Annotated in this window: 102 protein-coding genes, 3 tRNA genes, 3 pseudogenes and 1 riboswitch (1 of these 109 cut by a window edge); of the genes and pseudogenes, 39 read left to right on the top strand and 69 right to left on the bottom strand. The window is 67.2% G+C overall.

The genetic code is table 11. From position 1 onward, the window contains the following. The 3 genes in view from AL755_RS07240 to AL755_RS07230 are tightly spaced (at most 16 nt apart) and all read left to right on the top strand, a layout consistent with a single transcriptional unit that may run on beyond the window. Positions 1-127 carry the 3' portion of an ABC transporter permease gene (locus tag AL755_RS07240; protein WP_192841656.1) on the top strand. 629 nt of this gene lie to the left of the window's left edge, so the window shows 127 of its 756 coding nt (coding positions 630-756); its start codon lies off the left edge, out of view; the stop codon is at positions 125-127. A 4-nt stretch (positions 128-131) separates the two neighbouring features. Further along, a complete protein-coding gene (locus AL755_RS07235) occupies positions 132-806 on the top strand; it encodes a TetR/AcrR family transcriptional regulator (protein WP_082368994.1) in 675 nt (224 codons plus the stop codon). A 16-nt stretch (positions 807-822) separates the two neighbouring features. After that, positions 823-1095, top strand: coding sequence for a hypothetical protein (locus AL755_RS07230; protein WP_054010423.1), 273 nt, complete (start codon positions 823-825; stop codon positions 1093-1095). On the opposite strand, the gene AL755_RS07225 is transcribed toward AL755_RS07230, so the two are convergent. The 11 genes from AL755_RS07225 to AL755_RS07175 form a co-directional block, all read right to left on the bottom strand. Further along, on the bottom strand, positions 1092-1673 hold the full coding sequence (locus AL755_RS07225; protein WP_082368993.1) for a PadR family transcriptional regulator: 582 nt from the start codon (positions 1671-1673) through the stop codon (positions 1092-1094). The genes AL755_RS07230 and AL755_RS07225 overlap by 4 nt on opposite strands. A 4-nt stretch (positions 1674-1677) precedes the next feature. Beyond that, positions 1678-3705 (bottom strand): NADPH-dependent 2,4-dienoyl-CoA reductase, encoded by a 2028-nt coding sequence (locus AL755_RS07220; protein ID WP_054010422.1) that lies wholly within the window; start codon positions 3703-3705, stop codon positions 1678-1680. A gap of 124 nt (positions 3706-3829) precedes the next feature. After that, positions 3830-4660 (bottom strand): GNAT family N-acetyltransferase, encoded by an 831-nt coding sequence (locus AL755_RS07215; RefSeq protein WP_337589574.1) that lies wholly within the window; start codon positions 4658-4660, stop codon positions 3830-3832. Positions 4661-4679: 19 nt separating this feature from the next. Then, complete coding sequence (gene ispG / locus AL755_RS07210; RefSeq protein ID WP_054010421.1) at positions 4680-5843, bottom strand: flavodoxin-dependent (E)-4-hydroxy-3-methylbut-2-enyl-diphosphate synthase; 1164 nt, start codon at positions 5841-5843, stop codon at positions 4680-4682. 130 nt (positions 5844-5973) lie between these two features. Then, positions 5974-6267 carry a YciI family protein gene (locus AL755_RS07205; RefSeq protein ID WP_054010420.1) on the bottom strand — a complete coding sequence of 98 codons (294 nt, stop codon included), beginning with the start codon at positions 6265-6267 and terminating at the stop codon, positions 5974-5976. A 9-nt stretch (positions 6268-6276) separates the two neighbouring features. Then, positions 6277-6753, bottom strand: a complete 477-nt coding sequence (locus AL755_RS07200; protein WP_054010419.1) for a hypothetical protein — start codon at positions 6751-6753, stop codon at positions 6277-6279. Beyond that, positions 6750-7346: a MarR family transcriptional regulator gene (locus AL755_RS07195; RefSeq protein WP_054010418.1), complete on the bottom strand. Its 597-nt coding sequence runs from the start codon at positions 7344-7346 to the stop codon at positions 6750-6752. Before AL755_RS07195 ends, AL755_RS07200 begins: the two co-directional genes overlap by 4 nt. A gap of 217 nt (positions 7347-7563) precedes the next feature. Continuing rightward, entirely contained in the window at positions 7564-8529 is a 966-nt protein-coding gene (locus AL755_RS07190; protein WP_054010417.1) for a hypothetical protein, read from the bottom strand. A gap of 253 nt (positions 8530-8782) precedes the next feature. Beyond that, positions 8783-10111: a M50 family metallopeptidase gene (locus AL755_RS07185; RefSeq protein ID WP_054010416.1), complete on the bottom strand. Its 1329-nt coding sequence runs from the start codon at positions 10109-10111 to the stop codon at positions 8783-8785. A gap of 52 nt (positions 10112-10163) precedes the next feature. After that, entirely contained in the window at positions 10164-11378 is a 1215-nt protein-coding gene (gene dxr, locus AL755_RS07180) for a 1-deoxy-D-xylulose-5-phosphate reductoisomerase (protein WP_054010415.1), read from the bottom strand. A 116-nt stretch (positions 11379-11494) separates the two neighbouring features. Continuing rightward, positions 11495-11974 carry a MarR family winged helix-turn-helix transcriptional regulator gene (locus tag AL755_RS07175; protein ID WP_237762622.1) on the bottom strand — a complete coding sequence of 160 codons (480 nt, stop codon included), beginning with the start codon at positions 11972-11974 and terminating at the stop codon, positions 11495-11497. Between the two features lie 116 nt (positions 11975-12090). Here AL755_RS07175 and AL755_RS07170 point away from each other — a divergent pair, with 116 nt between their 5' ends. Beyond that, positions 12091-12666, top strand: a complete 576-nt coding sequence (locus AL755_RS07170) for an NADPH-dependent FMN reductase (protein ID WP_054010414.1) — start codon at positions 12091-12093, stop codon at positions 12664-12666. Between the two features lie 179 nt (positions 12667-12845). Here the strand turns inward: AL755_RS07170 and AL755_RS07165 are convergent, their stop codons facing one another. The 7 genes from AL755_RS07165 to AL755_RS07135 all read right to left on the bottom strand — a co-directional run bounded on the left by AL755_RS07165 (position 12846) and on the right by AL755_RS07135 (position 20863). After that, positions 12846-13688: an HpcH/HpaI aldolase/citrate lyase family protein gene (locus AL755_RS07165; protein ID WP_054010413.1), complete on the bottom strand. Its 843-nt coding sequence runs from the start codon at positions 13686-13688 to the stop codon at positions 12846-12848. A 55-nt stretch (positions 13689-13743) separates the two neighbouring features. Further along, complete coding sequence (locus AL755_RS07160) at positions 13744-14298, bottom strand: MaoC family dehydratase (RefSeq protein ID WP_082368992.1); 555 nt, start codon at positions 14296-14298, stop codon at positions 13744-13746. After that, a complete protein-coding gene (locus tag AL755_RS07155; protein ID WP_054010411.1) occupies positions 14295-14948 on the bottom strand; it encodes a CoA transferase subunit B in 654 nt (217 codons plus the stop codon). The genes AL755_RS07160 and AL755_RS07155 overlap by 4 nt, the downstream gene beginning before the upstream one ends. A 2-nt stretch (positions 14949-14950) precedes the next feature. After that, entirely contained in the window at positions 14951-15757 is an 807-nt protein-coding gene (locus AL755_RS07150; RefSeq protein WP_054010410.1) for a CoA transferase subunit A, read from the bottom strand. 187 nt (positions 15758-15944) lie between these two features. Next, the gene (locus AL755_RS07145; RefSeq protein ID WP_054010409.1) at positions 15945-17108 is read right to left on the bottom strand and encodes an acyl-CoA dehydrogenase family protein; all 1164 of its coding nucleotides are present in this window, start codon (positions 17106-17108) and stop codon (positions 15945-15947) included. Between the two features lies 1 nt (position 17109). Beyond that, a complete protein-coding gene (locus AL755_RS07140; RefSeq protein WP_054010408.1) occupies positions 17110-19248 on the bottom strand; it encodes an acetyl/propionyl/methylcrotonyl-CoA carboxylase subunit alpha in 2139 nt (712 codons plus the stop codon). Between the two features lie 7 nt (positions 19249-19255). Beyond that, on the bottom strand, positions 19256-20863 hold the full coding sequence (locus tag AL755_RS07135; RefSeq protein ID WP_054010407.1) for a carboxyl transferase domain-containing protein: 1608 nt from the start codon (positions 20861-20863) through the stop codon (positions 19256-19258). A 140-nt stretch (positions 20864-21003) separates the two neighbouring features. On the opposite strand from AL755_RS07135, the gene AL755_RS07130 reads away from it, so the two are divergent. Then, positions 21004-21606, top strand: a complete 603-nt coding sequence (locus AL755_RS07130; RefSeq protein WP_054010406.1) for an SACE_7040 family transcriptional regulator — start codon at positions 21004-21006, stop codon at positions 21604-21606. Positions 21607-21760: 154 nt separating this feature from the next. Here AL755_RS07130 and AL755_RS07125 read toward each other — a convergent pair whose 3' ends face one another. The 4 genes and pseudogenes from AL755_RS07125 to pdhA form a co-directional block, all read right to left on the bottom strand. Then, positions 21761-22129 carry an SPW repeat protein gene (locus AL755_RS07125; protein ID WP_054010405.1) on the bottom strand — a complete coding sequence of 123 codons (369 nt, stop codon included), beginning with the start codon at positions 22127-22129 and terminating at the stop codon, positions 21761-21763. Between the two features lie 118 nt (positions 22130-22247). After that, positions 22248-23727, bottom strand: a pseudogene (locus AL755_RS23980) (dihydrolipoamide acetyltransferase family protein). A 5-nt stretch (positions 23728-23732) separates the two neighbouring features. Further along, positions 23733-24743, bottom strand: coding sequence for an alpha-ketoacid dehydrogenase subunit beta (locus AL755_RS07115; protein ID WP_054010404.1), 1011 nt, complete (start codon positions 24741-24743; stop codon positions 23733-23735). After that, entirely contained in the window at positions 24740-25900 is a 1161-nt protein-coding gene (pdhA, locus tag AL755_RS07110) for a pyruvate dehydrogenase (acetyl-transferring) E1 component subunit alpha (protein ID WP_082368991.1), read from the bottom strand. Before pdhA ends, AL755_RS07115 begins: the two co-directional genes overlap by 4 nt. A gap of 218 nt (positions 25901-26118) precedes the next feature. Between pdhA and AL755_RS07105 the strand changes: the two genes are divergently transcribed. The 7 genes from AL755_RS07105 (at position 26119) to AL755_RS07075 (ending at position 31871) form a co-directional block, all read left to right on the top strand. Then, positions 26119-26589 (top strand): Lrp/AsnC family transcriptional regulator, encoded by a 471-nt coding sequence (locus tag AL755_RS07105; RefSeq protein ID WP_054012920.1) that lies wholly within the window; start codon positions 26119-26121, stop codon positions 26587-26589. A gap of 118 nt (positions 26590-26707) precedes the next feature. Beyond that, entirely contained in the window at positions 26708-27115 is a 408-nt protein-coding gene (locus AL755_RS07100; RefSeq protein ID WP_054012919.1) for a DUF4383 domain-containing protein, read from the top strand. Positions 27116-27231: 116 nt separating this feature from the next. Further along, positions 27232-27876, top strand: a complete 645-nt coding sequence (locus AL755_RS07095; RefSeq protein ID WP_054010403.1) for a hypothetical protein — start codon at positions 27232-27234, stop codon at positions 27874-27876. A gap of 91 nt (positions 27877-27967) precedes the next feature. Next, positions 27968-29197, top strand: coding sequence for a sensor histidine kinase (locus tag AL755_RS07090; RefSeq protein ID WP_054010402.1), 1230 nt, complete (start codon positions 27968-27970; stop codon positions 29195-29197). A gap of 63 nt (positions 29198-29260) precedes the next feature. Then, positions 29261-29986, top strand: a complete 726-nt coding sequence (locus tag AL755_RS07085; RefSeq protein WP_054010401.1) for a LytR/AlgR family response regulator transcription factor — start codon at positions 29261-29263, stop codon at positions 29984-29986. Next, positions 29983-30378, top strand: a complete 396-nt coding sequence (locus tag AL755_RS07080; RefSeq protein ID WP_054010400.1) for a hypothetical protein — start codon at positions 29983-29985, stop codon at positions 30376-30378. The genes AL755_RS07085 and AL755_RS07080 overlap by 4 nt, the downstream gene beginning before the upstream one ends. Then, entirely contained in the window at positions 30375-31871 is a 1497-nt protein-coding gene (locus tag AL755_RS07075) for a sodium/solute symporter (RefSeq protein ID WP_054010399.1), read from the top strand. Before AL755_RS07080 ends, AL755_RS07075 begins: the two co-directional genes overlap by 4 nt. A 27-nt stretch (positions 31872-31898) precedes the next feature. Here AL755_RS07075 and AL755_RS07070 read toward each other — a convergent pair whose 3' ends face one another. The 6 genes from AL755_RS07070 to rpsB form a co-directional block, all read right to left on the bottom strand. Beyond that, a complete protein-coding gene (locus AL755_RS07070; RefSeq protein ID WP_054010398.1) occupies positions 31899-32498 on the bottom strand; it encodes a DivIVA domain-containing protein in 600 nt (199 codons plus the stop codon). 67 nt (positions 32499-32565) lie between these two features. Continuing rightward, positions 32566-33522 (bottom strand): phosphatidate cytidylyltransferase, encoded by a 957-nt coding sequence (locus AL755_RS24525; protein WP_082369532.1) that lies wholly within the window; start codon positions 33520-33522, stop codon positions 32566-32568. 524 nt (positions 33523-34046) lie between these two features. Further along, positions 34047-34604, bottom strand: coding sequence for a ribosome recycling factor (gene frr, locus AL755_RS07060; RefSeq protein ID WP_054010397.1), 558 nt, complete (start codon positions 34602-34604; stop codon positions 34047-34049). A 117-nt stretch (positions 34605-34721) separates the two neighbouring features. Then, on the bottom strand, positions 34722-35483 hold the full coding sequence (pyrH, locus tag AL755_RS07055; RefSeq protein WP_237762620.1) for a UMP kinase: 762 nt from the start codon (positions 35481-35483) through the stop codon (positions 34722-34724). 250 nt (positions 35484-35733) lie between these two features. After that, a complete protein-coding gene (tsf, locus tag AL755_RS07050) occupies positions 35734-36570 on the bottom strand; it encodes a translation elongation factor Ts (RefSeq protein ID WP_054010396.1) in 837 nt (278 codons plus the stop codon). A gap of 150 nt (positions 36571-36720) precedes the next feature. After that, the gene (gene rpsB, locus AL755_RS07045; RefSeq protein ID WP_054010395.1) at positions 36721-37575 is read right to left on the bottom strand and encodes a 30S ribosomal protein S2; all 855 of its coding nucleotides are present in this window, start codon (positions 37573-37575) and stop codon (positions 36721-36723) included. A gap of 344 nt (positions 37576-37919) precedes the next feature. Here rpsB and AL755_RS07040 point away from each other — a divergent pair, with 344 nt between their 5' ends. After that, positions 37920-38492, top strand: coding sequence for a M23 family metallopeptidase (locus tag AL755_RS07040; protein ID WP_054010394.1), 573 nt, complete (start codon positions 37920-37922; stop codon positions 38490-38492). Between the two features lie 96 nt (positions 38493-38588). Here the strand turns inward: AL755_RS07040 and AL755_RS07035 are convergent, their stop codons facing one another. Further along, entirely contained in the window at positions 38589-39779 is a 1191-nt protein-coding gene (locus tag AL755_RS07035) for an acyl-CoA dehydrogenase family protein (protein WP_054010393.1), read from the bottom strand. Between the two features lie 154 nt (positions 39780-39933). Here AL755_RS07035 and AL755_RS07030 point away from each other — a divergent pair, with 154 nt between their 5' ends. Then, positions 39934-40674, top strand: coding sequence for a potassium channel family protein (locus tag AL755_RS07030; RefSeq protein WP_054010392.1), 741 nt, complete (start codon positions 39934-39936; stop codon positions 40672-40674). Positions 40675-40744: 70 nt separating this feature from the next. Here AL755_RS07030 and AL755_RS07025 read toward each other — a convergent pair. From AL755_RS07025 to AL755_RS07005, 5 genes are all read right to left on the bottom strand, one after another. After that, positions 40745-40818: transfer RNA gene (locus tag AL755_RS07025), tRNA-Ile, on the bottom strand. Positions 40819-40892: 74 nt separating this feature from the next. Then, entirely contained in the window at positions 40893-42098 is a 1206-nt protein-coding gene (locus tag AL755_RS07020; protein WP_054010391.1) for a glycosyltransferase, read from the bottom strand. 140 nt (positions 42099-42238) lie between these two features. Continuing rightward, positions 42239-43138 carry a DMT family transporter gene (locus AL755_RS07015; protein ID WP_054010390.1) on the bottom strand — a complete coding sequence of 300 codons (900 nt, stop codon included), beginning with the start codon at positions 43136-43138 and terminating at the stop codon, positions 42239-42241. Next, complete coding sequence (gene pgsA / locus AL755_RS07010) at positions 43135-43743, bottom strand: CDP-diacylglycerol--glycerol-3-phosphate 3-phosphatidyltransferase (RefSeq protein WP_054010389.1); 609 nt, start codon at positions 43741-43743, stop codon at positions 43135-43137. Before pgsA ends, AL755_RS07015 begins: the two co-directional genes overlap by 4 nt. Before the next feature lie 64 nt (positions 43744-43807). After that, positions 43808-44647: a phage holin family protein gene (locus tag AL755_RS07005; RefSeq protein WP_237762619.1), complete on the bottom strand. Its 840-nt coding sequence runs from the start codon at positions 44645-44647 to the stop codon at positions 43808-43810. 306 nt (positions 44648-44953) lie between these two features. Here AL755_RS07005 and AL755_RS07000 point away from each other — a divergent pair, with 306 nt between their 5' ends. Further along, complete coding sequence (locus AL755_RS07000; RefSeq protein WP_054010387.1) at positions 44954-46174, top strand: multidrug effflux MFS transporter; 1221 nt, start codon at positions 44954-44956, stop codon at positions 46172-46174. Positions 46175-46246: 72 nt separating this feature from the next. Here the strand turns inward: AL755_RS07000 and AL755_RS06995 are convergent. Beyond that, positions 46247-46319 (bottom strand) — tRNA-Asn (locus tag AL755_RS06995). Positions 46320-46423: 104 nt separating this feature from the next. Then, positions 46424-47332 carry a LysR family transcriptional regulator gene (locus tag AL755_RS06990; protein WP_054010386.1) on the bottom strand — a complete coding sequence of 303 codons (909 nt, stop codon included), beginning with the start codon at positions 47330-47332 and terminating at the stop codon, positions 46424-46426. 159 nt (positions 47333-47491) lie between these two features. On the opposite strand from AL755_RS06990, the gene AL755_RS06985 reads away from it, so the two are divergent. The 4 genes from AL755_RS06985 to AL755_RS06970 are packed head-to-tail and all read left to right on the top strand — an operon-like array spanning position 47492 to position 51905. Beyond that, positions 47492-49111: an amidohydrolase gene (locus AL755_RS06985; RefSeq protein ID WP_054010385.1), complete on the top strand. Its 1620-nt coding sequence runs from the start codon at positions 47492-47494 to the stop codon at positions 49109-49111. Between the two features lie 48 nt (positions 49112-49159). Then, positions 49160-50140, top strand: coding sequence for an ABC transporter substrate-binding protein (locus AL755_RS06980; RefSeq protein ID WP_202813544.1), 981 nt, complete (start codon positions 49160-49162; stop codon positions 50138-50140). A gap of 8 nt (positions 50141-50148) precedes the next feature. After that, the gene (locus AL755_RS06975) at positions 50149-51141 is read left to right on the top strand and encodes an amino acid ABC transporter permease (RefSeq protein ID WP_082368989.1); all 993 of its coding nucleotides are present in this window, start codon (positions 50149-50151) and stop codon (positions 51139-51141) included. Continuing rightward, on the top strand, positions 51138-51905 hold the full coding sequence (locus AL755_RS06970; RefSeq protein WP_054010384.1) for an amino acid ABC transporter ATP-binding protein: 768 nt from the start codon (positions 51138-51140) through the stop codon (positions 51903-51905). The genes AL755_RS06975 and AL755_RS06970 overlap by 4 nt, the downstream gene beginning before the upstream one ends. A 122-nt stretch (positions 51906-52027) precedes the next feature. On the opposite strand, the gene AL755_RS06965 is transcribed toward AL755_RS06970, so the two are convergent. From AL755_RS06965 to dnaG, 3 genes are all read right to left on the bottom strand, one after another. Further along, entirely contained in the window at positions 52028-53611 is a 1584-nt protein-coding gene (locus tag AL755_RS06965; RefSeq protein WP_150117064.1) for a hypothetical protein, read from the bottom strand. A 127-nt stretch (positions 53612-53738) separates the two neighbouring features. Next, positions 53739-53814 (bottom strand) — tRNA-Asn (locus AL755_RS06955). Positions 53815-53880: 66 nt separating this feature from the next. Continuing rightward, complete coding sequence (dnaG, locus tag AL755_RS06950; protein WP_054010382.1) at positions 53881-55884, bottom strand: DNA primase; 2004 nt, start codon at positions 55882-55884, stop codon at positions 53881-53883. A gap of 195 nt (positions 55885-56079) precedes the next feature. Here dnaG and AL755_RS06945 point away from each other — a divergent pair, with 195 nt between their 5' ends. Both AL755_RS06945 and AL755_RS06940 read left to right on the top strand, forming a co-directional pair. Then, positions 56080-56427 (top strand): hypothetical protein, encoded by a 348-nt coding sequence (locus AL755_RS06945; RefSeq protein ID WP_054010381.1) that lies wholly within the window; start codon positions 56080-56082, stop codon positions 56425-56427. Positions 56428-56492: 65 nt separating this feature from the next. Then, positions 56493-56888 carry a VOC family protein gene (locus AL755_RS06940; protein ID WP_054010380.1) on the top strand — a complete coding sequence of 132 codons (396 nt, stop codon included), beginning with the start codon at positions 56493-56495 and terminating at the stop codon, positions 56886-56888. Here the strand turns inward: AL755_RS06940 and AL755_RS06935 are convergent. Together AL755_RS06935 and dusB are read right to left on the bottom strand one after the other, a co-directional pair. Beyond that, positions 56885-58159: a deoxyguanosinetriphosphate triphosphohydrolase gene (locus AL755_RS06935; RefSeq protein ID WP_054010379.1), complete on the bottom strand. Its 1275-nt coding sequence runs from the start codon at positions 58157-58159 to the stop codon at positions 56885-56887. The genes AL755_RS06940 and AL755_RS06935 overlap by 4 nt on opposite strands. A 186-nt stretch (positions 58160-58345) precedes the next feature. Then, positions 58346-59526 (bottom strand): annotated as a pseudogene (gene dusB, locus AL755_RS06930) (tRNA dihydrouridine synthase DusB). Between the two features lie 232 nt (positions 59527-59758). Here dusB and AL755_RS06925 point away from each other — a divergent pair. Beyond that, positions 59759-60337, top strand: a complete 579-nt coding sequence (locus tag AL755_RS06925; protein WP_054010378.1) for a TetR/AcrR family transcriptional regulator — start codon at positions 59759-59761, stop codon at positions 60335-60337. A 391-nt stretch (positions 60338-60728) separates the two neighbouring features. Continuing rightward, positions 60729-61742, top strand: coding sequence for a magnesium and cobalt transport protein CorA (locus tag AL755_RS06920; RefSeq protein WP_202813569.1), 1014 nt, complete (start codon positions 60729-60731; stop codon positions 61740-61742). A 62-nt stretch (positions 61743-61804) separates the two neighbouring features. On the opposite strand, the gene AL755_RS06915 is transcribed toward AL755_RS06920, so the two are convergent. The 5 genes from AL755_RS06915 to AL755_RS06895 are packed head-to-tail and all read right to left on the bottom strand — an operon-like array spanning position 61805 to position 65945. Then, the gene (locus AL755_RS06915) at positions 61805-62413 is read right to left on the bottom strand and encodes a response regulator transcription factor (RefSeq protein ID WP_054010376.1); all 609 of its coding nucleotides are present in this window, start codon (positions 62411-62413) and stop codon (positions 61805-61807) included. Continuing rightward, positions 62410-63564 (bottom strand): sensor histidine kinase, encoded by a 1155-nt coding sequence (locus AL755_RS06910; protein WP_054010375.1) that lies wholly within the window; start codon positions 63562-63564, stop codon positions 62410-62412. Before AL755_RS06910 ends, AL755_RS06915 begins: the two co-directional genes overlap by 4 nt. Positions 63565-63603: 39 nt before the next feature. Further along, the gene (locus AL755_RS06905) at positions 63604-64410 is read right to left on the bottom strand and encodes an ABC transporter permease (RefSeq protein ID WP_054010374.1); all 807 of its coding nucleotides are present in this window, start codon (positions 64408-64410) and stop codon (positions 63604-63606) included. Position 64411: 1 nt separating this feature from the next. Further along, complete coding sequence (locus AL755_RS06900) at positions 64412-65377, bottom strand: ABC transporter ATP-binding protein (RefSeq protein ID WP_054010373.1); 966 nt, start codon at positions 65375-65377, stop codon at positions 64412-64414. 58 nt (positions 65378-65435) lie between these two features. Further along, complete coding sequence (locus AL755_RS06895; RefSeq protein WP_054010372.1) at positions 65436-65945, bottom strand: hypothetical protein; 510 nt, start codon at positions 65943-65945, stop codon at positions 65436-65438. A 161-nt stretch (positions 65946-66106) separates the two neighbouring features. Between AL755_RS06895 and AL755_RS06890 the strand changes: the two genes are divergently transcribed. Genes AL755_RS06890 through AL755_RS06880 form a run of 3 tightly spaced genes read left to right on the top strand, consistent with a single transcriptional unit; the run spans position 66107 to position 69153 of the window. Next, positions 66107-67318 carry a type III polyketide synthase gene (locus AL755_RS06890; protein WP_054010371.1) on the top strand — a complete coding sequence of 404 codons (1212 nt, stop codon included), beginning with the start codon at positions 66107-66109 and terminating at the stop codon, positions 67316-67318. After that, positions 67290-68033 (top strand): class I SAM-dependent methyltransferase, encoded by a 744-nt coding sequence (locus tag AL755_RS06885; protein ID WP_272946698.1) that lies wholly within the window; start codon positions 67290-67292, stop codon positions 68031-68033. Before AL755_RS06890 ends, AL755_RS06885 begins: the two co-directional genes overlap by 29 nt. Continuing rightward, positions 68026-69153 carry an FAD-dependent oxidoreductase gene (locus AL755_RS06880; RefSeq protein ID WP_054010370.1) on the top strand — a complete coding sequence of 376 codons (1128 nt, stop codon included), beginning with the start codon at positions 68026-68028 and terminating at the stop codon, positions 69151-69153. Before AL755_RS06885 ends, AL755_RS06880 begins: the two co-directional genes overlap by 8 nt. 129 nt (positions 69154-69282) lie before the next feature. Here the strand turns inward: AL755_RS06880 and AL755_RS06875 are convergent, their stop codons facing one another. The 6 genes and pseudogenes from AL755_RS06875 to AL755_RS06850 form a co-directional block, all read right to left on the bottom strand. Then, positions 69283-69987, bottom strand: coding sequence for a hypothetical protein (locus AL755_RS06875; RefSeq protein ID WP_054010369.1), 705 nt, complete (start codon positions 69985-69987; stop codon positions 69283-69285). 10 nt (positions 69988-69997) lie between these two features. Continuing rightward, positions 69998-71326 carry a YibE/F family protein gene (locus AL755_RS06870; RefSeq protein ID WP_082368985.1) on the bottom strand — a complete coding sequence of 443 codons (1329 nt, stop codon included), beginning with the start codon at positions 71324-71326 and terminating at the stop codon, positions 69998-70000. Between the two features lie 252 nt (positions 71327-71578). After that, positions 71579-72570, bottom strand: a pseudogene (locus tag AL755_RS06865) (GNAT family N-acetyltransferase). Between the two features lie 5 nt (positions 72571-72575). Then, on the bottom strand, positions 72576-73961 hold the full coding sequence (locus tag AL755_RS06860; protein WP_054010368.1) for a glycine--tRNA ligase: 1386 nt from the start codon (positions 73959-73961) through the stop codon (positions 72576-72578). A 237-nt stretch (positions 73962-74198) separates the two neighbouring features. Continuing rightward, complete coding sequence (locus AL755_RS06855; protein WP_054010367.1) at positions 74199-75218, bottom strand: lactonase family protein; 1020 nt, start codon at positions 75216-75218, stop codon at positions 74199-74201. A gap of 4 nt (positions 75219-75222) precedes the next feature. Beyond that, positions 75223-76215, bottom strand: a complete 993-nt coding sequence (locus AL755_RS06850; protein ID WP_237762618.1) for a DMT family transporter — start codon at positions 76213-76215, stop codon at positions 75223-75225. Positions 76216-76496: 281 nt separating this feature from the next. Between AL755_RS06850 and AL755_RS06845 the strand changes: the two genes are divergently transcribed. Beyond that, positions 76497-76727 (top strand): RNA-binding S4 domain-containing protein, encoded by a 231-nt coding sequence (locus AL755_RS06845; RefSeq protein WP_054010365.1) that lies wholly within the window; start codon positions 76497-76499, stop codon positions 76725-76727. Between the two features lie 80 nt (positions 76728-76807). Here AL755_RS06845 and AL755_RS06840 read toward each other — a convergent pair whose 3' ends face one another. After that, entirely contained in the window at positions 76808-77443 is a 636-nt protein-coding gene (locus tag AL755_RS06840) for an alpha/beta hydrolase (RefSeq protein WP_054010364.1), read from the bottom strand. Between the two features lie 164 nt (positions 77444-77607). On the opposite strand from AL755_RS06840, the gene AL755_RS06835 reads away from it, so the two are divergent. Further along, positions 77608-78375 (top strand): SGNH/GDSL hydrolase family protein, encoded by a 768-nt coding sequence (locus AL755_RS06835; protein WP_082368984.1) that lies wholly within the window; start codon positions 77608-77610, stop codon positions 78373-78375. Positions 78376-78388: 13 nt separating this feature from the next. Here AL755_RS06835 and AL755_RS06830 read toward each other — a convergent pair whose 3' ends face one another. Continuing rightward, on the bottom strand, positions 78389-78967 hold the full coding sequence (locus tag AL755_RS06830) for a M15 family metallopeptidase (protein ID WP_082368983.1): 579 nt from the start codon (positions 78965-78967) through the stop codon (positions 78389-78391). An 86-nt stretch (positions 78968-79053) separates the two neighbouring features. On the opposite strand from AL755_RS06830, the gene AL755_RS06825 reads away from it, so the two are divergent. Then, a complete protein-coding gene (locus AL755_RS06825) occupies positions 79054-79749 on the top strand; it encodes a response regulator transcription factor (RefSeq protein ID WP_054010362.1) in 696 nt (231 codons plus the stop codon). After that, positions 79742-80857, top strand: coding sequence for a sensor histidine kinase (locus tag AL755_RS06820; RefSeq protein WP_054010361.1), 1116 nt, complete (start codon positions 79742-79744; stop codon positions 80855-80857). The genes AL755_RS06825 and AL755_RS06820 overlap by 8 nt, the downstream gene beginning before the upstream one ends. Here AL755_RS06820 and AL755_RS06815 read toward each other — a convergent pair. Both AL755_RS06815 and AL755_RS06810 read right to left on the bottom strand, forming a co-directional pair. Continuing rightward, a complete protein-coding gene (locus tag AL755_RS06815; RefSeq protein ID WP_082368982.1) occupies positions 80793-81488 on the bottom strand; it encodes a VanZ family protein in 696 nt (231 codons plus the stop codon). The genes AL755_RS06820 and AL755_RS06815 overlap by 65 nt on opposite strands. Before the next feature lie 121 nt (positions 81489-81609). Beyond that, the gene (locus tag AL755_RS06810) at positions 81610-83250 is read right to left on the bottom strand and encodes an MFS transporter (RefSeq protein WP_192841654.1); all 1641 of its coding nucleotides are present in this window, start codon (positions 83248-83250) and stop codon (positions 81610-81612) included. Positions 83251-83355: 105 nt separating this feature from the next. On the opposite strand from AL755_RS06810, the gene AL755_RS06805 reads away from it, so the two are divergent. Next, positions 83356-84036 carry a TetR/AcrR family transcriptional regulator gene (locus AL755_RS06805; protein ID WP_054010360.1) on the top strand — a complete coding sequence of 227 codons (681 nt, stop codon included), beginning with the start codon at positions 83356-83358 and terminating at the stop codon, positions 84034-84036. A gap of 51 nt (positions 84037-84087) precedes the next feature. Continuing rightward, complete coding sequence (locus AL755_RS06800) at positions 84088-84558, top strand: DUF6479 family protein (protein WP_150117063.1); 471 nt, start codon at positions 84088-84090, stop codon at positions 84556-84558. A 145-nt stretch (positions 84559-84703) separates the two neighbouring features. Here AL755_RS06800 and metX read toward each other — a convergent pair whose 3' ends face one another. The 3 genes from metX to AL755_RS06785 all read right to left on the bottom strand — a co-directional run bounded on the left by metX (position 84704) and on the right by AL755_RS06785 (position 90062). After that, positions 84704-85819 (bottom strand): homoserine O-acetyltransferase MetX, encoded by a 1116-nt coding sequence (gene metX, locus AL755_RS06795; protein WP_054012912.1) that lies wholly within the window; start codon positions 85817-85819, stop codon positions 84704-84706. Positions 85820-85914: 95 nt separating this feature from the next. Next, positions 85915-87231, bottom strand: a complete 1317-nt coding sequence (locus AL755_RS06790) for a bifunctional o-acetylhomoserine/o-acetylserine sulfhydrylase (RefSeq protein WP_054010358.1) — start codon at positions 87229-87231, stop codon at positions 85915-85917. 83 nt (positions 87232-87314) lie between these two features. Further along, positions 87315-87430, bottom strand: a riboswitch (SAM riboswitch). Between the two features lie 148 nt (positions 87431-87578). Further along, positions 87579-90062 (bottom strand): Tex family protein, encoded by a 2484-nt coding sequence (locus AL755_RS06785; protein ID WP_054010357.1) that lies wholly within the window; start codon positions 90060-90062, stop codon positions 87579-87581. A gap of 114 nt (positions 90063-90176) precedes the next feature. On the opposite strand from AL755_RS06785, the gene AL755_RS06780 reads away from it, so the two are divergent. Next, the gene (locus tag AL755_RS06780; protein WP_054010356.1) at positions 90177-90815 is read left to right on the top strand and encodes a VOC family protein; all 639 of its coding nucleotides are present in this window, start codon (positions 90177-90179) and stop codon (positions 90813-90815) included. A gap of 223 nt (positions 90816-91038) precedes the next feature. Here the strand turns inward: AL755_RS06780 and AL755_RS06775 are convergent, their stop codons facing one another. Next, complete coding sequence (locus tag AL755_RS06775) at positions 91039-91860, bottom strand: CPBP family intramembrane glutamic endopeptidase (RefSeq protein ID WP_082368980.1); 822 nt, start codon at positions 91858-91860, stop codon at positions 91039-91041. Between the two features lie 102 nt (positions 91861-91962). Between AL755_RS06775 and AL755_RS06770 the strand changes: the two genes are divergently transcribed. The 4 genes from AL755_RS06770 (at position 91963) to efeB (ending at position 96933) form a co-directional block, all read left to right on the top strand. Then, positions 91963-92640 (top strand): histidine phosphatase family protein, encoded by a 678-nt coding sequence (locus AL755_RS06770; RefSeq protein WP_054010355.1) that lies wholly within the window; start codon positions 91963-91965, stop codon positions 92638-92640. 157 nt (positions 92641-92797) lie between these two features. After that, a complete protein-coding gene (gene efeU, locus AL755_RS23675; protein WP_237762617.1) occupies positions 92798-94327 on the top strand; it encodes an iron uptake transporter permease EfeU in 1530 nt (509 codons plus the stop codon). Positions 94328-94381: 54 nt separating this feature from the next. Next, positions 94382-95623: an iron uptake system protein EfeO gene (gene efeO / locus AL755_RS06760; RefSeq protein ID WP_054010354.1), complete on the top strand. Its 1242-nt coding sequence runs from the start codon at positions 94382-94384 to the stop codon at positions 95621-95623. Then, positions 95623-96933 (top strand): iron uptake transporter deferrochelatase/peroxidase subunit, encoded by a 1311-nt coding sequence (efeB, locus tag AL755_RS06755; protein ID WP_054010353.1) that lies wholly within the window; start codon positions 95623-95625, stop codon positions 96931-96933. Before efeO ends, efeB begins: the two co-directional genes overlap by 1 nt. 78 nt (positions 96934-97011) lie before the next feature. On the opposite strand, the gene AL755_RS06750 is transcribed toward efeB, so the two are convergent. The 5 genes from AL755_RS06750 to AL755_RS06730 form a co-directional block, all read right to left on the bottom strand. Continuing rightward, positions 97012-97803 (bottom strand): DeoR/GlpR family DNA-binding transcription regulator, encoded by a 792-nt coding sequence (locus AL755_RS06750; RefSeq protein WP_054010352.1) that lies wholly within the window; start codon positions 97801-97803, stop codon positions 97012-97014. 101 nt (positions 97804-97904) lie between these two features. After that, the gene (locus tag AL755_RS06745; protein WP_054010351.1) at positions 97905-98756 is read right to left on the bottom strand and encodes a class II fructose-bisphosphate aldolase; all 852 of its coding nucleotides are present in this window, start codon (positions 98754-98756) and stop codon (positions 97905-97907) included. A gap of 27 nt (positions 98757-98783) precedes the next feature. After that, positions 98784-99716 (bottom strand): 1-phosphofructokinase family hexose kinase, encoded by a 933-nt coding sequence (locus tag AL755_RS06740; RefSeq protein WP_445290495.1) that lies wholly within the window; start codon positions 99714-99716, stop codon positions 98784-98786. Continuing rightward, entirely contained in the window at positions 99713-100711 is a 999-nt protein-coding gene (locus tag AL755_RS06735) for an ROK family protein (protein WP_082368978.1), read from the bottom strand. Before AL755_RS06735 ends, AL755_RS06740 begins: the two co-directional genes overlap by 4 nt. A gap of 121 nt (positions 100712-100832) precedes the next feature. Continuing rightward, positions 100833-101744, bottom strand: a complete 912-nt coding sequence (locus AL755_RS06730) for an SIS domain-containing protein (RefSeq protein ID WP_054010349.1) — start codon at positions 101742-101744, stop codon at positions 100833-100835. Between the two features lie 331 nt (positions 101745-102075). Here AL755_RS06730 and AL755_RS06725 point away from each other — a divergent pair, with 331 nt between their 5' ends. Beyond that, a complete protein-coding gene (locus AL755_RS06725; RefSeq protein ID WP_082368977.1) occupies positions 102076-108030 on the top strand; it encodes an endo-alpha-N-acetylgalactosaminidase family protein in 5955 nt (1984 codons plus the stop codon). A 99-nt stretch (positions 108031-108129) separates the two neighbouring features. On the opposite strand, the gene AL755_RS06720 is transcribed toward AL755_RS06725, so the two are convergent. Further along, a complete protein-coding gene (locus AL755_RS06720) occupies positions 108130-109341 on the bottom strand; it encodes an amidohydrolase family protein (protein WP_054010347.1) in 1212 nt (403 codons plus the stop codon). 124 nt (positions 109342-109465) lie between these two features. On the opposite strand from AL755_RS06720, the gene AL755_RS06715 reads away from it, so the two are divergent. Next, positions 109466-110110 carry a LysE family translocator gene (locus AL755_RS06715; RefSeq protein ID WP_054010346.1) on the top strand — a complete coding sequence of 215 codons (645 nt, stop codon included), beginning with the start codon at positions 109466-109468 and terminating at the stop codon, positions 110108-110110. A gap of 94 nt (positions 110111-110204) precedes the next feature. Here the strand turns inward: AL755_RS06715 and AL755_RS06710 are convergent, their stop codons facing one another. The 3 genes from AL755_RS06710 to tdh all read right to left on the bottom strand — a co-directional run bounded on the left by AL755_RS06710 (position 110205) and on the right by tdh (position 113762). After that, on the bottom strand, positions 110205-111290 hold the full coding sequence (locus AL755_RS06710) for an NAD(P)/FAD-dependent oxidoreductase (protein ID WP_054010345.1): 1086 nt from the start codon (positions 111288-111290) through the stop codon (positions 110205-110207). Positions 111291-111417: 127 nt separating this feature from the next. Further along, positions 111418-112629 (bottom strand): glycine C-acetyltransferase, encoded by a 1212-nt coding sequence (locus tag AL755_RS06705; RefSeq protein WP_054010344.1) that lies wholly within the window; start codon positions 112627-112629, stop codon positions 111418-111420. A gap of 83 nt (positions 112630-112712) precedes the next feature. Next, positions 112713-113762: an L-threonine 3-dehydrogenase gene (gene tdh, locus AL755_RS06700; RefSeq protein ID WP_054010343.1), complete on the bottom strand. Its 1050-nt coding sequence runs from the start codon at positions 113760-113762 to the stop codon at positions 112713-112715. Between the last annotated feature and the right edge of the window lie 9 nt (positions 113763-113771).

The raw sequence follows: 113771 nt of genomic DNA, 5'->3' as shown, positions 1-113771 counted from the left end.
CCTGCAGGAGGTGGCCAAGCATGCCAACCCCACCTCGGCGCTGGTCACGGACCTGGTGGTGGTGGCCGCGTTCGTGGTGGCCGGCCTGCTTCTTGCGTCCCTGACTTTACGACGCCGGACGGCCTAGCACCATGGCCGGCCAGGCGCCGCGCGGCCGCCGCCAGGGCCGCACGAATTCCCGCGAACTGATTGTGGCCAGTGCGCGGCGGTTGTTTGCCGAGCACGGCTACTCCGCCACGAGCCTGCGTGAAATTGCCCGGGACGCGGGGGTGGACCCGGGCATGGTGCACCACTACTTTGCCGGCAAGGAGGACCTTTTCAACGCGTGCGTGGAGTTGCCGATGGACCCCGCCCAGGTTCTTCGCGCCGTGGGGGCGACTCCCCCGCAGGAGCGCGGCGAGGCACTGCTGCGGGTCCTGCTGCCGCTGTGGGACTCCCCCGCCCAGCCGGCCCTGCTGGCATTGCTGCGCGGCGCCACCGGGTCCAAGACGCAGGGTGCCCTGCTGCGCCAGGTGTTGCTGAAACGGGTTCTCTCCCACGCCCTGGCGGGGCTGCCGGGCGAACCGGCGGAACTGGCCATGCGCGGCGCCCTGGTGGCCAGCCAGGTGATGGGCTTGTTACTGGCCCGCTACCTGTTGCGCATGGAGCCGCTGGCCGGAGCCGGCCACGACGAGTTGGTGGCCTGGTACGCACCGACGCTGCAAAACTATCTGACCGGCCCGCTGGCCCCCGTGGACGGCATGGGGAGCGCTGCCCATCGCGCGGAGCCTCCCGCGGAGCCTACTGTGGAGCTTTCGGAGCAGTAACGGGTTGGAGGCAAGAATGGCGGACGGCCTGCTGGGTGCGGACGCTGACGCCTTGCGCGCCCTGGCCCGGGACCTCGAGCATGCCCAATCGGAGTTGCTGGCGGTCAGGGGCGGGCTCAGCGCCCACATTGCGCTCAAGCTGCACTGGGAGGGCCCCGACGCCTTTGTCTTCAGGCACGCGTGGCAGTCCTCCTACGCGCCCGTGATCGGCAGGGCCGCGACCCTGTTGGGTGATACCGCCCGGGCCTTGGCCGCGGAGGCCGCCGCCCAGGAAACGGCCAGCCGCTAACCTCGCTCGGCGGGATCCTCTTCGTTTTGCAGCACCTCACCGCATTGCAGGGATTCCCCACGCTGCAAAGTCTCGCCGCACCAGGCCAGCCAGGCCTCCTCGAACGCGATCCCGGCCGCCAACACCGCGTATTGAAGATTCCCGGCCCGGTTTAGCTCCCTTCCCGGGGGAAAGTCGCGTGCCTCGATGACCCTATATCCGGCGAGGGCAGCTTCGTGAAGACCGCGGTGCCGCAGAATTTCGCCCCTGACGTCCACGGTGCCCAGCACGGCCGCCGCCCGCAACCGCACCAGCAGCTCATCCCGGATGGGCCGCGGATCCTCCGCCACGCTGGTCCAGCGTTCCAGTTCGGCCCGGCCGCCGGGCAGCACGTCAAAGTGCCGCTGGCTGCCCCGGGCCGTGGCAAGTCCGCGGGCCGCAATCCAGCCCGCCCCTTCCAGCTTGGCCAGGTCACGGTAGATCTGCTGGTGGGTGGCCTGCCAAAAGTGGCCGATCGACTTGTCGAAGCGGCGCGCAAGTTCGGCCCCCGTGCAGGGCTTTTCCAGCAGGGAGGTCAAGATGGCGTGCGGTAGCGACATCGCGCTAGATCCGTGCCGCGAGCCGCGTGCCTTGGTCGATGGCCCGCTTGGCGTCCAATTCCGCCGCCACGTCGGCCCCGCCAATGAGATGGACCACGGCGCCGCCGGCTTCGAGCCCCGCGAGCAGTTCGCGCCGGGGTTCCTGGCCCGTGCACAGGATGACGGTGTCGACGGCGACCACGGCGTCGATGCCGTCGCGCCTGAGGTGGAGGCCGGCGTCGTCGATCCTTTGGTAGTCGACGCCCGGGACCATGGCCACGCCCTTGGCCGCCAATTCGGTGCGGTGGATCCAGCCGGTGGTCTTGCCCAGCCCCGCGCCCACTTTTGTCTCTTTGCGCTGGAAGAGGCTGACGGTGCGGTCGGGGCGCGGCGGGACGGCGGTGGTGATGCCCCCGGCGCCGGTGTAGGCGGGGTCGATGCCCCACTCGGCGTAGAACTTTTCCGGCACCAGTGTGGCGCTGGGCTTCTGCGCGGTGATGTATTCGGCCACGTCGAAGCCGATGCCGCCGGCGCCCAGGATGGCAACGGTGGCGCCCACGGGCTTTTTGTCGCGCAGCACGTCCAGGTAGGTGCGGACGCTGGGGTGGTCGACGCCGTCGAGCTCCGGGATGCGCGCGGTGACGCCCGTGGACAGCACTATCTCGTCGAATCCGCCCACCAGCAGGCCCTCGACCGTGGCCGGGGTGTTCAGCCGCAGCTCGATGCCGCGCAGCTGGATCTGGCGGGCAAAGTAGCGGATGGTCTCGTGGAATTCCTCTTTCCCGGGGATTTGCTTGGCCAGGTTGAACTGGCCGCCAATCTCTCCGGCGGCCTCAAAAAGGGTCACCTCGTGGCCGCGTTCGGCGGCGGTGACGGCGAATGCGAGCCCGGCGGGCCCGGCACCCACCACGGCCAGCCGCTTGGGCGCGGCCGTTGCCTCGATGACGATCTCGGTCTCGTGGCAGGCCCGCGGGTTGACCAGGCAGGAGGAGGTCTTGCCGGCGAAGGTGTGGTCGAGGCAGGCCTGGTTGCAGCCGATGCAGCTGTTGATCTCGTCGCCGCGGTCCTCGATGGCCTTGCGCAGGAAGAACGGGTCCGCCAGGAAGGGCCGTGCCATTGAGACCATGTCGGCGCTGCCGGCCGCCAGCACGCTTTCGGCGACTTCTGGGGTGTTGATGCGGTTCGTGGCGATCAGCGGGATGCCCACCGAACCCATGAGCTTTTGGGTGACCCAGGCATAGCCGGCGCGCGGCACCGAGGTGGCGATGGTGGGGATGCGGGCCTCGTGCCAGCCGATTCCGGTGTTGATGATGGTGGCGCCGGCCTTTTCCACCGCCTGCGCCAGTTGGGTGACCTCCGCCAGGGTGGAACCGCCCTCGACGAGGTCCAGCATGGAGAGCCGGTAGATGATGATGAAGTTTTCGCCAACGCGTTCACGCGTCCGGCGCACCACCTCCACGGGCAGGCGCATCCGGTTTTCGTAGCTGCCGCCCCATTTGTCGGTGCGGCGGTTGGTGCGCAGGGCCACAAATTCGTTCAGCAGGTAGCCTTCGGAGCCCATGATTTCGACGCCGTCGTAGCCGGCGCTTTGGGCCAGCCGGGCCGCCACGGCGAAGTCCTCGATGGTCGACTCCACCTCGTCGGCCGTGAGCGGGTGCGGTGTGAACGGGCTGATGGGGGCCTGGACGGCGCTGGGAGCCACGAGATCCGGGTGCGAGGCGTATCGGCCAAAGTGGAGCAGTTGCAGGGCAATCTTGGCCCCTTCGGCATGCACCGCCGCGGTGATGACCTTGTGTTGATCGGCTTCCGCGGCCGTGGTGAGCTTGGCACCGCCGGGCATGGGCCGGCCGGCGTCGTTGGGAGAAATGCCGCCGGTGACCATCAGGCCCACCCCGCCGCGGGCCCGCTCGGCGTAGAAGGCCGCCATCCGCTCGAAGCCGCCCGGGCGTTCCTCCAGGCCAACGTGCATTGAGCCCATCAGGACCCGGTTGGGAAGCGTGGTGAAGCCGAGGTCCAGCGGGGTGAACAGGTGGGGGTACCGGTCGGTCGTCATAGTGCACTCCTTTGCGCAACAAGTTGCATAAGCGTAGCGCACGACGCTGCGGACGGGAGCCCCCGCGGGCCCACGGCGGCGAGGGTCCCTCTGCGAGCTTACGAGCAGTGGGAGCCGCCGGGGATCAGAAAAGCACTGTGGCGAAGGTGCCGACTTGTTCAAAACCGACCTTGGCGTAGACGGCGCGCGCCCGGGTGTTGAAGTCATTGACGTACAGGCTCGTCACCGGCGCCACGGCCTGGGACTGGTTGACCACGGCGGCCATGTAGCCGGCGCTGAGTCCGCGTCCGCGGTAGCGGGGGTTCATCCAGACGCCCTGGATCTGGGTGGCGTGGGCGGTGACGGCGCCAAGGTCGGCCTTGAAGATGACCTCGCCGTCGGGTTCGCAGTGACTGAAGGAGTAGCCGTTGTTGATGAGCCAGGCCACCCGGCGGCGGTAATTTTCCTCGCCGCCCAAAAACGGTGAATAGCCCACTTCCTCCTCGAACATGGCCGCCGCGGCAATGAGCACCTCGGAAAACTGACGGCTGTTGCTCGGCGCCAGGGACGGGTTCGGGGACAGGGAGGATGCGGTGTCCATGACCAATAACGGTTGATTGGCGCGCACTTCCTGGGCCGCGATGCCGGCGGCGGAAAGCTCGTCCATGATGCCAAGGACGGCGTCGGCGGGGCCGAAGATGGAGGCGTGCGGCTGCCAGTTCGCGGCAATCCACTGGCCGAAGAAGGCGGCCTGGGCGACTGTGGCCTCGATGGGCACCACGTTGGAGCCAACCCAGCAGGCGGCGGTGAGTTCGGCGCCGTCGTTCTCAAAGAACCCCAGGATGACCGCACCGGGGTGGCCGGGCACGGCACTGCCTCCCTGTGACAGCAACGAATCAACAAAGACGTTGGCCACGGGGTCGCGGGCTATCAGGGTCCGGAGCGCGCTCGTGTCCTCCTGGACAAGAACGCGCACCGGCCCCCGCTCGGCGCCTTTAAGAGACGCTAACCACGGGGCCACCCTTGAGCGAATCGTCGCCATCTGACTCCATCTCTTCGGCGATCTTCATGGCTTCTTCAATAAGGGTCTCAACAATTTGGTCTTCGGGGACAGTTTTGATGACCTTTCCCTTAACAAAGATCTGGCCCTTGCCGTTACCGGACGCGACACCAAGATCGGCCTCACGGGCTTCACCGGGGCCGTTGACGACGCAACCCATGACGGCAACGCGCAACGGCACTTCCATGCCTTCCAGGCCTGCGGTGACCTCTTCGGCCAGCGTGTACACGTCCACCTGGGCGCGGCCGCAGGACGGGCAGGAGACAATCTCCAGCTTGCGCGGGCGCAGGTTCAGGGACTGCAGGATCTGGTTGCCCACCTTGATTTCCTCCACCGGCGGTGCCGACAGGGAGACGCGGATGGTGTCGCCAATGCCCTTGGAGAGCAGGGCGCCGAAGGCGACGGCGGACTTGATGGTGCCCTGGAACGCCGGACCGGCCTCGGTGACGCCCAGGTGCAGGGGCCAGTCACCCTTTTCGGCGAGCATCTCGTAGGCCGCCACCATGACCACGGGGTCGTTGTGCTTGACGGAGATCTTGAAGTCGTGGAAGCCGTGCTCCTCGAACAGGGACGCCTCCCAGACCGCGGACTCCACGAGGGCTTCCGGGGTGGCCTTGCCGTACTTCTTCATGATGGACGGTTCCAGCGAGCCGGCGTTGACGCCGATCCGGATCGAGGTGCCGTGGTCCTTGGCCGCCTGTGCGATTTCCTTGACCTGGTCATCGAACTTGCGGATGTTGCCCGGGTTCACGCGGACGGCGGCACAGCCGGCCTCGATGGCCGCAAACACATACTTGGGCTGGAAGTGGATGTCGGCGATCACCGGGATCTGCGACTTCTTGGCAATGATCGGCAGGGCGTCGGCGTCGTCCTGCGACGGGCAGGCCACCCTGACAATGTCACAGCCGGAGGCGGTGAGCTCGGCGATCTGCTGGAGCGTGGCGTTGATGTCCGTGGTGGGCGTGGTGGTCATGGACTGCACGCTGACGGGCGAATCCGAGCCGACCCCCACCGAACCGACCTTGATCTGCCGGGTTTTGCGCCGGGGCGCGAGGACTGGCGGTGGCAATGGCGGCATCCCGAGACTGACCGAGGTCAAAATGTGCTCCTTGAAGATCTGTGGCGATGATGCGTCGGCGGCGCCGTTGTGTGGCGCCGCGACACGTGGGAACGCATCATCTTTATCTAAATTGTAGGCGTGTTCGACGCCGTGTGCTGTGTGGCCTGCGCTACGGCAGGTATTTGCTGAACTGGCCGATCACGGGCTTCCACTCGGAAATTTTCAGGCCCGTAACGCCCCCGCCAACGCTCATCGGATCCTGCTTGAGGATCCCGTGCAGAGTGGCTTCATCGGCCGCCTGGAAGATCAAAAGGGCCCCGGCGCCGTCACCGTAGGGTCCGGAGGCGAGCACCACCTCGGCCTCGGCTTGCGCCGCCAGCCATTCACGGTGCATGGGGCGGTGCTCGGTGCGGGCGTCCTCTGCTTCGGGACCATAGACATATTCAACGGCGAAAATACTCATGGCTTCACCCTATAGCAGGAGCACTTTCGCCAGTGCGGCGATGACGGCTGCCCACAGCAGGGAGGCCAGCGTGCCTATGATGAATCGCTCGCTCGCGGCGGGCGTGTCCTTCAGTTCCGGATACCGGCCCAGTCCCTTGATGGCCACCACGTAGGCGATGGCCACGGGTTCGTTGGTGAGCACGGCAACCACGACGGCGGCACGCTCCAGCAGCCCGATCACGAGTCCGCCGCGAAGAACTCCGGTGGCAGCGTGGTTGGCCGGCGTCGTGCTGGTTGCCGCTACAGGTCCGACGGTGGCCGGGTCCGCCGTATCCACCAGGTCTGACGTGGAATCGGCGGCGGGGTCGGTTGCGGAGTCGGCGCGGTCCAACCGTTCGGCCGCCTGTACTGTGCGCGACGCCGCGAACCGCAGGATGCCTGCCGTCACGGGCCAGCCGCCCACGGTCGCCACAAGGACCGTGAGGATGATCCACAGGACGCTCATCGGTCACCCGCCATCTGCAGCAGCAGCGCCGCCGCCGCCCGTCCGTTGCGTTCTTCCTGCCAGCCGGAGCGCAGGATGGCCTTGCTGACGGCCTGCGGACTGATGCCCAGGGCCCGGGCCACGTCTATTTGGCGCCGCCCGGTCGAGTTCAACGCATCCAAGACACGCCATTCGGAGGCCGATCTCCTTCGGACCAGGTCCCCCACCAGCACCAAAACGGCCTCGGCGGCGGCAGCCTCGGCGTCGTCCTTCGGCGATTTCACCGACAGGGGAACCCGCTCCCCCGTCTTTTTGGCCCGCTCCACGGCCTCGCGTGCGGCAACGAAAGCGCCGCCGGATGCCTCACGGCTGCTGTGCGGCAACGGAAGCCCCACCTCGCCCACGCCAATTCCCACGTACCAATGCCCTGCCCGAAGTGCGCGCATGGACACCTCGACCACCGCCTCGGCGGAATCGAGAAGGCCTTGGACTTCGTCTCCCACGGAGCGCTCGAAGGGAAGTACGGTGGGGATCTCGGCAAGATCGGCCAGGAACGCCGGCACCCTGTCCGAGCTGGTGCGGCTCCCCCGTTGGTCCATCGTCAAAACAAACATGGCTAAACCATAAACGTTTGATATGTAGAAATCAATCCTTTTTAGATGATTTTTCTTCGTCGGGATTCGTTCAATCCGGCCGCGACAACGCCCCTCGCCCGCGAAACAGACCCCGGGCCGCGAAACAGCGGTTGCCAAACACCTGTTTCGCGCCTCCGGGTCTGTTTCGGTGGAACGGTGTGGCAGCGTTTCCGGACGGTCGACGCCGGGTCCCGACTCACGCTGCGGCACGCCGTGCGTCAGATATTGCCCGGTAGATGCGCTGACGGAGCGCTTCGGGCCTCGCAAGGTCGTCCCACACAACCCGGATGAACCGCCAGCCCTGTTCCATGAGCAGGGTCTCGCGGCGCCGTTCGGCCAGGAGGGCTTCGGCCGTGGGGCGGAAATCGAAGTACTTGCCCTGGCCATCAAATTCCAGGATCAACTTCAATTCCGGCCAGGCAAAGTCCGCACGGTACTCGGTGCCGTTGGCCACGATCCGCAGCTGCAGCACCGGCTCGGGGATGTCCATGACCACCAGGACCAGTCTGGTGCGGGATTCACCCACCGACTCGGATGCGTCGTTCAGCGCCGCCAGGACGCGACGGGCCCGCTTTACTCCTCGCTGGCCGGTCAGCCGGGAGACCATGTCCGTCATCACCTCCAGGTTGGCGCCGCGACGCAATGCGTGGTCGCCAATAGCTACAGCCTGGGCGAACCCGCCATACCTGGCGCAGTCCACCACGGTGCGCTCGAGGGACGTGACCCGAACCCGGGGCCCGGCCGCCGATGTGATCCGGCCGCAGCTGCCTTGCGGGAGCGGGAGGTGGTGGTGAACGACGTCGGCGGCCACCCCCATCCCCGACGGGGTTGCCGCGGAGGTCACATGGACCTCATCGCCGCAGTTCCACACGTCCAAACCATGCAGCCTGGCAGCGCTGAAATGGGAGTACACGGGATTGCCGGAAGCGGTAAGGATATGAGCCATCAGCAGGAACGACGACTGTTCCCACGGTTTGAGCGCGTCCCACACCTCGGTCCGGACGTAGGCACCGCGGCGGATGCGGACAAGGACGCGCATATCCACCGCCGCTTTCAGGAGCCGATCGCCGCATCCGGCGTCGTCAAGTTGGGCAGTTGTCGCAATTACGACGCCGGAGGGCCACAATTGTGCAACCCGCACGCCAATCTTTTGAAGGTCCATGGTCGATTCTCGCCACTGCGCAGGACCGGGTTCAACGGGCCCAACCTGAGCTGTGGAAACCCTGGGCCGGCGACGGCGTTGTGGAGGACCGAACGCCGCGACGCCACAAAGACCCTCGCCCGCAAGACAGACCCTCGCCCGCGAAACAGCGGCTGCCCAACGCCTGTTTCGCGGGCCAGGGTCTGTCTCGCGACGAAGGGTCTGTTTCGGGACGCCGACGTCGAGCAGTCGCCGTCGCGCCTTGCGGGCGAGGCTAGCCGAAGATGTTGACGGGCTTGACGATGTCCGCGTAAATCAGCAGGGCCCCCATGACCAGCAGCAGCGTGGCCGCCACGTAGGTCACCGGGAGCATCTTGGCGATGTCGAACGGGCCCGGATCCTTGCGCTTGAACACCTTCGCGAAGAACCGGCGTACGCCCTCATACAGCGCGCCCAGGACGTGGCCGCCGTCGAGCGGCAGCAGCGGGATCAGGTTGAATACGAACAACGCCAGGTTCACCCCAGCCAACAGGCCGATCAGGGTGGCCACGCGCGAGCTGAGCGGAACCTGCTCCATGGAGGCCACCTCACCGGCAACGCGCCCCACACCCACCACGGAGATGGGCCCGTTGGGATCGCGCGGCGCTGAGCTGAAGGCGGCCTGCGCCACGCCGACTAGCTTTTGCGGGAGCTGGAAGACGACGCCGCCGATCTGGACGATGTTGTTGCCCACCGCCGGCAGCACGGCGCCCGGGGAGGACGGGGTCATGGCGGAGGTGGGGCCCATGCCGATGAAGCCCACCTTGGAGGTCAGCACGGTGCCGGCGGCGTCGACCTTGGGGTTGCCGTTGGCATCGACCACAGGGCGGGCCGTCAGGACCGGGGTGATGGAAGTCGTGACGGTGTTTGCGCCACGCTGATACGTGAGAGTTACCGTCTTGCCGGCCGATTCGCGAATCCATTCGGTGAGCGTGGTCCAGTCCGGGACCGCTTTGCCGTCGAAGGACTTGATGGTGTCGCCCGGCTGCAGCCCGGCCGCGGCGGCCGGCGTCTTGGTGCAGTTATTCAGGTCCTTGGGCGCCGGCGCCCCGTACGCGACCTGGCAGGCGTTGACCTCGGACACCGTGGTGGTGGCCTGCGGGGTGCCGAATCCCATGAGGAGCACGGCCATGAGCACGGTGCCGATCAGCAGGTTCATGGTGGGCCCGCCCAGCATGATGATGATCTTTTTCCAGACCGGGAGCTTGTAGAACACCCGGTTGGCGTCGTCGGGCCCCACTTCCTCATGGGCCGCGCTGCGGGCCTCGGTGGCGAGGGTCTGGAACATGCCGGTGCTGGAGGGCCGGACGCTGCCGTCGGCGGGGTTGGGCGGGTACATGCCGACCATGGCCACGTAGCCGCCGGCCGGGATCGCCTTGATGCCGTACTCGGTTTCGCCCTTTTTCCGGGACCACACGGTTGGGCCAAAGCCGATCATGTACCGGGTCACGCGGACGTTGAACAGCTTGGCGGGCAGCAGGTGGCCCACCTCGTGCAGGGCGATGGACAACGCCACGCCAATTGCGACGAAAAGGACGCCGCCAATGAAAAGCAATACAGTCACAGTGAACTTTCTAGCTATTTGTTTCCCGGCACTTCAAATTTACTCCCGCTGTTCAGCCCTTGGTGGCCAACAGTTGGTTGGTCCGTGCCCGTGCCCATTTTTCAGCATCCAACACCGACTCTAGCGTCAGCTCCGAAACGGGTGTGTGTTCGCTGAGAACTTCCGCAATGGTGTCCACAATGTCCAGGAAGGCGATCCGGCCGGCATGGAAGGCGTGGACGGCCTCCTCATTGGCGGCGTTGTAGACGGCCGGGCAGGTGCTGCCGCGCCGGGCGGCCTCCTTGGCCAGTTCGACGGCCGGGAAGGCCACGTTGTCCAGCGGCTCAAACGTCCAGGTGGCGGCCTTGGTCCAGTCGCACGGTACAGCGGCGCCGGGGACGCGCTCGGGCCAGCCCAGGCCAAGGGCAATCGGCAGGCGCATGTCCGGCGGCGAGCACTGGGCCAGCGTGGAGCCGTCGGTGAATTCCACCATGGAGTGAACCACCGATTGCGGGTGAACCACGGCCTCGATGCGCTCCAGCGGCACGTCGAAGAGCAGGTGGGCCTCGATGACCTCCAGGCCCTTGTTGACGAGGGTGGCGGAGTTGGTGGTGACCATGGGGCCCATGTCCCAGGTGGGGTGCTTGAGCGCCTGGGCGGGCGTGACGTCGGCGAGTTCGGCGCGGCTGCGGCCGCGGAAGGGCCCGCCGGAGGCTGTGACGATCAGCTTGTTGACCTCGTCTGCCGCGCCGGAGCGCAGGGCCTGGGCCAGGGCGGAGTGTTCAGAATCCACGGGCACCAGCTGTCCCGGGGAGGCTGCCTCCTTTACGAGCGCTCCGCCCACGATCAGCGATTCCTTGTTGGCCAGCGCCAAGATGGCCTCGGTGCCCAACGCCGCCAGCGTGGGCGCGAGCCCGATGGAACCGGTGATCGCATTCAGGACGACGTCGGCCGCATCGTCCGTGCCGGCGCCCCAGGCGGCAATCTTTGTCGAGGCATCGGGGCCGGACACGATCTCCGGCTCATAGTTCCCCATCCCGGCCGCGGCGGCGCGGGAGGCGATGAGCGCACGGAGGGATCCGGCGTCGCCCGCGGCAATGCCGACGGCCAGTGCACGGGTGCCAACGGCCTGCTCGGCGAGCAGTTCCAGGTTCCCGCCGCCGGCGCTCAGCGCCGTCACGGTAAAGCGCGGGGAACCGTCCGCCAGCGTGGCCCGTTCGACGACGTCAATGGCCTGGGTGCCCACGGAACCGGTGGAACCGAGAATGATCACTTTTCGATGCTGCATGCCCTCAAGTATTCCCCACCTGCTCCCCGGTGATCGAGCCTGTCGAGATCCTAGCACTTGTGGCCCGCGCCGTCGTGGGCCCGCGCCGGCGAACGAGACTGCGGAGCCGGCAGGGTCTACCAGAGGCCGCGGTCGATCGCGGCGGCCCGGATTTTGCGCAGGGTGTCGCGCATTTGCAGTTGCTCTTCCGGGGTGAGCGGGTCGAAGACGGTTTCCCGGACCATGGTGACGTGGCCGGGGGCGGTGGCACGGACGACGTCCCACCCCGCGGGGGTCAGCGAGATTTCCTGGCCGCGGCCGTCGCAGCTTGCGGCGCAACGTTCCAGCAGACCTTTGGCCTCCATGCGCCGCAGCAGGTGGGATACCCGCGATTTTTCCCAGTCGAGCATGCGGGCCAGGTCGCCGGACCGGACACCCTCGGGCGGGGCCTCGGACACGGCCGCCAGGACGCCGTACTCCCCCCCGGACATGCCGGCGTCCTGGTTGAGCTGGCGGTCGACGGCGCGCGGCAACCCGCTGACAAAGTCTCGCAACTCAAGCCAGATGGTCTGCTCGTCGGCGTCGAGCCAGCGGGGATCGTTCATGGCGTTCTTCACACTTCTTCATTCAGTAGTTGACATGTCAATCATCTCGCGTCAAGATGGAAACAACAAGTTTAGTTGACACGTCATCAACTTCGATGGCGGGTCGTGTACCCCAAGGAGACACAGCAATGACCAAGATCGCCATCGTCACCGGTTCCACCCGCCCCGGCCGCAACAACCACGGCGTGGCCGAGTGGGTTCTGGCCCAGGCCCAGCTCCGCGGCGACGCGGACTACGAACTCGTTGACATTGCCGACTTCAACCTGCCGGTTCTGGACGAAGCCTACCCGGCCGGTTACCAGAACTACCAGAACGACCACACGAAGGTCTGGGCCGCAAAGATGGCCGAGTTCGACGGCTACGTCTTCATCACCGGCGAGTACAACCACTCCGTCCAGCCGGCCCTGGCCAACGCGATCTCCTACTTGAACGTGGAGTTCAACAACAAGGCCGCCGGCATGGTGGGCTACGGTTCCGCATTCGGCGCCCGCGCCGTCGAGCACCTGCGCGGCATCCTCTCCGAGCTGCAGGTTGCCCACGTGCAGAAGACGGGCATGTTCTCCCTGTTCACCGACTTCGAGAACTTCTCCACCTTCAAGCCGACCGAACTGCAGGCCGCCTCCGTGACCCCCATGCTCGACCAGCTGGTCTCCTGGACCCGCGCCCTGAAGAGCGTGCGCGAAGAAGCCCTCGCCGCCGTCTAAGCGCCACCCCTCAACGCTGTATCACTTTTGGTGAGCTTTTCCCGGACGCGGTATCACTTTTGGTGCAGTTCAACGGAACGCGGTATCACCCGTGTCACCCGTGTCACCAATGACGGAACGCCCTCTCACTCAGTGAGAGGGCGTTCCGCTTTAACGTGCCAAAAGTGATACGGCGTCGGTCAGGGGGCGGCGCGGCGGAGGGTTTCCCTTGCGTGTTGCAGGATGGGGCCATCCACCATCTGGCCCTTGAACGCGAACACCCCGGTGCCGGCGTCGTCGGCCGCCGCCAGGAGCTCCGTGGCGTCGGCGATCTCGGTCTCGCTGGGCCGGTAGGCGCGCCGGACCACGGCCACCTGGTTCGGATGGATGCACGCCTTGACGGCAAAGCCGCTCGCCACGGCGTCCGCCGTCTCCGCTGCAAGGCCTTCGAGATCCGGGATGTCGGCATAGATGGAATCGATGGCGGTCTTGCCACAGGCCCCGGCGGCGAGCAGCACGGAGGAGCGAGCATGCATGGCCACGGCCCGGTAGCTGCCGTCGTCGTGCCGGCTGGACGTTCCGCCAAGGGACGCGACCAGGTCCTCGGCACCCCACATCAGCGCCACGACGTTGTCGAGCCGGGCCAGCGAAGGCGCCGCCAAAATGCCCGCAGCCGATTCGCACAGGGCCACGACATTGAAGTCTGCGAGCGCGGCAACGGCGGCGGGATCTTCGGCCTTGGCCACCATGATGGTCCGGTAGCTGGTGCGGGCCAATGCCGCGAGGTCGAGGCGGCTGTCCTCGGTGGACAGGGCGTTGATCCGCACGATGGTGCTTGCCGGGTCCAGCGGGTTGTTGGCCAGGTGCTCGCGGGCCGCGGCCTTTGCGTCCGGGGCCACGGCATCCTCGAGGTCGAGGATGACGGCGTCGGACCGTTCGGCCGCCTTGCCGTAGCGTTCGGGCCTGTCGGCCGGGGCGAAGAGCAGGGCCGGGCCCATGGCGAAACGGCGGTCAACGGGGCGGCCGGTTTCGGCTCCGGTCATGGAAAGCTCCTTGGGAAACCGGGCGCCCGCAGATGGCGCGCCCGTGGCAGTTGGGTTAGTCGTTGGCGGGGTCAAGCCACATCAGCACGGTCCGGCTCGCGGTTCCGACAATGACGCCGTCCTGGTTCCGGCCCGTGTGAACCATGGTCACAATACCCTGCCCCGGCCGCGACGAGGAGAGCCGCTTGCCGGTCACCACGGTTTCCGTATACAGCGTGTCCCCGTGGTACATGGGGTGCGGGAAGGAAATGTCCGTCATCCCAAGCTGGGCCACGATGGTCCCCTGCGTCAGCTGCGTGACCGACTGCCCCACCATGGTGGAGAGCGTGAGCATCGAATTCACGAGCCGTTGCCCAAACGGTTGTTCGGCACTCCACGCGGCATCGAGGTGCAGTGCCTGGGTGTTCATGGTCAAGGTGGTGAACAGGACGTTGTCCGCCTCCGTCAGGGTGCGCCCGGGCCGGTGTTGATAGACGACGCCGGCCTCCAGTTCCCCGAAATACAAGCCTCTCTGCGTGACCACCCTGGTTTCGAAAGGCGGGGTCTCGACAGACTCGGTCTCGGCAGGCTCGACCACCGGGGGGCGGGACCCCTGTTCCTTCTCACTCATACGTTGTCCACATCGTGCATCTCCAGGTTCAGGGGGGCGCCCGTGGCGGCCACGATTTCTTCGACGCTGACGCCGGGCGCCAGCTCCTTCAGGACCAGCCCGTCGGGGCTGACCTCGATGACGGCCAGATCGGTGACGATCAAGTCAACACATCCCTTGCCGGTCAGGGGCAGGGTGCAGTCCTTGAGAATCTTGGGGTTGCCGTCCCTGTCCGTGTGTTCCATCATGACGATGAGCTTCTTGGCACCGAACACCAGGTCCATGGCCCCGCCCATGCCCTTGACCATTTTGCCGGGGATCATCCAATTCGCGAGGTCGCCGTTCTCGGCCACCTGCATGGCGCCGAGCACGGCCACATCCACGTGGCCGCCGCGCACCATGCCAAAGGACAATGCCGAATCAAAGAACGCCGCCCCCTTGTTGACGGTCACCGTTTCCTTTCCGGCGTTGATCAGGTCGGGATCGACGTCGGCCTCCAGCGGGTAGGGGCCCGTGCCCAGGATCCCATTCTCCGAATGGAGCACCACCTCCACCCCGGCAGGGATGAAGTTCGGGATCAGCGTGGGCATGCCGATTCCCAGGTTCACGTACTGGCCGTTGTGCAGCTCCTGTGCCACCCGGGCAGCGAGTTCGTTGCGTGTCAGTGCCATGGTCAGGCCTCCTTCGTCTGGGCCGGGACAGGGGTCTCGACAGGCTCGACCACCGTGACGGTCCGCTTTTCGATGCGCTTCTCGCTGCCGGGGGAACCGGCCGGGACATGGACCACGCGCTGGACGAAGATCCCGGGGACGTGGACGTGTTCGGGGTCCAGCTCGCCCGGTTCGACGAGCTCCTCGATCTCGGCAATCGTGATCTTTCCGGCCATGGCGCACAGCGGGTTGAAGTTCATGGCGGTGGCATGGAAGACCAGGTTGCCGTGGCGGTCTCCCTTCCAGGCATGGACCAGGGCGAAGTCGGGGGTCAGGGACTCCTCGAGCACGTAGTCGGCACCGTTGAACGTGCGCACCTCTTTGGGCGGGGAGGCAATCGCGACGCCGCCGTCGCCGTCGTACTTGCGGGGCAGGCCGCCCTCGCTGACCTGGGTACCCACGCCGGCCGCGGTGTAGAAGGCCGGGATGCCGGCGCCTCCGGCACGCAGCTTCTCGGCCAGGGTGCCCTGCGGGGTCAGCTCGACCTCGAGCTCGCCGGCCAGGAATTGGCGGGCAAACTCCTTGTTCTCGCCCACGTAGGAGGAGACGGTGCGCCGGATGCGGCCGTCCCGCAGGAGGATGCCCAGCCCCCAGTCGTCCACGCCGCAGTTATTGGAGATGGTTTCCAACTCCGCGGTGCCGGCGTCGTGCAGGGCCTGGATCAGGGCGACGGGGATCCCGCACAGCCCGAACCCGCCCACGGCCAGGGACGCGCCCCGGTGAATGTCGTGGACTGCCTCCGCGGCCGAGCCCACTACCTTGTTGATCATCCTTGATCCTTTCCTGCGTAGTTGCGGCGGCTCAAAGTCCGACGGCGGGCTTCCGGCCTAGGTCTCGACAGGCTCGACCACCGGTGGCGTACTGGTATTTCCGTAGGCCGCGTAAAGGAGACTGTAAGGCCGCCCGCGGCCGTCGGTCGGATAGCGGCCGAGGGAATGCCGGTCCGCCACCGGTTCCTCACAAGCCGAGTTCGCGGGCGATGAGCATGAGCTGGACTTCCGTGGTGCCCTCCCCGATCTCCAGGATCTTCGAATCCCGGTAGTGCCGGGCCACCGGGAATTCGTTGATGAACCCGTAGCCGCCGAAGATCTGGGTGGCGTCCCGGGCGTTGTCCATGGCGGCCTCGCTTGCGACCATCTTAGCGATGGCGGCCTCGGTCTTGAATGGTTTGCCGGCCAGCATCCGGGCGGCGGCGTCGTAGTAGGCCAGCCGGGCCGTGTGGGCGCGCGTTTGCATGCGGGCGATCTTGAAGGAGATGCCCTGGTAATGGCCAATCGCGTGGCCAAAGGCGTGGCGCTCCTTGGCGTAGCGGACGGATTCGTCGACGCAACCCTGCGCCGTGCCCGTGGCGAGCGCTGCAATTGCGATGCGACCCTCGTCCAGGATGGAGAGGAAGTTCGCGTACCCGCGCCCGCGGACGCCGATCAGGTTTTCCTCAGGCACGTGCACGTCGATCAGGGTCAGCGGGTGGGTGTCGGAGGCGTTCCAGCCGACCTTGTTGTACGGTTTTTCCACCGTGAATCCGGGCGTGCCGTTGGGCACCAGGATCGTGGAGATTTCCTTTTTGATGGAGCCGTTGGCCCGTTCCGAGGTTCCGGTGACGGCCGTGACGGTCACGAACTTGGTGATGGACGTGCCGGAGTTGGTGATGAACTGCTTGTGCCCGTCCAGGATCCATTCCCCGCCTTCAAGCCGGGCCTTGGTGGTGGTGCCGCCGGCGTCGGATCCGGCGTCGGGCTCGGTCAGGCCAAAGCCTGCGAGCGCCTCACCCGCGGCGAGGGAGGGCAGCCATTGCTGCTTCTGCGCCTCCGTGCCGAAGCGGTAGACGGGCATGGCCCCCAGTGACACGCCCGCCTCGAGCGTGATCGCGACGGATTGGTCCACCCGGCCCAGCTGTTCCAGTGCGAGGGCCAGGGCGAAGTAGTCCCCGCCCATGCCGCCGTATTCCTCGGGGAAGGGCAGCCCAAACAGGCCCATCTCCCCCATCTGGGCCACTATTTCGTAGGGAAAGCTGTGGTCTTCGTCGTGCTTGGCCGACGCCGGCGCCACCACGTGGTCGGCAAAGTCGCGGACGGTGTCGCTGAGGTCCTGGTACTCGTCGCTGAGTTCAAAATTTGGCACGTTATTCCCCTTCAGGAGTTGCTGCTTCGATGGTCGCGACGATCTGGTCCGCCTTGACCACGCTGCCGACTGTGACGTTGATATGGACGGTGCCGGCCAGGGCGGCGGTGAGTTGGTGCTCCATCTTCATGGCTTCCACGGCCATCAGCACGGTGCCCGCCTCCACGTGGTCGCCGGTGGCCGCGTTGACGGCGGTGACGGTTCCCGGCATGGGGCTGCGCAACTGGGGGTCCGCGGCGTGCTCCTCCTGGTCGAGGCCGGCCAGCAAGCGCGCCGTGACGTCGTCACGGGACAGCAGTGGCACGCGGCCACTCCAACCGCCGCTGCCCAGCACCACGGCGCCATCCACCCGGGCCACCGCGTACTGCCGGGGTTCCCCGTCCCACACCAGCTCCACCCGGTTGCCCGCCCCGGTGAGCCATGCCTGGTGTTCGGCTCCGTTGACGCGCACGACGCCGGCGCCTTCAGTCCCGCCGACCGTCACCACCCCGGTGCGGTCAGTCCCGGCGCAGACCACCCGCCAGGGCGCGGAATCCCCGAGCCGCCACCCGTCGGTGCGGGCCCACGGGGTCTCGACAAGCTCGACCACCGGCTCCGGGCTGGTGTTTCCGTAGGTCGCGTCAAGGAGACCGTAAGGCCGCCCGCGGCCGTCGGTGCGGGCCCACGGGGTCTCGACAAGCTCGACCACCGACCGAGACCACAGCGCCGCGGCCGCATATTCGGCCGCGCCGAGTTGGCGGAAGGACAGCTCGGGAAGTTTGCGTTCGATCAGGTTGGTGTCGAGGCGCCCGGCCCGCACATCGGCATCCGCCAAGAGCAGGCGCAGGTATTCGACGTTGGTGGGCACGCCCAGCACCACGTAGTCGCGCAGTGCCGCGTCGAGCCGGTCCAGGGCCTGCGCCCGGTCCGGGCCCCAGGCGATGACCTTGGCCAGCATGGGGTCGTAGTTGGCGGAGATTTCCAGGCCCGGCAGCAGCGAGCTGTCCACCCGGACGCCGGGGCGGTTGGCCACGGATTCATCGAGCACCGCGACGGTGCCCGCCGACGGCAGGAACCCCTGGGCTGGGTTTTCCGCATACACGCGGGCCTCGACGGCGTGGCCGGTCAGTTCCACGTCGTCCTGCTCCACCGTCAGCGGCTCCCCCGCGGCAATGCGGAGCTGCCATTCCACGAGGTCCAGCACCTCCCCGCCGGCCCGAACCACCAGCTCGGTGACGGGGTGCTCCACCTGGAGGCGGGTGTTCATCTCCATGAAGAAGAACTCCTCCGGGTTGTCATTGGAGACGATGAACTCCACGGTGCCGGCCCCGGTGTAGTTGACGCTCGAGGCGGCCGCGCACGCGGCCGCTCCAATGCGGGCCCGGGTGGCGCCGTCGTCGGCCAGGGAGTCCAGCAGCGGCGACGGGGCCTCCTCGATGACTTTTTGGTGGCGGCGCTGGAGGGAGCATTCGCGTTCACCCAAATGGATCACGTGGCCAAAGTTGTCGCCCAGGATCTGCACCTCAATGTGGCGGGGCGTGGAGACCAGCCGTTCCAGGAACAGGGTGTCGTCGCCAAATGCGCCGGCGGCCACGCGGCGTGCCGTGGCCAGCGTGGCCGGGAGCTCGTCGGCGCCCCACACCACGTGCATGCCCTTGCCGCCGCCGCCGGCTGAGGGCTTGATCAGGACGGGGTAGCCGATGTTCCCGGCGGCAGCGATCAGGGCGGCGTCGCTGAGCCCGGGTTCGGAGATGCCGGGAACCACGGGGACGCCGGCGGCGGCCACATGGTTCTTGGAGCGGATCTTGTCCCCCATGACGTTCAGGGCCTCGACGTTGGGGCCGATGAACGTGATGCCTGCGTCCGCGAGCGCCCGGGCGAACGCCAGGTTTTCGGACAGGAAGCCGTACCCGGGATGCACGGCCTGTGCCCCGGTTTCCCGGCACGCGGCAAGGATGGCCGGGATGGAGAGATAGCTTTCGGCCGCGGCGGCGGGTCCGATGCACACGGCGGTGTCGGCCTCACGCACGTGGCGGGCCCCGGCGTCGGCCTCGGAATGCACGGCCACCGAGCGGATGCCCAGTGCGCGGAGGGTGCGGATCACGCGGCAGGCGATTTCGCCCCGGTTGGCCACCAGCACGGTGTCAAAAAGCGTAGTCATGGGTGGCTCACATTCTGAAGAGGCCGAAGGAGGTGTCCGGGAGGGGCGTCCGGGCGCAGATGTCCAGGGCCAGGCCCAGCACGGTCCGGGTGTCGGCGGGGTCGATCACGCCGTCGTCCCACAGCCGGGCGGTGGAGTAGTAGGGGCTGCCCTGGCCCTCATACTGGGCCTTGATGGGCGCCTTGAACGCGTCCTCGTCGGCGCCGGACCATTCCTCCCCGCGGCCCTCGAGCTGTTCGCGCTTGACCGTGGCCAGCACGGAGGACGCCTGGTTGCCGCCCATGACGGAGATGCGGGCGGCCGGCCACATCCACAGGAAGCGCGGGCCGTAGGCCCGCCCGCACATGGAGTAGTTGCCCGCCCCGAAGGAGCCGCCAATGACCACCGTCAGCTTTGGCACCCGGGCGGTGGCGACGGCCGTGACCATCTTGGCGCCATTTTTCGCGATGCCGCCGTGTTCGTAGTCCTTGCCCACCATGAAGCCGTTGAGGTTTTGCAGGAAAATCAGCGGGATGCCGCGTTGATCGCACAGTTCGATGAAGTGGGCGCCCTTGAGCGCGGATTCGCTGAACAGCACGCCGTTGTTGGCCACGATGCCCACGGGGTGTCCGTGCAGGGTGGCAAAGCCGGTGACGAGGGTGGTGCCGTAGTTCCTCTTGAACTCATGGAACCTGCTGCCGTCCACGAGCCGGGCGATCACCTCCCGCACGTCATACGGGGTGTTCAGGTCCGTGGGCACGGCACCATAGAGTTCCGCCGGGTCGGCAGCGGGTTCGACGCCGTTGCTTACGTCCCACGCCGGCGCCGGGTTGGGCGGCAGCGTGGCCACGATGTCGCGGACGATCTGCAGGGCGTGTTCGTCGTTTTCGGCCAGGTGGTCCGCCACCCCGGAGATGCGGGCGTGGACGTCGCCGCCGCCAAGTTCCTCGGCCGTCACGATCTCGCCAATGGCCGCCTTCACCAGCGGCGGCCCCCCCAGGAAGATGGTGCCCTGGTTGCGCACGATCACCGTCTCATCGCTCATGGCCGGCACATACGCGCCGCCCGCCGTGCAGGAGCCCATGACGGAGGCGATCTGCGGGATCTTCGCCGCGGACATCCTGGCCTGGTTGTAGAAGATCCGGCCAAAGTGCTCCTTGTCCGGGAACACCTCATCCTGCAGGGGCAGGAATGCGCCGCCGGAATCCACCAGGTAGATGCACGGCAGCCGGTTCTCCAGCGCGATCTCCTGGGCCCGCAGGTGCTTCTTGACGGTCATCGGGTAATAGGTGCCGCCCTTGACCGTGGCGTCGTTGGAGATCACCACCACGTGCCGGCCGTTCACCAGGCCAATGCCCGCGATGACCCCGGCCCCCGGGGACGCCCCGTCGTACATGCCGTTGGCGGCCAGCGGGGCAATCTCCAGGAACGGGCTGCCGACGTCGAGCAGGCGGTCCACCCGCTCACGCGGCAGCAGCTTCCCGCGCGCCACATGGCGTTCACGAGATTTTTCCGGCCCGCCCAGGGCTGCGGTACGCAACCGTCCGCGCAGTTCCGCCACCAGTTCCCGCTGCGCCGCGTCATTGCGGACAAACGCCTCGGATGATGGCTCCACGCGGCTTTGTAAGACCTCCATAGGCCGATCCGTCCATTCCCGGCCGCAAGGCCCCGCACCGGGGGCCTTATCTGCACCGAATTCGCATGCTAAGTTAATAGTCACTAACTGAGTTTCAGGTTAGACCGTGAACACTGTGATGTCTAGCACTAAGGGATGCCATGAGCGATCCGACCGCCACAACGCGAACCCGGGCCAAGGCCAACCGCCGCACGGTGCTGCTCGATGCCGCCGCGACCCTCTTTGCCCAACGCGGCTTCAACGGGGTCTCGATCGAGGAATTGGGCGCGGCCGCAGGAGTCAGCGGCCCGGCCGTCTACCGGCATTTCAGCGGCAAGCAGGCATTGCTGGGGGCCCTGCTGGTGGGTGTCAGCGAGGACCTGCTCACCGGTGGCCGCGCGGTTCTGGCCGCCGGGCACGACGACGCCGCCACCTTGCGGGAGCTGATCGCCTTCCACGTTGACTTTGCCCTGGCCGCACCGGACGTCATCCGGGTCCAGGACCGTGACCTGGATTCGCTCAACACTGAGGACCGCGGCAAGGTCCGTTCCCTGCAGCGCGGCTACGTGGAGCTGTGGGTTGAGGTTTTGGGCCGGCTGAACCCCGGCAAGGATGCGGCACTGCGCCGCTTCCAGGCCCACGCCGTCTTTGGCCTGATCAACTCCACCCCGCACAGCATGCACCTGCAGGGGCGCAGGCTGGGTACCGCCGTGGCCCGGCCGGCCCTGGAGTCCATGGCGTGGGCCGCAGTAGCGGGCGCCTGACCCCGGCCCGGGGCCCACGGGGCATTCCAGGGGCAGACAAGAAGCCGGAAAACAGTTGAGGCGGCTCCCACCGGGGAGCCGCCTCAACTGTGCAATCTTAACGGTGCAATCTCAACTGTGCACTGGATTCCGCGAGCGCACGGTGCCGGACTTTTTAGTGTGCGGGCACACCCTTGTCATGGCCAACCGTGTGCTGGTGCATGCTTGGCTGCACGGCCAGGACGGCCGCGATCACCGCCACGGCGCCTGCGATCCAGGACGTCCAGGCCGCGCCCATGTGTCCGGTGTATCCGGCCACCCAGGGCGAGATGAACAGCAGGGCCCCGAGGACCATCTGAACCCATTCCCCAACCGGTGTCCCGGGGCTCATGAGGTTCCACACGCCCGCCACAACCAGCAGCGCGCCGGCCCCAATCATCATGACCAAGGAACCCGTGGTGTGGGTCGTCCACATCGTTGATAGCGCGGCATAAAGACCGGCGATCACGGCGACATAATCCTGCCAGCGATTCCACTTCTTCATTGATACCAACCTCCTAAAAGGTTTCCCTTCAGTTGGCTCCCAAAGTGGGGGTCACTTCAAATATACGTCCGCTCCAACAGCGTTACCAGAGCACCCTACGTTGCAGTACGGACGCACTTTAGGACAGCGCCAGGGCCATGGCAGGATCGGCCATCACGGCGCCCACATCGGCCAAAAAGCGGGACCCTTGTTCGCCGTCGACCAGGCGGTGGTCAAAGGAAAGGCTCAGCGTCATGACCTGGCGCAGGGCAATCGTGCCCCGGTATTCCCAGGGGTGTTGCGCACCGCCCGAGGGCCAGGATGCCGGCCTCGCCCGGGTTCAGGATCGGCGTTCCGGCGTCAATTCCGAAGACGCCGATGTTGGTGATGGAGAACGTGCCCCCGGCCAGGTCGGCGGGCTGCGTCTTTCCGGACCGGGCCGTCGCGGACAGCTCCCCGAGCGCGGTGGCCAGCCCCTGCAGGCCAAGCCCCTGGGCGTCCTTGATATTGGGCACGATGAGCCCGCGCGGCGTGGCGGCGGCAATGCCAAGGTTGACGTAGTTCATCGTGACGATCTCGTTGTTGTCCCCGTCCCAGCGTGAATTCAGCGAAGGCTGGCGGCCAATCCCGATGCACACCGCCTTCGCCGCGAGGGTCAGCGGGGTCAGTTTCACGTCCGCGTATTCGCGCGACTGGCGCAGCCTGGCCAGGAATTCCATCCCCTCGGTGACATCCACGGTCAGGAATTCGGTGACGTGCGGGGCCGTGAAGGCGCTTTGCACCATGGCGGCGGCCGTGAACTTCCGGACCCCCTTGATGGGCGTGCGCACTTCCCGGGCACTGTCCGCCGGGACTGCCGCGGACGACGCCGCACCCGCCACCGCGCCAACGCCGGCCTGTGCACCGTTCCCGGCGGCACCCCCGGCAAAAGCAAGGACATCCTCGCGCACGATGAGCCCCCGCTCCCCCGACCCGCCAGATCCGTGAGGTCAACCCCAAATCCCGGGCGAGCTTCCGCACGGGAGGCGTGGACCGCGGCCGGTCCGCCTGCACCGTCGGAGCCTGCACCGGCACCGTGGTTGTGGTCGTGGAAGCGAACACCCGCTTCCGCCGCACCGGCCGTTTCCCAGTTTCAGGTTCCGCCCCATACCCGACAAGCGTGGGCACCCGCTTCGGCGCGGCGGAGCCAGCGGCCGTTGCCGGCTGATCGCCGGCGTAGGCCGCGATGGGGGGCTGGGAGTGGCTTCGGGCACCCGCGATGGGGCCCCGGCCACCGGGGTCCCCTGCCGAGCTTGCGAGGTTGGGGTGTGGCTGGGACGGGCGGGACCCCCATCGCGGCCGGAGCCGGCCTCAGCCGGCACCCCGCCTGAGGATGGCTCCTCCGCCAGGTCGAAGGCGATGATGACTTCGCCCACTTCGACGATGGTGCCGGGCTCGTGTGCGATTGCAGTGACGATGCCGGCGTAGGGCGAGGGGAGTTCGACGACGGCCTTGGCGGTCTCGACTTCGCCGAGAACCTGGTTGAGGGTGACGGTGTCGCCGACGGCCACATGCCAGCTGACGATCTCGGATTCGGTGAGGCCTTCGCCCAGGTCCGGCAGCTTGAATTCGGCGATCATGGTGGTCATCCTTCCAGCCCGGTGAGGGAGTTGGGGCGGCCGAGGGCGCGGTCCACGCCGTCGAGTATGCGGTCGAGGTCGGGCAGGTGGTGCTTTTCAAGCTTGGACGGCGGGTAGGGGATGTCGAATCCGGTGACCCGGACGGGGGCGGCTTCGAGGTAATTGAAGCAGCGTTCGGTCATGGCGGCGGCGATTTCCGCACCGAGCCCGAGGGTTTCGGAGGCTTCGTGGGTGATGATCAGCCGGCCGGTGCGGCGCACGGATTCTTCGAGGGTGCCGTAGTCGATGGGCGAGAGCGAACGAAGGTCGATCACTTCAAGGCTGATGCCGTCGTCGGCCGCGGCCCGTGCAGCGTCCAGGGCCGTGGCGACGAGGGGCCCGTAGCTGACCAGGGTGGCGTCGGTGCCGGCGGCGACCACGCGGGCGGCGCCCATGGCCGGCGCCAGGGACAGCTCGGCGTCGAGGTCCACCTCGCCCTTGCTGTGGTAGCGGCGCTTGGGTTCAAAGAACAGCACGGGGTCATCGCTCGCGATGGCCTGGCGCAGCATGGTGAAGGCGTCCTGCGGGTTGGAGGCACTGATGACGCGCAGGCCGGAGGTGTGCACAAAGTAGGCTTCGGGCGATTCGGAGTGGTGTTCGGGCGAGCCGATGCCGCCGCCGAAGGGCACGCGGATGGTCAGCGGCATGCGCACCTGGCCGTGCGTGCGCATGTGGAGTTTGGCGACCTGGGAGACGATTTGGTCGAAGCCCGGGTAGATGAAGCCGTCGAACTGGATCTCGCACACGGGCCGGTAGCCGCGGTAGGCAAGCCCGACGGCGGTGCCGATGATGGCGGATTCGGCCAGCGGGGTGTCGATGACCCGGTGCGCGCCGAAGTCCTTTTTCAGCCCGTCGGTGACCCGGAAGACGCCGCCGAGGGTGCCGATGTCCTCGCCCAGGAGCACCACCTTGGGGTCTGCCTCCATGGCCTTGCGGAGTCCGGCGTTGATGGCCTGTGTCAGTGTCAGCGTGCTCATGACCGGTTTCCTTCCAGGGTGGCGGTGTCGGAGGCTCCTGCGAAGCCGGCAAGGTAGCGGGCGTAGTGCTCGCGTTGCCGGTCGAGGATGGAGTGTTCGGAGGTGTAGACGTTGTCGAAGACCGTCATGGGGTCGGGATCGGGCATGTTGATGGTGCCCTCGCGCAGCTCGGCGGCCACGGCGTCGGCGCGGGCCGCAACGGCCGCTTCGCCGGCGTCGTCGAGCGCGCCGCGGCCAAGCAGGAATGCGCGCACCCGGGCGATGGGGTCTTTGGCTGCCCATTCCTCCAACTCGGTGACGCCGCGGTAGCGCGTGGGGTCATCGGCCGTGGTGTGCGGGCCCATGCGGTAGGTGACGGCCTCGATGAAGCTGGGGCCGGCGCCGCTGCGTGCACGGGCTGCGGCCCACCGGGTGGCGGCCAGCACGGCCAGGACGTCGTTGCCGTCGACGCGCAGGCCGGGGATGCCGTAGCCGGCGGCCCGGCCGGCGAGCGGCACGTGGGATTGCAGCCTCACGGGTTCGGAGATGGCCCAGTGGTTGTTTTGGCAAAAGAAGATCACGGGGGCCTGGAAACTGGCGGCGAAGACCATGGATTCGTGGACGTCGCCCTGGCTCGTGGCGCCGTCGCCGAGGTAGGCGATGGCCAGGGATTCCTTGCCGTCCATGGTCAGGCCCATGGCGTAGCCGGCGGCGTGCAGGGTTTGGGCGCCGATAATGATTTGCGGGGTGGCCATGTTGAATTCGTACGGGTCCCAGCCGGTGTTGGCGCTGCCGCGCCAGGTGCTCATGATCCCGGCCAGTTTGGCGCCGCGGCAGTACGCAACCCCGTTTTCGCGGTAGGTGGGGAAGATGAAGTCGTCCTTTTCGAGCGCCCGGACGGAGCCGATCTGCGCCGCCTCCTGGCCGAGCATGGGCGGCCAGAGGGCCAGCTGGCCCTGGCGTTGGAGGGCGGTGGCCTCGAAATCGATGCGCCGGATCACCACCATGTCCGAATAAAGGTCCAGGAGTTGTGCGTCGTCGACGTCGGCCACCAGGGGGGCCAGCAGTGCGTCGGTGACGGCCGTGCCGTCGGCGGCAATGAGTTGGTGGATGCCGGGTTGCGGTGAGTCCCCGGAGTTCGTTGCTGGATCCAGCACGATCTTTTCGCCTCCTTGCATAGTGCCGCGGGCGCCAGTCCCGCAGTTCCTTGGGCGGTGGCATGGTGTGGCCGCCGGCCCGCAAGCCGAGTGCGAAGATTGTTCGCGCGCGGCAGGGTGGCGTCGTTGCAACCCCTAACTGTGACCCTACTCACGGCATGCAGACGGTGCAATAACCCCGCCAAGAATTGAGCACCATGCCCTATTTTGCTCCCCGCCACCGTGCTATTCTGCGCATTATGCCTACTTTTGACGCCACCGACGCCCGCATCCTTCTAGCCATGGTGGAGGACCCCCGGCAAACTGTCGTGGCCATGGCCGCGGAGCTGGGTTTGTCCCGCAACACGGTGCAGGCCAGGATGGCATCGCTGGAAAAGCGGGCGGCGTTCTTGAACTTTGACCACAGGGTGAGCCCGGCGGCCCTGGGCTACCCCCTGACGGCCTTCATTTCCGTCCACGTGCAGCAACAAAAACTTGGCGCCCTGGCGTCGTCGCTGGCGGCGATCCCCGAGGTGGTGGAGGCCCACGGGCTCAGCGGCCGGGCGGACCTGCTGGTGCGGGTGGTCTCCACGGGTGCGGAGGATTTGTTCCGCATCAACGGCACCATCCTGGCGTGCGACGGCGTCGAGCGCACCGAGACGTCGCTGGCCATGAACGAACTGGTCCCGTTCCGGCTCACGCCCCTCCTGGAACGGGCCGTGAAGAAATAGTTCCGCGCTGTCCAATCCGCTTTCCTTTCGCCTCCGAATGCCTGGTATGGGTTCCTCTTGGACCCTTTTAGGACTGGGCGGAGGGGAATTTCCGCCCCAGGGAAAAGGAATGTTCATCATGCGCACATCACCGAATAAAATGCTCGCCACCATCTTCGGCGCCGTCTACCTGCTGGTCGGCCTCGTCGGCTTCTTCGTTACGAGCGGGGTGGGCTTCTTCGCCACCGAAGGCCGGAACCTGATCGTCTTCGAAGTGAACCCGCTCCACAACGTCATCCACCTGCTCATCGGTGCGGCACTGTTGGCCGCGGGCCTTCGCTCGGTTCCCGCCGCCAAGGCCACCAACTCCACCGTGGGTTCGGTCTACCTGCTGGTCGGCATCGTGGGACTGTTCCTGCCCGGAACGTCCCTGAACATCATCGCCCTCAACGGCGCCGACAACGTCCTGCACCTTGGCAGCGCGCTGGTGCTGCTGGCAGTGGGCATGTCCCAGGACCGCACGGCCGCCGCACGGGTAGTGGCTTAACCGTGACGGTCGCCCATCACCCAGGCGCCCCGCCCCTGACCGGGCGGGGCACTGCCCGTAAGGTTTCGACGGGAACACGAGCGAACGGCTCCCCCGTCGCACCGGGAAACGGTTACGTGCTTTCGTCGCTTTACGTCAGCCTGGCGTTGGTGGGCATTGCCGCCCTTGGCAGCGCCGCGGCGTCCAGCCTGATCCCGGGACTGGCGCAGGGGCCGCATCTGCATACGCCCCAACGTTGGAACTGGGAGGGCTGGCCCTGGGCGGGCGGCATTGCCGTGGCCCTTTTTGCAGTTGCCGCCCTGGCGTATGCCGTGGTTTCCTTCCGTGCCGGCCGCGTGCCGCGTCCCCGGATGGTGGTGCGGACCTTCGCGGTCGCCGTGGCGGTGCAGTTGGCGGCGCTGCTTGAGGGCGTATGGCGGTTCCCGGCGGATACCCGGACCTTTGATCTCACGCTTGCCTCATTGATTGTTCTTGAATTGTCAGTCATTGCGGTTCTTGGCTGGCAACGCACCAGTGCACAACGTTTACGTACACAGCGCGGCAGTTCACCCGCGGCTCCGCGGCGCGAACCGTCTGCGGCGGCCCTGATCGGCGTGCTTTTCGCCGCGTCGATCTTTGTTGCCGCGGTGGCGTCCGCGGGCATGGCCGCCTCCAGTGCCGGCGAGCTCGCGGTGCCCCACTCGGGTCATGGCGGCGGCGGTGGGGCTCCCGGGCTGCCGGGAAACCTGGTCCAACTGGAAAACTCGGGCCACCACCACTGACCGTTCGGCCCCGGCCCGCCTGCCCGCAAGCAACTCCGGGCAGGCGGGACGTTGTGTTCCAGCTCCCGGCCTGCCCGCTAGGGTTGATCCCATGTCCGCTCACGAAGCCGGTGATACCGCGCTGATTCTCCTGCTGGCCGCCGCCGTTGTTGTTGCCGTGGTGTTCGCGGTCATTGGGCTGCGGGTGGCCCGCCCGCACCGGGAATTGGGCACGGACGCCGAGCGCGCCACCTTCCGGGCCCTGCATTCGGCAACCGCGGCCGGGACGCATCTGCGCAGCGGCCTCAATGCCGCCGGGGCGGTAAAGGCCAGCAAGCAGTTCCGGTCACTGCTGAACTGTGCAGTTTTCGCCATGACCGATGAGGTGCAGCTGCTGGCTTGGGACGGCGCCGGGGCGGCCGCCAAGTCGCCGGATTCGGCCGCCGTCATGAGCCTGGCCGCACAAGCAATGGGCAACGGACGCACCCAGGTGGCCACCCTGGACGGTTCGCTGCGCCGGGCGTTGGGCCTCACGGAGGCTGACGCGGGCCTGAAGACGGCCGTCATTTGCCCCATCAAGGTTGACTCCCGCGCCGTCGGATCCGTCATCATCCTCAGCCGGCAGGCCAGCGCCGGGCTGGTGCGGGCCACCAATGAGGTTGCCGACTGGGTGTCCGCGCAACTGGAATTGACCGAGCTGGCGGCCTCGCGGACCATGCTGGCGGAGGCCGAGGTGCGTGCCCTGCGAGCCCAGATCAGCCCCCATTTCATTTACAACTCACTGAACGCGATAGCGTCCTTTATCAACACCGATCCACAACGTGCCAGGGACCTGGTAGTGGAATTTGCCGATTTCACCCGGTACTCCTTCCGCCGCCACGGGGATTTCACCACGGTGGCCGAGGAATTGCGCTGCATCGACAGATACCTCCTGCTGGAGAGCGCCCGCTTCGGCGACCGCCTGCGCATCAACCTCCAGATTGCCCCCGAGGTGCTGAACACCGTCATACCGTTCCTGAGCCTCCAACCACTCGTGGAGAACGCCGTGCGCCACGGCCTGGAAGCCAAGGAAGGGGTCGGCCGGCTCCAGATTGGCGCCCGTGACAGGGGCGCCTTCACGGAACTCACGATCGAGGACGACGGCGTGGGCATGGACCCGGAGCAGCTGCGACTGGTGCTGGCCGGGCAGCGGGACGGCCACCACGTGGGCCTGAGGAACGTCGATTCCCGGCTCCGGCAGGTTTACGGCGAGAACCACGGGCTCCTGATTGACACCGCCGTGGGCCACGGAATGCTCATCACCATGACGGTGCCGAAGAACCAGCCCGGCAACGACACCTGACCCCGCCGGGATCCGCTCCCCGTTTCTCCCAGCCGGCTCCCTCCGGGCGATAAGCTTACTCCCATGATTAACGTCCTGGTGGTCGACGACGAGGTGCCCGCCGTCGAAGAGATGGCATACCTGCTGGGCCGGGACCCGCGGATCGGGAGCATTCACCGTGCCACGTGCGGGGCGCAGGCGATCGAGATCCTTGCCGCCGAGGACGTCAGCGCCGTGTTCCTGGACATCCACATGCCCGGCATCTCCGGACTGGAGCTGGCAGGGGTCATCAACAAGCGGGCGAACCCGCCGCTGGTGGTGTTCGTGACGGCCGACGACGACCGCGCCCTCGAGGCGTTTGACGTCGCCGCGGTGGACTACCTCCTCAAGCCCGTGCGGGCCGAACGCCTGGCCACGACCGTTGGCCGGCTGACCGACCTTGTCACCCGGCCGGCCGGGGACGGCCAGGTGGAAATGATCACCGTTGGCCAGGGCGGGACCAGTCGCGTCATCAGCCTCGACGAGGTCCGGTTCGTCCAGGCCCAGGGCGACTACGCCCGGCTGCACACCGCCGAGTCCAGCTACCTGGTCCGCGTGCCGCTGGCCGATCTGGAGCAGCGGTGGGCGGCGTCCGGGTTCGTGCGCATCCACCGGTCCTTCCTGGTGTGCATGCCGTTCGTGACGGCCCTGAAACTGGGGGCCGCCAAGCCCACCATCCTCGTATCCAACGCCGAGCTGCCGGTCAGCCGCAGGCACCTGCCGCTGCTGCGTGAACGGTTGCAGGCCACCCGGGTTCGGCCGTCGGCATGACCCCGGATCCCGAGTCCCGGCCGCCCGCACCCGGCCGCGTCCGGGTCACGGCACCGCGCCGACAGGGCCGCCACATGCCATTCAGCACCAGCGTTTCCGAGGAGGTTGCCGAACAGTCGGCCGTCGGAGAGGTGATGGTCCGCTCACTGATCCGCTCCCAGCTGCGGCTGGCCCTGGCGTTTGCCGGCGGCTTCCTCCTGGTCATGGCCGCCATCTGGGTCGCGGTGGACACCGTGAGCGAACTGACGGAGTGGGAGATTCTGGGGGTGCCCGTCCCGTGGCTCCTGCTGGGCGTGGGCGTTTACCCGATCATCGGCCTTTGCGCGTGGCTGTATGTGCGTGCCGCCTCGAAGAACGAAAACCGTTACCGTGACCTGGTGGAGGGGAAGTGAATCCGGCGATCGGGTTTCTCGCCGTCCTTGCGGTTTCCGCAGCCACGGCGTTGATCAGCTTCTATGGCCTGCGCATCTCCCGGACCACCGACGACTTCTATGTGGCGTCACGGTCGGTGCCACCGTGGCTGAACGCGTCGGCCATGGGTGGGGAGTATCTTTCCGCCGCGAGTTTCCTGGGCATAGCCGGGCTCATCATGCTGACGGGGATCAACGGGTTGTGGTTCCCCATCGGTTACACAGCCGGGTACCTGATGTTGTTATTCTTCGTGGCCGCCCCCTTGCGGCGTTCGGGCGCCTACACGGTCCCCGACTTTGCACACGCCCGCCTTGCCTCTCCCCTGGCCAGGCATGTCACCAGTATCTTGATCGTGGTGATCGGCTGGTTCTACATCGTTCCTCAACTGCACGGGGCGTCCCTGACCATCCTCACCGCCACCGGACTGCCGTCCTGGGTGGGTGCCGTCGCGGTAATGCTGGTAGTCATTCTCACAGTGGTTGCCGGGGGCATGCGCTCCATCACCCTGGTCCAGTCGTTCCAATATTGGCTGAAGCTGACGGCCATGGCCGTGCCGGTGATGTTCATCCTGCTGATGGTCACCGGTGCCACGGGCACCCCAGCCGGTGGCGCACCGGCTGGAGCCGAGTTTTTTCCCGACACGGATCCGGCGTCCCGCCGGGACCTCTACGGCACCTTGTCCCTGTTGGTGGCCCTGATGTTTGGCACCCTGGGGCTGCCGCACGTCCTGGCCCGCTTCTACACGAACCCCGACGGCGCCTCCGCACGGCGCACCACGTTGCTCGTATTGGGCCTGTTGTCGGTCTTCTACTTGTTTCCCACCGTGTTTGGCGTAGTGGGCAGGGTCTTCCTTCCCGAGCTCGTTGCCGGCGGATCCACGGACACCGCCGTGCTGCTGTTGCCTGGCACCTTGATCGGCGGCCTGGGCGGCAGCCTGCTTTCGGCCCTGGTGGTGGCCGGCGCATTCGCGGCGTTCCTGTCCACCACCTCGGGATTGGTGGTCTCCCTGGCCGGCGTGGCGAGCCAGGAGCTGTTTGGCGGCGGGATTCGCGGTTTCCGGATCGCCGCGGTCGCTGCCGCCGTCGTGCCCTTGGGGCTGGCACTTGTGACGGGTTCGCCGGCACTGGCACAGTCCGTGGGGCTGGTCTTCGCCCTGACGGCCTCCACGGTGGGCCCGCTGCTGTTGTTGGGCATCTGGTGGCGCGGGCTCACGGACGCCGGAGCCGTGGCCGGAATGCTGGCCGGCGGCCTGCTCTGCCTCACGGCCATGGTGGCCGGGCCGCTGCTCGGCGGGGATTCACCCTTGCACCGGCTGCTGGCTGAGCCGGCGGCCTGGACCGTGCCCACGGCGTTCGCCACCATGGTGCTGGTGTCGTTGGCAACCCGGGGCCGCCGGAACCCCGGCACGGCCCGCTTCATGACAAAGCTGCATGTGCCGGAGCGCCCCCACGCCGTTGCCGGCCAGGGGCGCTAACCGCGCCGTGGACTGCGGCGCTGCGGGTTACGTTTCGGCGGGGGTGTCGATCGAGGCCATGAGCTCCACCACGCGGTCCAGGAACGCATCCACCTGGCTTTCCTCATAGCCGTCCACGCCCTTGGCGGGGGCAAATACGGCACGTCGGACGACGTCGACGCTTAGTTCGCCGTTGTCCTCGATGTAGGTGAGCAGTTCATGGCACAGCAGGTCGACGTCGGCAACGCTGTAGCTTTGCACGCTCTTGCGGGCAGGGCGGCGGAACCGTTCACCGTCGGGCCGGTGCAGCCTGGCGCGGAGCACCGAGGCGGTCTTGCCGATCTTGATCATCCAGGCCTTTTCGCCGTCGGCGCGAATCAGCAGCTCCTTTTCGCGGAGCACGAATTCGTCCTCGATCCGGTCCATGGCGGCGTCGACGGCCTGGGCGTTGTAGCCTCCGCGGGCCGGTTCGAACGACGCCGTGCGCACGTCGAGGCTCGTGATGGCGGCACCGGAGGTGTCCGTGTTCAGGAAGTAGGCGCGGGCGCGGTCAAGGAATACGTCGACCTGCTTGACGTTGTAGCCGATTTCCTTGGCACCAACCAGCTTGAACTTCGAGTTGGTGCGGGTCTTGTTTTCCACTGTCACAGTCATTCCTAGAGGGAGTTGCATTCTTGGACGAAAACCGGCACGGCGCTTGACGGGGACAACCCCATTAGAACCGGCCCAAAACGGTAAAGGTGGCGTAGGCGACGGGGGCCGCGAACAGGATTGAATCCAGCCTGTCCATGACGCCGCCGTGGCCGGGCAGCAGGTTGGACATGTCCTTGATACCCAGTTCACGCTTGATCATGGACTCGGCAAAGTCGCCGCCGGTGCCTGCAAAGACCATACCAATGGCCAGCGCGAATCCCACCCACCAGTGCTCGTTCAACACGAACACCGTGGCCGGGATGGCCACCAGGATGGCCCCTCCCATGGACCCGGCAAAACCCTCCCAGGACTTCTTGGGGCTGATTTTGGGCGCCATGGGGTGCTTGCCGAACAAGACACCCACCAGGTAGCCGAAGGTGTCGTTGGCAACCACCAGAAGCAGCATGATGATGACCTGCAGGACGCCGCGATTGATGTTCGCAAGGTCGAGGGTCAGCCCGAGCGTGGGCGACTCGTGGCCGCGCAGCATCAGGAACACGAAGCTGAGCAGGAACGGGACCCACATGAGGGAGAAGATGCCGGCGAGAATGCTCTTGACCGCACCCGGCTCCGAATCGAGGGAGCGCCACAGCAAGGTGGCGCCGGCGCTGGCGACCAAGGCAAAGAGCAGCCCCTCGGAGCCGGCAAAATAGGCCGACGCCGGCATGGCCAGTGCGCCGACCATGACCGGGGTCAGGGGTGCCTTGATGCCTTTGTCGCCAATGGCCCGGGTCACCTCCCAGACGCCAACGCACACGAATGCCGTGGCGACCACGACGAACGCGAGCGGGAAGAACAGCAGGCTGCCGATCACCAGGACCAGCAAGGCAACGCCGACGCCGACGGCGGCGGGCAGGTCGCGCCCGGCCTTGGGTGTGCGCGGGGGCTTGGCCGCACGTGCGGGTTTGGCGACGTCGTCCGGGATGGCGGCGATGGGGCCCGGCGGCACCGGGACGGCGGGAAGGCCCGTCACGGCCATGGCGGAAACGGGCGCGCGCACAGCGGCATTCGCCGGCGCGGTGTCGTCCTCGCCGGCGGTCGCATCCGCGTCTGCTGCCGCGCCGTTGCCGGCTATTTCTTCCCTGGGATTCGTGGAGGCATCGCTGTCATCAGCCGTATTGGCCGTGGCATCGTCAGCCTTGGCTTCCGTAGCGGCAGCACCGTTATTGGCTTTGTCAGCCGCGGCGCCGCCCGCCTTGCCGTCGTCAGACTTGGCGGCCTCGACGTCGGCTGCGGCCTCCTGAACGGCGTCGCCCGAGGTGGTAGCGTCGCCGGAGCCGGCGGGATCAGCCGATCCCTTGGCCTGCTTTTCCGGCACCACGCTTTCCGGCACCACGTTTTCCGGCACCACAATGGGGATCATGCCCGTCATTTCGGCAATGCGGCGGGCTTTCCGGGTGGGAAACTGGAATTCCGCTGTTTCAGGGGACGGGGTCGCCTCTGCGTTGGACGCGCCCGCCTCCTCCCCCAGGGAGCCGGAACGGGCAGGCTTGGGGTCCGTCATTAGACCTCGAGAAGCTCGACTTCCTTGCGCTTGAGCAGCTCATCGACGTTGTCCGTGTGGGCCTTGGTGAGCGCGTCGAGTTCCTTCTCGGCACGGGCGCCTTCGTCCTCGCCGGCTTCGCCGTCCTTGACCAGCTTGTCCAGGGCTTCCTTGGCCTTGCGGCGGATGTTGCGGACGGAAACCTTCGCGTCCTCACCCTTGGTACGGACCAGCTTGACGTACTCCTTGCGGCGTTCCTGCGTCAGCTCCGGCATGACCACGCGGATCACGTTGCCGTCGTTGGACGGGTTGGCGCCGACGTCGGAGGAGCTCAGGGCCCGCTCGATGTCGTGCAGGGCGGTGCGGTCGAAGGGGGTGATCAGCAGGGTGCGCGCTTCCGGCACGGCAAAGGATGCCAGCTGCTGGAGCGGGGTCGGTGCACCGTAGTAGTCGACCAGGACCTTGGAGAAGAGCGACGGGTTCGCGCGGCCCGTGCGGACGGCGGCGAAATCCTCTTTGGCTACCTCAATGGCCTTATCCATCTTTTCCTCGGCCTCGAGCAAAGTCTCTTCGATCACGTTTCTCTCCCTCAACTGTATTCACTACATGACTCATCCGCGGCATGCGCCAGCGGCAATCCTGACACCATCCTACCGTGGGCGGGCGCACCCGGGTGCGCCCGCCCACGCCCCGGATCACGGGGTGACGAGCGTGCCCAGTTCCTCACCCAAAATTGCGCGGGCAACGTTGCCTTCGCCCTCCATGCCGAAGACCAGCATGGTGACGTTGTTGTCCTTGCACAGGCTGAACGCGGTCTGGTCCATGACGCGGATATCACGGGCCATGGCTTCGTCGTAGCTGAGGTGGTCAAGCTTGACGGCGTCGGGGTCCTTCTTGGGGTCCGCCGTGTAGACGCCGTCGACGCCGTTCTTGGCCATCAGGACCACATCGGCATGGACTTCCAGCGCGCGCTGGGCTGCGACGGTGTCGGTGGAGAAGTACGGCAGGCCGGCACCGGCGCCGAAGATGACCACGCGGCTCTTTTCCAGGTGGCGGATGGCGCGCCGCGGAATGTAGGCCTCGGCGACCTGGCCCATGGTGATGGCGCTCTGGACGCGGGTGTCGACGCCGGCCTGCTCCAGGAAGTCCTGCAGGGCCAGGCAGTTCATGACGGTGCCGAGCATGCCCATGTAGTCCGCGCGGGAGCGGTCCATGCCGGAGGCGGAGAGTTCGGCGCCGCGGAAGAAGTTGCCGCCGCCCACCACAATGGCGACCTCGACCTGGCCCACGGTGCTGGCGATCTGCTTGGCGATGCCGCGGATCGTGTCCGGGTCGACGCCGAGCTTGCCGGCGCCAAACACTTCGCCGGAGAGCTTGAGCAGCACGCGGCGGCGCTTGGGGGTTCCGGATGAGTTGATGGAAAGTTCCTGCGCGGTTTCGGGAGTGTTCGTAGTCATTTCGCCTTCCATGGGTACCGGCAACGGTGCGTGGGCCGTTGGATCCCTCAGTGCTGTTTTGTCGATTCAGAGCTGTTTTGTCGATGCGGTGTAAACAAAAGCTTGTGGTGCCGCCCGTGCACGGAACGTCCCGCCCGCCGTCGGACGGAAACGAAGGGGCCGTCTCAAATCTTAGCCGAACCCGGGCGCAAAGAAGGGGCAGTCGCCGTCGGCGGCTGCCCCTTCTTCGTCACATCAGCGTGGTGGTGCTTTATGCCCCAACGCGGAAGCGGGCAAAGCCAACAGCCTTGACGCCGGCTTCGTCCAGGACGGTGCCAACGCTCTTCTTGGCGTCCTTGGCGAAGGACTGGTCCACGAGGACGATCTCCTTGAAGAAGCCGGTCAGGCGGCCTTCAACGATCTTCGTCATGGCAGCTTCGGGCTTGCCTTCGGCCTGTGCGGTTTCCGTGGCGATGCGGCGTTCGTTCTCGACCGTCTCGGCGGAAACTTCTTCGCGGGAGAGGTAGGTCGGGGACATGGCGGCAATGTGCACGGCAACGTCGTGGGCAACGGTCGCAGCGGCTTCGCTGTCACCGTCAACGGCGAACAGCACGCCAACCTGGGCCGGAAGGTCCTTGGAGGTCTTGTGCAGGTAAGCGTCAACCGAGGCACCCTCAACGCGGGCCAGGCGGCGGATTGCAACCTTTTCGCCCAGCAGTGCGCCGGCTTCGATGACGACCTCGGACATGGGCTTGCCGTCAACGTCAACAGCCAGCAGGGTCTCGACGTCGGCTGCACCGGAAGCGATGGCAGTCGCGAGGACCTTGTTGGAGAATTCGATGAACGGGGCAGCCTTGGCTACGAAGTCGGTCTCGCAGTTGACTTCAACCATGACGCCAACGCCGTTCTCGACAGCTGCGGCAACCAGGCCCTCAGCGGTGGAGCGGCCTTCGCGCTTGGTGGCGCCCTTGAGGCCCTTGATGCGGATGAGCTCCATGGCCTTCTCGGCGTCGCCGTTTGCCTCGTCGAGAGCCTTCTTGACATCCATCATGCCAGCGCCGGTGCGCTCGCGCAGAGCCTTAATATCAGCGGCGGTGTAGTTCGCCATATGAACCCCTAGGTATAGATTTTGCTTTTTTGGGACTTGCTTCACTGAACTCTGGCAGGACCGCGGCGCCTTGTGGGCGCTGCGATCCTGCCAGCGTCGATTACTTCAGTGCCGGCATCCGGTGATCACCGTGTGCCGTGGAGGCGAAAATTACGCTTCGGTTGCAGCTTCTTCAGCGGCAGCTTCGGCCGGAGCCTCGGCAACAACTTCAGCTTCAACGGCGGGGGCCTCGGCGGCCTTGTCGCCTTCGAGGAGCTCGCGCTCCCACTCAGCCAACGGCTCGGCCGGTGCTTCTTCGTTGCCGGTTGCCTTGTTGTTGCGGGCGATCAGGCCTTCGGCGATGGCGTCGGCGATCACGCGGGTCAACAGGGCGACGGAGCGGATGGCGTCGTCGTTGCCCGGGATCGGGAAGTCGACGTCGTCCGGGTTGCAGTTGGAGTCCAGGATGGCAACAACCGGGATCTTCAGCTTGTGGGCCTCGTCGATGGCGAGGTGTTCCTTCGGGGTGTCAACAACCCAGAGCACGGAAGGCGCCTTGGTCAGGTTGCGGATACCACCGAGGTTGGTCTGCAGCTTGGTCAGTTCACGCTTGAGGAGCAGGAGCTCCTTCTTGGTGTGGCCCGAGGAAGCAACGTCCTCGAAGTTGATCTCTTCGAGTTCCTTCATGCGCTGGATGCGCTTGGAAACCGTCTGGAAGTTGGTGAGCATGCCACCCAACCAGCGCTGGTTCACGTAGGGCATGCCGACGCGTGCGGCCTGCTCTGCGATGGCTTCCTGAGCCTGCTTCTTGGTACCGACGAACAGTACGGTTCCGCCGTGGGCAACGGTGGCCTTGACGAACTCGTAGGCGCGGTCAATGAAAGACAGTGACTGCTGCAGGTCGATGATGTAGATGCCGTTGCGCTCCGTGAGGATGAATCGCTTCATCTTCGGGTTCCAACGACGGGTCTGGTGTCCAAAGTGGACGCCGCTGTCAAGCAGCTGGCGCATAGTTACGACGGGCATGCCGGCGCTCCTTCTTAGTTATTACGGTTCTTTAGCTTGATAACCTGTACGAAAAACGCCGTACGGGCCCTGCTCCTGGCACTCATTGCGCGTCCATAAACCGCTTTTCAGCGGACCGAATGGGCGCAATCCATCTGCAGTTTTCGGATTGCTCCGGCTACTCGTCAGGGGTAAGCGCGCGTAGTCAGTGCGCAAAACAGCACACTGCTCTACCCATGTTACTACAGTGCCGATGCGGCGCCAGACCATGGTTGGGCCCTCCACAGCCGCCCCGGGCCCTTGATTCACGCACATTGCGGACTTTGTGGGCGACGCCGCTTCCTTAGCGGGCGCACGCTGGTTCCATGAGGCGTTTTCTTCACCCCGGACTGGGGCAGCTAACGGGAGCGTGCATTCTTGCGGCCGCACTGTTGGTGGTGCCCGGCGCCGCCGGCGCCGCGCTTGAAAGCCCGACGGCGGCCCTTCCGTTGCCGGCGTCCGTCGCGTGGGGCTGGCCGGTGGGTGGTGCCACAGGTGGCCGGCCGCATGTGTTGCACTTTTTCGACCCGCCGGACAAGCCCTGGTTGAGCGGACACCGCGGAGTGGATCTCGCCGCACCCCAGGGGACTCCCGTCCACTCCCCCACCGACGGCGTCGTCACATTTTCCGGCGTGGTCGTGGACCGTGGAGTACTGACGATTGCCACGGCCGACGGGTTGCGGCTTAGCTTCGAGCCGGTGGCCTCAAAGCTGAAGGCCGACGACGCCGTAGTACGTGGCGCCGTCCTCGGAACCGTGAAGGGTCCCACGCATTGCGACACCGGACCGCCGGGCGCGGACAGCTGCCTGCACTGGGGCGTGCGACGCGGGGACGTCTACCTCAATCCCCTCGCGTTCATCCTTGACCTGCGCCCGTCGGTGCTGCTCCCGCCCGAATGACTGCGGTGGTCGAGCTTGTCGAGACCCCGGCATGGCGAGACCCCGGTATGGCGAGACCGGAATGATTTCGACAGGCTCAATCACCGAAGTCAGCGTTTAGACGATGGCGGAGATGCCGGTGATGGCGCGCCCCGTGACGAGCGTGTTGATCTCGTAGGTGCCTTCGTAGGAGTAGATGGCCTCGGCGTCGGCGAAGATCTTGGCCATCTCGTAGTCGGTGACGATCCCGTTACCACCCATGATGGAGCGGCCCATGGCGACAGTTTCGCGCATGCGGGCGGTGGTGAAGGCCTTGGCCAGGGCCGACTGCTCGTCCTTGGCCAGTCCCTGGTCTTCGAGCTGGGCCAGCCGGACCATCATGCCCATGCAGGCCACCACGTTGCCGAGCATCTTCACGAGCTGGTCCTGGACGAGTTGGAAGGAGGCGATGGGGCGGCCGAACTGGTGGCGCTCCACGGCGTAGCGGCGGGCCACGTCGAAGGCGGCCAGCTGCTGCCCCACGGCCTGCCAGGCCACGGCGAGGCGGGTGACCTTCAGGACCTTGTTGGTATCGCGGAAGCTGTTGCCGCCGGCCAGTTTGAATGCGTGCGGCACCACGACGTTTTCCAGCAGGATGTCCGCGTTTTGCACGGTGCGCAGAGCGGTCTTGTTTTCAATCTTCGTGGCCGTGTAGCCGGGAAGCGTGGTGTCCACAAGGAACGCCTTGACCTGGTTGTCGGCAACATCGCGGGCGTAGATGACCACCCAGTCGGAGAACGTGGCGTTGCCGATCCAGCGCTTGGCGCCGTTGAGGATCCAGTTGTCGCCGTCGCGCACCGCCGTGGTGCGGGTGCCGCCGGCAACGTCGGAGCCACCCAGGGGTTCGGTCAGGCCGAAGGCGCCGATCTTCTTCATGGCGTAGATGTCCGGCAGCCATGCGGCCTTCTGCTCCTCGGAGGCCAGGACCTCGATGGATCCGGTGAACAGCCCGTCGTGGACGCCCATGAAGGTGGCAAGGGACGCGTCGGCACGGGTGAATTCGGCGTGCACGATCCCGGCAAAGAGGTTGGAGTAACCCTGGTGGCGGACGGGGCTCATGAGGTTTGCCTCGGCCAGTTTGGGAATCAGCTCCATGGGGAATTCGCCGCGGTTCCAGCAGTCGACGGCAATGGGCTTGATTTCCTTGGCCAGGAAGTCGCGGATCTCCTGCAGGCGTTCGCGTTCGGCGTCGGAGAGCATTTGCTCGAATCCGTAAAAGTCGCCGTCGGCGTAGGGCAGGTTGTTGAGGTCGGGGGCAGCCTTGGACATGGGCATTCCTTTGCTTGAGATCATCAGTGAGAGACAACCGTTTGGCCCAGCACCAAACTTGTTACTGATGAGTAACTTAGCTTAAAATCGTGATGCAGGCAACATTGCCACGGCCGGGAGCAGCCACCGCCGCCGGCAACCCTAGAATTGCGCCATGACACTAGAGCGCTGGCAAAAGCTGTCCGAGTGGCCGCTGATCTTCATTTCCGTGTTGTTCCTGGTCGCGTACTCCATCCAGGTGCTCACCCCGTCGGAGGCGATCGGCGCGGCAACGAACCGCTTCATTACGCTCAGCTGGGGCTTGTTCGTCATCGACTATGCCGTCTGCCTCTACCTTGCCCCGCGCCGGCTGCAATGGTTCCTGCGGCATCTGCACGAGCTGGCCATCGTGATGCTGCCCATGCTGCGTCCGTTGCGGCTGCTTCGCCTCGTCACCTTGCTCAGCGTCCTGCAGCGCGTGGCGGGCAATGCCTTGCGCGGGCGGGTTGTGACCTACATCCTTGGGTCTTCGACGTTGCTCGTCTACATTGGCGCGCTGGCCATGTTCGACGCCGAACACAACGCACCCGGTGCCTCGATCAGGACGTTCGGCGACGCGCTGTGGTGGGCGGTGGTCACCATCACCACCGTCGGCTACGGCGACTTCGCGCCGGTGACGGGCCTTGGCCGCGGAATTGCCGTGGGCCTGATGATCGGCGGCATTGCGCTGTTGGGTATCGTCACCGCTACCCTGGCCAGCTGGCTCCTGGACCGGGTTTCCGCCACCGAGTCCAAGGCGGAGGCGGCCACCGCGGATCATGTGGATCTGCTGCTGGCCGAGATCAGGGACCTCCGCCGCACCCTGGACCAGGTCCAGGCCGCCCAGTTGGCTGCGCAGCCGCGCCCGGCGCCCTAGGTACGAACAATCGGGAGCGGAAAACAAAAGGACCGGAACGCGTATTGCGTTCCGGTCCTTGCATTTTCTGTAGGGCCACTCGGACTTGAACCGAGGACCTTAGGATTATGAGTCCCGCGCTCTAACCAGCTGAGCTATGGCCCCGCACAGGCGCCCTCCCCCGCCGGCGCGGAGCCGGATGCGGGAAAAGCACTCCTGCAATAGTAAAGGGTTGAGCCCTAAACTGCGTGATCGTCGTAGCTGCCGCCACGGTAGATGTCTTCAAAGGTGTCCAGCGTCTTCTTCAGGCCGTGGCGGGCCACCATGCCGTGGCTGGCGGCACCCATGGCCGCACGGTCCTCCGGTGGGAGGCTCATGATCGTGGTGATCTTTTCGGCCAGGTCGTCGCTGTCGTTAGGGGTGAACAGGTACCCGTTCACACCGTCCTCCACCAGGTGCGGCAGGGCCATGGCGTTGGCCAGGACCACGGGGGTGGAAGCGCTCATGGCCTCAAGGGTCACCAGGGACTGCAGTTCGGCCGTGCCGGGCATGACGAACAGATCGGCCTTCAGGTACACGTCGCGAAGCTCTTCGTCGCTGATCAGCCCGGTGAACCGGACGCGCGAGGACAACCCGATCTTCTCGGCCTGCGCCTTCAACGCAGCCTTCACCTCGCCACCGCCCACCACCACCAGGTGCAGGTCAAGCTCGGCCGGCGTCTTGGCGATCGCGTCGATGAGCACGTCAATATGCTTTTCCTCCGCCAGGCGGCCAACGAACGCCACCGTCGGGTACGGGTTCTTCTGAATGACCTCGCCCTCGGCCAGCTCATAGTTGCCCACCTCGATGCCGTTGGAGAGCGGCAGCACCTTGCGCAGGAACGCGTGCTGGTGCATGGCCTTGGCCGCCAGCGGGGTGGGGGTGGTGACGACGTCGGCCCGGCTCATGACCTTGCCCATGTCGCGCCAGGAAACCCGGCCCACAATGTTTTTGAACCACTGCGGGAACGGCAGGAACGGGTTGAGGTTTTCGGGCATGAAGTGGTTGGTGGCCACGATGCGGATGCCGCGCTTCTGGGCCTCGTACACCACGTGCTCACCGATCATGTAGTGACTTTGCACGTGCACCACGTCGGGCTTGATGACGTCGAAGAGCGCCGTGATGTCCTTCTTGATTTCCCACGGCAGGCAGACCCGGAAGTATTCGTGCGTGGGAACCGGGCGGGAGCGCAGGCGGTGCACGGTGGCCTCCGGGCGCTTCTCCGTGTACATGGGCCCGCCGTCCGGGCGGAACGACATGACGTGGACATCGTGGCCGCGTGCCGTCATGCCGGTGGCCAGCCTGAAGCAGAATTGCGCCGCGCCGTTGATGTGCGGCGGGTAGGTGTCGGCCGCAATCAAGATGGTCAGCGGCTTGGACGAGCTCTCGCTCGGTGTGGATGTCACGGATCAAACTCCTGGTGGATTGGATGGCAGCCGGTCCGAAACCGGCTCCCAACGCAAGGCAACCGCAGGGGTTCCCAACGTCGTCGTACTTGGTGTTACGTGCAACCCCGCACCGGCAGGGCGAAACCTGGGTGAGGAGGCTACTTGCGTTGCTCCCTCTTGGCATCCGCCCGCCGTTTCACCACATCCGGGTGATGCCTCGACAGCGCAACCACCCCAACGATAGCAAGCAAAGCGGCCCCGGCCATGGATATCGCAACCACCGGCGGCACATCGGGACGAAGCTCACCCAGGATGGTGATGCCGATGCCGATGCCGATCATCGGATCGATCACCGTCAGCCCGGCAATGACAAGATCCGGCGGGCCGCTGGCGTAGGCGCTTTGCACGAACCAGCTGCCCAGCCCGCCCGCCGCCGCGATGGCAATAATCGAATACCACTGCACGTTGAGCAGGAACAAGCCGTTGGGGTCGAAGATCTGCCGGGAGATGATACGGGTCAACACGGCCACGAAACCAAAGAGCACCCCGGCGCCGAGGATGTAGAAGAACGCCTTGATCCGGTGCTTGAACATCACCAGCGAGCCGCCAAAAATGACGATGACGACGGCGAGCAACAGCACCACCGTCAGCTCTTCCGTGCTGGTGACGTGGGTTTTCTCGCGCACCACGTTCACGGCCAGCAGGACGAAGAGCGCGCTTCCGGTGACGCAGGCGGAAATGGCGACCACCGTGGCGCGGTTGAGCCGGATGCCCTGGTCGCGGGAGTTGACGATGGTGGTGATCACCAGGGCGATGGCGCCGATGGGCTGGATCACTGTCAGGGTGCCCAGGGTCAGTGCCACCACGTTCAACGCCATGCCGGCGCCAAGGAGCAGCAGGCCAAACACCCAGCGCGGGTTCCGCAGCAGCCGAAGGAAACCCGAGCTGCCCAGGGCCAGGCCACCGGTGTTGTTTTGCACGGCGCTGCCTTGGCGCTGTGCCCCAAAGGCCAGGAAGAACGCGCCGGCCACGGCACAGGCCACGGCAAGCCACATCATGGGCGGCCCCCACGGGATGCCGGGAGATGGATTTCGCGGTGCTTGGCGAAGACGGCGCGGAGGTATTGGAGGAACGCGATCACGTGCAGCACCATGCCCACGCCCAGGAACACCCAGGCCAGGACTTCGGTGAAGTTGGAGTCGAGCGCCTTCGCCAGCAGCAGCATGGGCGTGCCGATCATCAACAAAGCCGTGCGGGTCTTGCCCACCATGGACACTTTCAAATCGGCGTCGCCGCGGAAGAAGTACAGGGTCACGGCCAGCAGCACCACGTCCGGGACCAGCATCAGCACCAGCAGCCACAGCGGGAGGATGCCCGCCAGGACCATGGTGATGATGACGGCAACGAGCGCCACGCGATCCGCCAACGGGTCCATGATGCGGCCCAGTTGGGAGGTCTGGTTCAGTTTGCGGGCCACGAACCCGTCGATCCAGTCGGTGCAGCCCATCATCGCCAGCACAAAAACACCCCAGCCGTACTCATGGCGGGCCAGGACCAGCCAGACGAACAGTGGGGTACCGAGGAACCTGACGACGGTGATGATGTTGGGAATGGTGAGGACGGCGTTCGGATTGCCCAGGGGTGTGCTTGATCCGGCAGCCATGCGTGTCACCCCTCCCAGGGCACTAATTGGATCGGCGCCGTTGTCCGGGCCAGGGTCCAAGAATTTACTTCTTGAACAACTTTCGCAGCAACACCACGCAAGCCGTGGCCGACACGGCGAAGACGGCAAGTGGTTTCCATCGCTCTTTGACGGTTTTCACGCCGACTTCGGCGGTCCTGGACGTCACGGCACCCACGGTGTCCTTCGCCTTGGTCACGGCCTGGTCCAGGAAATAGCCGGCCTGCTTCTTGACGTCGGCCTGCTCCACCAATTCCTCGCGCAGGGAGAGCAGGTGTTCGCGGCGGGTGGCCGTGCGCTCGATCAGTTCGGTCTGGCTGGCCTGCGGGCCGTGTTCGGCGGCCTTGGCCTCGCGTTCGGCCTTGGCCTTGGCGGCGGCCTCCTCGGCTTCCTCCTTCTTGGCCTTCTTCTCCGCCTTGCTCAGCTTCTTCGGAGTCAGCGTGGACGGGTCAAAGTCGCGGCCCTCCTTGGCAATGCCGAGGTCGTGGCGGATCCCGCGCCAGGCGTGCTCGGGGAGCAGGGGCAGCAGCGACTTGAACTTCACGTAGGCGACAAGCGCGCAGATGCCGATGATGACAAGGAGTGCGGCACTGACCAGGAGCGCCGACAACCACAGCGGCATGATCACGGCCAGGCCTGCGATCGCCGCCACTACCAAGGCGATGACCAGCAGGGCCAGGAGGACAAGGGCCAGCACCCCGTAGACGGCCACACCCGTGACACGGTCCTTCTTATGGGCCAATTCCAGTTTGGCAAGCTCAAGTTCATCGGTGATCTGGCGCGGAACCAGCCGGGAGGCGGTCTTGACCGCGGCGACCAGCGTCGACTCCCCCGGCCCCGCCGGTTCGCTTGCCTCGACCTGCACGTCTTGTTGCGCAACTGCCACTGGGAACGCCTCCATCAATTGCTTTCATGGTTCCTTGCGTGAACCTGAAATCTTTGTGCACCCATTTGTTGCGGCGCTGCCATAGAAACAAAATTACCATCCGGTGCACCGAATGGAATCGCGGTTGCCCGGAATAGTAATGCGGGGCGGCGCGTTGTTGACCGTTGCGTGGAATGAAACAGATTCCTGCACACATTTTCATCGTGACCATAACCACATAACATATTCAGGCAGGCGGTCTCCAGCGGCACAAGCGCAGGCTCCCTCCCACTCCACCGACTCTTCCAGGTACCTAGGACTCCCTTCTTGACCCCCACCACCCACCCCGGCGACAGCCTGTCCCGCCGGCAAAAGCTCATCTACGTCCTGGTGCTGGGTCTGTTGACCGCACTGGGCCCCTTCACCATCGACCTGTACCTGCCCGCGTTCCCCATCATTGGCAAGGAACTGAACGTCACGGCTACTGCCGTCCAGCTGACCCTGACGGCCACAACCATCGGCTTTGCCGCCGGCCAGCTCGTGGTGGGCCCGTTCAGCGACAAGTTCGGCCGCCGCCTGCCGTTGATCCTGGCCACGGCGCTGCATGTGCTCGCCTCACTGGGCGCCGCCATGTCGACCGACATCACCATGCTCGGCGTGTTCCGCGTGCTCCAGGGCATTGGTGCGGCCGGCGGCGGCGTCGTCGCCATGGCCATGATCCGCGACCTCTTTGGCGGTTACCGCCTGGTCCGGATGCTCTCCTACATGTCGCTGATCAACGGCATGGCCCCCATCCTGGCCCCTGTCATCGGCTCACAGCTGCTCGGCATCATGGACTGGCCCGGCATCTTCTGGTTCCTGGCCGGCTACGGCGCGCTGGTGGTCGTGGCGACGTCGGTCTTCATCGTGGAGACCCTGCCAAAGGAAAAGCGCCATTCCGGCGGCATGAGCGTCGCCGACCGATACAAGGCCGTATTCAGCGACAGGATCTTTGTCGGCACCTTGTTCGTGGGCGGGTTGAACTTTGCCGCCTTGTTCACGTATTTGTCCGCCTCGACGTTCCTGTTCCAGGACACCTACGGCTTCACCCCGCAGCAGTACGGTTTCCTGTTCGCCGCCAACTCGCTGGGCGTGGTGGCCGGCGTGCAGGTGGCCGCGTACATCATGCGCCACATCGGCCCGCAGTGGGTGATTGCCTGGGCAACCGTGGCCCAGGTGGTGGCGGCCGGCTTCATGGTGCTCTTTGACCAGCTGGGCCTTGGTCTGTGGGGCGTGATCGTGCCGCTGTGGTTCTTCATTGCGGCCACCGGTTTCATGTTCCCGTCCGTCCAGGTCATGGGCCTGGCCCGCAACGGCAAGCAGGCGGGCACGGCGGCGTCGCTGCTGGGCGCGGCTACGTTCGGCTTTGCCGGCATCATCACCCCCGTGGTGGGCCTGGTGGGCGTGGCTACGGCGACGCCCATGGCGTTGATCATGGGTGCCTGCATCCTGCTGGCCATGGCGGCGCTGTGGTTCATTGTGCGGCCCCGCATGGTGCCAAAAATCTAAGTCCGAAAAACGCCCGGACAAAGAAAAATTCCCCGCACTCACAAGTGAGTGCGGGGAATTTTTGTTTGCAAGCTCCTCTGACTGGACTTGAACCAGTAACCCTTCGATTAACAGTCGAATGCTCTGCCAATTGAGCTACAGAGGAATGAAGCAGTCAATAGATTAGCAGGGCTTTTTTAGAAAAACAAAACGACCCTGCCGCCACCCATTTTTGCGGCCCGTGACGCGCCGCGGACCGCCCACAAACGCCTACATGTTCCGGAACTCGTCGACGTTGCGCAGCGCCTCGACAAAGTTCTCCGACAGGTCCGCAGGTGCGTCATCGGCGCACAGGGCCATGAGCCTGCGGGTCAGCGCGATCTCCGGAACTTCCACCTCCACCACTCCCTCGGGGCGCTCCACCATGGCCAGCTGGGGAACCATGGCCACCCCGTGCCCGGCCGCGATCAGGCGCAGCGTTGCGTTGAAGTCGTCACTGGAGGCGACCACGCGCGGGTGCAGCCCCGCATTGGCCAGCACGAAGTCAATGACGTTGGCGTCACTTGATCCGCGCAGGTGCAGGATCCACGGAACCTCATTGAGCGCCTCCAGGCTCATCCGGGAACCCTCCGTGAAGCCCCATGCGGCCGGCACCACCAGCTTGTAGGGGTCCTCCCCCAGCCAGTGCCGGCTCACCCCCTGGGGCAGCGCCAGGCCGGACTCCCCCACCTGGTAGACGATTCCGACGTCGAGCTCGCCTCCCACGCGCAGCCCGGGCACCACGGAGCTTGGCTCGCCGATGGAGATCTTGACCTGGACCGAGGGGGCCTGCCACCGGGGCATCTCCACGATCTGGGACAGCACGAACGTCGCGACCGAAGGGAACGCACCAACCCGCAGTTCCCGCACGGCGTTTCCGCCGGCGGCCGTGCCGGCCGCCAGCAGGTTCTCGGCATCGCGGAGCAGCTTCAGCGCCTGCTGCCCCATCGCGTGCGCCGCCTGGGTCGGGTGGACGCTGCGGGCGCTGCGGACAAAGAGGCGCACGTTGGTGTCCTTCTCCAGTGCCGCCATTTGCTGGGACACCGCCGACGCCGTATAGCCAAGCCGGTTTCCGGCCGCCGTGAAGGAGCCAAGCCTGACCACCTCAACGAGGGTGCGCAGGTGATTTAAGTTGAGCATAAGCATTCCTTGAAGTGAGCGTCGTGAACTATCAGCGTGCTTCACATCATATAAGGCTGATTTTCTCTTATGGTTGTCAATGTCGTGGGAAAATTTTCCACAGGAGCGCCCCCTGGGCGACACATTTTCACCACACCATTGCATCACAAAGGATTAGGAATGCTTGAGCAACGTCTTTTCGTCAACGCCCGCTTTCACACGCTGTGGGCTCCGCAGCCGCAGGTGACGGCCGTGCTGACACGCGGCGAGCGCATCGTGGCGATGGGCACCCGGGAAGAACTTGCCGCGCATTCCAGCGGTGTCACGGAAACCGTTGACCTGGACGGGGCCACCGTGATCCCCGGCCTGACGGATGCCCACATCCACACGGCAAACTTTGCCCGCGAGATCGCCGCCCTTGACCTGCGCGGCACCCGCGACCTCGCGGAAACCCTCGAGCGTGTGCGGGTCTACAGCGACTCCCGCCCCGCCACCGGCTGGGTGTTTGGCGGGCGCTGGGACTTCAACATCTGGACGGTGCCGGTCCAGCCAAACCGCTACGATCTCGACGCCGTCACCGGGGGCCGGCCGGCAGCCCTGCCCAGCATCGACGGCCACACCGTCTGGGCCAACTCGGCCGCCCTGGCCGCCGTCGGATTTGACGCCTCCACCCCCGATCCGGTGGGCGGGGAAATTGTCCGGGACGAGCACAGCGAGCCCACGGGCATCCTGCGCGAGGCCGCCTGCGACAGGCTTGAGGAGATTATGCACAGCGCCGAGGCCGGCGACCTTGGCACCCAGCTGCTCGAGGCGCAGCGCCGGTTGCTGGCCGTGGGGCTCACGGGCGTCCACGACTTCGACGGCGAGGACGCCCTGGCGGCCTACCGCGGCCTGCGGGACGCGGGCCGGCTGGGCATCCGGGTCCACAAGGCCATCCCCATGACGGCCCTTGAGCTGGCCATCGACGAGGGCCGGGCCACGGGCGACGGCGACGCCTGGCTGCGCACCGGTCCCGTGAAACTGTTCTCCGACGGTGCCCTGGGGTCCCACAGCTGCCACATGTCCGAGGCGTTCCCCGGCGAGGACGGCAACACCGGAATCGAGGTCATCCCGTACGGGGACCTGCGTGAACTGGTGCGCCGCGCCGCCGGTTCCGGCATCGGCGTGGCCACGCATGCGATCGGCGACCGGGCCAACGAGCTGGTGCTCGATGCCTATGCCGACCTTGCCATGAACCCGCTGGACGCCCCGACCGGGATCGCCCGCCCCGCCTCGAGGCTTCGCCACCGGATCGAACACGCCCAGCACCTGCGCCCCAGCGACATTGCGCGCATGGCCCAGCTCGGCGTCATCCCCTCCATGCAGCCCACCCACTGCACCACCGACATCCCGCTGGCGTCGACCCTGCTGGCCGGACGCGACCTGGCCTCCTATGCCTGGCGTTCGCTGCTGGACGCCGGCGCGATCCCGGCCTTCGGCTCCGACGCTCCCGTGGAACACCCGAACCCGATGTACGGCATCCATGCGGCCGTCACCCGGCAGAACGGCAGCCACGAGCCCGACGGCGGCTGGCAGCCCGGCGAATGCGTCACGGTGGGCGAGGCGATCGAGGGCTTCACCGCCGGCGCCGCCTACGCCTCCGGCGAGGAGTCCCACAAGGGGCGCCTGCGTCCGGGCATGCTGGCGGACTTCACGGCGCTTGCCGACGATCCGTTCACGGCCGCCACCTCGGAACTGCGGGACATGCCCGTGCAGTCCACCACGGTCGGCGGTGTGGTGCGCTTCCGCCGCAACCACTAGGCAAGGCCGGCCCCTCAACTTCCCCGACCCCTCCCAAGGAGAACCACTGTGAAGAACTTCCTGTCCCGATTGTCCCCGCCCCGCCTGCGCACCGGCGCGCTGGCCTCCACGGCCGTGCTGGCAGCGTTTACGTTATCCGCCTGCGGCGGCCACCTCCTCTCGGAAACCGACCCCGCATCGCGCGACGCCGCCTTCACCGCTGTACCGGCCCCGGCCGAGGACCTGGCCAAGAACGTGATCGACGCGATCAAGCCCAACCCCGCGCTGACCGCCAGCCTGCCGGCGGGAATCCAGCTTTCCGGGATCAAGATGACCACCTCCGAGGGCTACCCGCCCATGGAAATGTTCGCCACGGACGGCAAGACCCTCATCGGCGTGGATCCCTCGATCGGCCGGGCCGTCGCCAACAAGCTCGGCGTGCCGCTGACCATCAACAACGAGGACTTCAACTCCCAGATCCCCGGCGTCATCACGGGCCGCTACGACTGGATCATGTCGTCCATGACGGATAACGCCGAACGCCGCAAGACGGTCACGTTTGTCGACTACGTCCGTTCCGGCAACGGCTGGGTGGTCAAGGCCGGCAACCCCCAGGGCATGAGCGACGCCGCCAGCGCCTGCGGCAAGACGATCGCCGTCGTCGACAACGGCTCCTCCCTGACCCTGGCCGAATCCTTTGATGCCGCGTGCACGGCCGCCGGCAAGAAGGGCATCAACATCATCAAGTTCGCCGGGGACCAGGAGGCGATCCTGCAGGTCCGCAACGGCCGCGCCGCCGCGGGCATCAACGACTACCCCGTGGCCGCCTACCGGGCACAAACCTCCAACGGCGCACTGGAGGCCGTGGCCATCAAGGGCGACGAAAACCCGTGGGGCATTGCCATGAAGCCGGAGAACAAGGCACTCATCGTCGCCGTCCAAAAGGCCCTGCAGGAACTGGTCGACGACGGCAGCTACGCCAAGGTCCTGGACGCCTGGAACGTTGCCAAGATGAACGTCGGCTCCGCCACCATCAACGACGGCAAGTAGGGACCGGCATGAAAACCTCCTCACGCCCCAAGCAACTCAGCGGTCCGGACGGCACCATGGTGCCCGTCGTCGCCCTCAAGCACCGCGACCGCTGGATCATCGGGGTCCTGGCCCTGGCCGTCTTCGCTTGGCTGTTCTCCTCGCTCGCCACCAACCCCAACATCAAGTGGGACAAGGTGGCCGAGTACCTGTTCTTCCCGAAGATCATCGACGGCATCTGGGTCACCATCATGATCTCCATCGTGGCCACCGTGCTGGGCCTGGTACTGGGCATCCTGCTGGCCATCATGAAGCTCTCGCACAACCCCGTGCTGAACTGGCTCTCGACGCTGTACATCTGGTTCTTCCGGGGCACCCCGGTGCTGGTCCAGCTCATCTTTTGGTACAACCTGGCGTTCCTGTTTCCGCGCCTCGTCATCAAGATCCCCTTCACCAACATCGGCTACTGGTGGGACACCAACGACGTGATGACGGGCTTCAACGCCGCCCTGCTGGGCCTGGGCCTGAACCTTGCGGCATACTTTGCCGAAACCGTCCGCGCCGGCATCCAGGCCGTGGACAAGGGCCAGACCGAGGCCGCATACGCCCTGGGCATGACGCCCGTGAAGCGGATGCGCGTGATCGTCCTGCCGCAGGCGCTGCGCATCATCATTCCGCCCACCGGCAACGAATTCATCTCCATGCTCAAGACCACGTCCCTCGTGTACGTGGTGGCGGGCAACGACCTGATGACCAACGCCAGCCAGATCTACAAGCAAAACAACCTGATTATGGAACTGCTGATCGTGGCGTCCCTCTGGTACATGGTCATGACGGCCATCGCCACGTTCTTCCAGTCCAAGCTGGAGACCCGTTACGGCGCCGAGGCGGTGCGCCTGGTGCGCCGGCCCGGGTTCATCCAGCGGGCGCTCCTGAAGCGCACGCCGCTGCCCGCCGCGGGCACTGCGGGTATCACGTTGACGGCAGAAAACTCTGTCAAGGCCGGGAAGGACCTCACATGAGCGAGAAACTGCACGTAGAAGCCAGCGGGGTCACCAAGTCCTACGGCGCCCACCAGGTGCTGGCCGGGGTGGACTTCACCGTCAAGGCCGGCGAGGTCAGCTGCATCGTGGGACCGTCGGGTTCGGGCAAGTCCACGTTCCTGCGCTGCCTGAACGCCCTTGAGTCCTACGACGACGGCACGCTGCTGGTCGAGGACAGCCACGTCGGGTACGAGTACCGGGACGGGCGCTACTACGAATGGAACACGAAGCAGTTTGCCACGTTCCGCTCGCGGATCGGCATGGTGTTCCAGCGTTTCAACCTGTTCGGGCACCTCAGCGCCGAGGAGAACGTGGCGTGCGCACTGGTGCAGGTGCGCGGCGTGGGCAAGGCTGCCGCCAAGGCCCGGGCCCGCGAGGAACTGGCCAAGGTGGGCCTTGCCGAGCATGCACACAAACGCCCCCATCAGCTCTCCGGCGGCCAGCAGCAGCGCGTGGCGATTGCCCGGGCCCTGGCCATGGATCCGGAAATCATGCTCTTTGACGAGCCGACGAGCGCCCTGGACCCGGAATTGGTCGACGAGGTGCTGGAAGCCATGAAGGAGCTGGCCCGCCAGGGCATGACAATGGTGGTGGTCACGCATGAGATGGGCTTTGCCCGCGAGGTGGCCGACACCGTGCACTTCTTCGACGCCGGGGTGATCGTTGAATCCGGCACGCCGGCCGATGTGCTGGGCAACCCGCAGAAGGACCGCACCAAGGCGTTCCTGGCCAAGGTGCTCTAACGCCCGCTCCGTGTCCGCAGTATGGCAGGCAGTAAGGCAATGGCCCCGCACGCTCGGTGAGCGTGCGGGGCCATTGCCATGCTCTGATCAGTTGGTTTTCGTCACGGTCACAAGGCCGTGCCTCATCCGGTCCACACCATGCGTCCGTTTTGGAATTGCTGATCACAGTAGACGACCCCGCCTATACAATCCTCGTACCAATTGGGGTAGCCATAGACGCTTCCGGGCCCGCCAATCTTGAGCCAGTTGTTCAGTATGCCGCCCCAGATAAGGTATGCGTGCCCTACCTTGGGAGACCAGTAGAACCGGCCCTTCTGGAATTGCTGGTAGCAGCCGCCTTGCGGCAGGCCGCATACCTGTTCGCCGGTCGGATAGCCCTCCCTGACGTCCATGAAGCCGTAACTGGGCTTGTACGCTTGGCCGATTGCACCGCGAAGGGTGTGGGCTCCAGACTTGGCCGACCAGATGATGTCCCCGCCCTGGAAGGTCTGCACGCAGCCGCGGCCGGGCAAACTACACACCTCTTCGGTGACTGGATACCGCAGCGCGCCGTTTTGCGCTCCGGCCAGGCGGTACCTGCCTGCGATCCCGCCCTTGACTGCACGTGCGCCGGTCTTGGGCGACCACATGATCTGTCCGTTCTGGAAGTTCTGCATGCACCCGCCATCACGCAGCTTGCACCCCTCATCCTTCAGGGGAAGGCCCAAGGCACCATAACTGCCGTCGAGCCGCCGGTAGCGGTCGTAGATTCCGCCACGAACCATGACTGCCCCCGTCTTGGCCGACCAGTAGACGTATCCACCGGAAAATTCCTGGGCACAGGTGGTGACCTTCCCGGAGCACTGCTCGTCCCCGGTCGGGTAGCCCAGGACCCCGTTCTGGGCCGACAGGCTTTGCCACTTGGCCCTGATGGCCCCCTTCATGAGGCCGCCGTGGTACTGCCCATCCCAAATGATTAGCCCGCCATCAAAGTCCTGGCTGCAGCCACCACCACGCAAACTGCAAGTGACCTTGGCCTTCGGGTAGCCGATGCCGGAAGCACCACCGTAGGCGAGCCATGCATCACCGAAGCCAGATTTGTCGGTGATCGGAATGAAGCCGTACTTCGCCCGCCAGGTCAATATGGTGTTCCAATACTGGTTGGTGGCGTGAAACTCCTGGTAGGCGCCCCCGGCTAGCTGCCGCTCATCACCCGCGGGGTAGCCGAGGCTCGAATTTACCCCACCGGTGGCAAACCAGTGGGGACCGATGACTCCGGCCTTGCGGTACACGACGGCGAGTAGATTCCTGTCAGTGCGGAATATCATCCCGCCTTCAAACTCCTGCCGGCACGGTCCCGGTCCCCAGCGGCAGAAGTCGGCCGCAATGGGCTGGCCCAGGACTCCGGTGGCGCCACCCAGCGACTTCCATTTGGGCGCGAGGATGGTGGAAACCGGGATCGGTTGCGTGGTGGGAGCCGGCGTGGCCGTCGGAGTTGGTGTTGGGCTTGGCATTGGGGCCACGGTGGGCACAGGATCGGCGGTTGACCCCGGCGACGACGTGACCGTTGGTTCCGCGGTTGGCTCCGCCGTGGTGGCGGGCGAGCTGGCAGTAGGTGTCGGCGTGGCGACGGCGACGGCGCCGTCGTCGGCCAAGGCAGGCGTCAGGCCCAAACCGGCCAGCGCCATCCCCAAGGCCACGGACGCCGCAAGCAGGCGTTTTTTCACGTATTCCCCCAAATTAAGTTTTCAGTGATGTCTGCCACAAATATAGGGGCGGCGGGGGCGAACCGGCAATCCAAATGCGGGAGAATACAAAGATCCCCGCACTCCATGGAGTGCGGGGATCTTGTGTTGGCTCCTCTGACTGGACTTGAACCAGTAACCCTTCGATTAACAGTCGAATGCTCTGCCAATTGAGCTACAGAGGATCGCGCAGGAATAACAATAACAAAGGCTGGCCCAGTTGCGAAATCGAGGCCGCGCGGATGCCCGTTTCAGTCCCCGCGGAGCGCCCGCCGGGCGGTTTCCAGCTCCATGAGCTCCCGCTGGAGCATCTGGTAGCCCTCCGGATCCACGGCCGGGTCCATGCGTTGCAGGGCTCCGAGGCGCTCCTGCTTGAGGCGGGTGATTTGCATCTCAAAGAGCCGGCGGAGGATATCGCGGCAGTACCTGTTGAGGGTTTCCTCCTTCGTGGCCGGCAACGGGCTCAACGCCAACTCGGCCACCAGGGAGCCCAGGACGGCCGGAACGTTCTCCCGGACGGCCTCCAGCCACTGCGAGGACGCCACCAGCGACTCCCCCGCCGCGGCAATGCCCGCCTGGACGGCCTTGTAGGCGGGAATCACGAACTCGGTGGCGCCAAAGTGCTGCCAGTTGCCCGCCGTCAGGAGACCGGGGTGCTGCAAGACCACCTCAAGCGCCTCCCGTTCCATGCGGCCCTGCGGATCCCGCGGGTCCGGCCGTGAAAAGTCGGGCTCCGCTGCTTGTGCGGTTCCGCCGGGTTCGACGCCGGCCGCGGCACCGTGGGTGCCGTCGTCGTAGCCCGGGGCGCGGGACGACGCGGCCGCGCCCGATACCGCGTTCTGCGGAGTCCCCTGCGGACCGCTGCTGCGATGGCCGTTGCTGTGCTGAGCGCTGCCATGCTGGCCGGCCTGCGGCGGGTGCTGCGCGCGCTTCTCGGCGCCCTTGACGGCCCGCAGCACCTCATTGGGATCGGCGATGCCCAGCCAGCCGGCCAGTTCCTGGCTGTAGCCCATCCGGGTGGAGCCGTCGCGGATGGCCGCCACCACGGGGGCCGAGGCGCGCAGGCCGCTGACCCGGCCCTCCACCGTGCTCAAATCAAACTTCGCGAGGGTCGAGCGGATGGCAAATTCAAAGAGGGGGCGGCGTGAGCGGATCAGCGAGTGCACGGCCTCGTCGCCGCGGCGCTGGCGCAGTTCGCAGGGATCGGCTCCGGAGGGTTCCACGGCCACGAACGTCTGCGCCACGAACCGCTGGTCCTCGTCGAACGCCTTCAGCGCGGCCTTCTGGCCGGCGGCGTCGCCGTCGAACGTGAACACCACCTCCCCGCCGGTGCCGTCGTCGGAGAGCAGCCGGCGGGCCACCTTGATGTGGTCGGCGCCAAAAGCCGTGCCGCAGGTGGCGACGGCGGTGTCCACCCCGGCCAGGTGGCAGGCCATGACGTCCGTGTAGCCCTCCACCACCACGAGCTGGCGCTTGGAGGCAATGTTCCGCTTGGCCAGGTCGATGCCGTAGAGGACCTGGGACTTCTTATAAAGCTGCGTCTCCGGGGTGTTGAGGTATTTGGGGCCCTGGTCGTCGTCGAACAGCTTGCGGGCACCAAAGCCCACCGTGTCACCGGCGATGTCCCGGATGGGCCACATGAGCCGGCCGCGGAAACGGTCGTAGATGCCGCGCTGGCCCTCGGAGAACATGCCCGTCAGCTTCAGTTCCTCCTGGGTGAAGCCCTTGCCGCTGAGGTGCTTGAGCAGTGCGTCCCAGCCCTGCGGGGCGAAGCCGACGCCGAAGTGGTCGGCCGCGCTGCGCTCGAAACCGCGTTCGGCCAGGAACTGGCGGGCGGTTGCGGCCGCCGGGGTCAGCAGCTGGGCGCGGTAGAACTCGCCGGCGATCTTGTGGGCGTCCAGCAGCCTCTGGCGACGCCCCACGTCCTCGCGGCGGGGGCCGGAGCCGCCGTCCTCGTAATGCAGTTCAAAGCCGATGCGGCCCGCCAACTTTTCCACGGCCTCGGAGAACGGGATGTGGTCCATCTTTTGGATGAAGGAGATGACGTCGCCGCTCTCCTGGCAGCCAAAGCAGTGGAAATAGCCCATCTGCGGGCGCACGTGGAATGACGGGCTGCGCTCGTCGTGGAACGGGCACAGGCCCTTGAATGAGCCGATCCCGGCGGACTTGAGCGTGACATAGGAATCGACGACCTCCTTGAGGTCTGTGCGCGAACGCACTTCATCGATGTCTTCCCGCTTGATCAACCCAGCCACCCGGCCAGTTTACGTGAGTTTCCTGCGCGTCCCGCCCGGTTGCCTCCCACCTGTGGAGAAGCCGCGGTGTCCGGAATCACCACGCCTGCAGCCGCTGTTGCGGGGCCCGCGGGGATAGTCTTAAAAGGCCCCCAATGGCGCGGACTTCGGGTCCTCTTACGACCCCATCAAGCCATCAAATCCCCAGGGAGCCCCATGTTGTTGAATCAAGCCGGCCACAAATGTGTTGGATCAGACATCCTGCTGGCCCGGCACGGCAGCGCCATCGACTCAATGCGCCTTGACCGCGGCCGCGGCAGGGTCGTGGCAGTGTTGGCCGACGGCACCACCGATTCGGCCCCCAATCTGATCGATCCGGCCCTTGAGATGCCCGGCCGGTTCAGCGACCGGCACATCCTTGGAGTCATTGGCGCCGCAACTCTGGGTGTCACGGCCGTCATGGTGGCCGCGGCGTGGATCTTCACCTCCCTGGCCAGCCCCGCCCAGTTGGCGGATCTTTCCAACCTGGCCACCGCGATGGGCAACTACTACCCGGCGATGTAGCGCTCCCCCGCTGTGTCCCTTTTGAACCGTGGCCACGGGATGCGCGCGGTGGTAGTCTCGGCGCCATGATCGGACGCCTGCACCACCTGGTGATCGACTGCCCGGACCCCGCGGCCCTGGCCATCTTTTACTCTGCGCTGTTGGGCCGGCCCGTCACTTACCGCTCCGCCGATTGGGTGGTCGTGGCGGAAAACGACCACACCTCCGGGATTGCCTTCCAGCTGGCGCCTGACCATCGGGCACCCCACTGGCCGGACCCCGATTTCCCGCAGCAGATGCATTTTGACGTGATGGTCGACGACGTCGGCACCGCCCGGGCCGACGTGCTGGCGCTGGGTGCCACAGCCTTGGGCGGGGCGGAGTCGACAGTGTTTGCCGACCCGGCCGGGCACCCTTTCTGCCTCATTCCCCGCCCCGCGTGGGCGCCGCCGATCAATCCGCCGGGCCTAGACCGCGGTTAGAGCAGTGTCCGTTCGGTCCCCACGAGCCGTTCGTGCAGGGCCAGCGCCGACACATCGGTCAGCGAGGCGATCTGGTCCACGACCACCCGGAGCCGGGCGTCGTCGTCGGCCGCGTCGCGCCAGTCCGCGGCAAACATGGTCTCCAAATGCGCATCACCGGTGGCGCTGAGCACCGCGACGAGCTCGCTGAGCACATCCTGCTGGCGCTGGTAGATGGGCTGGCGGTGGTCGGTGGTCATGACGAAGGTGGTGGCCAGGCCCTTCATGACGGCGATCTCGACGGCCGTTTCGTGCGGCACCACCACGTCCGCCGCGTACCGGGTGAGGCGGTTGGGACCGTAAATCTCACGAGTTGCCGCGACCGCGCTTTGGCAGAACCGGCCGATCAGCTGGCTCGTCATGTCCTTCAGTGCCGCCATGGAGGCACGGCTGCCGTCCGCGTGGCGCACCCAGACGTTGGCCGCCTCCAAACGGGCCAGGGCCTCATCGATTTCGGCGGTGTCCACGCCGGGCAGGTACCACTGCTGCGTGTAGCCCAGGACGCGGTTGCGCTGGTCGGAATTCGCCAGCCACTTGAGCTGGACGTGCCCGGCCACGATGGCGTCCTCCACGTCATGGACGGAGTAGGAGATGTCGTCGGCCAGGTCCATGACCTGCGCCTCGATGCAGGTCTTGCCGGCCGGGGCATCCTGGCGCAGCCAGGCAAAGACGGGGAGGTCGTCGGCGTAGGCGCCGAACTTGCTCGTGCGGCGCCCGTCGATCAGGGGCGCGTCGGCGGCCAGCCACGGGTACTTGGCGGAGGCATCGAGGGAGGCGCGGGTCAGGTTCAAGCCGGCCGAGCCGCCGTCGGCCGTGAACACTTTGGATTCCAGCCTTGTCAGCAGGCGCAGGGTTTGGGCGTTGGCCTCGAAGCCGCCGATGTCGTGGGAGAGATCGTTCAGGACCGATTCGCCGTTGTGGCCGAACGGCGGGTGACCGAGGTCGTGGGCCAGGCAGGCGGTGTCGACGACGTCGGGATCGCAGCCCAGCGTCCGGCCCAGCTCGCGGCCGATCTGCGCCACCTCGAGGCTGTGGGTGAGGCGGGTCCGGACAAAATCATCGGTGTCGGGGGCCACGACCTGCGTCTTCGCGCCCAGCCGGCGCAGCGCCGAGGAGTGCAGGACCCGCGCCCGGTCCCGTTCAAACACTGTCCGGAAGCTGGTCTTGGGAGCCTCCCGGACCCATCGTTGCGCATCGAACGGTGAGTACTCTGGCTGCGTTTCGGTGGACATATGCCCAGTTTAGGGCCAACGCACCGGCCTCCGGGGACGTTATGCACAGAGCGGAGCCGGCCGGCGCGGGAACTGATTGTGCGCCGCCATTCCTGCGCGGAGTTTCATGCGAACTCCGCGCCACTGTGAAAGTGGCGCAGAGTTCACAACCAAGTCGGCGCAGCAATGGCGGCCCGGGCGGCCGGGCTACCCGCCGGAGACGTCGAGCTCGGCGCCGACCAGCTCCACTTTTTGGTTTCCGCTCAGCGAGCGGCTCGCCAGCCAGTTTTCCGGGAGCGCGGTGCGCTTGGGGGTGCCGGCGCGGCCGCGGGGCCCTCGGCGTCGGCGCCGGGGTACGGGGAATCCATGTCGAGCTGGTCCAGCAGCCCGCGCAGCACCTCCAGGGTGGGCACGGCGGCAAGCTGGGCGCGCAGTTCCCCGCCCACCACGTAGCCCTTGAAGTACCAGGCCATGTGCTTGCGGATGTCGCGCAGGGCCTTGTTCTCGTCGTCGAACGTGTCAACCAGCAGCTCGGCGTGCCGGTACACGGCGGCGGACACCTCGGCCAGGCCGGGCGTGTGCCGGGCATCGCTGCCCTCGAAGGCGGCCATCAAGTCGCCAAAGAGCCACGGGCGTCCCTGGCAGCCGCGTCCCACCACGACGCCGTCCACACCGGTCTGGCGGACCATGGCGACGGCGTCCTCGGCGCTCCAAATGTCGCCGTTGCCGAGCACGGGAACGTCCGGCAGGGCTTCGCGCAGGCGGGCGATTGCGTCCCAGTCGGCCTTCCCGGAGTAGAACTGGCTGGCCGTGCGCCCGTGCAGGGCGACGGCGGCAACGCCGGAGTCCCGGGCGATCCGGCCGGCCTCCAGGTAGGTCAGGTGGTCATCGTCGATGCCCTTGCGCATCTTGATGGTCAGCGGGATGTTCCCCTTGGACGCCTCGCGGACCGCGGTCTGCACGATGGAGGTGAAGAGATCGATCTTCCACGGCAGCGCCGCTCCCCCGCCGCGGCGGGTCACCTTGGCCACGGGGCAGCCAAAGTTCAGGTCGATGTGGTCGGCGTGGTCCTCCTCGACCAGCATGCGCACGGCCTTGCCCACGGTCTCGGGGTCCACGCCGTACAGCTGCACCGAGCGGATTTTCTCGTCCTCGTCGTGACTGATCAGCCGCATCGACTCCGGGGTGCGCTCCACCAGGGCACGCGAGGTCACCATTTCGGAGACGAAGACGCCGCCGCCGTGCTCACGGCACAGCCGCCGGAACGCGGTGTTGGTGATCCCGGCCATGGGCGCCAACACCACCGGGGTGTCCACGGTGATGTTGCCAAGTTTCAGGGGCGGGAGGTCCAGCTTGGTGTCGCTGGTGGGGATATCTGTAACGGTCACGGTTCAATTCTCTCAAATCAGTCCAAATTAAGCTCCCCGCTCCCGCCGGCGCACCGTTCAAAGCCCGGTTCGACGGCGTTGCGCCGCCCCTTTGGTGCCCGCCCCAATCCGCGGCGCCGTTGCGCGGACTACGGGAGTTGAGGAGGGGTGGAATAGACTCCCGAGGGTGGATCCCGGCGGCTTTAGGTCCATCCACCCGCCGGCACAGCACGCTCATTGACGAAGGAAATCCATGCCACGCATCTCCGCGACCAAACAGGCCATCCTGGCCGCCGCCCTGGAGCTGGGCGCCTTGCATGGGATCTCCGGAACCACCATGGAGGAGGTGGCCGAGCGGGCGGGTGTGGCAAAAGGCAGCGTCTATTACAACTTCTCCTCCAAGGACAAGCTGTTCGAGGAGCTGCTCACCACCGGTGTGAGCTCGCTGGCCCGGACGCTCCGCGAGGCCAGGCTGTCGGCCGCCGGTTTTGCCGGGGTGGAAGCCATGGTCACCGACATGCTTGCCCTGATCGCGGACAACCGGCCCCTGGCCAAGTTGACGGCCGCTGAGATCTTCCGCACAGACAGGGTGTGGCAGCATTCCATGTCGGTGCTGCGCCGCGAGGCCCTGTCGGAGATCGGCGCCGCCCTGGCGCCCCTGCTTCCGGCGGAGACCACCGAGGCCACCCGCCTGCTGATGGCCGGCGGGATCTTTGGCGCCACGCTCATGGGCGGGCTGGAGTGGCTCCTGTTCAGTCCGGAGACGCCGGTGGACGAGGTGGCCGCCGCCATCTTGTTCACGTTTTCCGGCAAGCTGGCCGCGGGCGCGTAGCGGCCCCGTCCCGGCGGGAAACAGCACCCCGTATTCGGGGCTATGCTTGAAAAAGCGCCATCTGCGCATTTGGGAAGCCCGGCACGGCCGGACGGCATACGGAAGGGAGGCAGGTTGATGAATACCGAACCTCCGAGTAGTACCAGCCCGGCCTCCCGCACATCCTTTTAAGCGCCAGCAGCGCGCTTCACCCAGTCGGTGGAAAGTGATTCGGGCCGCCGTGCCCTGTGCCGCCCCCTTCCCCACCGTTTGACTGGATGTACCCATGAACGCACGCCGCGCTGCCTCGCGCCTGCAAGTACTCACCGCCCGCAACCGCCGCCCCGGCGCAACCGTTACAGCACCCTGGACCCCGGGCACCGACGTCGTCCGGCACGACGACGGCCCCAGCATGATCGACGCCGGCATCTACTTTGACGGCCGCCGCGTCTCCTCCCCCCGCACCCTGCCGGACACGTTCCGGGAACTGAACAACGTGCCCGGCTCCATGGCCTGGATCGGCCTGGTGCGTCCGGCCGAAAGCGATCTGCAGGAGCTGGCCGCCGAGTTCGACCTGCACGAACTGGCCGTGGAGGACGCCGTCCTGGCCCACCAGCGCTCGAAGTTGGAACGCTACGGCAAGACCCTGTTCGTGGTGCTGCGCGCCACCCGCTACCTGGAAACCCAGGAGGAGGTGGAGTTTGGCGAGCTGCACATCTTCGTGGGTCCGAACTTCATCATCACCGTCCGGCATGGCAGCTCCCCCGACCTGGCCTCCGTGCGCCGGCGCATGGAGCAGGACCAAACACTGCTGCGGCTGGGCCCGGAGGCGGTGCTGTACGCCATCCTCGACACCGTGGTGGACGGGTTCGCCCCCGTGGTGACGGGCCTGGAGAACGACATCGACGAGATTGAGACCGAAGTGTTCAGCGGCGACCCACAGGTCTCCCGGCGCATTTACGAGCTCTCCCGGGAGGTCATCGAGTTCCAGCGCTCCACCCAGCCGATGTCGGGGATCCTCAACGCCCTGGCCGGCGGCTTCGTCAAGTACGGCATCAACGATGAACTCCAGCAATACCTGCGCGACGTGGACGACCATGTCAAGCAGGTCAACGAACGCACCGACGGCTTCCGGTTCATGCTCCGGGACATCCTGACCGTGAACGCCACCCTCGTCGCCGAACGCCAAAACGAGGAAATGAAGCACCTGGCGGAGGCCAGCAACGCCCAGAACGAAGAGGTCAAGAAGATCTCCGCCTGGGCCGCCATCTTGTTTGCGCCGACACTCGTGGGCACCGTGTACGGCATGAACTTCGACATCATGCCGGAACTGCACTGGAAATACGGCTACCTGTTCGCCATCGCAGCCATGGCGGGCGTCAGCGTGGTCTTGTTCGGCATCTTCCGCAACCGCCGCTGGATCTAGGTCTCGACAAGCTCGACCACCGGGCGTTGCTCGACCGCCGGGTTTTGCTCGACCACCGGGGGTTAGAGCAGCCAGCCGTTCTCTTCGGCGATCCGCACGGCCTCGGCCCTTGTCTTGGCACCCGTCTTGCCCATGGCGCGGGAGAGGTAGTTGCGCACCGTGCCGTCCGAGAGGAACGTGGCGGCCCCGATGTCCGCCACGGTGCCGCCACCACCGGCCGCGCGCAGCACCTCCGTTTCCCGATCCGTCAGCGGGCTTTCCCCGCTCGTGAGGGTTTCGGCGGCAAGGGTGGGGTCCACCACGCGCAGCCCGGCGGCGACCTTGCGCACGGCGTCGGCGAGGGCCCTGGCCGGGGTGTCCTTGACCACGAACCCGCTGGCACCGGCCTGCATGGCCCGGCGCAGGTAGCCCGGCCGGCCAAAGGTGGTAACCATCAGAACCCGGCAGTTCGGGGCGGTGGTCCGCAGTTCGGCGGCGGCGGCGATCCCGTCCATGCCGGGCATTTCCACATCCAGCAGCGCCACGTCCGCGTTGTGCAGCACGACGGCGAGGCCCACCTCGTCCCCCCGGCCTACCTCGGCCACCACCTCGATGTCGGATTCCAGTCCCAGGAGGGCGGCGAGTGCGCCACGGACAAGGGCCTGGTCGTCGGCAATTACGAGGCGGATCATAGCTGTAGCCTAAGCCGGAAGCCGCCCAGCTCCGAACGGCCCAACTCCAGGGTGGCCCCCGCGGTTGCGGCGCGCTCGGCCAATCCCTTCAGACCGTTGCCCGAGGTGGCGGCGCCGCCCGGGCCCACGCCGTCGTCGTCGATCTGCAGGAAGCGGGCGCCCAGGCTGACCCGGCAACGGCCCGCGTCGCCGTGCCGGATGACGTTGGTGACGCCCTCGCGCAGGGCCCAGCCAAACAGCTCTCGGGATTTTGCGGGGACGGCGTCGGCCGCTCCGGGCAGTTCGGCGTCGATGCCGGCCGCGGCAAGGGCCGTGCGGGCACTGGCCAGCTCGGTCAGGATGTTGACGCCGCGGTAGCCGCCCACCGTGGCGCGGACGTCGTCGAGCGCGCCGCGGGCCAGGTCCTCGAGGTCGGCGATCTCCGCCGCCGCCTTCTCCGGCGCGACCTCCAGCAGCCGTCCGGCCAGCTCGGCCTTCACGGCGATGACGGTCAGGGAGTGACCCAGGATGTCGTGCATGTCCCGGGCCACGCGGCTGCGCTCTTCCCGGACGGCCAGCTCCGCCAGCTCGTGCTGGGTCTGGCGCAGTTCACGGATGGTGGCGAGCTGCCGGGAAAACGCCATCATCATGAGTCCCAGTGATGCGATGGTGGCGGCCTGGGAGAAGGCGTTGGTGCTGTCCACCCCCTGGGAGAGGTTGATGACCATGCCCGTGCCCGCCAATCCGGCGACGGCAATGCCCGTCACCAGTCGGGGCATGCCCTGGCTGGCAACAAAAACGGCAACGAAGGTCCAGAGCCAGGTGACGCCCAGGACGCTGTCCCGGTAGGCGAAGAACCCTGTGCTGAGGGCAAAGAACCCCAAGGCCAGCATTACTTTGAACGTCTGGCTGCGGTACCAGCTCAGCGGCGGACCCAGCATGAATGCGGCAACAAAGGCCAGCAGGTGCACCCACATCAGCGCCCTGAGCCAGGTTGGCTCCCCCTGGGCGGCAAAGTCGTGGCCATTGGTGGCCAGCAGGATCAGGCACGCGAAGCCGGCACCCGTGAACCAGCGGCGGGTGCCGCGCCCGGCCAGCAGTTCACGAAAGGTGGGAACGTGCCCCAGGGGCGGAAACCAGCCGACGGCCGGGGCGTTGGTGGGTGGTGCCATGCTGACCACTCTATTCGCCCCGACAATCGCGGCCGGCATCTAGACTCGCTTGGTGTCGCGGCGGAACGCGAGGGTGGCGCCCACCGTGAAGACGGCCAGCCAGATCACGACGTTGACCACCCAGCTCCAGTCGAAATCCCCCGTCAGCGGGCTGCGGGCCAGCTGGCCCAGCCCGTAGGTGGGAACGAACTTGGCGATCTCGGCGAACGTGGTGCCCATGACGGAGATCGGCACGAACAATCCGCCCAGCATGGCCAGCACGGCCAGGATCGGGCCGAGCAGCTGCATCACGTTTTGCGAGGGCACCAGGTAACCCATGAACAGGCCAAGGGCGGCGAAGGTCAGCGAGCCAAGCCAGGCGACCAGGCCGGCGATCAGCCAGATCTGCCAGTCCATCCGGACCCCGAACGCGAAGCCCACCACGAATTCGGTGGCGACGGACAGCAGCGCCAGGGACAGCGCCGACAACGCCTTGACGGCAATGTACGCGGCCGGTTGCAGCGGGGTCAGCCGCAGCTGCCGGCTCCAGCCCAGGGCCCGCTCGACGGCGACCATGCCGCCGGCCGACGTCGCCGCCGTCATGGCACCGTAGACGGCCAGGCTGATCAGGATGTAGGAGCCGTAGCTTTGCCCGTTGGGCAGGTGTTGGTCCTTGTTGGGCAGGCCGAAGAGCAGGAAGAACAACGCCGGCATGAGCAGCGTGAAGATCACGGTGCGGCGGTTGCGCATGAGCCGGCGGATTTCAATCTTGATGAACGTGGCGTTCAGTCCGCCGGCGGCCGGGACGCGGCGATCCAGTGAGACGCGTTCGGGGTGGGTGTTCGACGGGGTTGAGAGCGTGCTCATGTCAGTTTCCTTCCGCAAAGCCGGGTGCCTTGGCGTCGTCGCCGGTCAGGGCCACGAAGGCGTCTTCAAGGTTGTGTGAGGTGATTTCAAGGTCGACGGCGTCGGTGCGGGTCAGCAGGTAGCGCGCCACGACGTCGGAGTTCTTGGTGTGGATGCTGACTTTTCCGCCCTGGACGCTGACGGAGTCGACGCCGTCGAGCGCGGCGATCCCCGCGTGGTCGGGATCGGCCAGGCGGGCCGTGACGGTGCGCCCGGCGGCCAGGTTCTTGATCTCCGCGGCGCTGCCGTCGGCCACGATCTCGCCGCGGCGCAGCAGGATGATCCTGTCGGCGTAGGCGTCGGCCTCCTCCAGGTAGTGGGTGGCGAAAACCACCGTCCGCCCGCGGGCGGCGTCCTGGCGAATGGCGGCCCAAAAGTCCCGACGGCCTTCGACGTCCATGCCGGTGGTGGGCTCGTCAAGGATCAGCAGGCCCGGATCGGACAGCAGGGCCATGGCAAAACGCAGGCGCTGCTGCTGGCCGCCGGAACACTTCTCCACCATGCGGGAGGCGATCTCGGAGATGCCTGCCCGCTCCAGGACCTCCTCCACGGGGCGGGTCTCGGCGAACAAGGTGGCCGTCAGCTGCAGGGTTTCGCGCACCGTCAGGTCCTTGAGCAACCCGCCGGTCTGCATGACGGCGGAGACCTGGCCGCGGGCGATTGCGCCGCGCGGGGTGTTGCCGTAGATCTTCACCTCTCCGCTACTGGGAACGGAGAGGCCCAGCAGCATGTCGATCGTGGTGGTCTTGCCGGCGCCGTTCGGGCCGAGGAAGGCGACAATCTCGCCCGGCTTGATGGCCAGTGAGACGCCGTTGACGGCGTCCACGGTGCCGAAGGACTTGAAGAGCTCGCGGGCGTCGACGGCGAGCGCGCCGGCGGTGGCCGGGCTGTTGTGGGCCGTGCTTGTCTGCGTGGCGGGGTTGGTCATGACGATCCTTTGTGTTGGTTCGTGCGGGATGTGCGCTGAAGCTCAGACGGATGGCGGTTCAGAACCGCTGCCGGACGGGGGCGGAGCCTTCCAGGTCCTTGGCCCGGGCCAGGGTGGCAAAGCGTTGTGCGGCAAGGGCGACGGCCAGGTAAAGCATGATGCCGACGGTGCCCAGCGAGTTGACGGCGCCGTTGTTCGGGGACAGCAGCACTCCGGCATCGTCAAGGCCCAGGTGGATGGCGATGCCCACCACCCACAGCACGACGGTGAGCCAGTTGCCCTGGCGCGTGAGCACGCCGTCGACCCTCCACAGGTGGACGAAACGGCCGCGCAACCAGCCGAAGACGGCGCCCGAGACCAGGCCTATGACCAGGGCGGCGTAGGCTGCCCCCGTGATCTGGACCTTGCCCGCAAGCTGGGCGATCTGGACCAGGCCCAGCACGCCCAGCACGATCATCAGGGTGTACGGGCGCTGCTCCCTCAACGGTTTGGCCCGCAGCTGGCGGGACAGGATCCAGACGAGGACGACCACGGCAATCAGGATGTTGATCACGCTTTGCTGGTTCACGGCTTGCTTGCTCCTTGCGAATTGTCCGGGCCCGGTGGGGTCCGGTACTTCAATCTTTGCGCCACGGCGGGCTTTTGACCCCACACGTCCGTCACCGGCTCCCGATGACATTTGTCATCGAATCCATTGTGTTCGGCCAAGGTGTCCGTTAGGAATGGACTATGACGGTCACCTTGAGGTCCCTTGAAACCGCAGTCCCGCCCACCATCCTCATCCAGTCACAGGCACGCGACGTCTTTGCCGCGCAACCCGGGCTGACCCGGCTGGGCCAACGGCTGGTGCGCACCTGCTTTGATTCGGCCGCCATCGACACCCGCCATACGGCCGTTGCCGAAATGAGCGTGGACTTCCATGGCCCGGACCCCGTGTTTTACGACGGCGAAACCGGGCTGCTGCTCTCCCCCAGCACCAAGGTCCGCAACGACCTGTTCACGGCGGAGTCCACCAAGTTGTTCATCGAGGCGGCCGGCAAGGCGCTCGCCGCCTGCGAAGGGCTGGGACCGGCCGACGTCACGCACGTCATCACCGTCTCCTGCACGGGCTTTTTCAACCCGGGCCCCGACTACAAGGTGGTCCGCGCGCTGGGGCTTGACGCCTCCGTCCAGCGCTACCACCTGGGCTTCATGGGCTGTTATGCGGCGTTCCCGGCGCTGCGGGCCGCCAAGGCGTTCTGCGACGCCGATCCGAACGCCGTGGTGCTGGTGGTCAGCGCGGAGCTGTGTTCGCTGCACGTGCGCACCTCCAACAACCCCGACACCATCATGGGATCGTCCCTTTTTGCCGACGGCGCCGCCGCCGCGGTGGTCACGGCCAGGGAACTGCCGACGACGGCGCCCGTTGTGGTGCTGGACCATTTCGAGACGGTGCTGACACCCGTGGGCGAGGACTCCATGGCCTGGAACATCGGCGACGAGGGCTTCGAGATGGTCCTGGACAGCTACGTGCCGCACATCATCGACGAACACATCGTGGGAGCATTGGCGCCACTGCTTGCCCACGAGCCGGAGCTGGGCGCCTTCCCGTACCGGGATATTCGCCACTGGGCCATCCACCCCGGCGGACGCAGCATCCTGGACAAGGTCGAGGCAAAGCTGGAGCTCACGGAGGAACAGCTGGTCCCGGCCCGGGAAACCCTGCGCAACTACGGCAACATGAGCAGCGCCACCGTCTTGTTCGTGCTCAAGCACATCCTGGACCAGCCCGCCACGGACCCGCGTGAGAGCATTTGCGCCATGGCCTTTGGTCCGGGGCTGACGGTGGAAACGGGCTTGTTCACCAAGGTTTCGCCGGTCTCCACGGCACCGGCGGATACAGATGTTTCTGCGGATTCGCGGGCCTTGGGCGGTGAGTTGGCTGGCGCAATCCGGGGGTGAGCGCGGGCGCTTCAGCAGCTTCCTGGCCGTCCGGGATACGGAAGTCCGGGAGGAAATGGACGCGCCCGACTGTGACCCTGTCCGGCTGACCCGCACCTACGCCCAGTTTCCGCTCATCAACGCCGTGGTCTCCGGCTGGCGCGCCACCTACCGGCACCGGATCCGGCCGCTGCTGTCCGCTTCCTCCCCCACGAGCCTGCTCGACGTCGGCTGCGGCGGCGGCGATGTGGCGCGCAACCTGGCGCGGTGGGCTGCCCGGGACGGGTTGCTGCTCTCGGTGACGGGGATCGACCCCGACGAACGCGCGTTGGCCTTTGCCGAGGCCGGGCCCGCCGTGCCGGGGGTGACCTTCCGGAGGGCCCACAGTGGCGAGCTCGCGGCGGAAGGCGCCGCGTTCGACGTCGTCATTTCCAACCACATCCTGCACCACCTGGATGCGGCCCAACTTCAAGGCTTGCTGGCCGATTCCGGGCGGCTGGCCCGGCGCACAGCGATCCACAGCGACATTGCCCGCAGCAGGCTGGCCTTCGCCGCGTTTTCCGTGGGAACCCTGCCGTTCTTCCCGGGGTCGTTCATCCGCCGCGACGGGTTGACCTCGATCCGGCGCAGCTACACGCCGGCCGAGCTGGCCGCCGCGGCCCCGTCCCCGTGGCGGGTGGAAACGGAGCGGCCCTACCGCAACATGCTGGTGCTGGTGGTGCCGGAGCATGCATGAGGTGGTGATTGTGGGGGCCGGGCCGGTGGGCCTGTTCCTGGGCGCGCTGCTGCTCGGCGAGGGCGTGGACGTGCGGATCCTGGAGCAGCGGAGCGAGCGCAGCGACCACTCGCGCGCCATCGGCATCCATCCCCCGGCGTTGGCGGCGCTGGAGCTGGTGGGAGTGGCCGGCGCGCTGATGGCCGAGGGCGTGCAGATCGGCCGGGGCCTGGCCCGCAGCGGAGGTGTTCCGGTGGCGGAGCTGTCCTTTGCCCACGTGCTCCCCTACCCCTTTGTGCTCACCATCCCGCAGGCCCGCACGGAGGAGTTGCTGGAGGAACGGGTCCGCGCGCTGGATCCGGCTGCCCTGCTCCGGGGCGCCGCCGTGACCGGCCTGCACGACGCCGGCACCCACATTACCGTGACCGGCTCCGCGGGCGCTTTTCAGGCACGGCTGCTCATTGGGGCCGACGGCGCCCGCTCCACGGTGCGCCGGCTGCTCGGCATCCCCACCCGGGGCCGGGACTATCCGGACACGTACCTGATGGGCGACTTTCCCGACACCGGCTCCGACGGGTCCACGGCGGTGCTGTACCTGGAGCCGGGCGGCATCGTGGAGTCGTTCCCGCTGCCCGGTTCGCTGCGGCGCTGGGTGGTCCACACGGATTCGCTGCTCAGCGGCGCGTCCGCGGCGGAACTTGCCGGGCTCATCCTGGACCGCACGGGCGTATCGGTTCCGGCGGAGGAAAACAGGATGCTCAGCGCCTTTGGGGTCCGCTCCCGGATGGCGCTGCGCATGGTGGCCGGCCGGGCCGCGCTGCTCGGAGACGCCGCCCACGAGATCAGTCCCATCGGCGGGCAGGGCATGAACCTGGGTTGGCTGGACGCCGCCGCCCTGGCCCCGATCATCGTGGCGGCGCTGCGCGGCGAGCCAACGGGTGCCCGGCTGGAACGCTTTGGACAAAGCCGCATGCTGGCCAGCCGTGTAGCCACGGGCCAGGCGTGGCTGAACATGGCGCTGGGACGGCCGCAGCCGGCGTCGGCCCTGAACCTCCGGCACGCGATCCTGCGGCCCATATTCCGCCGCAAGTGGCCGGGGGACGTGGTGGCCGGCCGTTTCAGCATGCAGCCCTTCCGCTGACGCAGACCCTCCCCCGCAAGACAGACCCCGGGCCGCGAAACAGGTGGTGGCCGGCGCCTGTTTCGCGGGCCGGGGTCTGTTTCGCGTTCGGCAGCCGCGTGGGCTCACACCTGAGGGAGCCGCCGGGGATCAGTACCCGGCCGGCCAGGTGAACGCGGCCGGCGCCGTGGCGGTTTCGGTGCCCTTGGTGATGACGATGTCGACGTCCTCGTGGTCGGCCAACTGGATCGCCGCCGGATCGCCGGAGGTCTTCTTGCCGTTGACGAACGTCGTCAGGGTGTACCCGCCGCCGGTGGAGTAGGAGCCCACCCGGTCCGCGGCAAGCGCCACGTCCCATTCGGTGAACACCTCGCCAAGGGTGAACTTCTTCACGACGGGTGACTCGACGTGGACAATTCCGGTGGCGTCGTGCGTGTGCAGGGGTGAGATCAGCTGGGCGCTGAGGTCGATGCCGATGTCGCCGGGCACCGTGATCGCCTTGCCGTCGGCCGTGATGCTCAGGTGGGTGTGGATGTGTTCGGCCGAGCCCTCGGCGGTCAGCATGGTCAGCCCGGCAGCCTTGGCGCGGACCGAGGCGTCAACGGGCGCGGCCCATGGCGGAGCCTGCGTGGAACTGTGGGACGCCGCGGCACTGGCGTCGCCGGCGGCGTTGGCGGGTGTGGTGTGCGATGCATTCACGCCAATGACGACGCCGGCCACGACCCCCACTGCCACGACCCCCGCACCGGATATCAGCAGGATGCGGCGCCGCCGTTCCTTGGCCCGGTGTGCGGCAACGACGGCGGCCGCCTTGTTGCGTGCGGCGGTTACGTCAGGGTTTTTCTTGGCTTCCATGCATGTCTCCTCACGGCGCGGACGTCGCCGCACCAGGATTTGATCGTCCCACGCCATTTTCCGGTTTAAGCGCTTTTTCGGCCGGTTCACCGGAAACCCGGTGGAGATCCCCAGCTTCGGGGCGGTTTCCTGTGGCCTTCACCACGGCGACGGCCACCGCCGTCGTGACGGGAATGGCCAGCACCAGGCCGATCGAGCCGACGAGGATGCGCACCACTTCCTCGGCAAGTTCGGAGCTGGTGAGCGCATCCAGCAACGGGCGTTCGTAGAGGGAGACCAGGAGGAGCACCGGAAGGGCGCTGCCGGCATAGGCAAACGCGATGGTGTAGACGGTGGAGGCGATGTGGTCGCGGCCAATCCGCATGGCGGAGGTGAAGAGCCCCCGGGCGCTGGTCTCCGGGGCGAGCTCGTACAGTTCCCAGACGGCCGAGGACTGGGTGATGGTGACGTCGTTGAGCACGCCAAGGCCGGAGATGATCAGCCCGCACAGGATCATGCCGGACAGCGACATTCCGTGGGTCAGATTCATCAGCTGGTAGGCGCTGTCCCCCGCGGTTCCCGTCAGTGCGGCCGCGTCCACGGCCCAACCCGCCAACGCCGCCGTCGCGCCCAAGCCGAAGAGCGTGCCCAGCAGGGCCGTGGAGGTCCGGGCGGAAAAGCCGTGGGCAAAGTACAGGACACCGAACATGATGGCCGCCGACCCCACGAGGGCCACCAGCAGCGGCGGTTTCCCCTCCACGAGCGCGGGCAGCACGAACCAGGCCAGCACCGCGAACGCACCGCCGAGCCCCACCATGGCCCGCAACCCCCGCCATCTGGCGACCGCAATCACCACGACGGCGTAAAGGAACGCCAGCAGGCCCAGCGGCAGGGTCCTGACAAAGTCCATGAAAAGGTATTGCGGGCCGGTGGGCTCCGCACCGGGGGAAATGACGGGCAATTTGAGGTAGCGGATGTTGTCACCGGCCTTGACCCCGCGCGCCTGGACGATGTCGGGAGTCACCACCACCGGTACGTCCGCACCGCCCTTGACGGCCGTGTAGGCGATGAAGCAGTCCTGCGCCTGCTGGGCCGTGCCGGGGCAGGCCTGGGTGGCCGTGCGTTGCACTGTCCCGGTGACGAAGGATGCTCCGGGGGCGGCCGCATACGGATTGCCGTCGGCGGGCGCCCCGGTTCCGCCACCGGGCCACAGCAGCACCATGGCAGTCACCGTCAGCACGGCCAGCGGCACCAGGATCCAGCTCAGCAGCACCACGGCACGCCGCCGCACCGCCGTGCGGCGCCGCAGCTGGGCCCGGCTCAGGGAGGAGTCATCCGTGTGCGAATGGGAGTGGCCCATGGGCAGCAACTGTCCTTTGGTGGAGGTTTGGCCGCTGTCCGGCAACGGCAGGCGAGTCGGCGGGGCCGGCGTTTTTGGTGGGCGACGTAAAGAAGACCGTAAGGCCGCCCGCGGCCGTCGGCCGGATAGTACCCAAGCGCTCCCACTGCTCGCAGCGGGTCCCTCGCGCTCGTGGCCCAGCCGGAAAAATGCCGGACCGCCGGTGGTGAGCTTGCCGAGGAGTCTCGACAAGCTCGACCACCGGCGCCGGAACTACTCGCCGACGACCAGCGTTTCGGTGCCGCGCAGCTTGGCGGCACCCACTTCGATCATCGGGTTCACGACGGCGGCCAGGGCCTCCATGGAATCGTCGAGTTCCAGCAGCACCGGGTACTGGTGGGTGATCAATGCCAGGAGGTCGTACACGGCTTGGACGGCGTCGTCGTGGGCGAGCTTCGGCTCCACGCCGAGGAACACCTCCGACGCCGGTGAGGCCTCGGCAGGGGCATCGGGCGAAATGTGCCCCTGCGAGTAGCTGACCGCGAAGGCCTCGATGCGGCCCTTCTTGCTCGGCTGCACCGAGGCACCAAAGGCGCTGGCCGGCTCAGCCCGGAGCACCAGGGCGCCGTGGGCTCCGGTAAGGTCGTCCAGGAACATCCGCTGTACCAGGCCCGGCGTCAGCGGACCCGTGGGATCCCACTGGTTGACGCCTCGTAGTAGCGGCCCACGACGTCGGTCAGTTCCACGGAGCCGGTGGCCAGGTCCTGCACGCGTGCGGTGGCCTCGGCCTCCGTGCCCTCGCCGAAGACGGGCAGCTTCAACGCGCCCGGGCCCACTTCAATGACCCGGTTGCGTTGCAGGACTGCCAGGCCCATGGCCTCGGCAAATGCGGCGCCCGAGGTGCCCGGGGCAACCTTGGTGCGCAGCGCCGTCGTGCCCACCCGGCCGGCGGCCAGCGCGCCGTCGGCCTCGCGGCGGAGCATGGTCAGCAGGGTGGCCCCCACGCCCGCGCGGCGGTGGTCCTTGGCCACTTCCACGTAAGCCCAGAGCCGCTGCGGGTGCAGCGTGGTGGAGTAGACGACGCCGGCCGCAACGGGAATGCCCTGGTCCTCGGCAACGATGGTGCGCCGCCAAGGGTTGGCTTCGGATTCCGGCGCCAGCGCGGCACGGAACTGTCCGGCCGCGGCGGAGTCGGCGTCACCCCAGATTTCGCGCAGGGTCAGGTCGTCGCCGTCCCGCCACGGCCGGTAGCTAAGTTCTGCCACGGCCCTTAGGCACCCAGCAGACGGGTGGCCAGGTACGCCTGTACCTGGTCCAGGGGCACGCGCTCCTGGCTCATGGTGTCGCGTTCGCGGATGGTCACGGCGTTGTCCTCGAGCGTGTCGAAGTCCACCGTGATGCAGAACGGGGTGCCGATCTCGTCCTGGCGGCGGTAGCGGCGGCCGATGGCGCCGGCGTCGTCGAACTCGATGTTCCAGTGCTTGCGCAGCGTGTTTGCCAGCTCCTTGGCCTTCGGGGAGAGGTCCTCGTTGCGGGAGAGCGGCAGCACGGCGGCCTTGACGGGGGCCAGGCGCGGGTCAAGCTTGAGCACGGTGCGCTTGTCGACGCCGCCCTTGGCGTTGGGGGCCTCGTCCTCGGTGAACGCGTCCACCAGGAACGCCATCATGGAGCGGGTCAACCCGAAGGAGGGCTCGATGACGTACGGGGTGAACCGTTCGCCCGTGGCCTGGTTGAAGTAGCTCAGGTCGGTGCCGGAGCCCTTGGTGTGCGAGGAGAGGTCGTAGTCGGTGCGGTTGGCAACGCCCATGAGCTCGCCCCACTCGCTGCCCTGGAAGCCGAACTTGTACTCGAAGTCGATGGTGCCGGCGGAGTAGTGGGCGCGCTCGTCCTCGGGGACGTCGAACTGGCGGATGTTCTCCGGGTTGATACCCAGGTCAAGGAACCAGGCCCAGCAGATGTCGACCCATTCCTTGAACCACTGCTCGGCGTCCTCGGGGGCGGTGAAGAACTCAATCTCCATCTGCTCGAATTCGCGCGTGCGGAAGATGAAGTTTCCGGGGGTGATCTCGTTGCGGAACGCCTTGCCGATCTGGCCGATGCCGAACGGGGGCTTCTTGCGCGAGGTGGTGAGCACGTTGTTGAAGTTCACGAAGATGCCCTGCGCGGTTTCGGGGCGCATGTAGGCCATGCCGGACTCGCTGTCCACGGGGCCAAGGAACGTCTTCATCAGGCCGGAGAACATCTGCGGCTCGGTCCACTGGCCCTTGGTGCCACAGTCGGGGCAGACGATGTCGTCCATGCCGTTTTCCGGCTCGCGGTTCTTCTTGGCCACGAACGCCTCGATGAGGTGGTCCTGGCGGTGGCGCTTGTGGCACTGCGTGCACTCGACCAGCGGGTCGGTGAACGTGGCGACGTGGCCGGAGGCGGCCCAGACGGCCTTGGGCAGGATGATGGAGGAGTCAAGGCCCACCATGTCCTCGCGGCCGCGGACGAAGGACTGCCACCATTCGCGCTTGATGTTTTCCTTCAACTCCACGCCGAGGGGGCCGTAGTCCCAGGCCGATCGTGAACCGCCGTAGATTTCACCGGCCTGGAACACGAAGCCGCGACGTTTCGCGAGGGAGATGACCTGGTCAAGCTTGGATTGGGGCGCCACTTATAACTCCTATTAATTACGAGGCCGCTGGGTGCGGTCCGTCCGCGTCCTAGCCTACCGGGCGGCGGCCGACGGCGGGAATTGCCCCGCCCTGCGCCGGACCCGGATTGGGGTGGGCGCATAAGGCCGGGACGACGGCGCCCGCCGCACGTTGTGCGCCCAACCGGCCGCGGGTTTCGCGCACCCTCCCCACTGGCGCCAAACCCGGTACGGGTTTGGCGCATAATGCTGCTTGGTTCAGGCCACCAACACGACGCAGGTGGGACTGCCAATCTCCAGTGTCTGCACGGGGTCGACGCCGGGGTGCCCGTGCGCGTCCAGCTCAAAGACGGCAACGTTGTTCGAGAGCTGGTTGGCCACGTAAACCTTGTTGTTTCCCAGGGCGAAGTGGCGCGGCCAGTTTCCTCCGCTGTGCACCTGGACGGCGAGCCGGGGCATCTCCGGGACGCTCACGTCGAAGACTGCCAGCGTGTTGCTGCCCCGGATCGCGGCATACAGCTTGCCTCCGTCCGGACCCAACTCGATGTGCGAGGGATAGACGCCCGGTGCCGGATCGCTTGGCGGGGCGTCGGGACCAACCATGGGCACGCGCCGCTGCCAGATCCACAGGTCGTCCACCAGACGCAGCACGTGGAGTTGGGCGTCCAGTTCGCCGGCCACCAGCAGGAAGTCCCCCGAAATCACCACATGCCGCGGTCCCGTGCCGGGAGGCAGTTCCGCGCTTCGCAGCAGCTCATACCGGCCCGAGGACGCGAGCGCGTATTCATCCACCCGGTCCGCTCCCAAATCGCTCACCAGCACGGTGCCCCACGGTGTCGGCACTGTCTGGTGCGCGTGCGAGGATCCCTGCCGGACCGACACCGGGCCGCTGCCCTGGTGTTCCAGCACATAGACAGCACCGTCCCCGGCGTCGTCCCCGGCGGCTGTTCCGAGAACCGCTGCCGTGCCCGAGGAGTAGTTGGCGGCCAGCACGTGTCCGGCGTGCACCACCACGTGGCAGGGGTCGCTGCCCAGGGTTGGCATACGCCGTCGGACCTCGAGTGTCAGCGGGTCCAGCTCCGCTAGCTGGCCCTCGGCCAGTTCCTCCACCGCATACAAGGTATCCGCGTCCAAGGCCAGGAAGGACGGGTTTCGCACGCCCTTGCTGACGCCCTGCACCGTACCGAGCAGGCCGTCATAGCCAAGTTCCAGCCGGGACACGCCCCGTCCGTCCCCCATGCCGGGTTCGGTGTAGCTGCCAACCAGGGCGTGGGTCATGGGATTACCTTCCGATGGAGTTGCGGACAACCCTGGGCCAGGGCAGCGTGGCCACCACAATCGCGGCCAGGGTCAACAGTGTACCGAGCACGGTGGCCGGCTCCACGTGCGACCCGGCTGACGGCAGGACGATGTCCAGGGCCAGGGATCCCAGCAGCTGGCCGGCGATCATGCCCAGCCCCGTCAGCAGGATCCCGAGGCTGCGGACCAGGACGGCGCCGACACCGATGTAGATGCAGCCCAACGGCCCGCCCAGGTAGTACCACCACTCCCCCGGCAGCGGATTGCCAGCCCCGGCGACGGCGGCCTTGACCAGCCAGGCAGCCCACAGCACCACGGTGCCCGTCGCCAGGTTGACCAGGGTGGCCGCGATGGGCGTCCCGTAGTGCAGGGTTTGGGTGCCGTTCATGGCCTGCTGGAAACTCTGCAGGAATCCCGCCGCCAGCGGGAGCAGCAAAGGCAGGAGCAGGTACCCGCTGCCGGAACCGCCGCCAAACCGCGGCGAGACGGCCCAGACGACGGCGGCAATGGTCAGCAAGGCGCCGAGCACCCGCATGCCGTTGATCCGCTTCTTGCCCGCCGGCCCCATTCCCAGGCGGTCCACCAAGAGGCCGCTCGCCATCTGCCCGGTCACGGTGGACACGGTGAACAGTGCCACGCCGAGCAGCGAAATGGTGAGGCCCTGGCTCATGACGAAGAATGCCCCGATGACCCCGGCCAGCAGGTACCAGGGCGGAAACTTCCGCGCCCGGACGGCCGGGATCATGGCCGCCATCCCGGCACGCCCGCGAGGGAGCAGCAGGGACGTGGCAATCATGATCACCAGCCCCACGCTGAAGCTCACCACCGCGGCGGCAATTCCGTCGTCGAGGACGGCACCCAGGGCACCGTTGACCCGGCCCTGGAGCGGGATCGCGAGCCCGGCCGCGACCGCCAGGGGAATGCCCAGCAGCGGACTCAAATGGACGTGGGCTGAGAGTGCGTTCTTCGGGGTCACGGGCGGGCAGCCCCGGGGTGGGGCCGGCCGGCAACCCTGCGTTGGGCGGGGCTTGTACCGCCCCGGGTGCCGTGGACTCCGGCGTCCCCTGCGGTGCTGTGGTCGGCAGGCAAGCGGACCTCCTCGTGAACTGTCAATGCGTTCCCCACGGTATCGCGGCCATGCTCGCGGGCCTTCTTCGAATCACGCAGATGTCGGCGCCGCCCGCCGTCGAGGGCCGGCGCAACCCGTAGATGGGGTGCGGCGCGGGACAACGGCCCCGCGTGCGGCACAATTGAGCCATGAGTTCACACGAGATCATTGACATCCCCATCCGCGACGACATGATCCGCCTGGGCCAGCTGCTCAAGCTGGCCAGCCTGGTGGAGGACGGCGTGGAGGCTGCCGAGCTGATCAAGAACGGCATGGTGAAGGTCAACGGCGAGATCGACGAACGCCGCGGCCGCCAGCTTCACGACGGGGACACCGTCACCCTCAACGGCGAAACGGTGCGCATCCGCACCGGGCAGTAACGCTCGCACCAGCAGTTAAACGTTCGACGGCGGCACGTTAGGTGCCGCCGTCGAACGTCGTTTAAGGAACTTTGCGGCTGTTACTTCAGCACCTTGTACTGCAGGAACTCGCTGACGTGGGCCATCTCCTGGGCGTTGATGCCGTGCCAGATGCCCGTGTACAGCACCTTGGTCAACGACACGTGGGCGCGCATCCAGGTGTTGGTGAACTCCACGGAGGCCTCGGGGATGACGGGATCGGCCTGGTCCCGGCCCCAGAAGAGCTCGGGCTTGGCGGCTGCGACGGCGGCGTCGTCGAAGAACGGGTTGCCTTCGTCGTCCACCACGAAACCCGACAGGCCGACGACGGCGGCATAGTCCGCGGGCCGGTGCCGCAGCAAGGTGGTGGCCATGCACATGCCCTGCGAGAAGCCCAGCAGCGTCACCGAGCTGTAGTCGCCGCGGACGGTGTCCAGCCAGGCCTCGACGTCGGCGGCCGCCTCCGTCACGGAGTCCAGGGAGTAGGAAAGGTCGGTGCCCAGCGGGAACCAGGCACGGCCCGGGCCTGCCTGCAGGGGGCCCTGCACGGACGCCACGGTGAAGTCGGCGGGAAGCTGTGCGGCCAGGCCGAAGAGGTCGGCTTCGTCGGCGCCGTAGCCGTGGAACATGACCAGCAGGGGTGTGCCGGGGCGTTCAATTTCGGGACGGGACCACAAGACGGTGGGGGTTTGGCTCATGCCCCCATCTTTTCATGCCGCGCGGCGGTTGGCGGAAGCTGCGGTGGCGCAAGCGGCCCGTCAGCGGGCAGGATGGGAAGGTGAGTGAATCAACGGCACCCGAAAATGAACGTCCAACCGCAGCCGAGGCCGCACCCAGGCATCCCTGGAGCCGCTATGTCGCCATGGGCGACTCCTTCACGGAAGGCATCGGCGACCCCGAACCGAGCAGTCCCGGCGGTTTCCGCGGCTGGGCCGACCGCCTCGCGGAGGAGCTAAGCCGGGACCGGGACGACTTCAGGTACGCCAACCTGGCCATCCGCGGCCGGCTCCTGGGCCAAATCCTGGACGAACAGCTTGAGCCGGCGTTGGCGCTCAAACCGGACCTCATCAGCATTTCCGCCGGCGGCAACGACCTTATCCGCCCCGGCTCGGATCCCGATGCCCTGGCCGAACGGCTCGATGCCGCGGTCGGCAAGATGACGGCCGGCGGCTCAACGGTATTGCTGTTCAATGGCCCCGACATCCGCGACACCCCCGTCCTTGGCATGGTGCGCGGGCGCGTGGCGATCTACAACGAGAACCTGCGCACCATCGCCGCCCGGCACGACGCCGTCGTGGCGGACATGTGGTCGATGCGGGAGTTGACGGCCCCGCAGATGTGGGCCGAGGACCGGCTGCACTTTGCCCCGCTGGGCCACCACACGATCACCATCATGGCCCTGAACGCGCTGAACGTGCCCCATTCCCTGGTGCCGGCCGTGGTGCCGCCGCTGCCCCCGCAAAAGTGGCAGACGGCCCGGGCCGAGGACCTGGTGTGGGCCCGGGAGTTCCTGGTGCCGTGGGTGCTGCGCCGGCTCCGCCACCAGTCCTCCGGCCACGGCATCTCGCCGAAACGGCCCACCCCGGCCCCCGTCTTTGGCGACGGCCTTCCGCCGGTCGCGGGCGGCTAACAGGGGGCACCGTTCACTGGCGCATCCTGGGGTCCGCGGTGGGGTCGGCATACATGGGCGGGCAGCCCTTCCGTGCCGCTTCGGGGCGCAGTTCATAGTGCCAGGACTCATTGGCGTAGACCTGGCACAGCCCGTACCCGGCTCCGTGCCGTGCCAGCCACGAGGCCGCATCGGCGCCCCCGACGTCGACCGCGTCGCCCGCCACGTGGGCCGAGGTCTCGGCGGTGGCCACCCAGCGGGCGGCTTCGGCCTCGGAGCCGTAGTCGGAAACGGCCTCGTGCAGCAGCTTTTCCTGATACTTCGGCGAACGCCAGCCGCTGCTGACGTAGAACGTGACACCACTGCCGGCGGCGTCCGTTGCCGCGCTGCGGAGCGCACCGAGCAGGGCCGGGTTGAGCTTGGCCACGGCCGGAACACCGTCGTCGAAAACAGTTGTTCCGTCGGGGACGACGCCGTCCGCCGGCCCCGTGGCCCGGCCCAGGAACCCGGCTGCCGACGTCCCGGCAGCGATGAGCGCCCCGCCCAGGACGACGACGAGGATCCACAAACGGGTGCGACGGGCCGCTGGCCGTGCTGATTTGCCGTAGTTCATTTTTCCAGTGAAGGCCGCGCGGTGTTGCCGTTGCGTACACGTTTTTTAATATGCTTTCGATATGCCGCGCCCCGTAGCATCGAGGTATGCGTGTGTTGATCGTCGAGGACGAACCCTTCATGTCCGAAGCCATCCGCGACGGCCTGCGGCTGGAGGCGATCGCGGCCGACATTGCCGGGGACGGAAACGCAGCCATTGAACTGCTGGACCTCAACTCCTATGACCTGGCCATCCTGGACCGCGACATCCCGGGGCCGTCCGGAGACGAGATTGCCCGCCGGATCGTCGCCTCCGGCAGCGGCATCCCGATCCTGATGCTCACCGCCGCCGACAGGATTGATGACAAGGCCTCGGGGTTCGAGCTTGGCGCCGACGACTACCTCACCAAACCGTTCGAGCTGCGCGAGCTCGTGATGCGGCTGCGAGCGCTGGACCGCAGGCGCGCACACGCCAGGCCCCCGGTCAGCGAGATCGCAGGACTCCGCCTGGACCCGTTTCGCCGGGAGGTCTTTCGCGACGGTCGCTACGTCGCGTTGACCAGGAAGCAGTTCGCGGTCCTTGAGGTCCTTGTCGCGGCCGACGGCGGCGTCATCAGCGCCGAGGAACTGCTGGAGCGTGCCTGGGACGAGAACGCGGACCCGTTCACCAACGCCGTCCGGATCACGGTCTCCGCCTTGCGCAAGCGGCTTGGCGAACCGTGGCTCATCGCCACGGTCCCCGGGGTTGGCTACCGCATTGATGCGGCCCCGGACACCGCCCGGGAAGGACGGGGCCATGGATAGGGCACCCGGGTTGAGCGTCCGCGTCAAGCTCACCCTCAGCTACGCCGGATTCCTCATGCTGGCCGGTATCCTGCTGCTCGCCGTCGTCTGGGTATTCCTCCTGCGCTATGTGCCGCACGCGGCAAGCAGCAGCCAGGCAGGCTTCTCCCCCGGCCGCGACGACCTGGTGCGCGCATTCACTCCCGCGGCAAGCTGGGCGCTGGCGTTCCTGTTGGTGTTCGGCATCCTGGGCGGCTGGCTCCTCGCCGGCCGCATGCTGGCCCCGCTGGGCCGCATCACCTCCGCCGCACGCAAGGCCGCGGAAGGTTCACTCTCCCACCGCATCTGGCTGGAAGGGAGCCGGGACGAGTTCCGCGAACTCGCCGACGCCTTCGACACCATGCTCGCGCGCCTCGACGCGCACGTTGCCGAACAGCGCAGATTTGCCGCGAACGCCTCCCACGAGCTGCGCACCCCGCTGGCAATCACGCAGACGCTGCTGGAGGTGGCCCGCAACGATCCGGCGGCCGACCCCGGCAAACTCGTCGAGCGCCTGCACGCCGTCAACGCCCGGGCGATCGACCTCACCGAGGCGCTCCTGGTGCTCAGCCGCGCCGAGCAAAAGTCCTTCAGCCTCGACGCCGTCGATCTGTCCCTTCTGGTGGAGGAGGCCGCCGAAACCCTGCTCCCGCTCGCCGAGAAGCGCGGGGTCACGATCAACGCCTCGGGCGAACAGGCTCCCACGTCGGGATCCCGCTCACTGCTGCTCCAGCTGACGACGAATCTCCTGCACAACGCAATCGTGCACAATGTGCCCGACGGCGGCTCCGTGTGGGCGGCCACCGCGGTCCGCCCGGGGTCGGTGGTGCTCATGGTGGAAAACAGCGGCGAGCCGGTTTCCCACCAGTTGCTTGCGAGCCTCACCGAACCGTTCAAGCGCGGCTCTGACCGCATCCGCAGCGATCATGCAGGCGTCGGACTTGGCCTGGCCATCGTCAAAAGCATCACCGAGGCCCACAACGGGAGCCTCTCCATCACCCCGCGCCCGGCGGGCGGCTTATGCGTTACCGTCGAGCTGCCCACCAGCGGCGCGACGCCAGCGCCGCAAGCCCCGCACCCGCGGCGTTGAGCAGGACGTCGTCCACCGAGGAGACGCGGTCCAGACGCAGGACATACTGGGCGGTCTCGATGAGGATCGAGCAGCCCGCCCCCAGTGCCAGCATGCGCGGCAGCGATGCCAGCGCCCGGAATCTCAACGGGGCAAAGAATCCCAGCGCGGCAAGCACCAGCAGGTTCCCGCCGATCTGGAATGTCGCCGTCGCCGGCCCGGCCCCAAGGAGCGTGTGGATGTCTTGGAACGGCACCAGGCTGACCCGCCCGGATACCTCGCCGGCTCGGCTGCCCGGAAGCAGGGTGAGCCAAACCGTCGGCAGGGTCCCGTAGACCAAGCCCACCTCCGCCAGGGACATCCGCCATGGCTGTGCGGTTCCGGCGGAACGCCGACGGCGGGCCAGGACCCACGCTGCAAGGACTGCAAACGGCAGGGCAGCCACCGTTAACAGCGCGATGCCGTTGACCGTGCCGAACAAGCCGTGCCGGCCGCCGCGGACGGGCATGGTCAGCACCCTGTGCGCCAGGGTCCCCGGGACGATCGCGGCGGCAAGCAGCGCGGCGGTGAGGACCGCCAGCGCAGTCAGCGCGGTTAGCGCGATCCTGCGGCCACGGAGCTGCGGAAGTGACGGGGAATCGTTGTGGTCCATGCCTTCATTGAAGGCGGTCGGCGGTTGCCGGGAGGTATGCGCTTTTCCATACGCCGGCAATACACCCGCAGCCCGCCTCCTGTCGGGGTCGCGACCCCGGTAGGAGGCGGGTCTGGAACACCTAGGCCCGGTGGCGGCCCAAGTGATCGGGTTCGGACCCTTCATCGGCGGGACCGCCGGCACCGTCCACGGGGGCACTGGCGTCGGCGTGGACGCCCGCGCTCACCCGTTCGCCGTCGTCGTCGTTGTTATAGACGGTGTCCGTTTGGCTGCCGGACTCCACGTGCTCGTGGTGCAGCGACTGCCCCTGCCCGCGCCGCCGGAACAGCAGCGCGGCCATGACCGCGCCCAGGGCGAAGAAGCCGGCGCCCCACCAATACGCCACGGCATAGCTGTGGACGGCCGCCTGGGCCGCCACCTCCGCGGTGGGCGGCAGGTGCGAGGCCACGTAGTTCGTGGCGGCCGTGGCAGCCAGGGTGTTCAGCAGTGCCGTGCCGATGGAACCGCCCACCTGCTGGCTCGTGTTGACGAGGGCGGAGGCGACGCCGGCGAACTGGCGGTCGACCCCGTAGGTGGCGGTCTGGATGGACGCCGGCATGATGGAGCCCATGCCGAAGCCGAGGATCATCAGCGGCGGCAGGAGGTCCTTGGCATAGGTGCTGTCCAGGCCCAGCCGGGTCAGGTAGACCATGCCGATGGTGGCCAGGATCATGCCGAACGGGACCATGACCTTGGGGCCGAACCGTGGCAGGAAGATGTTCGTCGACAGCTGCGCGGCCAGGACCAGCATGAGGATCATGGGCAGGAAGCCCACGCCCGTCTGGATGGGTGAATAGTGCAGCGAGGACTGGACGTAGTAGGTGACGAACAAGAAGATGCCGAACATGCCGGCACCGGCGATCACCACCGAGGAATAGGCGGCGCCGCGGTTGCGGTCAAGGATGATGTGCAGCGGCAGGATCGGGTGGGCGGCGCGGCGCTGCCAGAGCACGAAGGCGACCAGCAGGACACCCGCAGCCACCAGCATGCCCCAGGTTTGCGGTGCGTGCCAGCCGTCGGTTTCGGCGTTGGAGAAGCCGTACACCAGGCCGAAGAGCGCACCGGAGACCAGGACGGTGCCGGGGATGTCGAGCTTCGGACGCGGACCCTCATGCGTTGTGTGGCTGACGAAGATGCTGGCGCCAATCACGGCAAAGATGGCGATGAAGACGTTGATGTACAGGTTCCAGCGCCAGTTGAAGTCCTCGGTCAGGAAGCCGCCGAGCAACAGGCCCACGGCGCCGCCGGCACCGGCGATGGCGCCAAACACACCGAAGGCGCGGGCGCGTTCCTTGGGGATGGTGAACGTGGTGGTCAGCACGGCCAGCGCCGTCGGGGCCAGCAATGCGCCGAAGGCACCCTGCAGGGCACGGGCGAACACCAGCATGCCGAAGCTGCCGGCGGCACCGCCCAGGGCCGAGGCTCCCGCGAAGCCGATCAGGCCGATGATGAAGGTGCGTTTGCGGCCCATCAGGTCGGAGAGCCGGCCGCCGAGCAGCAGCAGGCTGCCGAAGGCCAGCGAATACGCGGTGATGATCCATTGGCGGTCACCGTTGGTGAAGCCGAGATCGCGCTGCGCCGACGGCAGTGCGATGTTGACGACTGTCGAATCCAACACGACCATCAGCTGCGCCAGGGCAACCGTGGTCAGGGTCCACCAGCGGCGTGAGGACACGGCTGGAGCGTTGCCCGGACCCGGGGCAAGGGTTGAAATATGGGACATAAGCGACACTATATACGACACTGCATAGTTTCGGATATGCTTGGTTTCAGAATTAACACGATATTAACAGCCGGCTATTTTTCCGGTGCAAAGGAGTCCTCCGCGATGACGCAACCGCGCCTCAGCGACCAGCCCGGGCCGAGCCAGGACCGAGCTGCCGACCCGGCCACGTGCGAGCCCGTCAAGCTGGGCCGCAAGCGCGACCACACGCGTGATCCGGAAATCCTCGAGGCCGCCCTGGCGGTCCTTGCCGAGACGGGCTACGACGGCATGACCATTGACATGGTGGCGGCGCGGGCCAAGGCCGGCAAGGCCACGCTGTACCGCCGCTGGCCGTCAAAGGCGGAACTCGTGTTGGACGCCGTCGCCTGCCTGAAGATGGGCGACACCGACCCCGCACACCTGCCGGACACCGGGACGTTGCGCGGGGACCTGGTGGCCATGATCAAGCCGCACTCCATTGAGGCGAATGAGCGCAAGCTGCAGATCATGGCCGGGCTCATGTCGATGCTCAGCCGCTCCCCGGAGTTGATGGAGGCGGCCACCGCGACCATCGTCGAACCCAGGGTGGCCGTGAACCGGGTGTTCATGGGCCGCGCCGTGGCGCGCGGGGAGATCGCCGACACCCTCGACGTCGAAATGCTTTCGCTCGTCACGCCCGCCATGGCCGCCTTCCGCGTTCTAGTGCTCAAGAAGCCCGTGGACAGGGAGTTTTTGATCTCGATGATCGACGGCGTGCTGTTGCCGGCGGTGGACCTCGGCTCCGGGGAGCGGCAAGCGGACTAGGATGGGAAGAGGCGCTGGTATCGGCGCCTTGACGGCAAGAAGAGGTGCGTTGTGCTTAGTGTGCTCGACCCGGTGGCGGCCAATGATGTTGCCGCGTCATCCTTTAATACGGCGTCCCTCCAACCATGGATCGTGCTCGTTGTGGTGGGTGTGATCCTCGTGGTCAATTTCATGAAGGCCACGAACCGGCGGCGGCGGGCAAACCAGCCGCCCACCCCGGGCGTCTCCCAGCCCGTCAACCATCAACAGCCTGGCCGGCCCCAGCAAAACGGCTCCCGGCAAAACGGCACGGCCCGCCCGCAGCCCGGCGCCCCGTACGTGGGCACGCTGCTCAACGGAATTCCGATGAACACCCCGGGCACCCTGCACGGCCAGCAGGGCGCCGGATTCGCCAACGAGCGCATGCGCGCGGAGGCCGAGCTCAAACGCCAGCTGGACGCCCTCGACGCCGCCCGCCGCAGCGGCCAGGTCACGGCCGACCAGTACGCCGCCCACCGCGAGGCCATCTTCAAGAACTTCTAGGCAACCGCCGCGGAAATTTCCCGTAGCCGGACCACCGCAGGGCTCAATTTTTGGGGCCGGCGGTGTGGCGGGCGTCGCCGCGGACACACCGACGGAGTCGTGTGTGGCGCGGTGCGGGCACCGGCCCAAAAATTGAGCCCTGCTGCTACCGGGTGAAGAACGATTCCCGCAGCAGTTCGCCGACGGCGCCTACCTCGGTCAGGAACCCGTCGTGCCCGATCCCCGAGTCGATCCGGCGGACGGTGACGTCGCCGGGCAGGGCGGCGGCCAGTTCCTCGGATTGGGCCGGGAAGTAGAGGCGGTCGCTGTTGACGGCGGCCACCAGGAATTCCACGCCGGCGGTGCGCGCCAGGGCGTCCTGCAGGGTGCCGCGGTCGCGGGCGACGTCGTGGCTCATGAGCGCCTCGGTGATGGCGATGTAGCTGTTGGCGTCGAAGCGGCTGACGAGCTTGCGGGCCTGGTGGTCAAGGTAGCTTTCCACCTGGTACCGGTCCTGCACGGAGCCGCCCGCGGCGGGGCGCAGCCGGCCGTGGCTGAGCGGGTCCTCCCCGGGCTGGACTGAGCGTCCAAACCGTGCCCCCATCTCCGCCTCGGAGCGGTAGGTGATGTGGGCGATCCGCCGTGCCAGCCCCAAGCCCGCGGTGGGGGCGGCGCCGTCGTAGTAGTCGCCGCCGGCAAAGTGCGGGTCCTGGCGGATGGCCAGCACCTGCGCCTGGGCGAAGGCGATCTGCTCCGCCGTACTTGCGGCACAGGACGCCACGACGGCGCAGCGCCGCACGCGCTCCGGGAACGATACCGCCCACTCCAGTGCCCTGGCGCCGCCCATGGAACCGCCAACGACGGCATGCCACTTGCTGATGCCCAGCCGCTCGGCCAGCCGGGCCTCCGCCTGGACGGAGTCACGGATGGTCACGAACGGGAACCGGGAGCCGTAGGGGGCGCCGTCGTCGGCAATGCTGGACGGACCGGTGGTGCCGTAGCAGCCGCCAAGCATGTTGGCGGCCACCACGAAGTACTTTTCGGTGTCGATGACCGAGCCCGGGCCCACCAGGCCTTCCCACCAGCCGTCCTCCTCGGAGTCCCCGCGACTGACGTGGGTGCTTCCGGTGAGTGCGTGCTGGATGAGCACGGCGTTGTTGCCGGCCGCGTTCAGGGTGCCCCAGCATTCAAAGGCCATGGTGACCTGGGGCAGCACCCCCCCGGCTTCCAGTGGCAGCGCGCCGATGCCTACCGAGCGCAGCACGCCGCCACCCTGGCCCACGGCGGCCGAGAATTCCTCACCTACCGGTTCGGGGCCGCCTGTTTCAATGTCTGGGGAAAACACGTCCCGCTCCGCTGCTGTCAGGCCCACGGGGGTCACGCCGATTTTGCTGCGCGGAACCCGGCTTCGAGGTCGGCCAGGATGTCCTCGATGCCTTCGAGGCCCACGGACAGGCGCACCAGGCCCGGGCGGACACCTGCTGCGAGCTGCTCCTCCGGGGACAGCTGGGCGTGCGTGGTGGATGCCGGGTGGATCACCAGCGAGCGGACGTCGCCGATGTTGGCAACGTGCGAGTGCAGTTCCAGGCCGTCCACGAAGCGCTTGCCGGCCTCGGCACCGCCCTTGATGTCGAAGGCGATGACGGCGCCGGTGCCCTTGGGGCCGTACTTGCGGCCGCGCTCAAACCACGGGCTGGACGGGATCCCGGCGTAGGCCACGGCCTCGACGTTCTCGTTTTCCTCCAGCCAGGTGGCGACGGCGACGGCGTTGCTGACGTGGCGGTCCACGCGCAGGCTCAGCGTCTCGATGCCCTGGGCGATCAGGAACGCGTTGAAGGGGGCGACGGCGGAGCCGAGGTCACGCAGGAGCTGAACGCGGGCCTTGAGGATGTAGGCGAGGTTGGCGCCCAGCGCGCTGCCGACGCCAAGGTCACGGGCGTAGACCAGGCCGTTGTAAGTCACGTCGGGGGTGTTGAAGCCGGGGAACTTCTCCGGATCGGCCGCGAAGTCGAACTTGCCGCCGTCGACGATCACGCCGGCAATCGCGCTGCCGTGGCCGCCCAGGTACTTGGTGGCGGAGTGGATGACGATGTCCGCGCCCCATTCCAGCGGGCGGATCAGGTACGGGGTGGCCAGGGTGTTGTCCACGAGCAGCGGCACGCCGGCCTCGTGGGCGATCGCGCTGATGTTTTCCAGGTCCAGCACGTCCTGGCGCGGGTTGGAGACCACTTCGCCGAAGAATGCCTTGGTGTTGGGGCGGACGGCGGCGCGCCATTCGTCCAGGTTGTCGGGGTCGGCGACGAACGTGACCTCGATGCCCAGACGCTTGAGGCTGTGCGCCAGCAGGTTGTAGGTGCCGCCGTAGATGCTGGGGCTGGAGACGATGTGGTCCCCGGCCTGGGCCAGGTTCAGGATGGCGAACGTGGTGGCGGCCTGGCCGGAGGACAGCAGCAGGGCGGCCACACCGCCTTCGAGGCTGGCGATCCGCTGTTCCACGGCGTCCTGCGTGGGGTTGCCGATGCGGGTGTAGATGGGTTCCAGCTCGGCCAGGGCGAAGCGTGCGGCGGCGCTTTCGGCCGACGGGAACACGAAGGATGAGGTCTGGTAGATCGGCAGGGCCCGCGCACCGGTGGCGGCATCGGGCTCCTGGCCTACATGGATCTGGCGGGTTTCAAAGGACCAGGCATTGTTCATGGGAAGATTCCTTCACACTAGAGGCCGGCAATGACAAGGCCCACCATGCGTCGGTCATCGACGGGTGGGCCTGCTGTCGCTGCGGCCCGCGCTTGCACTGCGGCCGGACGGCCCAGTGCCAGGTCTTCACCCGGGGCACCCCACCGCGGTGGAGGGTTGCCGGTCAGCGAGCCGGGGCTTGTCGCTGACACTCATGACCTGTTTCCAGTGTGGGAGATACCCCGCCGCCCGTGCAAGATTGTGACGGCTTTATGACTTCTGCCGAAGAAGTGCTTGAAAATGCAGTCCAAGAGGGGAAAATGTCGAACTTCCAGCCGAAGATGCGCCATTTCCCCCTCGATAGACGCCTAGCCCTTCTTTCCCAGTCCCGCGCGGCGCAGCGCCTCGGCCATGGCCGTGTTGGCCGGTGCGGGTGCCGCCTGCGGAGTTCGCGACTGTCCGCCTGCCGGTCGGGCTTGTCGAGACCGGTCTTGTCGAGACCGGTCTTGTCCGGGTCGCCGGCCTTCGCGCGGCTCCTCCACGGGCTTCCCCGGCTTGCGTCCCGGGGCTCGGGAGCCGGCGTCGTTCCCGGGGCTTGCGGCCTCGTCATCCAGGCGCAGGGTGAGGGAGATGCGCTTGCGCTCGGGCTCCACCTCCAGGACCTTCACGCGCACCACCTGGCCGGACTTGACCACGGAGTGCGGGTCGGAGACGAAGTTGTTGCTCATGGCTGAGACGTGGACCAGACCGTCCTGGTGCACGCCGATGTCCACGAACGCGCCAAAGGCGGCCACGTTGGAGACGGTGCCCTCCAGGATCATGCCGGGGCGCAGGTCGGTGATTTTCTCGATGCCGTCGGTGAATGACGCCGTTTCGAAGCGGGGGCGCGGGTCCCGGCCGGGCTTTTGCAGCTCGGCCACGATGTCCTTGACGGTGGGCAGGCCGAATGAGCCGTCCACGAAGTCGGCCGGGTTCAGGCCGGCCACGGCGCCCACGCCGCCGGAGATTTCGGCCGGCGCGGCCCCCGCGGCGGCGAGGATCTTCCGGGCCACCCCGTACGCCTCGGGGTGGACACTGGAGGCATCCAGCGGCTCCGCTCCCCCGGTGATGCGCAGGAAGCCGGCGCATTGCTCGTACGCCTTGGGACCCAGTCGGGCCACCTTGAGCAGTTCGCGGCGCTTGCCGAACGGGCCGTGTTCGTTGCGGTGCGCCACGATGTTTTCGCTCAGCAACGGCCCGACGCCGGCCACCCTGGCCAGCAGCGCCGGCGACGCAGTGTTCAGGTCCACGCCCACGGCGTTCACGCAGTCCTCGACGACGGCGTCAAGGGAGCGTTCCAGCTTGGCCGGGGTGAGGTCGTGCTGGTACTGGCCCACGCCGATCGACTTCGGATCGATCTTGACGAGTTCTGCGAGCGGGTCCTGGAGGCGGCGGGCAATGGAGACGGCGCCGCGCAGCGAAACGTCCATGCCGGGCAGTTCGGCACCGGCAAGCGCCGACGCCGAGTAGACGGAGGCGCCCGCCTCGGAGACCACCAACTTGGCCACCGGCACGGACGGATCGAGGCGCTTGAGCTCGGCCAGGAGTTCGGCGGCCAGTTTGTCGGTCTCCCGGCTGGCCGTGCCGTTGCCGATGGCCACGAGCTCCACCTTGTGCCTGCGGGCCAGTTCCACGAGCGTGGCCAGGGATTCATTCCAGCGGCGGGCGGGGGCGTGCGGGTAGATGGTGTCGGTGGCGGTGACCTGTCCGGTACCGTCCACCACGGCCACCTTCACGCCCGTGCGCAGGCCCGGGTCAAGGCCCAGTGTGGCCCGGTTTCCGGCGGGTGCTGCCAGCAGCACGTCGCGCAGGTTGGCGGCAAAGACGCGCACGGATTCCTCCTCGGCGGCCTGGAACAGGCGCACGCGCAGGTCCACGGACAGCCGGGTCAGGATGCGGGTGCGCCAGGCCAGCCGGGCACCGGTCATGAGCCAGGTGTCGGCAGACCGGCCGGATTCGGCAATGCCGAGCGAGTGCGCCACGGCGTTTTCGTAGCCGGCGCGGGCCCGGGCCGCCGCGTCGGCGTCGCGGACGTCCGCCTCGGCGAGGTCCAGGGACAGCACGCCTTCCTTCTCGCCGCGCAGCAGTGCCAGGATCCGGTGGCTGGGCAGCGTGTGGGGAGGCTGGGCAAAGTCAAAGTAGTCCTTGAACTTTTCCCCGGCCGCGTCCTTTCCGGTTTTGACGGCGGAGCGCAGCCGGCCCGTTTTCCACAGCCGTTCGCGCAACTCCCCGACGAGGACGGCGTCCTGCCCGGCCCGCTCGATCAGGATGGCGCGGGCACCGGCCAGCGCGTCGTCGGCCGAGGCCACGGCGTGCTCCGGGTTCAGGTATCCGTCGGCGGCGACGGCCGGGGCCAGGGCGGGGTTGGCCAGCAACGAATCAAGGAGCGGTTCCAGCCCGGCTTCACGGGCGGCGTCGGCCTTGGTCTTGCGCGTGGATTTGTACGGCAGGTACAGGTCCTCAAGGTCGGATTTCGTGGCGGCGCCCTCGACGGCGGCCCGCAGCGAGGCGGTGAGTTTGCCGAGTCCGTGGATGGTTTCCAGCACGGTCCGGCGCCGGGCCTCGAGTTCGCGCAAGTAGCGCAACCGTTCCTCGAGGTCGCGCAACTGGGCGTCATCGAGCGTGCCGGTCATTTCCTTGCGGTACCGGGCGATGAACGGCACGCTGGCGCCGTCGTCGAGCAGGCCGATCGCGGCACGGACCTGAGCGGCACGCACGCCCAGCTCCCCGGCGATCGTGGCAATAATGCGATTTTCGACGTCGGCATTGCTGGGCAGGACGAGGGCGGCGGGTGTGGAGGCGGAATCAGTCACGGTTCAATTCTGCCCCACGATCCGCGACTGCCCCGCAGCCCTGAAATCCGACGTCCCATGAGACTTAGGACACGCTAAGTCGAGAGGCGCATCACAAAGTGCCAAGATGAACGCATGCGAATGGATCATGTTTCTTACGCCTGTGAATCAGATGGATTGGCTGCCACCACGGAGCGAATCGCAACCGCCCTCGGGGTCGATGCAGTACGCGGTGGAGTCCACCCGCGATTCGGCACCCGCAATATGATCATCCCGCTCACCGACCACCATTACCTGGAGGTCGTGGAGTGCCTTGACCACCCGGCCTCGGACAAGGCCCCGTTTGGCCAGGCCGTGCGGGCCCGCTCCGCAGCCGGCGGCGGCTGGATGGGCTGGTGCGTGGCTGTGGACGACCTTACCCCGTTCGAGGAACGCCTGGGCCGCAGCGCCGTCCCCGGCAACCGCAAGTTCCCCGACGGCCAGGAGCTCGTGTGGCAGCAGATCGGCATCAAGGGTCTCATCGCCGACCCGCAGGTGCCGTACATGCTCAAGTGGGAGGGCGACCCCTCACTGCACCCGTCCCTGGCCCGGCCCAGCACCGTGCGCATCTCCTCGCTGACCATCGCCGGCAGTGCCGAGCGCGTCACCGAATGGCTCGGCGAGCCCGTGGAGAAGCCGCTGGAGGACGTCTCCGTCGAGTGGATCGCCCCCCGCGGCACGCCCGGCATCATGTCCGTCACGTTTGAGACCGAAAACGGAACTGTCACCATCTAGCATTTTCGGCCCTGCCAAACGGCACCCTCCCTGCGGGGCGGGTGCCGTTTGCGTTTCCGGCTCGGGGTACGCGAAACGTTCTACGCACGACTCACGGTGAGTTTTGCGCACAACAGTGTCTGGCGCGAAACCCAGGCCGGGTTTTGCGCATAAGAGTGCAGGCGAACTCGCAGCTCAGATTTCGAGGCCGGATCTCGACAGGCTCGATCACCGGCCGCGTGGGTTACCCGAACCCGAGGGCCGGGCCCATGGTGAACGCGGCAATGTCCACCAGCGCATGCGCCACCACGAGCGGCGCGACCCGGCCAAATTTCTTGTACAGCCAGCAAAACAGCAGGCCCATGAGGAAGTTGCCCACGAACGGCCCGAACCCCTGGTACAGGTGGTAGCTGCCGCGAATCAGCGAGCTCAGGAACACGGCCGCAATGGGCGTGAACCCGATCTTTTCCAGCCTGCCCAGCAGATAGCCCACCATGACCACCTCCTCCAGCACGCCGTTGTGGATGGCCGACAGCACCAGCACCGGAATGGTCCACCAGTACTGGTTCAGGGCGCTGGGGATGATTTCAGTGGTGACGCCCAAGGCCCGGCCGGCGGCGTAAAGCCCCAGCGAGGGAACCCCGATGACCACCAGCAACCCCAGCGCACCCAGCCCGTCGCGCACCGGGTGCCGGAAATCGAGCCCCATGCGCCGGAACACCGATTTTCCGGGCTCCGCCAGCAGGAAGAACACCAGGAACACCGGAATGAGAGCAAAGAAGATGCCGAGCAGCTGGTACGTGAGGTCGAAGTACTCGCGGCTGCTTTGCACGGTGTTCAGGGTTGAGGTCCCCTGCGACAACGGCGCCTGGCTCAGCTTTTGGATCAGCTGCACCACCGAGTACACGGCCGACTGCCCCAGCGAGAGGCCCAGGACCAGCAGCACCTCAAAGACCAGCCGCCGCCGTGGGCGCACGCCCCAGTCATACAGGACGACGCCGGTCGGCCCACCCTGGGTGGGCCGGGCGCCGTCGGGCTGGGCATTGAGGGGCAGCGATTCACTCATGCACCCCATCATGCCCTCCCGCGGGCCATGGCCGGCGGCAGGCCGGGCCTAAACCAGCGAGTTGCCGGGTGGCGGGCCCGCGGGACTATAGGCTCTAGGGCTATGAGCGCCCCTCGCCAGATCATCATGGTCCGCCACGGACAGTCCGCGGCCAATCTCGACCAGACCCTGTACAACAGGATTCCCGACTACCGGATCCCGCTGACGGAGCAGGGCATTGCCCAGGCGAAGGCGGCGGGCGAGAAGATCCGCCGCCAGTTGGACGGCCAAAAGGTGTGCGTATACGTCTCCCCCTATCTGCGCGCCTACCAAACGCTGGAGGCGTTGGGTATCGAGGACCTGGTGGACCGGGTCATGGAGGAGCCCCGGCTGCGCGAACAGGACTGGGCAAATTTTCAAAACCCGGCCGAGATCGCGGACCAAAAGGAACTCCGCAACGCGTACGGACACTTCTTCTACCGCTTCCGCGAGGGCGAATCCGGCTCGGACGTGTACGACCGGGTGTCCTCGTTCATGGAAACCCTGTACCGGCACTGGTCCAAGCCGGACTACGCGCCCAACACACTGCTGGTGACGCACGGGCTGACCATGCGGCTGTTTTGCATGCGCTGGTTCCACTGGTCGGTGGAGTATTTTGAGTCGCTGAACAACCCCGGCAACGCCGAGGTCCGCGCGCTGGTGACCAGGGAGGGCCGCTATGCGCTGGACATTCCGTTCGAGCAGTGGACGGATGCCGACCCGGCCAAGACCGTCATGGACGCCCCCGACCACATCTGGTAGCCGCCCGGACTGGGTCCGGCGCCATACTTCGTCATTAGCTCACAACTTGTTGGCCTAATTCGCGAAATCGGCGCGGGCAAGGGTAGCCTTGGCTAAGGCAGGGGCAGACTCCTGCCGTCAACGCTACGGACGCCGGAGTATTTAGGTGCTAGCTACCTTGGTTATTGGCCTGCGAGAAGGCCTTGAGGCCGCACTCATCGTGGGCATGATTGCGGCTTTCCTGCGCCGCAACGGAGTTTCCCTCAAGCCCATGTGGTTTGGTGTCGGCGCGGCGGTGTTGCTGAGCGCGGCGGTGGGCATCACCTTGGAAATTGTCTCGGCCGCCCTGCCCCAGCAACAGCAAGAGGCCATGGAAACGGTCATTGGCGCTGCCGCCGTGGTTATCGTGACGTTCATGATCCTGTGGATGAGCAAGAACTCCCGGAACATGAAATCGGCGCTGGAAACCCACGCGGGCTCCGCGCTCAAGGGCGGTTCCGTGGTGGCCCTGGCCGGCATGGCGTTCCTGGCGGTGCTGCGCGAAGGCGTGGAGACGGCCGTGTTCATGGTGGCCGCGTTCCAGTCCTCGCTGAGCCCCGTAGCCGCCGGCAGCGGCGCGGTGATTGGCCTGGCCATCGCCTCCTGCATTGGTTTCCTGCTGTTCCGCGGGGCCATCAAGATCAACCTGGCCAAGTTCTTCACCGTCACCGGCGCGTTCCTGGTGTTCGTGGCGGCCGGACTGGTCATGAAGTCGCTGCGCACCGCCCACGAAGCCGGCTGGCTCAACATTGGCCAGGACGCCACGGTGAACCTGTCCTGGCTGGCACCCAACGGCAGCGCCCGCTCCGCCATCCTCACCGGCGTGTTCGGCATCCCCAACGACCCCCGGCTCGTTGAGGTCCTTGGCTGGGGCCTGTACCTGGTGCCCATGCTCGTGTTTGTGCTGTGGCCGCGGCGTTGGAAGCCGTCCGCCGCACGCCTCCCCCGCATCCAGTTTGCCGCCGCCGGAGCCCTTGGCGTTGCCGCCGTGGCCCTGGCCGTCGCCGCACCGCTGTCCGTTCCGGCAGCACCGTCCGCAGCCGGCAACACCACCGTGGTCACGGGCACCGAGCAGCCGTTCGGCACCATCCACGTCGTTACGGGCTCCGCCCCGACCCTTGTTGTCACGGCATCCGGCGGCGCCGAGACCCGCTACCCGCTGACCAGCCAGGGCACCGCGACCCACGGCGGCCAGCTCGCCGACGTCTATACCGCCGATCCGGCACCCGCCGCCCAGGCCGACCCCGCCAAGGTCTCCCTGGACGACCTCGCCGGCCTCAACGGCGGCCGCATGCCCGTGGGCATCAGCTCGATTCAAAACCCCGGCCCGTTTGCCGCCAACTGGAGCCACAAGGGCGACATCACGCTCTGGCTCGTCAACGGCGCCATCCTCGACGCCGAAAACACCTCCGGCGCCACGCTGACGCTCAGCGGCGGCGGGCTTTCCACATCCCGCACGATCGCGGTGGCCGGCGCCGGCGCGTGGCAGGTGCCCAATTCCCAGGTGGACCAGGCCTCCGCCGAGCTGGCCGCACATGATTCGGCCGCCGCCGAGGTGGTGCTGTGGAGCGTCTACCTGCCCATCGTCTGCCTCGTGACGGCGCTGCTGCTTGCCCTTGCGGGCCGGCGCAACCGCCGCCAACTTCTGGCCACGGCACCTTCCCCATAACGGCCGCGCAATCCTTTCGCCGCACCTTCCCGAACCACTTCCCTAAGGACCCCCATGCCCTCGCACGCCCCCACCCCGACGCGCCGTTTCCTTCCCCCCGCATTGCTGGCCGGCACCGCGATCCTGACACTGGCCCTGACGGCCTGCGGCGGCGCGGCCACCCCTGGTTCCCCGGCTGCGACCGGATCCGGCGGCGGCGCCGCCCCCGTCAGCAACGGTGCCGCCCAGGTGGCCATCAGCGTTGAAAGCGTCAACGGCGAGGACAGCTGCGTTGCGAGCCACAGCTCCGCCCCCGCCGGACCCACCACCTTCACCATCACCAACAAGGACGCCGCCGGTGTCAGCGAGGTGGAGCTGCTCAGCGACCAGCGCATCCTGGGCGAGCGCGAAAACGTGATCCCCGGGCTGAAGTCCGTCAGCTTCACCGTCACGCTCGACGGCGGCGACTACCAGATCTACTGCCCGGGCGCCGGCACCGAGAACCAGACGTTCACCGTCACCGGCGGGACCACCGCCGGTGCCACGAGCGGCATGGGTGACCTGCTCAAGCAGGGCACCGAGGGCTACGCCAAGTACGTTTCCGGCCAAGTGGACTCCCTCGTGACCGCCGTGGCCGTGCTGAAGAGCGCCGTCGACTCCGGCGACGTCACCGCCGCCCAGAAGGCCTACGCCGAGGCCCGCCCGTTCTACGAGCGGATCGAACCCGTGGCCGAAAGCTTCCCCGACCTCGACCCGGCGCTCGACCTGCGCGTGGCCGACGTCGTCCCCGGCACCCCCTGGACCGGCTTCCACCCGCTCGAGAAGGACCTCTTCACGAGCAAGGCCATCACGGCCCAGTCCAAGGAACTCGCGGCCGGGATCGTCACGAACGTGGCAAAGTTGAAGACGCTGACCACCGGCCTGGAGAAGGACGGCGGCTACAAGCCCGAGGAACTGGCCAACGGCGCCAGCGGCCTGCTCGAGGAGGTCCAGTCCTCCAAGATCACTGGTGAGGAGGAAGCCTACTCCAAGCTTGACCTGGTGGACTTCGTGGCCAATATTGAAGGTTCCCAGCAGGCGTTTGAGTACCTCAAGCCCGCCCTGGTGAAGATCGACCCGACCCTGACGGCGTCCATCGCCGCGCAATTCGACATCGTCAACAAGGCCATGGAAGCGTACGCCGACCCGTCCGCACTCGGCGGCTACAAGCCGTACACCGCCGCACTGAAGGCGGCCGATGCCCCCAAGCTCACCCAGCTGATCCAGGCCCTGCAGGCCCCGCTGGCCAAGATCGCCGAAAAGGTGGCTACAGTCTGATGACGAACTCCAGCCCCGACGAGCCGGAAACCTCCGGCAACTTCAGCCGACGCCGCTTCTTTGGCGGCGCCGGAACGGCCGCCGTTGCCGGTGCCGGCGGCCTCATCGTCGGGGCCGGGGGCGCCCTGGCCGCAACCGCGGCGGCAGGTGCCGGCCCGGCACCCGACCCAGCGGCCGACGTCGAACGCCTCGCAGCAGCCAGCGCGAACCTGAGCTACCCGTACTACGGCACGCACCAGGCCGGCGTGGACACCCCGCCCCAGGACCACCTGGTGTTCACCTCCTTCGACCTGAGCACCACGAGTCCCACCGACCTGCAGCTGGTGCTGGCCAAGTGGTCGGCGGCCATGGCCGAGATGACGTCCGGGCGCCCCGTGGGCAAGGTCCAGCCGGCCCGCGAAATGGCCGTGCCTGTCGACACCGGCGAGGCCTTCGAGATGGGAACCCAGGGGCTGACGCTGACGCTCGGCTTTGGACCCTCGCTTTTTGATGACAGGTTTGGGCTGGGCAAGTTCAAGCCCGCCAATTTTGCGACGCTGCCCGCCATGGCCGGCGAGGCACTCGACCCCGCCTACACGGGCGGGGACCTGTGCATCCAGGCCTGCGCCAACGATCCACAGGTGGCCTACCATGCCGTGCGCAACCTGGCCCGGATGGCCCGCAGCCAGGTCACCACCAAGTGGACCGTGCTCGGCTTTGGGCGCGCCTCCGCCGGCGCCAATCAAAAGACGCCGCGAAACCTCATGGGCTTCAAGGACGGCACCCGCAACATCACCACTCCGGACGACTTCGCCAAGCACGTGTGGGTGGGCGAGGAGGCCGGACAGAAGTGGATGAACGGCGGCACGTACATGGTGGCCCGCAAGATCCACATGCTCATCGAGACCTGGGACGAGGACGCGATCGGCGACCAGCAAACCGTCTTTGGCCGGTCCAAGCAGGAAGGCGCCCCGCTGTCCGGCAAGACTGAACACGATGTGCCCGACTTCCATGCCAAGATCGCCGGCGCGCCCGTCATCGCCCCGAATTCACACATTGCGCTGGCGGCCCATGAAAACAACGGCGGCACGAAGATCCTGCGCCGCGGCTACAACTTCACCGACGGCCTGGACTCCGTGGGCCGGCTGGATGCGGGCCTCATGTTCCTCAGCTTCCAGAACGACCCGGAATCGTTCATCACCCTCCAACGCAAGCTCGGCTCCTCCGACAGGCTCAACGAGTACATCCGCCATGTGGGCTCGGCCGTATTCGCCGTACCTGCGGGCCTGCCGGAGGCCGGCAGCTACTACGGCAAGGAATTCTTCGCCTAGGCTGACCGCTTAAACAGCTGACCCGCAGCCGTCGTTGAAAGCCACGTTCTTTCAACGACGACTGCGGGTTGGCTGCGTTTAGACCTCGGGTGCGACGATGACCTCGGTGCCGGCGTCGTTGAACGCCGCCAACTGATCGGCCGTGATGCCGGAGTCGGTGATGAGTTTGTGGAAGCGGTGGTCCTCCATGGTGGCGAAGGCGCGCTGGCCGATCTTCGAGGAATCCGCCAGCATGTAGGCCTCGGAGGCGCGGCGGGCCATGCGCGAGTTCACCGAGGCCTCGCCCTCGTCGTTGATGGTGGGGCCGGCGCCGGGCTCGATGCCGTTGACGCCAATGAACGCAATGTCCAGGGCCACCTTTTGCAGGATGGAATCCGCGTACGGTCCCACCAGCTCATAGGAGCGCGGGTTGACGATGCCGCCGGTGACCATGATCTTGAAGTTGGGCCGGATGGCCAGCTGCGCGGCGATGTTGATGGCGTTGGTGACCACCGTCAGCGTGGGCCGGTTGGACTGTTCCATCAGGTCCTCACGGGTGGAGAGCACCTGGGCCAGGGCCGTACTGGTGGTGCCGCCGCACAGGCCGATCACGGCGCCCTTGGGAATCAGTTCGCTTGCGGCCACGGCAATCTGGTGCTTCTGCTCGGCATGGTCGTCGCGGTTGTACCTGCCGGGGAGGTCATAGGAGACAAACCCGGAGGTGGCGCCGCCGCGGGTTCGGGTCAGCAGCCGCTCGTTGGCCAGCGAATCCAGGTCGCGCCGTGCCGTGGCCGGGGAGACGCCGAGCTTTTCGACAATCTCATCCACGTCGACCTGCCCGTCGCCGGCCAAGATGTCCAGGATTGCTGTCAACCGTTCGGTCCGGTTCATGAAACCTCTCCCATAGAGTTCGTCAATAAATAATTCTGCACTAAACAAAGGGAGACGCCGCGCACAGCTGCATTATCTGTGCGCGGCGTCCCCCTGAAGCCTTAGTTCCGCGCCGCTTCAACGCCTGCAAACAAAGCTAGCAGGCGGGAGACTTCCGGCACCAAGGCGGCGCGCCCTGCACCGAGGTACTTGCGCGAATCCACGACGGCCGGGTTGGCGTCCAGGAACTCACGCACGGCGCGGGTGAAGAAGCCGTTCAGGTGGGTGGAGACGTTGATCTTGGTCATGCCCGCGGCGATGGCGGCCACAATGTTCTCATCCGATACACCGGAGGAGCCGTGCAGCACCAGCGGCACGTCCAGGGCGGCCTTCAGCTCCGCGATCCGGCCCAGGTTCAGGGCGGCGGAGCGTTCGGTCATGGCGTGCGAGGAGCCCACGGCCACGGCCAGGGCGTCCACGCCGGTCGCGGCAACAAACGCAACCGCCTCGGCCGGGTCGGTTAATACGCCGGGTGCGTGGGCGCCGTCCTTGCCGCCGACCTTGCCCAATTCGGCCTCGACGTAGACGCCGCGCTCGTGCGCGTACGCGGCCACGCGGGCCGTCACCTCGACGTTTTTTGCATAGTCGAAGTGGGCGCCGTCGTACATGATCGAGCCAAAGCCCAGGTCCACTGCCTGGTAGGCCAGGGCCTCGTCCTCGGCGTGGTCAAGGTGCACGGCGACCGGTACCGAGGCCTTGCGGGCGGCGGCCAGCGTGGCCAGGGCCACGGGCTCCAGGCCGCCGTGGAACTTGGCGCAGTTCTCGGAAATCTGCAAGATCACGGGGCGGCCGGCGGCTTCGGCCCCGCCGATGAGCCCTTCAATGGTTTCCAGGTGGATGACGTTGAAGGCGCCCTGGCCCGTGCCGGTCTTCGCGGCCAGGTCCATGATGTCGCGGGTGTTGGTCAATGCCATGAAAGTGCGTCCTAAAGGTAGGTGGGGTCAGTGGTCTGTCAGGATCAGTTGCTCGGCCAGTTCGGCAAAGCGGGGTGAAATTTCCCCGGCTCCGGGCATGAGCACGGCGGCGGCGCTCCAGGCCGTGGCCCGGCGCAGGATCTCGCGCAACTCTGTTTCGCCGTGGGCGAGGGCGACGGCGGCCGCACTCACCGCGGCGTCGCCGGCACCAGTCGGGTTGCCGCGCAGCGGTGCCGGCAGCTTTGCCTGGATGTAGCTGGTGGGGGCGTCGGCGCTGAAGGCCAGCATGCCTTCCTCACCCACGCTGACCAGGACGCGACGGGCACCGAGCGCCATGAGCTTGCGGGCGGCGCTGACGAGGTCGCTCTCCCCCACCGCCTCCATGAGCTCGTGGTTGTTGGGTTTGAGCAGGTCGGCCCCGGCCCGGGCGGCGGCCAGGATCCCGCTGCCGGAGGTGTCGATGATCGCCGGAACACCGGCGTCGTGCGCCAACCCCACCAGCGACGGGTAGAAGTCGGCGGGGGCCTCCAGCGGCAGCGATCCCGAGCCGACCAGGACCCCTGCCGTGCCCAGCCCGGCGACGACGGCGGCGGTCAGGGCGCGCCATTCGGCGTCGGCCAGTGCGGGGCCGGTTTCGTTGAAGATGCTCGTGGTGTCGTTGCGGGTGTCCACCAGGGCGATCGTGCGGCGGGTGGCCGCGGCCACGTCCACCAGATGGTGGCTGATCCCGGACGTATCCAGGTCCTCGCGAAGCTGGACGCCGGATGCCCCGCCGGCCGTGGCGACGGCCAGCGTGGGGAAGCCAAGCTGGTGGGCCACACGGGAGACGTTCAGGCCCTTGCCGCCGGCCCGGTACAACGGGGTGGGGACGCGGTGCGAGGCGCCCGGCTCCACGCCATCCACTGTGTAGGTGACGTCAACGGCGGGGTTGGGCGTGACGGTCAGGACCACATTGTTCACAAGGATGCCTTTGCGGGGTCGGTTGCCGGTTCGATCAGGGTGCGTGCCTTCAGGGCGGAGCCGATGAGCCCGGCATTCTCGCCCAGCACCGCATGGACAAATTGCGGGCGGCGGTGGAAGGAGAGCAGCGCATCGACGCGGGCCGCGAGCGGTTCAAAGAGCGCCGGCCCGGCCATGGACAGCCCGCCGCCCAGGACCACGGTTTCGGTGCCGAGGATCGACACGCATTGGGCGACGCTGAAGGCCAGCGCGTTGACGGCGTCGTCCCACACCTGCCGGGCGGCGGCGTCGCCGGCCCCGGCCCGGGCCAGCACCGTGCGCGCGCCGTCCACCGGCTGGCCGGCGGCTTCGGCGTAGCGGCGGGCGATGGCACCGGCGGAGCCGATCGATTCGAGGATTGCCAGGCCGCCGTCGGGGGCGGGGACCATGGCGTGGCCAATTTCGCCGGCGTAGCCGTCGCCGGCCACCCGGCTGCCGTCGCACAGCACGGCGCCGGCGATTCCGGTGCCGATAACCAGGATCAGCACATCGCGTTTGCCGACGGCGGCTCCGATGCGGAACTCGGCCTCGCCGGCCATGGATACGTCGTGGCCGAAGGCGACGGGCAGGCCCAGTGCCTCCGTCAGGGTTGCCGTGAACGGGTAGTCGCGCCAGCCAAGGTTGGCGGAGAAGACGCCCACGCCGTTGACTTCATCGACGATTCCCGGGACGGTCACGCCCACGGCGGAGATGGCCAGCTCGGGGTGGCGGGCCTGGTAGTCGCGGGTCAGTTCCACGATCCGTGCGCAGACGGTGTCGCCGGAGCGTTCGCCGTCGAGCGGTGTGGGGTGGCGTTGGAGGTCGCTCAGCTGCGCACCGTCGGCGGTGGGTTCGCCGCAGATGATGCCCACCTTCATGTCGGTGCCTCCGACGTCGAACGCCAGGACGGCGCCGGCGGTCTCGGGGGCAGTGGACGTGGCGCCGGGGAGGACCTGGCCGGGCGTGGAAGAGTTCATGAAGATTGGGTACTTTCGCAGGAGGTTGCCGCCAACGCAGCGTGTACGGAAGAAAAGTCAGGCACCCCACCGGTTTCGTGGGGTGCCTAACATCTTAGCCAGTGGCCGCCCTACCGGATCGTCAGTCCGCGAGGATGACCGAGCGGGTCAGGTTGCGCGGCAGGTCCGGGTTCATTCCGCGGGCGCGGGCACGTTCCAGGGTGACGCGGTGCACGCGGGCCAGCTCGGCCAACGGGTGGACGGTGGTGTTGATGTAGAGCGCACCGGTCTTGGCGACGTCGGCGTCCAGGCCCTCGGGCTGCTCGCCGAACATCCACGTGACGCGGTTCGGGGCGGCGATGGAGATCGGGCCGTGGCGGTATTCCTTGGCCGGGTAGGACTCGGTCCAGCCCTGCACGGCTTCGCGCATCTTCAGCCCGGCTTCGTGGGCCAGGCCCACGGTCCAGCCGGTGCCCAGGAAGGTGAACTGTTCGGCGTCGATCAGTTCCTGCTCCACGGGGGCGGTGACGGCGCTCTTGGCGTCCTCGACGGCGGCGGTAAGGTCCACGCCGACGCTCGTGAGCAGGTAGGCCAGGGCGGTGGTGGCGAAGCGGGTCTGGACCACTGACTGCTCGTCGGCGTAGGGAAGTTCGACGACGGCGTCGGCCAGCACCATGATCGGCGAGGTGACGTCGCCGACGAGGGCCACGGTGGGGACGGTGCCCTTGATGGCGGTGAGGACTTCGAGCACCTCGGTGGTGGTGCCGGAGCGGGTGATGGCGACGACCGCGTCGTAGCCGCGCTCGGCGCCCAGGAAGGATTCGGAGGCGGCGAAAGCGTCGGTGACGCCCTTGCCGGCGCCTTCACGGGCGGTGGCGTAGCTCTGCGCCATGAACCAGGACGTGCCGCAACCGATGACGGCGACGCGCAGGCCGTCGGCCGGGAGCAGGTTTTCGCTCTTGGCCTGGGCGATGGCCTGGGCCCACACCTCGGGCTGGCTGGTCAGTTCGGCATCCATGAAGGGGCCAAGTTCGCTGGGCGCAAATTCAGTCATGCTGGGGATTCTCCTTGTTTCATGCCCGCCGCGTGGCTCACATCGAGGACCGGAGGGGTTGTGCATCGTTGACCCAACTATATCACCAATTGATTGATTGCACCCCCAAAACGTCAGAATCAATCACTAATTGATTTTTGTCACGGCCGCTCGTCGAATGGACGCCCGGGACTTGTAATCCGAATCACGAAAAGGCAATAATAAAACGATGTTATCGATAACAGTGTGATGTACCTCAAAGTCACCTGTTGTCACTGCATTCAGCTGGACCTTTTCGAGCGGGCAGGAACGCGGCCCGCACCCTAAAACAAAGTTGTTCAAGGAGCTCTTGATGTCACTCGCACGACACCAACGCAGATGGCTGGGGATGGGGATCGCCGGAGCCGTCATGGCCGGCGCCATAGTACCCATCGCCGCGGCTGCACCCGCCCTCGCGGCCGACCCAACGGCGGCGGTGATCGACTCCGGCACCATGTCCGTGCAGGTCTCCACCGCCTTCCCCCAGGCCTTGCGCTACACGCTGGGCACCAAGACCATGACCGGCGCCACCGCCGTCGCCACCAAGCTGCGCATTAACGGCACCGACCAGAACGTCACCGTCACCTCCGTCGTGAACCCCGACGGCAAGTCCATCGACTACAACATCGCGGTGCCCGGCCTGGACGGCGTGAGCCTGAAGGCCCGGCTGTCCGTGGAGAAGAACGTGCTCTCGTTCAATGTCACGGAGATCAAGGAAGCCGGCACCGCCCGGGTCTCCACGCTCCAGATCATGGACCAGGACCTGGTCACGGTCTCCTCCTCCGAGCCGGGCGCCTCCGTGGCCTCGGCCGTGGTCTCCGTTGACCGTGCCGTCACGGGCGACACCTTCACCCCCATCACGGCGGCCACCGCCGTCGACGCCGCAGCCAAGACGTCCATGGTGGCCATCGCCTCCACCGACCAGCTCGCGGCCGGCTTTGAGAGCAACTCCCTGTACGACGGCGCCATCTCGGCCGCCGACAACACCCTCGCCTCCAGCGACCGGGGCCGCTTCTGGCGCCAGGTCAAGACCGACGGCGCCGGGAAGAAGACGGGCATCTCCTCCGGCGCCTGGCTGTACCGCGCCAAGGGTGCCGCCGACAAGCAGACCGAAGCCCTGCCCATGGCCAAGGTGGTCATCACCGGCGACGCCAACGCCGACGGCACCGTCGACTGGCAGGACGGCGCCGTCGCCTCCCGCGACATCGAGATCAAGCCGGCCGGCTGGCAGGACGTGAAGAACCGGGTTGTCCAGCACATCCCGTTCAACTTCGCCAGCCAGGCCACCAACCCGTTCCTGCGCACGCTCGACGACGTCAAGCACATCTCGCTGGCCACCGACGGACTGGGCCAGATGGCCCTCCTGAAGGGCTTCACGAGCGAGGGCCACGACTCGGCCAACACCGACTTCGGCGACAACTTCAACCAGCGCGCCGGCGGCGTGGACGACATGAACACGCTGCTCAAGCAGGCCAAGGCGTACGGCGCCACGTTCAGCGTCCATATGAACAACACCGAGGCGTACCCTGAGGCGAAGGCGTTCAACGACTCGTTCGTGAAGACCCCGCTGAGCGCCGGCTGGAACTGGCTCGAACAGTCCTACGGCATCGACCAGCGCACCGATGTCCTCTCCGGCACCCAGGCCGCCCGCATCAAGGCCCTTGCCGACAAGACGGACGACAACCTGACCAACAACTACATCGACGTGTACTACGAGTCCGGCTGGGTGGGCCAGAAGCTGCAGGACTCCATCATCGCCAACGGCTTCTCGGTTGCCTCGGAGTTTGCCGCGGCCATGCCCCGCAACAACACCTGGTCCCACTGGGCCGTGGATGAGAACTACGGCGGCTCAAACACCAAAGGCTGGAACTCGCAGATCCTGCGCTTTGCCCAAAACACCCAGCGCGACACCTGGAACCCGGACCCCCGCCTGGGCACCCCGCACATCGTTGAGTGGGAAGGCTGGACCGGGCAGAACAACTACAACGCGTTCCTGAAGAACGTGTGGGACAACAACGTCCCGGCCAAGTTCGTCCAGCAGCAGGAAATCAAGACGTGGACGCCGGCGGCGATCACGCTGGAGAACAACCTGAAGATCACCGGCACCTCGCTGGATAACCGCGTGATCACCCAGGACGGCGTGGACGTACTGCGCGGCCACGACTACCTGCTGCCGTGGTCGAGCTCCCCCGTCGAGTTCGGCAAGGACGCCAAGAACGACACCACGCAGACCAAGCTGTACAACTACAGCGCGGCCGGCGGCACCCAGACCTGGACGCTGACGCCAGCGTTTGCGAACCAGACCACCCTGAAGCTCTACAAGCTCACGGACCAGGGCCGCACCTTCGTCAAGGACGTCGCCGTCGCCAACAAGGCGGTCACGCTGTCCCCGGAGGCCAACACGGCTTACGTGCTGGTTCCCACCACTCCCCTGGCCACCGTGCCGGCGGTATCGGCAGTGACCACCGTTCCGGCGTCGACCGTCTGGGGCGAGGGCAGCCCCGTCACGGACCCCGGCTTCAACTCCGGCACCCTGGCCGCCTGGAACCCGCAGGGCGGGGCCACCCTGGCCACCTCCGCCAAGGGCCTGACCTCGGCGCAGCTCGGCACGTCCGCCTCCGGCATCTCGCAGCAGCTCGGGGCCCTGAAGAAGGGCACCTACTCCGTGAGCGCCTGGATCGGCATCGACCCGGACCGCGCCAAGACGGCGGCATTGAAGAAGCGCGCCACCACCCTGAGCGCCACGGTCTCCGGCTCCCCGGCGGTCAGCAACACCATCTCCTCCTCGCCCCTGCTGAACACCGTGGGTGCGGACCAGAAGAACAACACCTTCACCCAGCGCGTGAGCGTGCTGGTGGATGTCAAGAACGACGGCGACAAGCCGACCCTGACCATCTCCGCCCCCGCAGGCGACACCGTGGTCAAGATCGACGACGTCCGCGTGGTCAAGACCGCGCACGTCACGGCCGCCGATGTCACCCCAACCAACCCGTCCGGCGTCGTGCTGGCCGAGGACTTCGAGAATGTCGACCAGGGCTGGGGCCCGTTCGTGAAGGGCGACGCCGGCGGCGTCACCGACCCGCGCACGCACCTCGCGCCGCGGCACGATCCCTACACGCAAAAGGGCAGCAAGTACGGCCCCTCCGTGGGCGGCACCATCACGCCCAAGACCGTCGACGACGTCCTGGCCGGCCAGTTCTCGCTGAAGTCCCACGAGGAGAACACCGGCCTCGTCTACCGCACCACCATGTCCACCATGCCGTTCAAGGCCGGGCACGACTACGAGGTCTCCTTCGACTACCAAAGCTCCAAGGCCAACGAGTACTCCTGGGTGGGCGGCTACGACAGCGCCACCGGTGCCGTACAGACCGAAGCCAAGGCGCTCCCGGTGGCAACCTCCAACACCCGCTGGGTGCAGAACTTCACGGCCAGCGCCTGCGGCGACAGCTATGTGGGCCTGCTGCGCAACGGTTCGGCAGCCGCCGACGTCTCCGTCGACAACGTCCTGATCCGCGACCTCGGCACGTCCACCAAGACCCCGGCCTGCGCCCAGCTTTCGCTGGCACAGACCGGCGCGATCATCGAGCAGAACACCGACAACACGTTCACCACGACGCTGACCTCCAACGAGCCGGCAGCCGTGAAGGACGTCGCAGTGAAGCTGACGGTGCCCGCCGGCTGGACGGCAACGGCCACCACCCCCGCCACGGCGGCAACGCTGGCCGCGGGCGCCAAGCTGGTCACCACCTGGACCGTACGCCCCCCGGCAGCCGCCGACGGCAACTACGACATCACCGCAAACCTGGCCTACACCACCACGGTTGACCCGATCGGCGCACGCAGCGCCGTGACGACGCTGGGCGTCTACACGCTGCCGCACCCGCCCACCGCGGACACCTTCGCGTCCGACATGCAGTGGATCGGCACCCCCGCCAACGGTTGGGGCCCGGCCGAAAAGGACGTCGCCAACGGCGAACAGGGCGCCAACGACGGCCCTCCCCTTACCGTTGACGGCAAGGTCTACGCCAAGGGCCTGGGCGTCCACGCGCTCTCCACCGTCAAGTACTTCGTGGGGGCGCAGTGCAAGGCGTTCACGGCCGTCATCGGCATTGACGACTTCCAGGGCACCAAGGGCTCGGTCATCTTCACGGTCCTCGGCGACAACGGCGCGGAACTCTACAACTCCGGCGTCCTGACCGGCGCCAGCGCCGCGGTTCCGATCAACGTGCCGCTCAACGGCGCCAAGTACGTGACCTTGAACGTCGACCCCAACGGCTCCAACGGCAACGACTGGTCCGACTGGGCCGACGCGAAGTTCATCTGCTCCAACGACGCCCCCGCACTCGTGCTGGCCCCCGTGGTCAACCCGGGCGGGCCGCTGGAACAGGGCAAGAGCTACACGGTCACCGTGGGTGAGCTGAAGGCCGGCACCGACGCCACGTTCTCGCTGGGCGCCAAGGTCCTCGGCACGGCCACGGCCAACGCTTCCGGCGTTGCGACGTACAGCTACAAGGTTGCCGCCGACGCCGCCGTGGGCGCCGGGACCATCACGGTCGCCGGCACCGACTCCAACGGCAAGGCAGCCACGGGCTCCGTCGCCATCACGACCGTCGGCACCCCGCCGCCGGCACCAACCAAGGACAGCTTCGCCAGTGACCTGCCGTTCGTCGGCACCCCCGTCAACGAGTGGGGCCCGGTGGAGAAGGACATGAACAACGGCGAGGATGCCGCCGGCGACGGCAGCGCCCTGACGCTCAAGGGCAAGGCTTACGCCAAGGGCCTGGGCGTGCACGCCGACTCCGCCATCAGCTACTACCTGGGCGGGGCATGCACCACGTTCACGGCCGCCGTCGGCATCGACGACGCAAAGCTGTCCAAGGCGCACCGCGGCAACGTGGTGTTCACCGTGGTGGGCGACGGCAAGGTGCTCGCCACCTCGCCGCAGCTGACCGTGGACAGCCCGCTGTACCTGTTCACCGTGGACGTCAAGGGCGTCAACTACATCGACCTGAACGCGGCAAAGATCCTCGTTGACGGCAAGAACGGTGACGAGTGGGCCGACTGGGCCGACGCCAAGTTCAGCTGCGGCACCGAGGTGCCGGCCCTGACGCTGGCACCCGTGGTCGAGGGCGGCAACGCGCTCGAGCAGGGTTCCACGCACAAGGTGACGGTGGCCGAATTGCAGGCCGGCTCCTCCGCTTCGCTGAAGTTGGCTGACGGCACGGCCGTCACGGCCGTTGCCGATGCCGCCGGCGTGGCCACCTTCTCGCTGGCGGTTCCGGCCGACGCCAAGGCCGGCGCCGCCGCCCTGGTTGTCGCGGGAACCGACAAGAACGGCAAGGCGGCCACCGGCACCATCACGGTGACGGTGACCCAGAAGCCCGTTCCGGTTGACCTCACGGTTGCCGTTGCCGGCGGCGAGCTGCAGATCGGCACCGAGTCCACCGTCACGGTGGGCAAGCTCAAGGCCGGCGCGCAGGCCACCCTGGCCCTGGCCGGCAAGGAGCTGGGCAAGGCCACCGCCGATGCGAACGGCGTTGCCACCTTCAAGGTGACCCCGGCCGCCGGCACGGCCACCGGAAACGCGGCACTGTCCGCCTCCGGAACCGGTTCCAACGGCCTGGCCGCCACGGGCTCGACCAACGTCGTCGTCAAGGCGGCAGCGGTTGACCCGGGCGAGCCCAACCCGGTGCCGCTGGTGCCGTCGCTGAACGTGCCGTCGGATTCCCTGACGGCCGGCGGCAAGCTCACCATCACGGTGCCGAACCTGGCACCCGGCTCCACGCTCCGCGTCGAGCTGCACTCCACCCCGGTGGTTCTGGGCACGGCCAAGGCCAACGCCGCCGGCGTTGCGACGCTGGCGGTCACCATCCCGGCCAACACGCCCGCCGGCGACCACCGGATCGCTGTGTACGGTACGGATGCCAACGGCACGGACTCCACCGGTTCGCTGGCCGTGACGGTCGCAAAGGCAACCGTTGAACCCACGGATCCGCCCACGGACCCGACGCCCACCGCCACGCCGAGCGCCACGCCGAGCGCCACCACCACGCCCGGCACGACGCCGTCGGCCTCGCCGTCCGCCTCCGCCACGGCCACGGGTTCGTCGGCTCCGGCCACGAGCGCACCGGCGGACAACGGCACGGGTACGGACGAGCTGCCCAACACGGGCGCCAACGCGGTCCTGCCGATCCTCGGCCTCGCACTGCTGGCACTGTTTGGCGGTGCGGCCACCATGCTGGTCCGCCGCCGGCGCAGCCACGGCTAGGCCTTAGCGGCAACGAGCAACAAAAAGGGCGCTGCGTCCGGGAATTTCCCGGGCGCAGCGCCCTTTCCGCGTTGCGAGAAGAATTATTGGGGGCGTTGCCTAGACCGCCCTGACGCCCGCCCGCCACACGGCGTGGGTCAGCGGGATGCCGGGGCGGTAGGCCAGGTGCGTGGCGGACGGGGCCTTGAGCATGTGCAGATCGGCCCGGTGCCCGACGGCGATGGACCCCACGGCGCGCTTTCCGTCCTCGTCAACGCCGCGTTCCCGGTGCAGGGCCAGCGCCCCGCCCCAGGTGGCCGCGCGCACCGCCTCATGCACCGAAAGGCCCATCTGCAGCACGGCCGTCGTGACGCAATATGCCACCGACGACGTGTACGACGTCCCCGGGTTGCAGTTGGAGGCGATGGCCAGCTGCACTCCGGCGTCGAGCAGCCTGCGCGCGGGAGCCAGCGGCTGGCGGGTGGACAGATCACAGGCCGGCAGCACCGTGGCGACGGTGCCCCGCTCCCCCGTCCCGGCCGCCGGATCCCAGCCGGACCAGGACTGCGCGAGGAGCTCCACATCGGTGTCCGCAAGGAAATTCACGTGGTCAACGCTGGCGGCGGCGAACTCCACCGCGAGGGCAACCCCGGCGCCCGGGCCCAGCTGGTTGCCGTGCACGCGCAACCCCAGGCCGGCGTCGCGGCAGGCGGCCAACACGCGGCGGGACTGCTCTGGCGTGAACGCGCCGGTCTCGCAGAAGACGTCGGCCCACGTGGCGTAGGGCCGCACGGCGTCGAGCATGGGGCCGCACACCAGTTCCGTGTAGGCATCCGGGTCCGAACCGGCGGGGACCAGGTGGGCGCCCAGGAACGTGACCTCGTCGGCGATGGTGGAGGCGATCCGGGCGCTGCGGGCCTCCTGCGCCACGTCCAGCCCGTAGCCGGTTTTGGTCTCCAGGTACGTGGTGCCCTGTGAGACGGCCTCGGCCACCCGGCCCAGGGCCAGGCGGGTCAGCTCAAAGTCGTCCGCGGCCCGGGTGGCGTCCACGGATACCGCGATGCCGCCGGCCGAGTAGCTCTCCCCCGCCATGCGGGCCTCGAATTCGGCCGTCCTGTCACCGGCAAAGATCAGGTGTGTGTGGGAATCGACCCAGCCCGGCAGCATGGCCCGGCCCTGCGCGTCGGTGACGGTGTCCGCGGCCGGCGCGTGGACGGCGTCGCCAATCCAGGCGATCCGCTCGCCCTCCAGCACCACGGCCGCGTTGCGCCGTGTGCCCTGTTCGCTGTCCTGGGTCATCAATTCGCCGATGTTGGTGATCAGTTCGCTCATACCCCCAGCGTACGACGCCGGCCGGCCCGGTCCGCGGCCCGCGCTCGGAACGCGTCTGGCATGGCAGACCCCGGAACCCGCCTCAGCTTGCCGCCAGTGACCGTCAGGCCGGAGAATGGTAGGCATGACTGTTGTTTCCCTGGTGGGCTTTGCCGGCCTGTGCCTCATGCTTGCCCTGATTCCCGGCCCCGACACCTTCCTGGTGCTGCGCATTTCACTGAACCGCGCCCGTGCCGGCGTTGCCGCGGCGACGGGCTCGGGCGTGGGCGCACTCGTGTGGGGTGCGCTGGTGGGCTTTGGCCTGGCCGCCATCCTGGAACAGTCCGCCGAGGTGTTCCGCTGGTTGAAGATTGCCGGCGGGCTCTACCTGCTGTACCTGGGCATCTCCTCGTTCGTGAAGGCCCGCAAGGCCGCGAAGGCGGGCCTGGGCGCCGGTCCGGCCGGCCCGGCACCGCTGCGCTACAGCATGCGCGCCGCATTTGGTTCGGGCCTGCTGTCCACGCTGCTCAACCCCAAGGTTGGCTTGTTCTACCTGGCCGTGGTGCCGCAGTTCATTCCGCACGGCGGCAACACCCTGGGCACGGCCATGATCCTGGGCCTGACCCTGGCCGTGATCGGCACGCTGTACCTGACCATCATTGCGTTCGTTGCGTACAAGGCCATGAAGTGGCTGCGCAAGCCCAAGGTCAACACCATGATCGAACGCATCAGCAGCGGCTTCCTGGCCGTCCTCGGCGCCGGTGTCATGGCCTCGGGCGCCACCAGCTAGCCATCCACATCAGGCCTGCGCGGAGTTTGTCGGCAACCTTGCGCCACTGTGAAAGTGGCACAAAATTGGCGTGGAACCCAGCGCAGGACTCGTGCTACAAACCCGGCCGCTGGGGGCTCAGCGCGGCGGCCAGCCCGGCATCGCCCTCGGGAAGCGTGTCCGTGAGCAGGCCCGCCGCCAGCGCGGACAGCGCCGCAGAAGTTTGGATGCCGTAGCCGCCCTGGCCCGCCAGCCAGAAGAAGTTCGGCAGCTCCGTGTCAAAGCCCACCACGGGCAGGCCGTCCGCCGGCTGGGTGCGCAGCCCGGTCCAGGCGCGTTCGACGCCGGTGATCCCCAGGGTGGTGACGGCGTCAATGCGGTGGATCAGTTCGGCGATGTCGGCGTCGACCACCTGCGCGTTGCCCGGCTCGGCGGGGACGGACTCGCACGGGGAGATCAGCAGCCGGGCGCCGTCGGGCCGGTAATAAAAGGATTCATCGGCGGGCTCCACCATGGGCCCGCGCGGGTTGACCGGCTCCCGAGTGGAAACAATGGCCACGCTGCGCCGGTGCGGCACCAGCCCGCGCGGCCGGACGCCAAACAGCCCGGCCACTTTGTCCGCCCAGGCACCCGCGGCGTTGACCACTGTCCCCGCGGTGATCGTGTGCCCGCCGGCGGTGACGGTTTCCGCGCCCGGGCCTGACTCCACGATATTCACGGGAGCACCGCTCAGGATCACGGCGCCGGCCGCCACCGCCTCGCTGCGGTAGAACTCCAGGAGTGCGGGGACGTCCACCTCCATGGCCGTGGCATCCAGTGCCGCGGCCGCAAAGCCGTCCGGGCGCAGATCTGGAGCCAGCCTCATGGTTTCGGTGCGGTCAAGGAACGCCAGGTTGGCGTTGCCGGCCACCAGCGAGCGGACCTCGGCGGCGGACCCCAGGGTGAGCAGCGGGCGTGGCATCAAAATGGGGGCCGGAAGGCCGGCGGAGATCTCCTCCACCATGGAAATGCTGCGCCGCGTCAGTTCCTGGATGGGCGCCGGGCCATAGCTGGGCTGCATCTGCCGGGCGGAGCGCGAGGAACTGTGGAACGCCAGGGTGGGTTCGGCCTCGACCAGCACCACGTCCAGGGCCGGGGCAAGCCGCCAGGCCAGGGACAGCCCGGCGATGCCGCCGCCAATGATCAGTACGTCTGCGTCCATGCGGCAATCGTGGCACAGCCCCGGCCGGGCGTAAAACTCCCCACCCCGGTCTGTGTTGCAGTTGTTGGACGAAAAACCCGCGAAATCGACGTTTTCGGTCCAACAACTGCAACACAGACGGGAGGGGTTAGGCGGAGGCACCCCGGGCGGCGACGAACGCGGCTACGCAGGCTTCGACGTCGGCGGCGCTGTGTGCGGCGGAGAGCTGCACCCGGATGCGGGCGGCGCCGCGCGGCACCACGGGGAAGCTGAACGCGGTGACGTATACGCCGTGGGCCAGCATGGCGTCGGCCACGCGGGCGGCCTCGACGGCGTCACCGAACATGACGGGCACAATCGCGTGCTCGCCGGGCAGCAGCTCGAAGCCCTCTTCGGTCATGCGGCGGCGGAACAGGCTCGCGTTCTCGAAGAGCGTGGTGCGCAGTTCGGCGGAGCCGGCCACGAGTTCCAGGGCCTTCAGGGTCGCAGCCACGATGGCCGGGGCCAGCGAGTTGGAGAACAGGTACGGGCGGGCCTTCTGGCGCAGCATGGCAACGATCTCGCCGCGGCCGGAGACGTAGCCGCCGGACGCGCCGCCGAGGGCCTTGCCGAAGGTGCCGGTGTAGATGTCCACGCGGTCGCTGACGCCCGCGTGCTCGGGGGTGCCGGCTCCCGTGGCGCCCATGAAGCCCACGGCGTGGGAGTCGTCCACCATGACGAGCGCGCCGTACTTCTCTGCCAGGTCGCAGATGGCCTCCAATGGGGCCAGGAAGCCGTCCATGGAGAACACGCCGTCGGTGACGATGATGGTGCGGCGGGCGCCGTCGCCGTCGTTCATGGCAGCGGCGGCCTGCAGCTGGGTTTCAAGGTCGGCCATGTCCTGGTTGGCGTAGCGGAAACGGGCCGCCTTGCACAGGCGGATGCCGTCGATGATGGAGGCGTGGTTGAGCGAGTCGGAGATGATGGCGTCGGCTGGGCCGAATAGGGATTCGAACACGCCGCCGTTGGCGTCGAAGCAGGAGGAGAACAAGATGGTGTCCTCGGTGCCCAGGAACTTCGAGACCGCGGCCTCGAGCTCCAGGTGCAGGTCCTGGGTGCCGCAGATGAAGCGCACGCTGGCCATGCCGAAGCCGTGGCTGTCCATGGCGGACTTGGCGGCGCCGATGATGTCCGGGTGGTCGGCCAAGCCCAGGTAGTTGTTGGCGCAGAAGTTCAGCACCGGTGCGGTGGCGCCGTCCAGCGGGCCGGCCTGCACGTGGCTGGACTGGGCCGTGGTGATCTGGCGTTCGGTCTTGAACAGCCCGGCAGTGCGGATTTCGTCCAGTTCGACGGCGAGCTGGTCTTTCATGGAGGTATACATGGGACTCCTTCTCAAAGGCGGAGGTAAGTGCGGGAAGTACGACGACGGCGGAACGATCGGTTCCGCCGTCGTGCCGGGGATTGCTAGGAGAACACGGACCAGTCAAGGACCACTTTGCCACCACGGCCCGAGCGGGCGATCTCGAAGGCCTGCTCCCATTCGGTGGCGGGCAGCTTGTCCGTCACCACGGAGGCCACGGCGGAGCGCAGCACCGGGTTGGAGGAGAGCATGGCGCTCATGGCGTACCAGGTCTCGAACATTTCGCGGCCGTAGATGCCCTTGAGCGTAAGCATGTGGGTGACGACCTTGCCCCAGTTGATGTCGATCGACTGGCTCGGCAGGCCCAGCATGGCGATGCGGCCGCCGTGGTTCATGTTGTCGATCATCTCCGGCAGGGCCGTGGGGTGGCCGGACATTTCAAGTCCGACGTCGAAGCCTTCGCGCATGCCCAGCGTCAGCTGTGCTTCCTTCAGGCGGGTGGTGGCGACGTTGACGGCGACGTCGGCGCCCATGGCTGCGGCCATGGCCAGGCGGGGCTCGGAGACGTCGGTGATGGCGATCTTGCGGGCGCCGGCGTGGCGGGCCACGGCGACGGCCATCAGGCCGATGGGGCCGGCGCCGGTGATCAGCACGTCCTCGCCCACCAGGCCGAAGCTCAGGGCAGTGTGGACCGCGTTGCCCAGCGGGTCGAAGATGGCGCCCAGTTCGGGGGTGATGGAGGGGTCGTGGTGGACCCAGACGTTGGATTCGGGGATCACGACGTATTCGGCAAACGCGCCGTCGCGCTGCACGCCCACGGAGATCGTGTTGATGCACATGTGGCGGCGGCCGGCACGGCAGTTGCGGCACATGCCGCACACCACGTGGCCCTCGCCGGAGACCTTGTCGCCCACCTTGACGTCGTGGACGTCGGCGCCGACCTCCACCACCTCGCCGTAGAATTCGTGGCCGGCAATCAGGGGTGCGTTGATGTTCGCGGCGGCCCAGGCGTCCCAGGACTGGATGTGCAGGTCGGTGCCGCACAGGCCGGTGGCCGCGACCTTGATCTTGACGTCGCGCACGCCGGCAACGGGCTCGGGACGGTCGACGAGTTCGAATCCTGCGTGTGCGCCGGACTTGTAAAGTGCTTTCATGGCTTCCAT

The organism is Arthrobacter sp. ERGS1:01 (assembly GCF_001281315.1).
GTDB lineage: Bacteria > Actinomycetota > Actinomycetes > Actinomycetales > Micrococcaceae > Specibacter.
Note: the sequence above shows the minus strand (reverse complement) of the source record. Positions and strands in the feature narration are given on the sequence as shown.

Excerpts from the sequence above, each read along its gene's own strand:
- AL755_RS07085 (WP_054010401.1), top strand. The coding sequence starts at position 29,261 with ATGATTAACGTCCTGGTGGTCGACGACGAGGTGCCCGCCGTCGAAGAG.
- AL755_RS07125 (WP_054010405.1), bottom strand. The coding sequence starts at position 22,129 with ATGAAGAAGTGGAATCGCTGGCAGGATTATGTCGCCGTGATCGCCGGT.
- AL755_RS07015 (WP_054010390.1), bottom strand. The coding sequence starts at position 43,138 with ATGATGTGGCTTGCCGTGGCCTGTGCCGTGGCCGGCGCGTTCTTCCTG.
- AL755_RS06870 (WP_082368985.1), bottom strand. The coding sequence starts at position 71,326 with ATGGGCCACTCCCATTCGCACACGGATGACTCCTCCCTGAGCCGGGCC.
- AL755_RS06945 (WP_054010381.1), top strand. The coding sequence starts at position 56,080 with ATGTTGTTGAATCAAGCCGGCCACAAATGTGTTGGATCAGACATCCTG.
- AL755_RS06790 (WP_054010358.1), bottom strand. The coding sequence starts at position 87,231 with ATGAACAATGCCTGGTCCTTTGAAACCCGCCAGATCCATGTAGGCCAG.
- AL755_RS07205 (WP_054010420.1), bottom strand. The coding sequence starts at position 6,267 with ATGAGTATTTTCGCCGTTGAATATGTCTATGGTCCCGAAGCAGAGGAC.
- AL755_RS06710 (WP_054010345.1), bottom strand. The coding sequence starts at position 111,290 with ATGGACGCAGACGTACTGATCATTGGCGGCGGCATCGCCGGGCTGTCC.
- AL755_RS07105 (WP_054012920.1), top strand. The coding sequence starts at position 26,119 with ATGCCTACTTTTGACGCCACCGACGCCCGCATCCTTCTAGCCATGGTG.
- efeB (WP_054010353.1), top strand. The coding sequence starts at position 95,623 with ATGACGAACTCCAGCCCCGACGAGCCGGAAACCTCCGGCAACTTCAGC.
- AL755_RS07135 (WP_054010407.1), bottom strand. The coding sequence starts at position 20,863 with ATGGAGGTCTTACAAAGCCGCGTGGAGCCATCATCCGAGGCGTTTGTC.
- pdhA (WP_082368991.1), bottom strand. The coding sequence starts at position 25,900 with ATGCAAGGAGGCGAAAAGATCGTGCTGGATCCAGCAACGAACTCCGGG.
- AL755_RS06720 (WP_054010347.1), bottom strand. The coding sequence starts at position 109,341 with ATGAGCGAACTGATCACCAACATCGGCGAATTGATGACCCAGGACAGC.
- AL755_RS06915 (WP_054010376.1), bottom strand. The coding sequence starts at position 62,413 with ATGATCCGCCTCGTAATTGCCGACGACCAGGCCCTTGTCCGTGGCGCA.
- AL755_RS06820 (WP_054010361.1), top strand. The coding sequence starts at position 79,742 with ATGGATAGGGCACCCGGGTTGAGCGTCCGCGTCAAGCTCACCCTCAGC.
- AL755_RS07200 (WP_054010419.1), bottom strand. The coding sequence starts at position 6,753 with ATGAGCGTCCTGTGGATCATCCTCACGGTCCTTGTGGCGACCGTGGGC.
- AL755_RS07130 (WP_054010406.1), top strand. The coding sequence starts at position 21,004 with ATGAGCGATCCGACCGCCACAACGCGAACCCGGGCCAAGGCCAACCGC.
- AL755_RS07170 (WP_054010414.1), top strand. The coding sequence starts at position 12,091 with ATGACCAAGATCGCCATCGTCACCGGTTCCACCCGCCCCGGCCGCAAC.
- AL755_RS07190 (WP_054010417.1), bottom strand. The coding sequence starts at position 8,529 with ATGGACCTTCAAAAGATTGGCGTGCGGGTTGCACAATTGTGGCCCTCC.
- AL755_RS06890 (WP_054010371.1), top strand. The coding sequence starts at position 66,107 with ATGACGGTCACCTTGAGGTCCCTTGAAACCGCAGTCCCGCCCACCATC.
- AL755_RS06715 (WP_054010346.1), top strand. The coding sequence starts at position 109,466 with ATGACTGTTGTTTCCCTGGTGGGCTTTGCCGGCCTGTGCCTCATGCTT.
- AL755_RS06725 (WP_082368977.1), top strand. The coding sequence starts at position 102,076 with ATGTCACTCGCACGACACCAACGCAGATGGCTGGGGATGGGGATCGCC.
- AL755_RS06855 (WP_054010367.1), bottom strand. The coding sequence starts at position 75,218 with ATGACCCACGCCCTGGTTGGCAGCTACACCGAACCCGGCATGGGGGAC.
- AL755_RS07195 (WP_054010418.1), bottom strand. The coding sequence starts at position 7,346 with ATGTTTGTTTTGACGATGGACCAACGGGGGAGCCGCACCAGCTCGGAC.
- AL755_RS06815 (WP_082368982.1), bottom strand. The coding sequence starts at position 81,488 with ATGGACCACAACGATTCCCCGTCACTTCCGCAGCTCCGTGGCCGCAGG.
- AL755_RS06940 (WP_054010380.1), top strand. The coding sequence starts at position 56,493 with ATGATCGGACGCCTGCACCACCTGGTGATCGACTGCCCGGACCCCGCG.
- AL755_RS06835 (WP_082368984.1), top strand. The coding sequence starts at position 77,608 with ATGGGCGACTCCTTCACGGAAGGCATCGGCGACCCCGAACCGAGCAGT.
- AL755_RS06780 (WP_054010356.1), top strand. The coding sequence starts at position 90,177 with ATGCGAATGGATCATGTTTCTTACGCCTGTGAATCAGATGGATTGGCT.
- AL755_RS06900 (WP_054010373.1), bottom strand. The coding sequence starts at position 65,377 with ATGACCAACCCCGCCACGCAGACAAGCACGGCCCACAACAGCCCGGCC.
- AL755_RS06830 (WP_082368983.1), bottom strand. The coding sequence starts at position 78,967 with ATGAACTACGGCAAATCAGCACGGCCAGCGGCCCGTCGCACCCGTTTG.
- AL755_RS07090 (WP_054010402.1), top strand. The coding sequence starts at position 27,968 with ATGTCCGCTCACGAAGCCGGTGATACCGCGCTGATTCTCCTGCTGGCC.
- AL755_RS06840 (WP_054010364.1), bottom strand. The coding sequence starts at position 77,443 with ATGAGCCAAACCCCCACCGTCTTGTGGTCCCGTCCCGAAATTGAACGC.
- AL755_RS06910 (WP_054010375.1), bottom strand. The coding sequence starts at position 63,564 with ATGGCACCACCCACCAACGCCCCGGCCGTCGGCTGGTTTCCGCCCCTG.
- AL755_RS06935 (WP_054010379.1), bottom strand. The coding sequence starts at position 58,159 with ATGTCCACCGAAACGCAGCCAGAGTACTCACCGTTCGATGCGCAACGA.
- AL755_RS07160 (WP_082368992.1), bottom strand. The coding sequence starts at position 14,298 with ATGAGTGAGAAGGAACAGGGGTCCCGCCCCCCGGTGGTCGAGCCTGCC.
- AL755_RS07220 (WP_054010422.1), bottom strand. The coding sequence starts at position 3,705 with ATGACGACCGACCGGTACCCCCACCTGTTCACCCCGCTGGACCTCGGC.
- AL755_RS06990 (WP_054010386.1), bottom strand. The coding sequence starts at position 47,332 with ATGCTCAACTTAAATCACCTGCGCACCCTCGTTGAGGTGGTCAGGCTT.
- AL755_RS06805 (WP_054010360.1), top strand. The coding sequence starts at position 83,356 with ATGACGCAACCGCGCCTCAGCGACCAGCCCGGGCCGAGCCAGGACCGA.
- AL755_RS06775 (WP_082368980.1), bottom strand. The coding sequence starts at position 91,860 with ATGAGTGAATCGCTGCCCCTCAATGCCCAGCCCGACGGCGCCCGGCCC.
- tsf (WP_054010396.1), bottom strand. The coding sequence starts at position 36,570 with ATGGCGAACTACACCGCCGCTGATATTAAGGCTCTGCGCGAGCGCACC.
- AL755_RS06845 (WP_054010365.1), top strand. The coding sequence starts at position 76,497 with ATGAGTTCACACGAGATCATTGACATCCCCATCCGCGACGACATGATC.
- AL755_RS06810 (WP_192841654.1), bottom strand. The coding sequence starts at position 83,250 with ATGTCCCATATTTCAACCCTTGCCCCGGGTCCGGGCAACGCTCCAGCC.
- AL755_RS07100 (WP_054012919.1), top strand. The coding sequence starts at position 26,708 with ATGCGCACATCACCGAATAAAATGCTCGCCACCATCTTCGGCGCCGTC.
- AL755_RS06705 (WP_054010344.1), bottom strand. The coding sequence starts at position 112,629 with ATGTATACCTCCATGAAAGACCAGCTCGCCGTCGAACTGGACGAAATC.
- AL755_RS07155 (WP_054010411.1), bottom strand. The coding sequence starts at position 14,948 with ATGGCACTGACACGCAACGAACTCGCTGCCCGGGTGGCACAGGAGCTG.
- AL755_RS07235 (WP_082368994.1), top strand. The coding sequence starts at position 132 with ATGGCCGGCCAGGCGCCGCGCGGCCGCCGCCAGGGCCGCACGAATTCC.
- AL755_RS06735 (WP_082368978.1), bottom strand. The coding sequence starts at position 100,711 with ATGAACTCTTCCACGCCCGGCCAGGTCCTCCCCGGCGCCACGTCCACT.
- pyrH (WP_237762620.1), bottom strand. The coding sequence starts at position 35,483 with ATGACTACGAACACTCCCGAAACCGCGCAGGAACTTTCCATCAACTCA.
- rpsB (WP_054010395.1), bottom strand. The coding sequence starts at position 37,575 with ATGCCCGTCGTAACTATGCGCCAGCTGCTTGACAGCGGCGTCCACTTT.
- efeO (WP_054010354.1), top strand. The coding sequence starts at position 94,382 with ATGCCCTCGCACGCCCCCACCCCGACGCGCCGTTTCCTTCCCCCCGCA.
- AL755_RS06750 (WP_054010352.1), bottom strand. The coding sequence starts at position 97,803 with ATGAACCGGACCGAACGGTTGACAGCAATCCTGGACATCTTGGCCGGC.
- pgsA (WP_054010389.1), bottom strand. The coding sequence starts at position 43,743 with ATGGCTGCCGGATCAAGCACACCCCTGGGCAATCCGAACGCCGTCCTC.
- AL755_RS06825 (WP_054010362.1), top strand. The coding sequence starts at position 79,054 with ATGCGTGTGTTGATCGTCGAGGACGAACCCTTCATGTCCGAAGCCATC.
- AL755_RS07150 (WP_054010410.1), bottom strand. The coding sequence starts at position 15,757 with ATGATCAACAAGGTAGTGGGCTCGGCCGCGGAGGCAGTCCACGACATT.
- AL755_RS06925 (WP_054010378.1), top strand. The coding sequence starts at position 59,759 with ATGCCACGCATCTCCGCGACCAAACAGGCCATCCTGGCCGCCGCCCTG.
- AL755_RS07080 (WP_054010400.1), top strand. The coding sequence starts at position 29,983 with ATGACCCCGGATCCCGAGTCCCGGCCGCCCGCACCCGGCCGCGTCCGG.
- AL755_RS06905 (WP_054010374.1), bottom strand. The coding sequence starts at position 64,410 with ATGAGCACGCTCTCAACCCCGTCGAACACCCACCCCGAACGCGTCTCA.
- AL755_RS07030 (WP_054010392.1), top strand. The coding sequence starts at position 39,934 with ATGACACTAGAGCGCTGGCAAAAGCTGTCCGAGTGGCCGCTGATCTTC.
- AL755_RS07040 (WP_054010394.1), top strand. The coding sequence starts at position 37,920 with ATGAGGCGTTTTCTTCACCCCGGACTGGGGCAGCTAACGGGAGCGTGC.
- AL755_RS07035 (WP_054010393.1), bottom strand. The coding sequence starts at position 39,779 with ATGTCCAAGGCTGCCCCCGACCTCAACAACCTGCCCTACGCCGACGGC.
- tdh (WP_054010343.1), bottom strand. The coding sequence starts at position 113,762 with ATGAAAGCACTTTACAAGTCCGGCGCACACGCAGGATTCGAACTCGTC.
- AL755_RS06730 (WP_054010349.1), bottom strand. The coding sequence starts at position 101,744 with ATGACTGAATTTGCGCCCAGCGAACTTGGCCCCTTCATGGATGCCGAA.
- AL755_RS06880 (WP_054010370.1), top strand. The coding sequence starts at position 68,026 with ATGCATGAGGTGGTGATTGTGGGGGCCGGGCCGGTGGGCCTGTTCCTG.
- AL755_RS07140 (WP_054010408.1), bottom strand. The coding sequence starts at position 19,248 with ATGACTACGCTTTTTGACACCGTGCTGGTGGCCAACCGGGGCGAAATC.
- dxr (WP_054010415.1), bottom strand. The coding sequence starts at position 11,378 with ATGCAGCATCGAAAAGTGATCATTCTCGGTTCCACCGGTTCCGTGGGC.
- AL755_RS06975 (WP_082368989.1), top strand. The coding sequence starts at position 50,149 with ATGAAAACCTCCTCACGCCCCAAGCAACTCAGCGGTCCGGACGGCACC.
- AL755_RS07230 (WP_054010423.1), top strand. The coding sequence starts at position 823 with ATGGCGGACGGCCTGCTGGGTGCGGACGCTGACGCCTTGCGCGCCCTG.
- AL755_RS07225 (WP_082368993.1), bottom strand. The coding sequence starts at position 1,673 with ATGTCGCTACCGCACGCCATCTTGACCTCCCTGCTGGAAAAGCCCTGC.
- AL755_RS06875 (WP_054010369.1), bottom strand. The coding sequence starts at position 69,987 with ATGGAAGCCAAGAAAAACCCTGACGTAACCGCCGCACGCAACAAGGCG.
- AL755_RS06745 (WP_054010351.1), bottom strand. The coding sequence starts at position 98,756 with ATGGCATTGACCAACACCCGCGACATCATGGACCTGGCCGCGAAGACC.
- AL755_RS24525 (WP_082369532.1), bottom strand. The coding sequence starts at position 33,522 with ATGGCCGTGACGGGCCTTCCCGCCGTCCCGGTGCCGCCGGGCCCCATC.
- AL755_RS06970 (WP_054010384.1), top strand. The coding sequence starts at position 51,138 with ATGAGCGAGAAACTGCACGTAGAAGCCAGCGGGGTCACCAAGTCCTAC.
- AL755_RS06770 (WP_054010355.1), top strand. The coding sequence starts at position 91,963 with ATGAGCGCCCCTCGCCAGATCATCATGGTCCGCCACGGACAGTCCGCG.
- AL755_RS06920 (WP_202813569.1), top strand. The coding sequence starts at position 60,729 with ATGATCGACGCCGGCATCTACTTTGACGGCCGCCGCGTCTCCTCCCCC.
- AL755_RS07115 (WP_054010404.1), bottom strand. The coding sequence starts at position 24,743 with ATGAGCACGCTGACACTGACACAGGCCATCAACGCCGGACTCCGCAAG.
- AL755_RS07165 (WP_054010413.1), bottom strand. The coding sequence starts at position 13,688 with ATGACCGGAGCCGAAACCGGCCGCCCCGTTGACCGCCGTTTCGCCATG.
- AL755_RS06985 (WP_054010385.1), top strand. The coding sequence starts at position 47,492 with ATGCTTGAGCAACGTCTTTTCGTCAACGCCCGCTTTCACACGCTGTGG.